This is a genomic window from Xanthomonas hyacinthi (assembly GCF_009769165.1).
In the GTDB taxonomy this organism is placed as follows: Bacteria; Pseudomonadota; Gammaproteobacteria; order Xanthomonadales; family Xanthomonadaceae; genus Xanthomonas_A; species Xanthomonas_A hyacinthi.
In genome coordinates this window covers 2,085,635-2,200,735 of the sequence record NZ_CP043476.1, presented here as the reverse complement: position 1 = coordinate 2,200,735, position 115,101 = coordinate 2,085,635, and the positions used below count along the sequence as shown (strand labels likewise).

Sequence of the window (115,101 nt, the reverse complement as noted above, 5' to 3'; positions counted from 1 at the left end):
TGCAGACCGCTTCCGCTCTCGCTCGTCCTGCCCACGCGCGTCCCGTCGTCGATCTGGATGCCGAAATGGCCTATTGGCGGCGTGCCCATGCCAATGGCCGCCTCGGTCACCATGGCTTCTCCGACTACGCCTCGCTGCTGAAGATGGGCTACGACGTCTATCTGGCCTATCCGCGCGCCACCGAGGCGCAGCTGTACCGCGTGCTGCAGGAGTCCTATCACCACCTGGCACCGTCGCTGTCGGTGCCGTGGGACGAAGCGCGCTGGCTGGTCCGCCATGCCTGGCACCATTTGGAGCAATCCGGCCGCAGTCATTGACGGCACCCGCGGGCGCGCCGGGAAGAATGGTCGCGCTGCACACTGCAGCGCGGTGCGCAAACCCTCGCGCCGCGCCTCGTGCCGGTGGCTCACCGCGACGGCGGCGCGTCGGACGTGCGTTCCTTGGCCTCGATGCGGCCCTGGAACTCCTTCGACCCCTGGCCGGGCGATGTGGCCGCATCGCCTTGCGCGATCTTGAGCTGCTGCTTGCGCCGCTCGACCACGTTCTTGGCCAGCGCCACGCGGCGCCCGACCACCATCTCGGTGAGCCAGTCGATCAGATAGCGGGTGTATTCGAGCTGGTGTTCCTTGCGGGTCAGCGCGTGGTCGGCGCCCTTGATCACCCGCGAGGTCAGCGAACGCGCATTGGAGAACGCCGCGGCGTAGTTCTTCAGCACCTGCCCCGGCACGATCGCGTCCTGCTCGGCCTCGACCAGCAGCACGTCGCCGCGGAAGCGCTGGCACGCGGCCAGCGCAAGGTTGTCGGCCGGCGCCACCGCGCGGTGCCGGTACGGCATCAGCTCCGGATCCTGGTTCAGCGCCACCTTCGGGCCATCCCAGTGCGCGTCCTTGTACAGCGCCGGCGACCGCAGCGCCAGCCATTCCACCGGCCGTTCCAGGGTCAGCAGCGAGGCGAGATAGCCGCCGTAGCTCAGGCCCACCACCGCGATCGACTCCGGGTCCACCTGCGGGCAATCCACCAGGCGGTCGTAGGCCGCCTTGATGTCGTCCAGATTCTGCGCGCGGGTCACCGTCTCGCGCATCGAGGCCAGGCCTTCGTGGCCGCGCAGGTCGAAGGTCAGGCACACGCAGCCCAGGCCGACCGCTTCGCGCGCGCGCACCAGGTTGTGATGCTGATTGCCGCCCCAGCCATGCACGAACAGCACGCCGGGCATGCCGTTGGTCGGGGTCAGCAAGGTGCCGCTCAAGGCGGCGCCGTCCACCGCGATATCGATGCTGGAGAGCTTGGTTTCCATGGTCAGTCTGCAACGCTCGCATAGCGGTACTTGGTCAGGCGGCCCACGCGCGGATCCTCGCCCGTGTAGTAGACCTCGGCGCCGGCCGGCAGAGCCGCCGCGCCGTAGCGCTCGACGGTGGCCGCGACCACCGCGTGCAGCGCCGGTTCGCGCTGGAAGGCAGCGATCGCGGCCAGTTCCGCCGGCGTCGCCCCGCCGATGCGCCAGGACTGCTCGAGCACGCCGCGCAGGCGCGTGCCGTCCTGGGCGATGCCGTCGATCACATCGTAGTTGCGGCGCGATGCGTAGAAGCCGGGATAGGCCTGCGCGATGCAGCGATCGTAGTGGCGCGCCTTCAGCACCGCCTCGCGCTGCGGCGGCGGCAACGCGCGTTCGAGCAGCGCATCCAGCGTGCCGCGGATCACGAACAGGTGCGAGCCGCCGTAGGTCTCGTGGCCGGCGCCGTCCGCGGTGGCCGATTGCGTGCCGTAGTAGGCGATGGTCATGCCGGCGCAGTCCACTTCGCCGACGCTGAAGGTGGTCGAGCGGTCCAGCTGCCGTTCCAGCACCACGCCCTGCTGCGCCAGATCCGTCGCCGCCGCTGCGTCCAGCGCGGTATCCAATGCGGGCGCGTCGTGCAGCAACAGCTGGCCCTGCCCGGCGATGCCATGCGGCAACTTCAATCGCACCTGGCCGCCGCCGCACAGGCGCGCATACGCCGTGCGCGCATCGGCCGCCGCGAACGCGGTGTAGCCGGGCACCGTCGCCGCGGCCAATGCGGCGCCGAGCGCATGGTTCCAGCCCTGCGGCGCGGCCGCGCCGGGATCGACCAACGGATGGCTGATCGCCTTGGTGGCGACGAATGCATGCGGCACCACGCCACCGAGCAGGTCGGCCGCCACGCGCACGCCCAGGTGCTGCGCCTGTGCGGCGGTCAAGGTGTCGTCCGGCACGTAGAAACCGCGCTGTGCCGCACTCGCATCCTGCAACGGCAGGCGCATCAGCCGCGCCACTTCGGCGGCGATCCAGGCATGCGTGGCGGCCTCGTGCCCGCCGGGCGGATGCGTGCGTACGCTGCAGCGACGGACATGGTCGTGTGCGGCAGATGGCGCCATGCGCGGTACTCCGCTCGAGGAGGACAGGAGGTCAAGCACGGGCGTACCAGAACAGCGGCTGGGCCGCACCCAGGCCGAGCAGCGACAGCACGGCGAGCAGCCAGCGTGGCAACGCGGCGCGCAATTGCCGGCACCAAGCACGCGCCTCCGTGCTACCCGAAGCATCGGCAGGCGTGTCGCGCGCAAGCGGTGCTGGATACGCGACGGTCGATGGCGAAGGCGGATGGCGGGGTAGGTCGGCCATGCGACCAAGGCTGTCGGAGATAGCGTTGCGCCATGGTGAACGCCGCGTGCCTGGCGCGTCGGCAATGCATCGAGCTGCCGAAGATGGAAGCGCCTGCATCCTCCCTCGCAAGCGCGCACCAACGACACCGCGCGTCATTGCGGGCTCCAGGCGTGAACGGCGTCGAGGCGATCAGGCTGGCGACAACGGCGCAGCGACCTGCGCGTCGATCCGGTGCTTGCCGGCCAGCGCCTGCATGCCCTGCAGCGTCGCCTGCACCGCACCGGCATACGTGCTGCGCCACAACTCGGCGCGCGACTGGCGCGAGGATGCCTCGGCCAGCGCCAGCGCGAACCCCTGCACACGCGGGTCGGCCAGCGTGGCACGGTCCAGGAACGGTTGTTCCAACGCGATCACGTCCACCGGCGCCAGCCAGGCATCGGCGACCAGCTCGGCCACGCCGACCCGATGCGCCAGCTGATGCAGCGCGCTCAGGGTCTCGTGCAGCATTTCCAGATACGCCCACTGCCACAACGCCGCCTTGCGCTGCGGGTCGGCCTGGTCCAGCGCGGACAAGGCAGCGTCGACACGGTCGATGCGTAAATCGTTCATTCGCCGGCGCTCCATGTGGCGCAGTCTGATCGGCGCATTCTGCGCGCAAATCGTGGGGAGATTGTGCGCCGCATCGGCTCCGGCAATGGGACGACGCGTTCCGCGGCTCGACCCGGGCAAGCATGCCATCGGCTGCGAGTGGCCGTCCAGGCCGGCTTCCTGCTGATCGCTATGCGGCCGCATGCCTGCCATGCACAGCGCCCCACCAGCACAGCGCCATGCACAGCACGCACAACTGCGAAGCAGCCCAAAACCGGCATGGCACGAGTGTTCTATACTGGCGTGGCACGCATCGCCGCGCGCGTTCCTCCGCTCCCCACGCCACGACATGACGCCACCCTGACACCCGCGCCTTGTTCTTCACGCCGTCCCCCTGCGGGACTCGGGTTTTCTGGCTTTCCATTTCGTGTAGCGCCGCCCTGCGACGGGCGCGGCGTCAGGAGCGTTTTCTCGTGAATCTCCATCCCCCGCTGCGCCAGCAATGGTTCGGCAACCTCCGTGGCGACGTGCTCGCCGGTCTGGTCGTGGCGCTGGCGCTGATCCCCGAAGCCATCGCCTTCTCCATCATCGCCGGAGTCGATCCCAAGATCGGGCTGTACGCCTCGTTCTGCATCTGCGTGGTGATCGCCTTCGTCGGCGGCCGGCCCGGCATGATCTCCGCCGCGACCGGCGCGATGGCGCTGCTGATGGTCGGCCTGGTCAAGGAGCACGGCCTGCACTACCTGCTCGCAGCGACGCTGTTGACCGGCGTACTGCAGATCCTCGCCGGCGTGCTGAAGCTCGGCGCGTTGATGCGCTTCGTCTCGCGCTCGGTGATCACCGGCTTCGTCAACGCGCTGGCGATCCTGATCTTCATGGCGCAGCTGCCCGAGCTGATCGGCGTGCCGACCCTGGTGTATCCGCTGGTGGCGCTGGGCCTGCTGGTGATCTACGGCCTGCCGTGGCTGTCGCAGCGCACCTTCGCCGGACTCGGCCTGTGGCTGCTGGTACTGGGCGCCGCGCTGACCGCCGGCAGCCTCGATGCGCGTGCGCTGTACGCCGTGGCGGCGATCGGTGCCGCCGCCCTGCTGCTCGGTCACCGCTGGACGCGCACGCTCGCATTGCCGCCGCCGCTGGTGGCGATCGTGCTGCTGACCGGACTGGCGCTGTACTTCGGCATCGTGGTGCCCACCGTGGGCGACAAGGGCCAGTTGCCCGACAGCCTGCCGACGTTCCTGCTGCCGGACGTGCCATGGACGTTGGAGACGTTGAAAATCGTGTTCCCGGTGTCGGCGACGCTGGCGATGGTCGGCCTGCTGGAATCGATGATGACCGCGCAGATCGTCGACGACATGACCGACACCCCCAGCGGCAAGAACCGCGAATGCATCGGCCAGGGCACGGCCAACATCGCCAGCGGGCTGATCGGCGGCATGGCCGGTTGCGCGATGATCGGGCAGTCGGTGATCAACGTGAAATCCGGCGGCCGTGGGCGCCTGTCGGCGCTGGTCGCCGGCAGCGTGCTGCTGATGCTGGTGGTGTTCGCTGGCGCGTGGGTGCGGCAGATCCCGATGGCGGCGCTGGTGGCGGTGATGATCATGGTCTCGATCGGCACCTTCAGCTGGCGCTCGCTGGCGCAACTGCGCACGCACCCGAAGAGCTCCAGCCTGGTGATGCTCGCCACCGTGGTGGTGACCGTGGCCACCCACGACCTGGCGCGCGGCGTGCTGACCGGCGTGCTGTTGTCGGCGCTGTTCTTCGCGCGCAAGGTCGGGCGCATGCTGGACATCGCCAAAACCGAGGACGCCGATGGCGGCCACACCTACCGGATCAGCGGCCAGTTGTTCTTCGCCTCGGCCGGCAGTTTCGCCTTGGCATTCGACTATGCGCACGCACCGGCGCGGGTCACGCTCGACCTGACGCAGGCGCATCTGTGGGACGTCAGCGCCATCGGCGCGCTGGACAAGGTGGTGCTGAAGTTCCGCCGCCATGGCGCGCAGGTGCAGGTGGTGGGGCTGAACGCCGCCAGCGCCGCCATGGTCGGAGACCTGGGCACGCATCATCGGGACGACGCGGGGCCGGCTTCGCTGCATTGAGGAGTGCGGCGGCGCCTGTAGCGATGCCCGCGTCGCTGCCTCTTGCGCCGCGCGCGGGTCGCCCGCGGCGGACCTGCACGGGTCACGACCGCAGCGCGCTGCCGGCGACCAGCGCCGACAGGCACCGCGACCGCCGGACTTCACGTTGATCACCGTCTGACCGATCAGCGCGCAGCCGGGATGAGTCGTGACCGCCTACGCATGCGATGACGCGGCCGCGACGTGGCCTGGCTAGCATGTTCCTGAGGCGGCACAGCGCCACCCGACCACTGCCCGACGCCAAGCCCGCGAGGATCAACCGATGCGCCTGGAACACTGGCTACTGCCTCGGCACGACTGGGTGCCCAATCATCCGTTTCTGCCAGTGCTGCTGTACCGCCAGGTCGACGGCGACAGCGATGCCGACGGCTTCGAACGCCGCTTTGCCGCCAACGGCTGGCCACCGCAATGGCGCGATGGCATCTACGATTACCACCACTACCATTCCACTGCCCACGAGGTGCTTGGCGTGGCCAGCGGCAGCGCGCGGCTGCTCATCGGCGGCCCAGGCGGCCCCGAAACCGCGCTGGCGGCCGGCGACGCCTTGCTGCTGCCGGCCGGCACCGGCCATTGCTGCATCGCCTGCAGCAGCGACGTCCTGGTGGTCGGCGCCTATCCCGTCGGGCAGGACTGGGATATCCGCCGGCGGGCGCCCAGCGCCGAAACGATCCAGCGCATCGCCCAGTTGCCATTCCCGCCCAGCGATCCCGTCGCCGGCCGGCAAGGCCCCCTTCTCCAGCACTGGAAGATGCCTGAGAGTCCGGGCTAGATCTGAGCGGGCTTGCCGACGCGCTGCGGTGCGGGCATGACTTCCCGCACCCTGACTTCCCGCAGAGGACACGGCATAGCCCAGCGCCGATGCTGCAGCCACGCCCAAAGGAACCGCCGCCATGCGCCTGCTGCTCTCCGCCTGCACCCTCGCCCTGCTCGGTGCCGCCGCGAGCGCCAGCGCCGGCCCGCAGTTCTCCTCGCAGCAATGCGGCTTTTCCACGCCCTACGACGTCATCGTCGACCGGACCGGCGTCGCCCTGACCCGCAGCGCCGGCACGCCGAAGACCGTGTTCCTGCATGACGGCCGCCTGCAGGTGGACGGCGTCGCGCAGCCGCTCAGCAGTGCCGACGCCCAGCGCTTGCGGCAGATGGAACAGGGCGCGCAGGCGCTGATCCCCGAAGTGGCCGGCATCGCCCGCGAAGTGGTCGGCATCACCTTCGACGCCTTCGGCGGCGTGGTCGAAGCGATCACCGGTAGCCGCAGCAAAGCGCGCAAGATCGAGCGGCACCGCGACGCCGCCCTCGCCCACCTGGACCGCACCCTCGGCAAAGGCCGATGGCAGCAGGACCTGTTCGACAAGGCATTCGAGGCCAACGTTAGCGCCGCCGCCGAGGAAATGGCCGGCGCGCTGACCCGCGGCGTTATGTTCGCGGTGTTCACCGGCGGCGCCGACGACATCGAGAAACGCACCGACGCGATGGAGAAGGACATGGAGCGGCGCATGGAGGCGCGCGGCAAGGCCCTGGAAGCCAGGGCCGACGCGCTATGCGTAAAGGTCGCGGCGCTGGATGCGCTGGAGCAGGATTTGGACTACCGGCTCCCCGGCGGCAAGCGGCTGGACCTGCTGGAACACAGCGAGAAGCCGGCAAAGTCGGCCATGCCCGGCGAGGCGACCGTGGCCGCAACCGAATCGCCGCACAGCGAGGCGCACTGAGCGGGGCAGCGGAATACATCGCCCAGGTACCACCAACATCGCCAGCGGGCTGATCGGCGACATGGCCGGCTGCGCGATGATCGGCCCATCGGTGATCAAGGTGAAGTCCGGCGACCGCGGTCGTCTGTCGGCGCTGATCGCCGGCAGCGTGCTGCTGATACTGGTGGTATTCGCCAGCCCGTGGGGGCCTCAACGAACATTTGGTTCCCAACTCTGCTGCACGTTCGCACCGAGATCGAGCCCTTGTACGAAACGCCGCCTCGACCGAAACAAAGCCGGGCGGCATGAACTCGTTCTTCACTCAGCATAGAAAGGGCGGTCTCAAGAATCAAGTGCAACACGTGATTTGAAGGCGAGGATTTCCTTCTCCATGGCCGCTGCCGGCGTGGCCCAGCCTAATGTCTGGCGAGGACGCCCATTCATCAGCTTGGCGACGTGATTGAGGTACTCCTGGCTCGCTTGCGACAAGTCCACGCCCTTGGGCAGGAACTGGCGCAGCAGGCCATTGGTGTTCTCGTTGCTGCCCCGCTGCCACGGCGCATACGGATCGGCGAACCACACGTCGATGTTCAACCGTCGCATCAGCTCCTCGTAACAGGTCAGTTCCGTTCCGCGGTCGTAGGTCAGGCTCTCGCGCAGGAAGGCCGGCAGCTTCTTCATCTGGCGAGTGAAGCCTTCCAGCGCGGCGTCCGCGGTGCAGCCATCCATCCTGCACAGCACCACGAAGCGTGTCTTGCGCTCGACCAGCGTGCCCACGCAGGACCGGTTGAACGCGCCCTTGATCAGGTCGCCCTCCCAATGCCCCGGCAGCAGGCGCTGTTCCACCGCTTCGGGCCGATGCACGATGCGCAGCTCCTCCGGTACCCAGGTGCGCGCCGCTGCTGTGGTGCGCCTGCGGCCTCGCGTGGGCTTGCTCTGGCGCAATGCATCGACCAGGGCCTGCTTCAGGCCGCCGCGCGGATGCGCGTAGATGGCCGCGTAGATCGTCTCGTGACTGACCCGCTGGCTGGCGTCGTCTGGATGCATGTCCCGCAGTGTGGCCGCGATCTGCTGCGGCGACCAGCGATCGAACACAAGACGGTCGTGGACGAACTCGAACAGCACCGCGCCCGCGATCAGCCTGCGTGCTCGTACGCTGCGCGATCGCCGCGATCGATACACCAGGGCTGCCGCATGCGCCGAGTACACGCCGCTGTCCAGACGCCGGATCTCGCGGCTCAGCGTCGATGCGCTACGCCCCAGGCGGCGACCGATCCCACGAAGACTCGTTCCCCGATCGCGTTCGACCTGAAGCACCGCGCGTTCCTCACTACTCAGATGACTGTACTGTCTTCCCATCGCAACACCCTACGCTCTGTCAGGTGTTGCACTTGGAAGTTGAGTCTGCCAAGGGAAGCATGAGGCGCCTAGAATTTATGCTAATGTCGAAAAAGCACCAACAGCGTGTGCGATGGATGGCTTCAGCAAGGAACCCCGGTAGCGAAATACACTTCAATCGAAAGGATAAGGTGAACCATGCACTCTGAAATGAAATTTTCACAGACGAAGGATGCACGTAAATCTTTAAATCAATTGAGCGACGTTCAAGCCTCGAAATTGTTGTCGTTGCTTGCCGAAGACGACGGTTTCAGGGCCAAGTTTGAAGAGGATCCGATTACAGCGCTTTCACTCATCGGAGTTTATCCAGAAAAAGGAAGCTCCAACTTCTGCATGACCGTCAAATCGCTGGCATCGAAGGATGAATTGAATGCGTCGAAAGCTCATCTTTATAGCTACCTGACATCGAGCAGCGTGTTCCAGAATCCTCATTATTTTGAATCCGGGCAAGTGTCCAAGAAGCTCCTGAAGGCCAGCAACTAGAAACGATCTCGCAAGGTAAGCCCGGCGGGCATCGGCTCGCCGGGCTGCTCATATCAGATCGTCAAGGCTCGCGGCTGGCATACCATCTTGCCGAATCCAGATCTCCGCGCGCTCTCCACCCGAGCTCACGCTGTTCATGCTTGCTTTTCGATCCATACCTCGTGCAGAGGATCGAATTCGCTCGTCTCCATATGATCCGCACGCCACCCGAATCCGCATATGGCCATCACGCCCTCTTCCATCGGATTCAAACCCAACCGCATTTCGATGTCCACTTCGTTGATCGCCGAGGTGACGAATGCCCCCAAGCCAAGCTCGGTCGCGCTGAGATAGAGTGTCTGAGCGATATGCCCGACATCGAGGATAGTGGCGCGATATGCCTTCGCATGCCGTCGGTACTTCCAGAAACTTCGCTCAAAGCGCGTAGTGAGAACCATGAGCACAGGCGCATTGGAGAACCAGTACTGGCCAGCCAGCGCTTCTCTCGACAGGTCAGGTAGCGCGCGATACTCGATCGCCATCGGCTCCAGTGCATGATCGACCGGATGGTAATGGTAGATTCCTGGTGCAATGCCATCGACGTTCTGCACGATCAGATACGCCTCGGTCGGATGTAGGCCGCCGCCCGAAGGGACGTTCTTTTTCAGAAAGGTCGCTTCGTTCTCCACGCGAACCAACGCCTGCGCCATCAGCACTCTTTGCAGCATGTGGGAAAGCAACTCGCCGGAGACCGATCGAACCTGGTCGAAATTCCGACACGTCGATCTTCTGGCCAACAGAGCGTCGAACGAGTTCCCTGCTTGGCGCGCCAGCGGAACGCGGCGACTCGGGTCTGTCAAAGAATGATTTTCCGAGGGGGGCGCTCCCAACTTTGCACACAGATCCGCAGCCGTCGCCATACCTCCTGCTTCCATCGCGGCTGCGCTGTCCAGGCCACGCCAGCGGCTGAGACGTTGCATCAACGCAGCGGCAGGCCACCAATGCACCGAACGTATCGATTCGTCGCGCTGCTGGTGAGCGGCGTATTTTCTGCCATCGCTCACCAACAGCCCCTTTTGCAGAAGACCAACCACCAACTCCTCGGGGTGGAAACTTATTTGTTCGCTCGATATCCACTGATGAGCGCTCATCGTTCCGAGCAGCGCCATTTCGAGCGGGCTGACTTCGGTTTCCTCGTCCAGATGAGCAGCCAATGCGAGCCAACGCTTGGTGCGTACCAGACCATCCCCACCTTGAAGTATTGATTCCAGGCTGAAAGCGGCATCTTCCCTGCTTTCAAAATAGACCACAGCACAACGCCGTATTTTCATATAAATCTCGATTTTTAATAATACTTATTTATGATATATATTTATTTGAGAGCAAATAGATATGGACTGCACATTACAGCCACACCTACGACCACCCCTGAAGCCCCATGACGCATCTGCCTGATTTTGTTCTATTTATGCGCATGCGCGCCACGCCTCTCCAACGACTCGCATGCTAAGCTGAGGCCCGCGACAGGATACACCGCAGTGTCCGACGCGCGCAGCAGTATCATTAACTACAGGGGAATTAATATGACCGCAGAGACGATAAAGCTGAATCAGGCTGTCGTAGAAAAGCTTTTGGAAAAATTGAGTACGGACAACACGTTCCGCAAGTTGTTCAAGAATTCGCCTTTGGATGCTCTCATCAGCATCGGGTGCAAACCGCCGAAAGGTTGCCCGGCCCCGCCATGCCTGATCGTTCACAAGATTGCGCCCAAGAAGGAGATCATCCGGGCTGCCGAGGAGCTTCGCGCCTACTTGACCTCGCATGCGTCTCAAACCAATCCACATTGCTTCGAAGCCGGCAAGATCCTGGGATCGATCGGAAAGAAGTGAGCCACGCCGTTAGTTGAGCGCGACGCGATCCCCACGCCTTGCCCTGGTATCGCTCACGTTCAAGGGCTGCATGACGATACTCCCCGCGGCCTGGATATAGGCCAGTCCGCGGTTTTTCTCCAGCCACGCATTCTGCTGCGCGACCAGGCCGTTTTCCCGGCATGCCTCTGCGGCATCACGCAGCGCGACATGTGCCTGGAATATCTCCCGGCCCGAGAGCAGCTCCTTGATCGAACTGATCGATCCAGCGCAATTTCCTTTTAGGCGCAGATCGCCTGCCTTCAAGATCGACAGAAGCTGGGAGACGTTGCTATCGCCCGTCGCGCGCGTGATGGATTCCATCTGCGCCGCTCGCTCGGTGTAGAGCTTTGCGCTTCCCGAGCGCTGCGCGAGATAGGCGTAGCTAAGGGCGATGAAGGCCAGATCCGATCGATCCGCCGGATTGGCTCGCGCCGCCGCAGCGACCGCCTGCGCATAGCCGGCCTCAAGCTCCGATGTCTTCAGGAATCCGCTGGCGAGGAAATCGACGCAGTGCCGCATGAAGACGAACTGCTGATAGACCTGCTCGTTGCGCGACTTGAAGTGTTCAGCATAGGTCGTAGCAGTGCGGCGGGCGCCCTTCCATTCCTGCCGGTCGACCGCGATGCTGATCGTCTCGAAGCCCGCAGACTGGTTCGCCTCTGACAAGGCGTCCTGCCTGGAGAGAGACTTCAGGAGCTTCTCCGCATCGTCCAGGCGGCCCATCGCAGCAAGTGCCGCGACCCTCTGCCGCGTTGCGCTCAGGCCGCGCGACGCTTCGCTTTCACGAAATAGGTCCAGCGCCGAGGCGTAGTTGTTCTCCGCCAATCGCGCGCGCGCCATCGTGTCGATCGCGAATCCACGCAAGGGATTCTGCTGTACGGATGCGCGCTGCGCCGTCGTGTACGCACCTTCGTAGTCGCCTGCAACGAAGGCGCTCCATGCGTAGTTCGCCGTCCCCGCGTAGTAGTCGGGATAGATATCGGCCAGCGTCTTCCAGCGCTCGGGCGAGTTCATTGTGGGTTTTTCCGAAAACTCCGCGCTCCACGCATCCAGATAGAGCCTGTCGCGCGGCGGCAACCGGTCCCGAAGTTTCATGGCCAGTTGCAGGTACTTCTCGGCATTTGCATTGTCGCTGGCGCTGACATACACCCTCAGCATCCCTAGGTAGGCGAGCGCGAACCCCGGGTCCAGCTCGACGGCTCGGCGATACAGCGCCAGTGCCTGATCTCGCTTGGATCGGCCATAGGCTTCCAGGCCGAGTGCATAGGCTCTCAACGCATCGAGGTTGGCGGTGGCCACCTTGGGCAACGGAATGGACTCCGTCTCCACGTTCTCCAGTGCTTCGCCGAAATTCTGTCTCAACTCATGGGTGATCGTGTCTACGGAGGCCAACGCGGAGCCGATGCCCCTGCCATCGGCAACCTGCGCATAGACGGTGGATTGGGTTCTGGGATCGACCACCTCCGCGCTGATCCGCAACCTACCGCCGAATTCCGAAACGGTTGGAAGAATCACCGCACGCGCGCCGCTCCTCAAGGCGACTTCGGATGCGATTTCCCGGTTAAGGGCCGTGTTTTCCGGATCGCGCCGCATTCTCCCAAGGGTCTCACGCACTTTCAGATCGCTGAGCACATTGACGTAGCGCGACTGTTCCAGGCTGATCCGAAAGGCCTGTTGCAGCGAGTCGTCCAGCGCGACGTCGCCAGTCAGATTCCGCAGATCCCCCACCACCACCCAGTCGCGCTCGGCGAACGCGATGGCCGGCTGCGGGCGGGTGACGAACCAGACGCCGACCGCGACCGCGGCGATCAGGCCGATCTCTGCCAGCAGCGCCGCCGGCCGCCGCCACAGCGGGATGTCCCGCCACGCCTTCGGCGTCGGCTTCGGCGCGCGCAGCGGGGTGTTGCCGATCTCGCCGACTTCGTAGATCTCCTGCGCCGTCGGCACGCCCTTGAAGCGCCAGCGGCCGTGCGATTTCCACAGCAGGCGCTCGCCGCGCTCGCCCAGCTCGCGCGCGGCGCGGTGGGTCAGCGACTCGGCCACCGCCGACAGCAGGATCTGTCCGGGCCGGGCCAGGGTCATCAGCCGCGCCGCGGTCGGCTTGGCCAGGCCTTCCACTTCCAACGGCTTGGCGCCGACCTGCACCGCGGCGTCGCTGTTGCGCCAGGTCAGCACCTCGCCGACGTGCAGGCCGGCGCGCACTTTCAGTTCCAGCTTGCGCTGCGTGCCCAGCGCGTGCAGGCCGCGGGCGTAGTCCAGGGCGAAGCCGAGGCCGTCGATCGGCCGTTCGAACAGCAGCAGCAGGCCGTCGGAACGGTCGATCAGGCGCCCGCGCCAGCGCTGCTGCAGTTCCAGCACCAGCGCGTCGTGCAGCTTGAACAGTTCGGCAGCGTTGGCGTCGCCGAGCCGCTCCACCAGCGCCATCGAATCGCACAGGTCGGTCAGCAGCAGGGTGCGGAGCTGCGGGACCTCGGGCTGCGGCGGGTGAGCGTCGTTCATGGGCAGCTCGAGGGCGCGCGCACGGTCATTGGGATGCGGAGGCGAGGTCGTGCCAGTACAGCCGGTTGCCGCCGAGGCGCTTGGCCTCGTATAGCGCGGCGTCGGCGTTGGCGTACCAGTCGTTCCAGTCGGATTGCGGGTCGACCCGGCTGATGCCGATGCTGACCGGGCAGATATGCGGCGAGGGATGCGGCACGCCAAGCAGGTTCTGCACGGTGGCGATCACGAACTCGCCGATGCGGCGCAGGTCTTGCACGTTGCCGGTGGACACCAGCAGGCAGAATTCGTCGCCGCCTAGGCGGCAGGCGATGTCGTCCTGGCCGGCGACGGAACGCAGGATGTTGGCGACGTTCTGCAACACGCGGTCGCCGACCAGGTGGCCGTGCTCGTCGTTGATGTGCTTGAAGCGGTCGCAGTCGATCAGCAGCAGGCCCGGCCCGGGCGAGCGGCCATCGCGTCGGCACTCCTGCAGGCGCAGGATCAGGCCGCGACGGTTGTGCAGGCCGGTCAGTTCATCGGTGCGCACCAGCTCTTCGGTCTGGGTGAGCTGGTGGGTGGTGGCGTAGAGATTGTCCAACGCCGCTTCCAGGTCGTGGTTGCGGCGGCGCAGCTGGCGGATCAGGGTTTGCTCGTTCATCACCACGCGCATGATGGTGCGGCGCAGGAAGTAGGCGACCAGGCCCGGGTCGCGCTCCACCAGGCGCTGGAAATCGTCGTGGTCCAGTTCGACCAGCACGCCGTCGCTGGCGGCGATCGCATCGGCGCTGCGCATGTGGCTGCCGATCAACAGCCCCAGTTCGCCGAAAAACTCGCCATGTCCGAGATGCTTGACCACCAGGTCCTCGCCGAAATCCAGGTCGATCACACCGCTGCCGATCACGAACATGGCGCTGCCGCCGTCGCCGCGCCGGAACAGCACGTCGCCGGCACGCACCGTGCGCGAACGGCCGAACTCTGAGAACAGGCGCAGCTCCGCCGCGGTCAGCACCGCCAGCTCGCTCGGCTTAGGGGCGACCACAGCAACCGTCGAAATTGTCTCGCGTGCATTGGACGCGGCGCTGTCGCAGCTCATCCAACCCCCTACTGCTCCTGGCGTGGCCCGCCATCTTGGACGGAGCATAGCACCTGAACAGCGCGCCCACAGTGCGGTCGCCGCCGATCTCGCATCCAGCAGAGACCGCAAAAGACCTGGAATCGATCGCTACCGCCGCCGTCACGCAACAATGCGGCGCACAAGCCTGGCGCAACACGTAGACACTGCATTGGCGCCGCTAATCGCGCCGCCGCGCGACAAAAAAAGTTCTTCACCCAAGTCCGGGAGGGCCGTGCTGCCTCACTTCCAAGTCGTAGGCGGCATTTATGTCCATCGCCACGGCACGCAGACGGTGGCAGCCGTGCGGTCCCAGCAGCGCGAAGAACGGGCGCGCCTCGGCCCGGGAACGTCCTCGGGCCACCCACAGCATGCGCTTGCGCTGCGGCTCGACCAGCAGCGTCGCGCGACGGCGGCCTTTCTGGATCGCGTACTCATCCATCGCGCACCGTCACCCCGCTCAGGTCAATCGGTCCCAGCGTCCGCTCCAGGTGCTGGACGTCGATCCGCTTCACCGTCTGCCCGTCCAGCCCGAACCAGTGCGCGGCATGCACGATGGTGGTCGCCGCGCACAGCCGCGCCACATTGTCGGCCAGCCAACGCGTGAGGCGGGCATGCCGGTCCAGCCAATCCAGGCGCTCCAGACGCGGTCGGCAGTGCGCGCAGGCCAGACGCAACCGCGACACCATGCCCCCCCAGCTACTCAACTGCCCAATACAATCCACCGCGGCCACGGCCGATCCCCGTTTTGCTATCTAGACAACGCCAATTCTGAAGGTCGGCCGTGCGCCTTTCCCATTAGGGTCCGTGAACGCTATCGGGATAGGCCACGTTGCCGTGTGCGCCGCTCAGGTGGTGGTGCGTGGCGCCGTGGCAGGCTGGCCGCCTGTCCACGCCACGCGCGGCCGCCTGGGCGCCGCACACGGCAACCCGAATGGCCGCGCTTGGGCGCGCACACGACGGCGTCATCGCGCGGTCGCTTATCGACATAAGCTCCCTCGCGCTTCCTTGCCGCTTACGCGCCCAAGCACGGCGTGGCCTGGCCTGGCCCGATAGCGTTAACAGAGGCCCTAGGTGGGAGAAGAATCAAAAAGAACCGTCACGGCGCCAAAAACCTGCCTTACCCGCGAATGACCCCCCGCGTGGCGCGGCTGTCGCGCGCCCAGCGCCATGTGGCCAACTCGATCGCGACGCTACGCTGAACAATCGCTATCGGAATCGGAGCGAGGCTGCTCGACAGAATCCCTCTGCATCGACGGATTTAGTAACATGGCAAGATCCAGATAGTCATGAAACAAATTTCACTCTTTCCGGGATTGGCGAATGTTCACTATCAAAGAACACAATCTTCACAACAAGGCCAATGTGGATGTCCCGCACCATCTTGGTGAAGAACTTGGCCAGCATGCATCTTGTTCCGCTACCGTCGGCGCTTCCAGCCGATACGATAGCGCTATTCACTCTACGCTCGCAGGTCTGGGTAGAGCGCCGAGACACGCTCTCTCAAGTGATAGTAGAAGGTCCATATCTTCCTCCAAGCAGATAGCCGAAGATCCGCAGGTGCGAAGCAAGTTGCACGCTGAGAAAAAGCGTGTCGATTGGACTCAGGCGTCGGGAGTTGCCGCAAAAATCGGACACAAGATCCAATCCCTCTTGGGCATGCGAAATCCGGAGTCTCGTGTCCGGGCGTTCGTCGAATTCATGGCTGATGGAAAGGGTAAGCCAGACGCTACGACGCTCGATTTAGGTGATGGCTGGACGCGAGCTGCGCGCTTTTCCGGCGGAAAGATGGCTTCGATCGACTACCAATGTAACGAAGAAGGGAGGGTTGTGGATGCGCGGCATCCAGGCAGATTCCCTGCGCTGCCTGAAGGCAAGGAGCGGGAGGCATTTGATACCGTACTTCACGCACTCAAATTTTCCGGGGCTGAGGCGTTACGCAGAGTTCCTGTTCATTACGTCAACAGGAACACGCGCGGGTATGTGCTTCCCACGCATGGCTATGTAGTTGCGGGCGATCCAAACCGAGGACGCAAGAGCGGTGCAATTTTGTATGGCGTCGGAGGTGATCCAAAACGTGGCCCCGTTATTTTGGATGACAAGCTGCTGCGTCATCTTATCGGGAAAGCGGGGCGGAAAGATGCGCGAAATTTCTCGGAGCCTGTCAAAGCAGCGCTTTCGGCGCTCGCTGGCCAATCCTTTGCCACTCGCGAAGACTTTCACAATGCATATTGTCGAGTCAGAGGCGATGCGGGCGATCCTTTAACCCTGCATGGCGAGATTTCATCAATATATCGCCTTTTGCCACTGTCAACGATGGAGATGTGGCCGAAGAAAGCCGATGATTACAGAGTCGCGAGGCCAGCCGCAGCCGAGCGGGATCTTCGGGCGTTTGAGAACCTTCCAAAAGCCATAGGGCGCAAGGTTAGTCTCAAGAAAATATCTGACGTAGACAGCATCGACTTAATGGGAGTAAAACAGCAGTTTACCCTCCATCAGCTTTACCAAGACGAGTTATTAGGCCAGTAATGGAACTGGAGTCCCCTCCGCGCTCTTTCCCCCAATAGCTGATACTGCGCGCCGTGATCGCCTGGCGGCATCTACTCCAAGATTTCAGCGACTACCGCCGCACGCATCTGACAAGGTTGGAAATTGCAACACCGGTGGAGCATCTCTGCTCCAGCTTGCTGTAGATAAATATGCGCAGAAAAACAATTTAGTCCCAAAAAAAGTGACATCGGCGAGTATCTTTGGTCTTGGATCAGGCCATCGACTAGCCATCTGGGATCCATTGAAACCATCCTCATCAGAGCGTGCTTCTGCAGAGTCCCCATCAAGCAGCGCCCAGACCTGATATCGATCTCTTCGCACAACGTCGAGAGATCCTTGGCTTTGTTCGGCCGGGCCGTTGCATGGGCTACGCGCCGCGTCATTCGCTCATTGGCGCCCTGCCGACGCTCCCACTTTCAGTAGCGGCAGGTTTAGAGTCCAAGATTACTTTACCTTCTCTTCGACCTGCTGTGGCAGCTAGTCGCTTTGCATAGGCCGCAGGCGTCAATCCATTCACTCGTTTCTGCGGTCGTTCGTTCCTCATTGTACTCGCGCCGCCAGAGTTCGATCACGGCACGGGCGTACAGCAGATCTGGTAAACATTTCATTTCCTCGTCCAAACCTTCATCGCGGAAGCGGTCATTGAACGATTCGACGTAGGCATTCTGGTTCGTCGGCTTGCCCGGCCCGATCAGGCGCGGATCCACTTTCGCATCATGCGCCTATATCGCCATTGCCTTGCCGATGAATACCTTGCCGTTGTCGCTGCGGATCACCTTCGGAAGGCCACGACTGTGTGCCAGACGTTGCGCCACGCCCTGCCCCGAGATCGCCCGTTCCACCTCGATCACGCTACATTCGCTGGTCGCGTCATCCACGATGGTCAGGCACTTCGGCACCCGGCCATCGGCGGCGCGATCAAACACGAAGTCCATCGACCACACCGCCCGCCGAACGTGCTGCGCCACAGGCAGTACGACGCTTCGTTGAACCCGTGCTTCCGGCATACCTGATTGACTGGGACGCCTGCGTCAACTTCCCTCAAAAAGCCAATGATCTAAAAAGAAGCCCGGGCGAACCCGGGTTCTCTCCCTTTGGGGATCGGCAGGCAATGAACGCCTGGCTGCAAATCAGGCGGCCTTTTCGCCGTGGAACTGCTCTTCTTCCGTCGAGCCCTTCAGTGCGGTGGTGGAGGATTGACCTTGCTGGATCGCCTGGGCGACCGCATCGAAATAGCCGGTGCCGACCTCGCGCTGGTGCTTGACCGCGGTGAAGCCGCGATCGGCGGCGGCGAACTCGGCTTCCTGCAACTCGACGAAGGCGCTCATCTGCCGGCGCGCATAGCCGTGCGCCAGGTTGAACATCGAGTAGTTCAGCGCATGGAAGCCGGCCAGGGTGATGAACTGGAACTTGTAGCCGTAGCGGGCGATCTCCTGCTGGAACCTGGCGATGGTCGCATCGTCCAGGTGCTTCTTCCAGTTGAAGCTCGGCGAGCAGTTGTAGGCCAGCAGCTTGCCCGGGAACTTGGCGTGGATCGCCTCGGCGAACTGGCGCGCGAAGGCCAGGTCCGGCTTGCCGGTCTCGCACCAGATCAGGTCGGCGTACGGGGCGTAGGCCAGGCCGCGGCTGATCGCCTGGTCCAGGCCCTTGTTGGTCTTGAAGAAGCCCTCGACGGTGCGCTCGCCGGTGGTGAACGGGCGGTCGTTGGGGTCGATGTCGCTGGTCACCAGGTCGGCGGCCTCGGCGTCGGTGCGCGCGACCAGCAGCGTCGGCACACCCAGCACGTCGGCGGCCAGGCGCGCGGCGTTGAGCTTCTCGATCGCCTCGCGGGTCGGCACCAGCACCTTGCCGCCCATGTGCCCGCACTTCTTCACCGAAGCCAGCTGGTCCTCGAAGTGCACGCCGGCGGCGCCGGCCTCGATCATCGCCTTCATCAGTTCGAAAGCGTTGAGCACGCCGCCGAAACCGGCCTCGGCATCGGCCACGATCGGCTGCAGGAAGTCGATCTCGTCCTTGCCTTCGGCATGGTGCAGCTGGTCGGCGCGCAGCAGCGTGTTGTTGATGCGCTTGACCACCGCCGGCACCGAATCGGCCGGGTACAGCGACTGGTCCGGATACATCTGCCCGGCCAGGTTGGCGTCGGCGGCGACCTGCCAGCCGGACAGGTAGATCGCGTTGAGCCCGGCCTTGACCTGCTGCATCGCCTGATTGCCGGTCAGCGCGCCCAGCGCGTTGACGAAGTCCTTTTCGTGCAGGTAGGTCCACAGCTTCTCGGCGCCGAGCCGGGCCAGCGAATGCTCCACGTGCACGGTGCCGCGCAGGCGCACCACGTCGGCGGCGGTGTAGTTGCGGGTGATCCCGGCCCAGCGCGGATTGGTGTCCCAGTCGTGCTGAATCTGTTCGGCGGTCTGCAGCGTGGTGCTCATCTTGCGTTCTCCTCGGAATGGATACGGCGATGAAACGGTGAAGCGATGTGTCGGATGAAATGTGGAAGGCAGCCTTGCCGCACGGAAGAGGTCGGACGCAGGGACATCGCTCTCACGATTCCCCATTCCCAATTCCCCACTCCCAGCTCCAATCACTCGATCATCTGGTAAGCCGGCAAGGTCAGGAACTCGGCCAGCTCGTCGCTGCGGGTCAAGGTGTCCAGCAGCGCAATGGCGTCGTCCAGGCGATTGCCGCCGGGCAGCAGCGCGCGCTCGCCCAGGCGCGCCGGCAGCTGGCGCATGCAGGCGTCGAACAGCGCGAAGTCGATCGCGGTGCCGTCGTCCAGGTGCAGGCCGCCCACGTGCAGCCACTGCCACAGCTGGCTGCGGCTGATCTCGGCGGTGGCCGCGTCTTCCATCAGATGCTGGATCGGCACGCAGCCGTTGCCGTCCAGCCACGCCGCCAGGTAGCGCACGCACACCTCGATGTTGCCCTCGAAGCCGGCGCGGGTGATCGTGCCGGCCGATGGCGCGATCAGCGTGTCGCGGTCGGCCTGCACGTCCTCGCGGCGCACGTCGTGCTGGTTCGGCGCGCGCATGTGCTCGTCGAAGATGGCGCGGGCGATCGGGATCAGCGCCGGGTGCGCGACCCAGGTGCCGTCGTGGCCGGCCATGACCTCGCGCAGTTTGTCCGCGCGCACCCGCGCCATCGCCTGCTCGTTGGCCGCCGCGTCGTGGCCGATCGGGATCTGCGCGGCCATGCCGCCCATCGCATGCGCGCCGCGGCGGTGGCAGGTGCGGATCAGCAGTTCCGAATACGCCTTCAGGAACGGCTGGGTCATGGTCACCTGGCCGCGCTCGGGCAGCACCCGGTCGGGGTGGCGGCGGAAGGTCTTCAGGTAGGAAAAGATGTAGTCCCAGCGGCCGCAGTTCAGGCCGACGATGCGCTCGCGCAGCGCATGCAGGATCTCGTCCATCTCGAACACCGCCGGCAGCGTCTCGATCAGCACGGTGACCTTGATCTGGCCCTGCGGCAGGCCCAGCATCGCCTCGATGTGCGACAGCGCGGCCTCCCACAGCGCGGCCTCTTCCATCGACTGCAGCTTGGGCAGGTACAGGTACGGGCCGCGGTCCTTGGCCAGCAGCGCGCGGCCGTTGTGGAAGGCGAACAGCGCCGCGTCGAACAGGCCGCCGGCCAGCGCCTGGCCATCGACCAGCACGTGCTTCTCGTCCAGGTGCCAGCCGCGCGGGCGCACGATCAACACCGCCTGCTCGTCGTAAGGCTTGAGCGCGTAGCGCTTGCCCGGGCTGCCGTCGCGCGCCGGTGGCGCGCTGAAGGTCAGCGTGCCGGCCACCGCCTCGGCCAGCGCGCGCTGCCCGGCGACCAGGTTACGCCAGGTCGGCGCGGTCGAGTCCTCGAAGTCGGCCATGTACACCTTGGCGCCGGAGTTCAGCGCGTTGATGACCATCTTCGGATCGGTCGGGCCGGTGATCTCGACGCGGCGGTCCTGCAGCGCCGCCGGCAGCGGCGCCACGCGCCAGTCGCCGGCGCGGATCGCCTGGGTGTCGGGGCGGAAGTCCGGCAGGCCGCCGTCATCGAAATAGGCCTGGCGCTGGCGGCGCGCCGCCAGCCGCGCCTGGCGCTCGGGTTCGATCGCCCGGTGCAGCGACACAAGCAATGCCAGCGCCGCCGGCGGCAGCAGGGCGTCCTGGCCGGCCAGCGCGGCGGTCAGGGTGATGCCGGGAGTGGAGCGGTCGGCGGACGGGGATGAAGCGGCGAAGGCGGCGGCGGACATGGTGGGGTTCCTCGATGTTTCCGGGCCTTCACCGTGCTGCCGCAACAAGTATTTGACAATACAGTTTTATCAATGCATTAAATAAGTAGACCTTATAGTTGTTACGCCATGACCGCACGCGGCACCGCAACCCCGCGTTTTCCTTACAAATCCGACCGGCTGAAGCCACTGCGCGCGTTCTGCCAGACGGTGCGCCTGGGTTCGGTCTCACGGGCGGCCGAGGCGCTGTTCGTCAGCCAGCCGGCGGTGACCCTGCAATTGCAGGCGCTGGAGCGCGAACTGGGCGTGGTGCTGCTGGAGCGCAGCGGGCGCCGCCTGATCCCCAGCCGCGAGGGCCAGCTGCTGTACGAGATGGCGCAGCCGCTGGTGGAAAGCCTGGACCGGCTGGAAGCCGATTTCCGCGAGAAGGCGCGCGGGCTGGATGCCGGCGAACTGAACATCGCTGCCAACAGCTCCACCATCCTGTATCTGCTGCCGAAGATCGTGGAGAACTTCCGCGCCCGCCACCCGGACGTGCGCCTGACCCTGCACAACGCGATCAGCGCCGACGGCACCGAGCTGCTGCGCGAAGATGCGGTGGACTTGGCGGTGGGCTCGATGCTCGACGTGCCGGCCGACCTCAGCTACGCGCCGGTGTACCGCTTCGAACAACTGCTGATCGCCCCGCGCGAGCACCCGCTGGCGAACAAGCCCAAGCTGACCCTGCACGACCTGTCGCCGTATCCGCTGATCCTGCCGCCCAAGCGCCAGGTGACCTACCGCCTGGTCGACCTGGTGTTCCAGCAGGCGCGGGTGCCGTACACGGTGGCACTGGAGGTGGGCGGCTGGGAGGTGATCAAGCAGTACGTGGCGATGGGCATGGGCATCTCCATCGTCAGCTCGATCTGCGTCACCGAGGCCGACCGCGGCAAGCTGGTCACGCGCTCGCTGAGCGACTATTTCCCTTCGCGCAGCTACGGCGTGGTGGTGCGCAAGGGCAAGTACCTGTCGGCGCAGGCGCGCGCCTTCATCGAACTGATCCAGCCGGACCTGTTCACCCCGCGCGGCTACGACGAGAGTGGGCCGTCGGAGCGCTGAACGGCGCACCGGTGCCCCACATGGCGTCGCCGAGCGACTCGCGAATGTCTACGAAATACTTCGCAACCAAATAAAGGAAATTCGGCCATGAGCAAGCTGGCGATGATATTGATTTTGGCATGTGCTCGTTCGTTGCGAACTCCTCCTATGCGGCGGACGACTGAGCGTTGAACTGCGCTATCCGGCGAATCAATCGAACCAACGGATGGACACGGGAACTGGCGAAATCGAATTGAATCTGATGAATATAGGCAATCAGCCCTTCGATATCCCGACTAAAGAGTATCAATTGCAAATTCTGAAGGCCAATTATCGGAGGACATCTTCAATGTAGTTTCTAGCGGTGGAAAACCCATGCCATACAATGGGATTTCCATCGAACTTTCGTCCGTTGCTGAGCCGAACCACCTCCATATCGCTCCGCACACAGAATGCGCGATGAGAATCGGTACTGCACTCAATTATGCTGTTGAAGGTGGGAGTTCTTACACCTTCTCTCTTAAGGATAAAGGAATTCCATACCTGAGCAAGTCACGATCAGAATATGCGGCAGCTACAAAGAGCGATCTGAATGCGCTGCGCGGCCTGGGCATCAGCGAGCGCTCGCTGCGGCGCCGCTGCCAGAACGCGTTCGGCTACGGCGCCAAGACCCTGGAACGCATCCTGCGCCTGCAGCGCTTCCTGCGCCTGCAGCGCTTCCTGCGCCTGGCACCCGGCCACGCCACACTGACCGCGGCGGCCGCATCGTCCGCCCGCGGTTCGAATTCCCCGGCGGCCGCCGCTTCCATTTCGCCGACCGCGACAGCTACGAGTTGGCGGTGTGGTCGGAGGGGTGAGGCCGGCAAGCTCCGCTCCCGGCCCCGGGATGAGCGGATCGCAAACCAGCCTCCGCTCGGCCAGCTGCTGCAATGCCATGTTCTAAGCCGGGAAAAAATTGTCCGCCGCCTGAATCCAGGATCGCGGCAACTTTGGTCTAATATCCAAGGCTGAACGGGCTGCAGATCCGATGCATAGGCAATGGCTGCCGGCCCCACGGAGCGTACATGGACGAACTGGCGGCCTCGGATCTGAAAACGATCCTGCATTCCAAGCGGGCGAATCTCTACTATCTCCAGCATTGCCGCGTGCTGGTCAACGGCGGGCGCGTCGAGTATGTGACCGATGCGGGAAAGCGCTCGCTTTACTGGAACATCCCGATCGCGAACACCACCACGCTGTTGCTCGGAACGGGCACGTCGATAACCCAGGCCGCGATGCGCGAGCTGGCCAAGGCCGGCGTGTTGGTCGGCTTCTGCGGTGGCGGCGGTACGCCGCTGTTCACCGCGAACGAAATGGACGTCGAGGTCGCCTGGTTCTCTCCCCGGAGCGAATACCGCCCCACCGAATATCTGCAGGCCTGGGTCAGGTTCTGGTTCGATGACGACCTGCGTTTGTGCGCGGCCAAGGCATTCCAGCAAGCGCGTGCCCGGCGCATCGGCGAACAATGGCTGCTGCGTCCGCTCAAGGATGCCGGCTTCATCCCTCCCGCGGCTCGCCTGCAGGAGTTGCTGGCCAGAAGCTCCAGGAACATCGAACTGGCGCAGGACAACACTGCGCTGCTGACCGAGGAAGCACGCCTGACCAAGGCGTTGTTCAAGCTGGCCGTGGACACCGTCGGCTACGGCGATTTCACCCGCGCCAAGCGCGGCGCTGGCAACGATCCGGCCAATCGTTTCCTCGATCACGGCAACTATCTCGCCTATGGCCTGGGCGCGACTGCGACATGGGTGCTGGGACTTCCGCATGGCCTGGCGGTCCTGCACGGCAAGACCCGACGCGGCGGACTGGTGTTCGATGCCGCCGACCTGGTCAAGGATGCCAGTATCCTGCCGCAAGCATTCCTGTCGGCCATGCGCGGCGACGACGAACAAGCGTTTCGACAGAACTGCATCGAAGCGCTGGCGCGCAGCGAGTCGCTGGATTTCATGATCGATACGCTCAAGGAGGTGGCGCTGGCGACAGCCTTGCTGAAGCGCGATGGTGCAGCATGAACATCCTGCTGGTGTCCCAGTGCGACAAGCGCGCACTGACCGAGACCCGACGCATCCTCGACCAGTTCGCCGAGCGTCGCGGCGACCGCACCTGGCAGACGCCGATCACCCAGGCCGGCCTGGATACCCTGCGCAAGCTCCTGCGCCGTACCGCGCGCAAGAACACTGCCGTCGCTTGCCATTGGATCCGCGGCCTGGACCATAGCGAACTCTTGTGGATCGTCGGGGATACCGGACGTTTCAATGCGCAGGGCGCAGTACCGACAGGCACCACCACGCGCAATGTGCTGCGTCGCGGCGACGAGAACGATTGGCATCGTGCGGAAGACATCCGGCTGCTGGCGCAGCTGGCCGCATTGCTGCACGACCTGGGCAAGGCCAGCGTTGCCTTCCAGGCGCGACTGCGCGGGCAATTGCAGGAACGCAACCTCTATCGCCACGAATGGGTGTCGCTGCGCCTGTTCCAGGCCTTCGTCGGCCAGGACGACGATGCGGGCTGGTTACGCCGTCTATCCGACCCGGATGACAGCGACACACTTAACTGGACAGCGAACGGACGTTACCGCCGCGACGGCCTGGATATCAATCCCGGCCGCCCGTTCGAACAGCTGCCGCCGCTGGCTGCAGCGATCGCCTGGCTGATACTGACGCATCATCGCCTGCCGTTGGTCCCCGTCGCCGACGAGAAAGGCGCTCAGGACTGGCTCGGGCGCCGTGCCCGCAGCTTCAATCCCGTGTGGCTGGAAGCGCCGCTGTCGCTGGTCGGACACGACTGGAACGAGGTCCGCCAGCCCACCGAGCTCGCCAGGATCGAGCCCTATTGGAATCCTGCAGGCCCCTTGCCGGTCGCTGCGCCGGCGTGGCGTGCACAGGCCGCGCGCCTGGCGAAGCGCCTGGCCGAACTGCGCGGGCGCCGCGACGACGAATGGCTGGGAAATCCCTACGTGACGCACCTGGCGCGACTCAGCCTGATGCTGGCCGATCATGCCTACTCCAGGCTGGGACTGGACAAGAACGACCAGCCCGTTCCCGAACGCAGGCCGCATCTGCAGACAGATGCAGGTCCGATGGCAAACACCACACGCAACCAGGCCGGCACCACGGTCCTCAACCAGTCTTTGGTCGAACACCTGCTCGGCGTGGCCCACAGCGCCGGCCTGATCGCCCATGCCCTGCCCGGCTTCGAGCGCTACCTGCCGCGGCTGGCCCAGCACCGCGGCCTGCGCAAGCGCAGTGCCGATCCCCGCTTCGCCTGGCAGGACAAAGCGGCCGATGCGGCCACCGCGCTGCGCGAAGCGGCACGCGCGCAAGGTGCGTTCATCGTCAACATGGCCTCCACCGGTTGCGGCAAAACCCTCGGCAACGCGCGCATCCTTTATGCATTGGCCGATCCGCAACACGGCCTGCGCGCCACCTACGCGCTCGGATTGCGCGCGCTGACCCTGCAGACCGGCCGCAGCTACCAGACCGACCTGCACTTGCGCGAGGACGAACTGGCCATTCGCGTAGGCGGCTCGGCCAGCCAGGCGCTGTTCGACTACTACCAGCAGAAAGCCGAGTCCCGTGGTTCGGCGTCTGTGCAGTCGCTGCTGGAGGAGGACAGCCACGTGCTGTACGACGGTACCACCGCCGACCACCCGCTGCTGTCGCGCGCGCTGCACGACCCGGAAATTCGCAAGCTGCTGTCCGCGCCGATGCTGGTCTGCACCGTGGATCACATGGTTCCGGCCACCGAATCGCTGCGCGCCGGACGCCAGATCGCGCCGATGCTGCGGCTGATGAGCGCCGACTTGATCCTCGACGAACTGGACGACTACGCTCTGGAAGACCTACCCGCGCTGACCAGGCTGGTGCACTGGGCCGGAATGCTGGGCACGCGCGTGCTGCTGTCCTCGGCAACGCTACCGCCGGCATTGCTCGAAGGAATGTATGCGGCCTATCGCGCCGGGCGCATGCACTACCAACGCAACCGCGGCGCCGACGGCGGCAACGCGGATACGGCGATGATGGTGCCATGCCTGTGGGCCGACGAATTCGGCGTGCAGACGGCCGCCTGTCCAGACGCGGCGTCCTTCGCGCAGCAGCACCTGCAATTCGTCGGCCGGCGTGCCACGCGGCTGCAGAAGGCCGAGCCGCTGCGGCGGGGCGCGCTGCTGCCGCTGCAACTTCAGGCGCGCCAGCGCGAGCAGATGCATGCCGAATTCGCAGAGCACGTCCGCACCGCCTGCCTAGACCTGCACGCCGCTCATGCGCAAGCCGATCCGGTCAGCGGCAAGCACGTCAGCTTCGGCCTGGTGCGCATGGCCAATATCGATCCGTTGTTCGACGTGGCACAGGCGCTGTTCCTGCTCGGCGCCCCGGAAGACACGCGCATCCACCTGTGCGTCTACCACGCGCGCTTCCCGTTGCTGCAGCGCTCCGCCATCGAAAAGCAGCTCGACGCGGCGTTCGATCGTCGCGGCGACGGCCTGGCGGTCTATCGCCTGCCCGCGATCCGCGCCGCGCTGGACGCCTGTCCCGAGCAGCAACAGTTGTTCATCGTGCTCGCCAGCCCGGTCTGCGAAGTCGGCCGCGACTGGGATGCAGACTGGGCGGTGGCCGAACCCTCGTCGATGCGTTCGCTGATCCAGCTCGCCGGGCGCGTGCAACGCCATCGCGGCACGCCGGGCACCGCGCCGAACGTGCTGATCTTCGACACCAACCTGCGCCATTTCCGACAGATGGGACAGGACGCACCAGCGTTCGTGCATCCCGGATTCGAGCAGGCCCATGGCGCGCGCACGGAACGCTTCAGGCTGCAAACGCACCGGCTCGGCGAGTTGCTGCGGGCCGACGAGTACACCACGCTGACCGCGCTGCCACGTATCCAGCCATTGCCTCAGGCCAAGCAGCAGCCCCAGCACCACCTGGCAGACCTGGAGCACGCGCGCATGGCCGACAGCATGCTACCCAAACCTCGCACCAGCGTATCCACTTCGGCCCGCAGTGCCGTCATGTTTCCATTGGATGCCGCGTGCGCCTGGCAATACCCGCAGGCCGCGCTGACCGGCGTACTGCCGCAACAACAGCCATTCCGCGACGACCCGATGCCATCGACCACCTTGGTCCTCCTGCCCGACGAGGAAGAAGAAAGGCTGGTGCTGCACCGCATTGAGGAAGGCGCCGTCCGCCGCGATGAGACGCTCTACACCGCCGTCGAGCGAAGTCAGCGCCATGACGTCCCGCTCAATCCCGGCCCGCGTATCGCGCCGTGGGGCGAGTTCGACCTCATGGCATTGCTCGCCGAGCAGGCCGAGCACCTCGATCTCTCCCTGCAGCACTGCGCCGAACGGCTGGCGACGGTGGAGGTGCCGGAGAGCAAGCAAGGGTGGATGTTCCACCCATGGCTTGGGTTCGCAAAATACAAATAACTATCCATCAAAGGAGGACAAAAGGCAGCCGCACTAATCGACAGCACTTTGAATCAATGGAACACGATTTTATGGGAAGAGAAGGAAATGAAAGAACTGAACGATAGAGGTAAAGCCTTCCGCACAGCCATCGCCGCATTCATCGACACGCGGCGCGAGGCCAAGCTGAAGGGCAAGGAAGACGGTGCCGACGCGGCATCCAACAAGTACGAGTACGGCACCTGGCTGGCCGATGCGGCGCGCCGGGTCGGCCAGATCCAGGCGGTGACCCATGTGCTCAAGGCCACCCACCCCGATGCGCGCGGCAGCAGCCTGCACGTCTCACCCGCCGCACTGCCGCGACACGTCGAGATCGGCAGCCACGTCCTCGGCGAGGACTATGCCGAGGACGTGGTCGGCAACGCCGCGGCACTGGACGTGTTCAAGTTCCTCAAGCTGGAAGTCGCGGGCCGGCGCCTGCGCGACTGGATGCAAGCCGGCGACGACGATCTGCGCGACGCACTGAATGCCGATGCCGCGGTGGCGACCGACTGGATGAGCGCGTTTGGCAGCCTGGTCCGCAGCGACCCGCAGCCCAGCTCGCACGAGGCAGCCAAGCAGATCTACTGGCTGGCCGGCGAAGCGCCGGCCGACGACACCCAGTACCACCTGCTGCAGCCGTTGTTCTCCAGCAGCCTGGCGCATGCCGTGCATGCCGAGATCCGGGAGGCGCGCTTCGGCGAGGGTAACAAGACGGCGCGACAGGCCTATCGCGACAAGCAACCATTCGACGGCATCTACCGCGACTACCGCCACCTGGTCGCACGCAAGCTGGGCGGCACCAAGCCGCAGAACATCAGCCAGCTCAACAGCGATCGCGGCGGCGTGAACTACCTGCTGGCCTCGCTGCCGCCGCGCTGGACGCGCGAGCGCCCGCGCAGCCTGCTCAACCTGGAGTCGGCCCAGGAACGCTTCGCCTGGTTCGAGGGGGTACGCCATCTGCTCAAGGCGTTGGGCGACTTCCTGCTGAGCAATCCCCCGCAAAACCAAGAAACACGGAACACGCGCGAAGCCATCGAACAAGCGCTCGGCCTGCAACTGGCCTACTTCGCCAGCACCATCCACGCCCGCTTCGAGCCTGGCTGGACGCGCGATCCCAACTGCGAATTGCCGTTGTGCGAGCGACTATGGCTGGACCCGGCGCGGATCGACCTGCCGAACCGCGAAGACTCCGAACACCCAGAATGGCAGCAGCAGGATCGCGACTTCAAAGCCGCCTACGACTTCGGCGACTGGCCCGACGAGGTCGCCGGGCGCTTCGCCAACTGGCTCAGCGACCAGCTACGCGAGGCGGGAATTGCCGGCCTCGGCGACGACCAGTTCCGGCATTGGGCCGCGCAGGCCATCGTCGATGCGGCCTGGCCGGTGCCGTTGCGGCGGCGTGCACCGACAGGAGACGCAGCATGAGCGCCTGCCCTGCATTCGACCATCTGCTGGTGCTGCCGCGCCTGCGGGTCCAGAACGCCAACGCCGTCTCCAGCCCGCTCACCCATGGCTTCCCGTCGATCACCGCCTTCCTGGGCCTGATGTGGGCGCTGGAACGCAAGACGCGCGCGGCCGGACTGGACATCGCCTTCAATGCCGTCGGCGTGGCCTGCCACGCCCACCAGGAGCAGGTCACCGAGAGCGGCTTCGTCAAGGCGTTCAGGCTCACCCGCAACCCGGTCGGCAAGGACGGCGGCACCGCCGCCATCGTCGAGGAAGGCCGCATCCACCTGGAACTGAGCCTGGTGTTCGCGGTGCACAGCGAACGCTGGTTGCGCGATCCTGCCACCCAGACCGCGGACACCGCCGTCGTCGGCGAACTGCTGGGCGGCATGCGCATGGCTGGCGGCAGCATACTGCCGCCAGCCGACGCCGGACGCCATCGGCGGCCGCCACACGTCGTGGCCCTGACCGGCAATCCGGAGGACCAGCAGGCGCTGTTCCGCAAACTGCGCCTGCGCCTGCTGCCCGGCTTCGCACTGGTGGCCCGCGACGACCTGCTCGACACGCGGCTGGCCGAGCTTCAGACGCATACGCCCGACAGCACCCGGCTGGACGCATGGCTGTCGCTGGCGCGCATCAACTGGCGCCACGCACAGGACCCGGATGGCGGCAAAGGCGAATGGCGCAACGACCGTACCGGCCAAGGCTGGATCGTGCCGATCCCGGTGGGCTACGGTGCGCTCGGCGAACTGCATGCGCCCGGCAGCATCGCCAATGCACGCGACGCCAGCACGCCATTCCGCTTCGTCGAGAGCCTGTACTCGGCCGGCGAATGGCTCAGCCCGCACCGGCTGCACTCCCCGCAACAATTGCTCTGGTACGCCGACAGCCAGCCCGATGCCGGGCTGTATCGCTGCCGCAACGACTACCGACCCGCGACCGATGCCGGCTTGCCGGACTACGACTTCAATTGATCGCCCATCACGACAAGGAATCATCCATCATGGCCAACGACACCCTCAAGACCGCCTCCGTCCTCGCTTTCGAGCGCAAGCTCGATCCCTCCGACGCGCTGTTCTTCGCCGGCAGCTGGAACGGCCGCAGCGATGCCGGCAACTGGCAGCCGGTGAAGATCCGCGCGAAGTCCGTGCGCGGCACCATCTCCAACCGGCTCAAGGACAAGAGCAAGGAGCAGACCGACCCGGCCAAGCTCGATGCCGCCATCCAGAACCCCAACCTGCAGACCGTGGACGTGGCCGCGCTACCGCTGGAGGCCGATACGCTAAAAGTGCAGTTCACCTTGCGCGTCCTGGGCGGTGCAGGCGAGCCCTCGGCCTGCAACGACGGCGACTACCGCAAGAAGCTTCTCGCCACCGTCGGCGGCTATGCGCAGCAGCACGGCTTCGGCGAGCTGGCCCGGCGCTATGCCGCCAACCTGGCCAATGGCCGTTTCCTGTGGCGCAATCGGATCGGCGCCGAGCAGGTCGAAGTGCAGGTGGCTCACTTGCGTGACGGCGGTGCCGCCGCGCAGTGGAGCTTCCAGGCACACGACCACGCGCTGCGCACCCTGACCCCGCCGGCCGGCGAAACCGACGACCTGCACGCGCTGGCCGAATTGATCGCCGCCGGGTTGGCAGGCCGCTCGCACGTGCTGCTGCAAGTCACCGCCTTCGTCCGCCTTGGCGCCGGGCAGGAAGTATTCCCGTCGCAAGAACTGAACCTCAACCGGGAGCGCGGCGACAAGAGCAAGACGCTCTACGCGGTCGGCGAAGGCGACAAGGCCGTGGCGGCGATCCATTCGCAGAAGATCGGCAACGCCTTGCGCACCATCGACACCTGGTATCCCGGCGTGGACGAGAACGGCGCCATCGCCATCGAACCCTACGGATCGGTCACCACGCAGGGCAAGGCCTACCGTCAACCGAAGGAGAAGCTGGATTTCTACAACCTGCTCGACGCCTGGGTGATCAAGGACAAGGCACCGGACCTGGAACAGCAGCATTTCGTCATCGCCACGCTGATCCGTGGCGGCGTGTTCGGCGACGCAGGCTGAGGCGGCACGATGCAGCACTATCTCGATCTTCATCTCAGGCCCGACCCGGACATCGCCCCCCATCACCTCATGGGAGCCTTGTACGCACGCCTGCACCGAGGGTTGGTGGAATTGGGCACCTCGCACATAGGCGTCAGCTTCCCCGGCCACGATGACAAGGCGCCGAGCCTGGGTTCGCATCTGCGCCTGCACGGTACGGAGTCTGCATTGCAGGGATTGATGGCAACGTCCTGGCTCCAGGGCATGGGCGACCATCTGTCGATTTCCGGCATTGCCCTGGTGCCTGACGGAACCTCGCACCGACAGGTGACGCGTGTCCAGGCCAAGAGCAGCCCCGCGCGCCTTCGACGCCGCGCCATGCGGCGGCATGGTTGGGATGCCGACACCGCGGCCGAACGCCTCCCTGATGCGGCGGCCGAGCGACTTCGGCTTCCCTTCATCACGCTCGGTAGCCGAAGCACCGGCCAGGCGGCTTTTCCCTTGTTCATTCGGCATGGGCCAATGCTGCAGGAAGCCAGGCGAGGCCCGTTCAACAGCTATGGCCTTAGCCATGAGGCAACGGTTCCCTGGTTCTGACCCTATTTTAGCGCCCCAATAAAATATCCAAAAAATCAACCACTTAGATGCCATCCTCTCGAAAAGGGAGGATGGCTTTTTTAAGCTTGGTTTACTATTATTTTCAAGCACTTGGATGAATGCCGGTCTTGTTCACTGCCGCATAGGCAGCTCAGAAAAAAGGGCAGCGGCACGATGAGCCGCTGGCGGAGTTCACTGCCGCATAGGCAGCTCAGAAATGGTAGCGCAGGATGATTTCTATTCCGGCCGAGTTCACTGCCGCATAGGCAGCTCAGAAATGCTGCAGGCGCAGCACGTCCAGCACGCCCTCGTTCACTGCCGCATAGGCAGCTCAGAAAAATACCGGCGGCCTTGGCTGCCGCCGTCTGATGTTCACTGCCGCATAGGCAGCTCAGAAACTCGCCAGCTGCATTCCGCACGACCAGCCCATGTTCACTGCCGCATAGGCAGCTCAGAAAAGTTTGTTCGTCGTTTTCATTCTTGGCGAGGGGTTCACTGCCGCATAGGCAGCTCAGAAAACGTAGAGCTGCGCGTAGGTCTTGCCCTCCTTGTTCACTGCCGCATAGGCAGCTCAGAAACTGTCCGGATGCAGGAACACCAGGCCCACTAGGTTCACTGCCGCATAGGCAGCTCAGAAATCAGCGCGCAGGGCGGACAGGGCTTGTTCGTCGTTCACTGCCGCATAGGCAGCTCAGAAAACACCTATTGTCTGCGAGCAACGCGAAGCGGGGTTCACTGCCGCATAGGCAGCTCAGAAAACAAGATTGCACGAGGGGGGCGCGGCTCGGCCGTTCACTGCCGCATAGGCAGCTCAGAAAGATGCGCTGCGCTTCATCGCAGAACAAAACGAGTTCACTGCCGCATAGGCAGCTCAGAAAAGCTTGCGGCGATGGAGGACGACGACACGCTCGTTCACTGCCGCATAGGCAGCTCAGAAAAACCGCAGCTTGCTCATTCGGTCGTGCGCGCCGTTCACTGCCGCATAGGCAGCTCAGAAAACCGCAGCGGCGATCGACGCGCGCCGTTGCTCGTTCACTGCCGCATAGGCAGCTCAGAAAGGCTATCGCACCTGGAACTGGGCGGACATCCTGTTCACTGCCGCATAGGCAGCTCAGAAATCGATGAAGGCGTAGTCCGTCATCTCGCCAGGGTTCACTGCCGCATAGGCAGCTCAGAAACAGCCGACCCGCTGGCTATGCTGCCGAGAGACGTTCACTGCCGCATAGGCAGCTCAGAAAACGCATCGTAGCAGAATGCCGCGTAGTCGCTCGTTCACTGCCGCATAGGCAGCTCAGAAAGCAAGGCAGCGCTGCGACGGGCCGCACCGGCGGTTCACTGCCGCATAGGCAGCTCAGAAACTAGCGGTATCGGGAATCAGCCCACGGCAGGGGTTCACTGCCGCATAGGCAGCTCAGAAACAGATCCGCGCGCAGTCCGAGCGTGCCGAGAAGTTCACTGCCGCATAGGCAGCTCAGAAACTGCCGCCACCGTTCAAAGTCGATGTGTGCGCAGTTCACTGCCGCATAGGCAGCTCAGAAATTTGCGATCCCGGTCAGCTCATTGAGCATCTTGTTCACTGCCGCATAGGCAGCTCAGAAAATTCGTTGTCCAGCAAGTTCCGCATTGCCGGGGTTCACTGCCGCATAGGCAGCTCAGAAAACTTGTAACGCAAGTGGCGCAACACTTTCAGCGTTCACTGCCGCATAGGCAGCTCAGAAACGGACGTGCTGGACCGGATTTCCGGCGTCGCCGTTCACTGCCGCATAGGCAGCTCAGAAATTATAGGCCAAGCCGTAGCGCAGGCGACCATCGTTCACTGCCGCATAGGCAGCTCAGAAACGCTGCCGATGAACTGCTGGCCGTAGGTCTGGGTTCACTGCCGCATAGGCAGCTCAGAAAGGAATACGGCACAAGCAGGCGTAAGGCGATGCGTTCACTGCCGCATAGGCAGCTCAGAAAATCGGCGGAATCCTTGGCGGAATTGGAAAGGCGTTCACTGCCGCATAGGCAGCTCAGAAACTCTTGGTGATGCCGGAGGTTTCCAGGGCCAGGTTCACTGCCGCATAGGCAGCTCAGAAAAGTACCTGGCAGCCCTGGACCGGGCGAAGAAGGTTCACTGCCGCATAGGCAGCTCAGAAATGCCTAACGCCGGCGGCGGGGTTGGAGGCGCAGTTCACTGCCGCATAGGCAGCTCAGAAACCTATGTAGGAAGGCAGGTCACGTTGCTATTTGTTCACTGCCGCATAGGCAGCTCAGAAATGTCTGATCTGAGCTTCCGGTGGTAGAGCTGGGTTCACTGCCGCATAGGCAGCTCAGAAAGCTTCGAGATCCGCGACATGATCGCTTGGGTCGTTCACTGCCGCATAGGCAGCTCAGAAATCGAGCAGAATGTCGTTCGCGTCGATCAACGGGTTCACTGCCGCATAGGCAGCTCAGAAAGTCGTGTCGCTGAGCAGCACGCGGCCCCAGCTGTTCACTGCCGCATAGGCAGCTCAGAAATAATGCCAGAAACCTTCACTTGGTGCGTCATCGTTCACTGCCGCATAGGCAGCTCAGAAACACGGCAATGCACCGGCCGCGATCCGCGCGTGGTTCACTGCCGCATAGGCAGCTCAGAAATGTGGCAGGCCTACCACGAGACGACCGACGCCGTTCACTGCCGCATAGGCAGCTCAGAAATACTTGGGCCACCTGATGGTGATTGCCTACACGTTCACTGCCGCATAGGCAGCTCAGAAATGCTCCGGCTCGTAGGCGGCCACGTCGGCCTCGTTCACTGCCGCATAGGCAGCTCAGAAATCGAGAGATCCACGCCATCCGATGTCCTGAATGTTCACTGCCGCATAGGCAGCTCAGAAATTCGTAAGATCGCCGTCGCGCAAGAATGCAGCGTTCACTGCCGCATAGGCAGCTCAGAAATGTTCGCCCGCGTCGGTGCTTATCACGTGTCCGTTCACTGCCGCATAGGCAGCTCAGAAAATGCAGTGCCGACCGTGGAACCAGCAAAACTGGTTCACTGCCGCATAGGCAGCTCAGAAACTCCGCCCTGGCGCCGGCCTCGTCGATATCCTGTTCACTGCCGCATAGGCAGCTTAGAAATTTTCCAGGTCGAGGTCATGCGCCGCGGTCAGGTTCACTGCCGCATAGGCAGCTCAGAAAGGCCGGGTGGCGCGTGACAATATTCCGAGATGGTTCACTGCCGCATAGGCAGCTCAGAAATACCGGACCGTGAAGGACTGGATGGACAGTCGGTTCACTGCCGCATAGGCAGCTCAGAAATGTAGGTGCGTGGTCTGCTCCGGCGTGTCGTAGTTCACTGCCGCATAGGCAGCTCAGAAACCCGTGTGCTTTGGGCCAGCGAAGGCCAAACCGTTCACTGCCGCATAGGCAGCTCAGAAAATCAAAGACGCCGAGAAGAAGGCGGATTGATGGTTCACTGCCGCATAGGCAGCTCAGAAAACATTGACTGGGCCGCCACCGGGGCCGGACAGGTTCACTGCCGCATAGGCAGCTCAGAAAATCGCGCGCTTGTTGTCGGTGCGCGGCATCACGTTCACTGCCGCATAGGCAGCTCAGAAAAGCACGGCGAAGGTCAGCAGGCCCAGCGACTGGTTCACTGCCGCATAGGCAGCTCAGAAAGATGGTAACGAGTATCGAGTCCAGTGGGCGGTGTTCACTGCCGCATAGGCAGCTCAGAAAATCCTGCGGATCGTTGGATTCGCACACGTCTCGTTCACTGCCGCATAGGCAGCTCAGAAAAGGCGGATCATCCGCCGGCGGTAGGCCGCGATGTTCACTGCCGCATAGGCAGCTCAGAAACGCAAGAGTGGGGATGCGACTGGTCGGAGAATGTTCACTGCCGCATAGGCAGCTCAGAAATACCTGTGTCGCTTGGTCACGCCTCCCGGCGGGTTCACTGCCGCATAGGCAGCTCAGAAATGGAAATCCGGCGATGTAGTCCTGGTCCTGAGTGTTCACTGCCGCATAGGCAGCTCAGAAAAACGCGTGGAGGCATCAGCAGTATTTTCTGCCGTTCACTGCCGCATAGGCAGCTCAGAAAACCCCGCAATCGGTCAGGGTGTAGTCCAGTAAGTTCACTGCCGCATAGGCAGCTCAGAAAAGCTTCCAGACGCTGATTCCGCTGCTGAAAGAGTTCACTGCCGCATAGGCAGCTCAGAAAACGCTGCCATACTTCTCGACTGGTGCCAGGGAGTTCACTGCCGCATAGGCAGCTCAGAAACATGGCCCGGGCGTCCACTTCTTCTCGGCGGCGTTCACTGCCGCATAGGCAGCTCAGAAATACCCCGGAAGTCTGATCGCATGTAGTGCGACGTTCACTGCCGCATAGGCAGCTCAGAAATACAAGGCATGGACTGTGATGCCGTCTGGCAAGTTCACTGCCGCATAGGCAGCTCAAAAAAAGACGCCGAGGAAACGGCAGCGACAGAAGACGTTCACTGCCGCATAGGCAGCTCAGAAAAGATCGCACGGGCCATTTGGCCGAACGGGGATGTTCACTGCCGCATAGGCAGCTCAGAAAATTGTCGGGGTTGTACTGCTTGGTCTCTGGCCGTTCACTGCTGCATAGGCAGCTCAGAAAGATGCCCAGCGCTGGGGCTTTCTAGACCTCGCGTTCACTGCCGCATAGGCAGCTCAGAAAATCCCCACACTGCGGAAACGACAGTCAGCCCCGTTCACTGCCGCATAGGCAGCTCAGAAATGGTTCCTGATTAGCCCTGACCTTCAGCCAGCAGTCGCAGGATCTGCGCTGGCGTGAGTTGATGCTGTCGTCACCTGAAGCCTACGAGGTGGCGTGATGAGCATCAATGCCGTGCAGTTCCAAGCTGGATTGTCGATGCCGGATTTTTTGGTGTCCTACGGCACTGAGGCCAAGTGCTACCGCGCGTTGTACAAGTGGCGGTGGCCGCAGGGATTTCGCTGTCCCTCCTGTGCCGGGCGGGCGCGGTCGCGTTTCAAGGGCAGTGCCGCGATCTATGACCAATGCAGCGCATGCCGGCATCAGACCAGTCTGATTGCAGGCACGATGTTTGCCGGCACCAAACTGCCGCTGCGCAGCTGGATGCTGGCCTTGCACCTGTTGACCTGGACCAAAACCAAGATGGCCGCGCTGGAGCTGATGCGTCATCTGGGGGTCAACTACACGACGGCTTGGCGGATGAAGCACAAGATCATGCAGGTCATGGCCGAGCGCGAAGCGACGCGGCAACTGTCTGGTTGTGTGCAGATCGACGATGCCTAGCGGCGAGCGCAACGGCGGCAAGGCCGGACGCGGGTCGGAAAACAAGCAGCCGTTCCTGATTGCGGTGCAAACCGATGCCACCTTCACCTCGCCGAGGTTTGTGGTGATCGAACCGGTGCGCAGCTTTGACAATGCCTCGCTCAAGGACTGGACGGTGCGTCGCCTGGCGCCCGAATGCGAGGTCCATACCGACGGACTGGCCTGCTTCCGTCGCCTGGAGGACGCCGGCCACGCCCACACCACGCGGGACACCGGTGGCGGGCGTGCCGCCACCGAAGCGGCCGGCGCCCGCTGGGTCAATGTGGTGCTTGGCAACCTCAAACGCGCCATCAGCGGCGTGTATCACGCCATCGCGCAAGGCAAATATGCAAGACGTTATCTGGCCGAGGCGGCCTACCGTTTCAATCGCCGATTCTGCCTGCGCGAGATGTTGCCACGACTCGCCACGGCGATGATGCGACGCAAACCCTGTCCAGAGCCGGTTCTGCGTGCGGCGAGCGATTTCCACAGCTGAGAGTCAGGGCTAATCAGGAATAAATATTGATTGGGAAGAGCTGATCTTCTCCTGTACGTTTCAGCCATTGAACGAGAATATTTACCCCGACACAATGAAAGCCACCGGCTTGTCGTGGCCCGATCTCCACCGTGATGGCACCCCACCCGCCAAAGCTATGTTCGACTTTGCCGAATGGCTCGTTGGCTCACTCATGCGCGAAAAAAAGGGGCTCCAAAGGAGCCCCTTTTACCAACATAGACCCTGTAGTGGCTTATGCTTATCGTTGTAGCATCTCATGTGTTTGGAGCTAGTAGCATCCACACACGTCCCTCATGGGGCAAGCTTTAGTCGTTCCTTCACCCGCACTTCGAATACCCACAATTCAAACAGGTAGCGCACCCGTCCATGATCACCAGGGCCTTGGTGTTGCATTTGTGGCACATCGTGGCCGACGGCGGGAAGCTCGCGCCGTCGCCGGTGACCGCAATGTCTTCTTCGTGGTCGGCGGTGGAGTCGGTGGTTGCCGGACCCTCATCCGCCCTTCGGGCACCTTCTCCCGTAGGAGAAGGCACGGCCGGCTTCACTTCAGTGTTTTTTTTTGAGCGCTCTTCGTACTGCTTGCGCTTTTCGTTGATCAGCGCGCGCTGGTGGTCGCTCATCTCCGGGTCGTGCAGCAGGCCGATCGACTTCATGTGCTCTTCGACGATGCTGCCCAGTTCGGCCACCAGCGAGGGCATGTACACGCCGCCGGCCTTGAAGTAGCCGCCCTTGGGGTCGAACACGGCCTTCATCTCGTCGACCAGGAAGGTGACGTCGCCGCCCTTGCGGAATACGGCGGACATGATGCGGGTCAGCGCCACGATCCACTGGAAGTGTTCCATGGACTTGGAGTTGACGAAGATCTCGAACGGGCGGCGCAGTTCGTGCTCGGTGCCGGCGTTGAGCACGATGTCGTTGAGGGTCACGTACATGGCGTGTTCCACCAACGGCGATTTGATCTTGTAGGTGCTGCCGATCAGCACGTCCGGGCGCTCGATGCGCTCGTGCATGTGGATGATGTTGTCCACCGGCACTTCGGCCTCGGCGGTGGCGCGGTCGATCGACGCGGCGGGCACGGGCAGTGCGGCGTCGCGCGCCTTGTCTTCGGCGGTGACAACGGCGTAGCCCTTGATTTTCTTGTCGATCTTGACGGCCATGATGCGTTCCTGAGGTGCGTGTCGTGTTGGGTGCGCGTCCCCCTGCCTCTCTCCCGCGTGCGGGAGAGAGGGTGCAGCTGGGACGGCTACTTCCTGGCGCGGGTGGCCGCGGCCTTCTTGCCGGCACTCTTGCGCACGGCGGTCTTCTTCACCGCGGCGGTCTTCTTGGCGACCTTGGCGGTGCTCTTCTTGGCGGCCTTGGCGACCTTCTTCACTGCCTTCTTGGCTGAGGTCTTCTTGACCGCGACGCTCTTCTTGACCGCGGTCTTCTTGGCGGCCAGCGACTTCCTGGCCACGGCCTTCTTCGCGGCGACCTTCTTGACCGCCTTCTTCGGCGCGGCCTTCTTCGCTACCGCCTTCTTGGCCGGCGCCTTCTTCACTGCGGCCTTCCTGGCGACGGCCTTCTTGGTCGCCGTCTTCTTGGTCGCGGTCTTGCCCGCGGCCCTCTTGGCGGTGACCTTCTTGGCGGTCTTCTTGCCGGCCTTCTTCAGCGCGGCGGCTTCGGACTGGGCGCTGGCCTTGGCCGCTTCCAGCTTCTTGCGCGCGTTGGCGACGGTCTTCTGCACCGACTTGCCGGCCTTCTCCGCGCGCTTGGCGACGGCCTTCTCGGCCTTCTTGACCGCCTTGCGGGTCTTGGCGACCTGGTCCTGCACGCGCTTCTGCACGTTCTCGGCGGTCTGCTTGACGCTGGCGACGGCGTCGCTGGCGGTGGCGGCGATCGCTTCGCCCACGTTGCTGGCGGTCTCTTTTACGTTTTCGGCGACTTGCGTCAGCGTCGCCGTCACACCATTACCGTTGCTCATAAAAAACCCTCCTCAGGGTGTCAGTGTTTATGTAACGCGGGCGATGCTATACCGATTGGCGTGAAGCGTGGAACCGGATGCGACGGCCATCGGCGCGCGGTAGGGAAGCGTTGGGGGGAAGGCGGCGTGCCGCCTCCCCGGGTTTCCCCACCGCCGCCGCTCCCCCCGCCAGCGCGAGGGAAGAAAACGCACGGCGTCAGAACTTGCCGTAATAGCCTTCTTTCAGCGCGTCGAACAGGTTGGCGGCGGTGTGCATCTCGCCGTCGTATTCGATCTGCTCGTTGCCCTTCACTTCCACCGCGCTGCCGTCTTCCAGTTCGAAGCGGTAGGTGGTGTTCTCCAGGTCCGCTTCCTTGACCAGCACGCCCTGGAAGGCGGCCGGGTTGAAGCGGAACGTGGTGCAGCCCTTCAAGCCCTGCTGGTGGGCGTAGCGGTAGATGTCCTTGAACTGCTCGTAGGGGTAGTCGGTGGGGACGTTGGCGGTCTTGGAGATGGAGCTGTCCACCCACTTCTGCGCGGCGGCCTGCACGTCCACGTGTTCCTTGGGGTGGATGTCGTCGGCGGAGATGAAGTAGTCCGGCAGCTGCGCGTCGGCGGCCTCGGCGAACGGCATCGCCTTGGGGTTGACCAGGTGGCGGTAGGCCAGCAGTTCGAAGGAGAACACGTCCACCTTCTCCTTGGACTTCTTGCCTTCGCGGATCACGTTGCGGCTGTAGTGATGGGCGAAGCTGGGCTCGATGCCGTTGGAGGCGTTGTTGGCCAGGCTCAGCGAGATGGTGCCGGTGGGGGCGATGGAGCTGTGGTGGGTGAAGCGCGCGCCCACGTCGGCCAGTTCGTTCACCAGCTCCGGCGCCACGTCGGCGATGCGCTGCATGTAGCGGCTGTATTTGGCGTGCAGCCGCTTGCCTTCGATCTGCTGGCCCACGCGCCAGCCGTCGCGCGCCATTTCCGGGCGCTGGCGCAGCATCGCCGCGGTGACCTCGAAGGTCTCCTGCATGATCGGCGCCGGGCCCTTTTCCTTGGCCAGGCTCAGCGCGGTTTCCCAGCCGGCCACGGCCATTTCGCGGGCGATGGCTTCGGTGAATTCGCAGGAGGCGGCGCTGCCGTACTTCATCTGCAGCATGGTCATGCTCGAGCCCAGGCCGAGGAAGCCCATGCCGTGGCGGCGCTTGCGCAGGATCTCGTCGCGCTGCTGCTGCAGCGGCAGGCCGTTGACCTCGACCACGTTGTCGAGCATGCGGGTGAACACGCGCACCACTTCCTTGTATTCCTCCCAGTCGAAGCGCGCCTGCGCGGTGAACGGGTCGCGCACGAAGTTGGTGAGGTTGATCGAGCCGAGCAGGCAGGCGCCGTACGGCGGCAGCGGCTGCTCGCCGCAGGGATTGGTGGCGCGGATGTTCTCGCACCACCAGTTGTTGTTCATCTCGTTGACGCGGTCGATCAGGATGAAGCCCGGCTCGGCGTAGTCGTAGGTGGAGACCATGATCATGTCCCACAGGTGGCGGGCGCGGATCTGCCCGTACACCTTGCACGCGACCAGGCCGTCGTCGCGCACGATGTAGTTGCTGTGGGTGGGCCAGTCGCGCCAGACCACGGCGGTGGCGCTGGTGAGGTCGATGTCGGCCTCTTCCTTGCGGTTGACCGGGAACACCAGCGGCCAGTCGGCGTCGGTCTCCACCGCCTGCATGAAGCCGTCGGTGATCAGCAGCGACAGGTTGAACTGGCGCAGGCGCCCGTCCTCGCGCTTGGCGCGGATGAAGTCCTTCACGTCCGGGTGCGATACGTCGAAGGTGCCCATCTGCGCGCCGCGGCGGCCGCCGGCCGAGGACACGGTGAAGCACATCTTGTCGAAGATATCCATGAACGACATCGGCCCGGAGGTGTAGGCGCCGGCGCCGGCCACGAACGCGCCGCGCGGGCGCAGCGTGCTGAATTCGTAGCCGATGCCGCAGCCGGCCTTGAGGGTCAGGCCGGCTTCGTGGACCTTCTCCAGGATGCCGTCCATCGAGTCGGTGACGGTGCCCGACACGGTGCAGTTGATGGTGCTGGTGGCCGGCTTGTGTTCCAGCGCGCCGGCGTTGGAGGTGATGCGCCCGGCCGGGATCGCGCCGCGGCGCAGCGCCCAGGCGAAACGCTCGAACCAGTAGGCGCGCTTTTCCTCGCTGGCCTCGGCGTCGGCCAGCGCACGCGCCACGCGCTGGTAGGTGCCGTCGACGTTGGCATCCAGCGGCTCGCCCTGCTTGGTCTTCAGGCGGTACTTCTTGTCCCAGATATCCTGCGACGCCGGCTGCATCGGGATGGGGTTCTGCTTGGACTCGGTCTGGACGACGTCCAGGCGCACCGTGCTCATTCTGTTGTGTTCTCCTTGAACCTGTCCCGATGGGACGGATGGGGATGGCCATCCGCCGTGTCTCTTATTTTGTATGCCGTTTGCGCTGCGCGACGGCCGCCGCCGCGGCGCGCGCGGCGCCACCCTTCGGCCGAATGGGAATGCGTAGGGCATTCGAGCGCCCGTTTCACGTTCACGCGATGCGTCACTGCGTGCGCTCCCTGGGGTATCGACCCCAGCGAAAACCCCAGTAGTTGGGTTGCTTGGACGTCTTACCGCTACATGTAGTGGCAAAACCAAGTGCTCACGCTAACCCTGGGCGGGCCTGCTGTCAACGCCGACACAGGGGCGTACGGCGCCGCCGTACGCCGCCTCAGATTTCGCCCGGGCCGGGCTTTCACTGCCGGTTAAACGCCGCGCGTTCATCTTGATTTATGCGCCCCGGCGCCCATCTGCCTTGCGTCTCCCGCCGCGTCATCCGGAACCCGACCCATGCGACCGCTGCCCACGCTGCTGACCCTGACCGCCGCCGCTGCCTTCGGCGGTTTCGCCGCCACCGCGATCAACGCGCACCTGGACAACCGCGCCGAGGCCGCGCCAACGCCCGCCGCGCCGGTGGCGCAGACGGTGGCCGGCAGCGCGGCCTTGCCGGCCTCGGTGGCCGGCCAGCCGCTGCCGTCGCTGGCGCCGATGCTGCAGCAGACCATGCCGGCGGTGGTCAGCATCAACACCAAGCAGGTGGTGCGGGTGCGCAATCCGTACTTCAACGACCCGTTCTTCCGCCGCCTGTTCCCGGACATCCCGCAGGAGCGGATCAACGAGTCGCTGGGTTCGGGCGTGATCATCGACGCCAAGAACGGCTACGTGCTGACCAACCACCACGTGGTGGAGAACGCCGACGACGTGCAGGTGACCCTGGCCGACGGGCGCAGCTTCAAGGCCGAGTTCATGGGTTCGGACGCGGACACCGACGTGGCGCTGATCCGGATCAAGGCCGACAGGCTCACCGAGATCCGCCTGGGCGACAGCAGCAAGCTGCGCGTGGGCGATTTCGTGGTGGCGATCGGCAACCCGTTCGGCTTCACCCAGACGGTGACCTCGGGCATCGTCTCGGCGATGGGCCGCAACGGCATCCGCGGCCTGGGCTACCAGAACTTCATCCAGACCGATGCCTCGATCAACCCGGGCAACTCCGGCGGCGCGCTGGTGGACCTGCACGGCGAGCTGGTCGGCATCAACACCGCCAGCTTCAACCCGCAGGGCAGCATGGCCGGCAACATCGGCCTGGGCCTGGCGATCCCGTCGAACCTGGCGCGGGCGGTGGTCGAGCAGTTGCTGAAGAACAACGGGGTGATGATCCGCGGCACCTTCGGCATCGAGACCCAGAACCTGACCGCGCAGATGGCGCAGGGCCTGGGCCTGGACGCGCCGCGCGGCGCGCTGGTGACGCGGGTGCTGACCGGCTCGGCCGCGGCCGGCGCGGGCCTGCAGCCCGGCGACGTGGTGGTCGGCGCCAACGGCGAGCGCCTGGACAGCGCCGAGGCGCTGCACAACTACGAAGGCCTGCAGCCGGTGGGCAGCACGGTGACGCTGGACCTGCGCCGCGACGGCAAGCCGCTGCAGATCAAGGCCACGCTGAAGGAGCAGCCACGCGCGGTGAGCGGCGAGTCGCTGGACCCGCGCCTGGGCGGCGCCAGCTTCACCGACCTGCCCGAATCGCTGCGCCAGTCCGGCATCAACGGGGTGCTGGTCGGGACCGTGGCGCGCGGCAGCCGTGCGGCGCGCAACGGCCTGGCCAGCGGCGACATCGTGATGGCCGCCTCCACCGGCGAATTCGCCGACCTGGCCAGCTTCCGCGCCAACTTCGCGCGCAAGCCGGCGCAGCTGGTGCTGCGCGTGGTGCGCGGCGGCGCGCAGGCGGATTTGTTGATGCAGTGAGGTGGACAGCGAGCGGTTCCGGGATCGGCCGGGCTTGCGGCTGCGTTCGTCGCGGCTGAAGCCGCTCCCACACAGACCCCGCATCTGCTCGGCGCGCGCGGCGCGCCTTGCAGTTCGCCATAATGCCGGTCCCCCAGGATGTACGCGCGCAGCCCGGACCTAACAAGCTCTACACCGCGTCGATGCTATTTCTCTGGATCGCGATCCGCGAACCGCCTGCCGTGCGCAGGTATGCCCCTACCACCGTCAGGAGACACGCGATGAATGCCAACCCCACCAATACCGAAAACCTCAAGGACAACCTCAGCGAAGCCGGGTCGCACCTGAAGTCGGCCGCCAGCTACGCCGGCGAAGCGATCAAGGGCGCCGCCGGTGCCGCAGGCGACGAGCTGAAGCTGGGCAAGGCCAATGTCAAGGCCGAGCTGTCCGACAGCGCGCTGTCCGGGCTGGCCGCTGCCGAGTTCGGCGGTGCCGCGGCGAAGGAGCAGGTCGATGTGCTGCTGGACAAGGGCCGCGATCTGATCGACAGCGCCGCCGAACTGATCCGCGAGCGCCCGCTGGCCTCGTTCGGCGTGGCCTTCGCCACCGGCTGGATCATCGCCAAGCTGGCGCGCAGCAGCGACAAGTAAGCCACGTGAGCGACGAGCAGGCCCGCGACGGCGCCGCCGCGCCCGATCCAGCAGAGGCCGAACGGCCCTCGCTGGAGCAATCGTTCCGCGAATTCGGCACGGCCGGCCGCGAGGGTCTGACCGCCACCCTGGAAGCCGGCCGCGCGCTGCGCAAGCTGGTGGTGGCGGACCTGGCGCTGGCGCGTGCGGCCATGGCCCGCGCGCTGGTGTGGCTGACCGTCGCAGTGGCGTTCGGCGCCTCGGCGTGGATGCTGCTGATGGGCGCGCTGATCGCGGTGCTGCAGCGGCTGGGGTGGTCGTGGCTGGCGTCGATTGCGGCGACCGCCGCGTTCAGCCTGGTGGTCACCGCGCTGGGCGCCTGGCAGGCGCTGCGCTATTTCGAGATGAGCAAGCTCGACGCCACCCGCCGCCAATTGGCGAAGCTGGGCATCGGCGGCGAGGACGAGGACAACGCCGCCGCGGCTGCCGAGGCCGGACGATGAAGCTGGATCAACTGCAGCACCGCATCGCCCGCGCCGAGACGGTGCTGGAAGGCCGCCAGCAGCACATGCAGAGGCAGTGGACCACGCTGCAGCGGGTCTGGCGCGATGGCTGGACGCCGCTGCGCATCGTCGCGGTGGGGCTGGGCGCCGGCTTCCTGGCCGGACGCGCGGAGCCGGCGGCGGCGATCGGCAAGCTCGGCGGTGCGCGCTGGCTGCGGATGCTCAGCGCGGTCTCCAGCCTGCTGACCGCAACCAAGGTCAAGGAAGCCTCCGACCAGGCCGAGCGCGCGGCGGACACCGCGCAGGACGCGGCCGAGGCGGCCGAGACACCAGCCGCGGCCGCTGCGGGCGTGCCGCGGCAGCAGCATGCGCCGGCCGCTGCGCCGTTCGATCCAGCGCCGCAGGCACCGCCGCGTGCGGCCGAAGCGGCCACCGAGGTGTCCGAACGCTGACGCCCCGCCGCGGCCGCCCCGCCGTCTTCATATCGCCCGGGCCAGGATCGGCCTACACTCCGCCTCCCCCCTTTCCGCGCCGAACGGTGCGCGTCCGCAGGACGCGTGCCGGGGCCACCTTACGCAGCGCAGGTCCGATGAGCACTCTCTCCGAATCCGTGGCCGACGCCGGCGACGTGGCAGCGCCGCCCGCGGACGCGCTGCCGCCGCCGCCCGCACCGCGCCCGCGCGGCCCGGTGTCGCTGGTGGTGCTGGCGACGCTGGCGGTGGGCTGCACCTTGTGGGCGGCGCAGGAGGTGATCCTGCCGATCCTGCTGGCCGCGTTCTTCGCCCTGGTCGGCAACCCGATCCTGCGCGGGCTGCAGCGGCTGTACGTGCCGCGCTTCCTCGGCGCGCTGCTGGTGCTGCTGTCGGGCATGGCGGTGGCCACGGCGCTGGCCATGCAGCTGGCCGGGCCGGCCGCCGAGTGGGTGCAGCAGGCGCCCGGGCAGATGCGCCACATCGCCACCCAGGTGCGCGACCTGACCAAGCCGATGCAGCAGGCCAACCAGGCCGCGGAGAATTTCGCGCGCGCCGCCGGCGGCGGCGACGGGCGCCGCGTGCAGGTGATCCGCACGCAGCTGGACGACCCGTACAAGGCGCTGGTGCGCACCCCGCGGCTGGCCGCCTCGGCGCTGGCGGTGGTGCTGCTGACGTTCTTCTTCATGGTGTTCGGCGAGAACCTGCAGCGGCATGCGATCGCGCTGCTGCCCAATCGCCAGCAGCAGAAATTCACCGCCGACATCCTGCGTTCGATCGAGCGCGAGGTGTCGCGCTACGTGCTGACCATCAGCGTCATCAACGCCCTGGTCGGGTTGATCTTCGCCGGCATCCTGGTGCTGCTGAAGATTCCGCTGCAGGAAGCGCTGCTGTGGGGCACGGTGGTGGCGCTGCTGAACTTCGCCCCGTACGTGGGCCCGCTGATCGGGGCGATGCTGATGCTGCTGATGGGCTTCGTGGAGTTCCGCGATCCGCTGAGCGCGGCGCTGCCGGCGATCCTGTACCTGGCGCTGCACATGCTCGAAGGCCAGGTGGTGACGCCGATCGTGCTCGGCCGGCGCATGGCGATCTCGCCGCTGATGCTGATCCTGGCGCTGATGCTGTTCGGCTGGCTGTGGGGCATGATCGGGCTGCTGCTGGCGGTGCCGCTGCTGGTGTGCATCAAGATGGTGCTGGCGCGGGTGGAAGGCATGCAGCGCTGGGCCAGGCTGCTGGAATGAGGCCGGGACGCGGGACTGGGGACCGGCGACTCGGAAAAGCGGTCGGCGCGGCGCCGGGGCCGGCGCACGTGTCTACTGTGGGCAGGAGCGGCGCTGCCGGTTGGCGTAAAATGCTGCAGGTGAGCTCTTTTCCTTCTTTCCCCGTTCGCGCGATCACGCTGGACCTGGACGACACGCTGTGGCCGTTCGCGCCGATCGGCGCGCGCATCGAGCGGGTGCTGCACGACTGGCTGCTGCAGCACAGTCCGCGCACCGCTGAGCGCTTCCCGATCGCGGCGATGCGCCAGCTGCGCGAGGAGGTGTTCGCCGCGCATCCGCACCTGGTCCACGACCTGAGCGAGATGCGGCGCCTGACCCTGCGCCGCGCGCTGCGCGACAGCGGCGCCGACGAGGCGCTGGTGGAGCCGGCGTTCGCGGTGTTCTATGCCGCACGCAACCAGGTGGAGTGCTATCCGGACAGCATCGCGGCGCTGCAGCGGATCGCCGCGCGGGTGCCGGTGGCGGCGCTGAGCAACGGCAACGCCGACCTGGCCACGATCGGCCTGGCGCCGCATTTCGCGTTCCAGCTCAACGCGCGCGAACACGGCGCGGCCAAGCCGGACCCGAGCATCTTCCACGCCGCCTGCACGCGCCTGGGCCTGCCCTGCGCGCAGGTGCTGCACGTCGGCGACCACATCGAGATGGACGTGGTCGGCGCGATGCAGGCCGGCCTGCGCGGCTGCTGGATCGACCGCGACGCGCAGGCCTGGCATCCGTCCACGCCGCCGGACCTGCACTTCGACACCCTCACCGGCCTGGCCGACTGGCTCGACGCCACCCAGCCGGCCGCCGGCGCGCGCGCGTGAGCGCCGCGCCGCCGGCCGCCCGCTCCCCAAGGACCCGCTGATGTCCCTGCCTTCCGGCTTCACCGACGATTCGACCCACGCGCTGCCGCTGTACGTGCTGGACCGCGAACACCTGGCCGAATGGCGCGCGGCGCAGGCGCCGGCCTGGGCGGCATGGCTGGATGCGCAGCAGTTCGTGGCCGCGCCCGGCACGGCGCTGCTGCTGCCGGGCGCCGACGGCGTGGCCGCGGCGGTGCTGGGCGTGGGCGACCGCGGCGATGCCTATGCCTACGCGCACGCACCGCTGGCGCTGCCGGCCGGCAGCAACTGGCGGCTGGCCGCCACCCTGAGCGAGGAAGAACAGGCCGCGCTGCAGCTGGGCTGGGGCCTGGGCAGCTACCGCTACACCCGCTACAAGCAGCCGACGCGCTTGCCGGCGCGGCTGCTGGCCACGCCGGATGCGGAAGTACGCGCTCTGCTGGAGGCCTGCGTGCGCGTGCGCGACTGGGTCACCACGCCTGCCGAAGACATGGGCCCGGACCAGCTGGAAGCCGCTGCGCGCGCGATCGCCGACGCGCACGGCGCGCAGTGCGAAAGCATCGTCGGCGAGGAGCTGCTGCTGCGCAACTTCCCGGCGATCCACGCGGTCGGCCGCGCCTCGCACCGCGCGCCGCGGCTGATCGTGCTGCGCTGGGGCGAGGACGCGCACCCGCACGTGGCGCTGGTCGGCAAGGGCGTGTGCTTCGACACCGGCGGCCTGGACCTGAAGCCGGCCGACGGCATGCGCCACATGAAGAAGGACATGGGCGGCGCCGCGCACGCGCTGGCGCTGGCCGGGCTGGTGATGGCGCAGCGGCTGCCGCTGCGGCTGACCGTGCTGCTCGCGGCAGTGGAGAACGCGGTGGGCCCGGACGCGTTCCGCCCCGGCGACGTCATCGCCACCCGCCAGGGCATCAGCGTGGAGATCGACAACACCGATGCCGAAGGCCGGCTGGTGCTGTGCGACGCGTTGACCTACGCCAGCGAACAGGCGCCGGACGCGATCCTGGATTTCGCCACGCTGACCGGCGCGGCGCGGGTCGCGCTGGGTCCGGACCTGCCAGCGCTGTTCTGCAACGACGACGCGCTGGCGCAGGCCTGGCTCGATGCCGGCGAACGCAGCCGCGATCCGGTGTGGCGCATGCCGCTGTGGCGCCCGTACCTGCGCTACCTGACCAGCTCGGTCGCCGACCTGGCCAATGCCGGCTCGCGCATGGCCGGCGCGGTGACCGCGGCGCTGTACCTGGAGCGCTTCGTACCGGCGCGGCAGGCCTGGGCGCACCTGGACGTATACGCCTGGAACGACAGCGACCGCCCCGGCCGCCCCGCCGGCGGCGAAGCGCTGGCGCTGCGCTCGGCCTACGCGATGCTGAAGGCGCGCTACGCCGGGTAGGGCTGGCGAGGTCGGAAGCGCCGCTGAGCGCACAAGCCTCCCTGTAGTAGGGGCTTCAGTCCCGACAGACAACCGAAACCGCCAGGGTTCCTGACTTCGTTCGTCGCGGCTGAAGCCGCTCCCACAGGGACGAGGTCGCGCTACGGACACCATTGCCCCGCTCTTTGTGGGAGGGACTTCCGTCCCGACGCTTTTCCCTGACGGCAGGCGCATCGCTTCGCTGCGCACGCGCCGCGTTGCGGTCGGCCTCAGCCCTGCCCGCGCAGCAGCGGGGCGATCTGGCGCATGCGGGTCTGCGTGGCCGGGCCGACCAGGGCGAAGGCGGTGTCGCCTTCGGACCAGTATTGCGCGAGCAGGCGGCCGTCGCGACGCTCGCCGTCGTGGATGCGGGCGCTGCGCGGACGCAGGTACAGGCCGATGCGCGCGCCGTCGGCGTCCTGGTAGACCAGCATCGCCGCGGCGCCCTCGGGGGTGGACAGCAGGCGCCCGCCGCGCAGCGCGAAACCCTGCGCCTGCAGGTCCGGCACCGCGCCGGCGGCGCCGAAATGGCGGCGCAGCCAGCCCTGCAAGGCCGCCCGCCGCGCCGGGTCGAATTCCAGCGGCTGCTCGCCGTCGGCGAACAGGCGGTAGGCAGCCACCGCGTCGGCCATCGGCAGGCGCTCGCTGCCGAGGCGGCTGTCGCGCAGCTGCCAGCCCAGGCCGATGCCCAGGCCCAGCATCAGCACGCCGCTGGCGGCCATGGCGGACAGCGTGCGCCGCCGCTGGCGCACGCGGCGGCGCAGCGCGGGCACGGTCAATGCGGCATTGGCCGGCATCGCCTCGGCGCCGGCCCAGGCCGCGCGCAGCGCGTCGGCGTCCTGCTTCCAGCCGGCCACGCGTGCGGCCTGCGCGGGATCGGCCTGCAGCCACGCCGCCACTTGCGCGCGCCGCGCCGGATCCAGGCGGCCATCGACATAGGCGTGCAGGGTATCGTCGTCGGGGCGCAGCACGGTCATTTGAGCACGCGCAAGGCAGGGCTGCCGCTGCGGCCTTCGCCGAGCCGGCGCAGTTTTTCGCGGGCGCGCGACAGCCGCGACATCACCGTGCCGATCGGCAGATCCAGCGCGGTGGCGGCGTCGCGATAGCTGAACCCCTCGACGCTGACCAGCAACAGCAGCGCGCGCTGTTCGACCGGCAGTTGTGCGAACGCGGCCAACAGCGCGCGGCCGTCGTGGACCTGTTCAGCGGACGGCGCCTGGGTCGGCTGCTGCGGCGCGAACAGGGCCAGCACCCGTTGCCAGCGCTGCGCGCGGCGGCGCACATCGACGAACTGCCGGTAGACGATGGCGAACAGCCACGGCTGCAGCGCATCGGCGTCGCGGCGCGTGGACCAGCGCCGCAGCGCGCGCTCCAGTGCGGCCTGCACCAGGTCGTCGGCACTGGCCGCATCGCCGCTCAGCGACTGGGCGAAACGCCGCAGCCGGGGCATCAGCGCACGCAGGGAATCGTCGTCGAGGTCGTGCATGGCAGGGGGCGTGTGGCAGCGCTCGGGAGGGGCAATCACGGGTAGGACGCACGGCGCGGCGGATTATTCCCTGGCTGCGCAGAAATCCTACGCCAGCAGCGAACACCTGCATGCGCCGGGAATACAACGCGGCGCCGGACGTCCCACTCCCAATCGCCGCCGCCACAGGAGTCGCCCCATGTCCCATCCCGATCCCACAGCACTGCCGCCGCCGCGCCCGCGCCCGCGGTCGTGGCTGGCGCTGGCCGCCATCGCCGCGATCGGCGCCGTGCTCGCCGCCGCCTTCGCCTGGAGCGCGGGCTGGCTGGGCGGGCCGCAGCGGCTGACCGCGCAGCGCATGACCGACGCCATCGAGGCCGGCGGCCCGCCGCATCCGGGCTTCCGCCGCGCGCACAGCAAGGGCCTGTGCGTGAGCGGCCATTTCGAGGGCAACGGCCAGGCGCGTGCGCTGTCCTCGGCGCGCGTGTTCACCCAGGCCGCGGTGCCGGTGCTGGGGCGCATGTCGATCGGCGGCGGCGATCCGCACGGCGCCGATGCCACGGCGCGGGTGCGCAGCATGGCGCTGCTGCTGCGCAGCGACGACGGCCAGCAATGGCGCACGGCGATGAACAGCTTCCCGTTCTTCGTGGTGGCCACGCCGGAAGGCTTCATGGCGCAGACCCTGGCCGCGCAGCCGGACCCGGCCACCGGCAAGCCGGATCCGGCGAAGCTGGCCGCGTTCGCGCAGCGCTATCCGGAAGCGAAGAAATTCCAGGAGTGGGCCAAGTCCGCGCCGTGGTCGGACAGTTGGGCCAACACCCAGTACAACGGGGTCAACAGCTTCCGCTTCATCGCCGCCGACGGCAGCAGCCGTTTCGTGCGCTGGTCGATGCGCCCGCAGACCGCGTTCAAGGAACTGTCCGCAGCGCAGCGCGCGCAGGCCGACGCCGACTTCCTTGGCGAGGACCTGCAGGCGCGGCTGGCGCGCGGTCCGCTGCGCTGGGACCTGGTGCTGACCGTGGCCGCGCCCGGCGATCCGGTGAACGATCCGTCGCAGCCCTGGCCGCAGGACCGGCAGCAGCTCGTCGCCGGCACCCTGGTGCTGGACCACGCCGAGCCGCAGGCCAGCGGCCCGTGCCGCGACCTCAACTACGACCCGTTGATCCTGCCGCGCGGCATCGCCGGTTCGGACGATCCGATCCTGGCCGCGCGCTCGGCGGTGTATTCGCAGTCGTTCAACCGCCGCGAGCGCGAGATCGGCCGCGGCCAGGCGCCCGCTGCCACCGGCCAGGCGCATGGAGGTGCGCAATGAGCCGCGCGAACGCCTCCGGGCATTTCAACCTGACCGCACGCGTGCTGCACTGGCTGATGGCGGCGATGATCCTGACCATGCTGTTCGTCGGCGTGGGCATGGTCGCCTCGGTATCGCAACGGCCGTGGCTGCTCGACCTGCACCGCCCGCTGGGCATCGCGATCCTGTTGTTGGCGATCGCGCGCCTGGGCAACCGCCTGCGCCAGCGGCCGCCGCCGCTGCCGGCGGACCTGCCGTGGTGGCAGAAGACGGCGGCGCACGCTTCGCACTGGCTGCTGTACGCGTTGATGCTGGCGATGCCGCTGCTCGGCTGGTCGATGCTGTCGGCCGGCGGCTATCCGGTCGCGCTGTGGCCCGGCGCGCAGCTGCCGCCGATCGCGCCGCACAGCCCGGCGCTGTACGCCTGGCTGCGCAGCGCGCATGGCTGGCTGGCGTACCTGCTGTTCGCCACGGTGCTGGGGCATCTGTGCGCGGCGTTGTTCCATGCCTGGGTGCGCCGCGATGGGGTGTTTTCGAGCATGGCGCGGGGTGCGGCGCCGATGGTGGAGCAGACGACGCGGCGAGAACAGGACTGAGGTTTTGCGCTGTGCCGATTGCGAGCTATCGGAACGGTTCGGGTGGACCTGGACCATCGGTCGCGATGGGCGTGATCGGTAACGCCCGTCGCGACTGAAGTCGCTCCCACAAAAAGGCGTGCGGCCTGCTGGCCGGAGCTCCTGTAGGAGGGGCTTCAGCCCCGACAGATTGCCGGCGACGGTTCGGTTCCTGTCGCGGCTGAAGTTGCTTGCAAAAAGGCCTCTGCGGAGGCCGCGGCTCGGCGCCTCCCGACCTCCTCGCCGCGCGCCATATGGCAGCGCCGACATGGTCTTGCCGCGCCGACACCGTTACACTCGCCACCGTGGGCGTCACCCCGATTCAACGGCCATGAAGCCCGTTCCCCGAGTCCCCGTCATGCGCCAGCCGCCCCGCCCGGGCAGCCGGCCGCATCGACAGCGCCAGCCAGGTGCCGACGCCCCGAGCACAGGCCTCGCCTGCGTCCGGCGGACGTCCCGCTCCGAGCCAGCATCCAACCCGACCGTCGTGCGGCGCTGCGTGCAGCGCCGTCGATGGCCATGCCTGCTTGCCACGGAGCCCTGCAATGAACCGTTTCCTCCCTCCCCGCCGTTTCCCGCGCCGTTCGGCCCTGGCCATGGCCTGCCTGCTTGCCAGCCTGCCCGCGTTCGCCGCCGAAGCGGCCGCCGACAGCGCCACCGACGCCGATGTCACCACCCTCGACAAGGTCAGCGTCAAGGGCGAACGCGCCGAAGGCTACAGCGTGCGCAAGACCACCGCAGGCACCCGCTTCGAACTGGCGCCGCGCGAGATCCCGCAGTCGGTGAGCATCATCAGCCACCAGCGCATCGAGGATCAGGGCCTGGACGACATCATCGACGTGCTGGAGAACACCACCGGCGTGTCCAACACCCGTTCGGACAGCGAGCGCTTCGAGTTCTACGCACGCGGCTTCTACATCGACAACTACCAGTTCGACGGCATCCCGACCACGATGGTGCAGAACTGGAGCTATGGCGACTCGGCGCTGGACCTGGCGCTGTACGACCGCGTGGAAGTGGTGCGCGGCGCCACCGGGCTGATGACCGGCGCGGGCAATCCGTCGGCCTCGGTCAATTTGATCCGCAAGCACGCCGACAGCGACGTGCTGGCCGGCAGCGTGCAGGTCAGCGCCGGCAGCTGGGGCAGGACGCGCACGACGGTGGACGTCAGCACCCCGCTCAACGCCAGCGGCACGGTGCGCGCACGGGTGATCGGCAGCTACCTGGACACCGACTCGTACGTGGACCGCTACCGCCAGAACAAGACCCTGGGCTATGCGGTGATCGATGCCGACCTGACCCCGGACACCCAGCTCAGCGTGGGCTACGACTACCAGAAGAAGCAGTCCGACGGCGTCACCTGGGGCGGCTTCCCGCTGTGGTATTCCGACGGCAGCCGCACCGACTATTCGCGCTCCTTCAATCCGGCCGCGGACTGGACGTTCTGGGACACCACCACCAAGCGCGCCTTCGCCACGCTGCAGCACGATTTCGCCAGCGGCTGGAAGCTCAAGCTCAACGCCACCCACGACCAGACCAACGTCACCGACAAGCTGTTCTACCCGTTCTACACGATCTACGGCTTCGACAAGAACACCGGCGCCGGCGTGGTGCCCTACTCCGGCTATTACATCACCGAGCGCAAGGTCGATGGCCTGGACGGCTATGCCGAAGGCCCGTTCCAGCTGTTCGGGCGCGAGCACGAGCTGATGGCCGGGGTCAGCTACAACCGCCGCCGCTACGTCAACGACGGCGCGTTCGATTTCCCGGCACCGATGGCCAGCTATCTGAACTGGACCGGCGACTATCCGGAGCCGACCTGGTCGGCACTGAGCGAGTTCAGCCGCGGCACCGTCACCCAGAAGGCCGGCTATGCGGCCGCGCGCTTCTCGCTGGCCGATCCGCTGAAGCTGATCGTCGGCGCGCGCTACACCGACTGGAAGGTGGACGGCGCCGAAAGCAGCGTGCCCTACAGCAGCCGGCAGCAGGAAACCACGCCGTATGCCGGCCTGGTCTATACGATCGACGCTGTCTGGTCGGCCTACGCCAGCTACACCGACATCTTCCAGCCGCAGACCTCTCGCACCCGCAGCGGCGCGTACCTGGATCCGGTGATCGGCAAGAGCTACGAGGCCGGGGTCAAGGCGGCATGGTTCGACGACCGCCTCAATGCCTCGCTGTCGGTGTTCCGCATCGAGCAGGACAACGTCGCCCAGGCGACCACCGAATTCGTCCCGGGCACCACCGAGACGGCCTACGTCGCGGCGCAGGGCACGGTCAGCCGCGGCTTCGAGTTCGAGGTGAACGGCGAACTGGCGCCCGGCTGGAACGGCACCTTCGGCGCGGCGCGCTACGTCGCCAAGGATGCCGGCGGTGCGGACATCAACGCGCAGCTGCCGCAGACCACGCTCAAGCTCTACACCAGCTACACCCCGCGCAGCCTCACCGAGCTGACCTTCGGCGGCGGCGTCAACTGGCAGAACCGCATCTACTACGTCGATGCGACCTACGGCCGCTTCGAGCAGGATGCCTATGCGCTGGTCAGCGCGTTCGCGCGCTACCGGCTGTCCGAGGAGTTCTCGGTGCAGGCCAACCTCAACAACCTGCTGGACAAGACGTACTACGCGCAGATCTACGGCTACGGCGCCTGGGGCGAACCGCGCAGCGGCTCGCTGAGCTTCACCTGGTCGTTCTGATCCGCCGCCGCGTCCGGCGCGATGCGCTGGCCGCGACGCTGCGCGGGCGCCGGTAGTCGCCGCGCGCCTGCTCCAGCAGTTCGCCGGCACGCAGCGTGTCCGGCAAACCGGCGGACTGCAGCACCACCCCGGCCCGGCCTGGCGCCGCGCGCCGCGCAAGCAGGTCCTGCCCGCACAGCCGCACGCTGCCGGCGTCGGCCACCTGCAGCCCGAGCAACAGCGCCTGCTCTTGCCCGCGCCGTTGGCGCCGAGCAGCGCCAGCAACCGGCCGCGCTGCAGCTGCAGGTCCACGCCATCCAGCGCGACCACCGCGCCGTCGCGCTTGTGCACGCCGCGCAGCTGCGCCAGCGGGAGCGTGCATCGGCATGGACCGGTCGTGGCAGGAGTGGCCATGCTGCGCCGCACCGGCGGCGCATCCCAGTGCGGCCCGTCAGCCGCCGCAGGTGACCGCTGTCACTGGCGATGGCCGCGCGATTGCCGCATGCTGCGCTCCGCGCCATGGGGAATGGCGCCGCACCTGCCGCAGCGCAACGCAGAAAGTGACTTCCGGCAACTGGGAAGCGCGCGCCGCGCCGGTCCACACTGCGCCTACCGATTCGTCCAGGGACAATCATGAGTACCTCCGCCGACCTGCTCAAGGAACTCCGTATCGACCGCAAGGCGCCGCCCAGCGCGCCGCCCTCGCGGCGCGGACTGTGGATCGTCGTGGTCCTGGTGCTGCTGCTCGCGCTGGGCCTCGGCGGCTGGCGGCTGTTCGGGCGCGGCAAGGCCATCGAGGTGACCACCGCGCCGGTGCTGGCGATCGCCGCCGGCAGCAGCAGCGCCTCGGTGCTGGACGCCAGCGGCTACGTGGTGGCGCGGCGCATGGCCACGGTGTCGGCGAAGATCACCGGCAAGGTGCGCGAGGTGCTGATCGAGGAAGGCATGCGCGTGGAGCAGAACCAGGTGATGGCGACGCTGGACCCGATCGACGCCGGCGCGCAGCGGCAGCTGTCGGCCTCGCAGCTGGACGCGGCGCGCAGCCAGGTGACCAACATGCAGGCGCAGCTGCGCCAGGCCGAGGCCGACGAGCAGCGGCTGCAGACGCTGGTCGCGCAGCAGCTGGTATCGCGCTCGCAGTACGACCAGGCGCTGTCGCAGCGCGACGCCTTGAGCGCGCAACTGCAGAGCGCGCAGCGCAACGTGGTGGTGGCCGACAACGAGCTGTCGATCTCCGACCTCAACGTGGACAACACCATCGTGCGCGCGCCGTTCGCCGGCGTGGTCACCGCCAAGGCGGCGCAGCCGGGCGAGATCGTGTCGCCGCTGTCGGCCGGTGGCGGCTTCACCCGCACCGGCATCGGCACGGTGGTGGACATGGATTCGCTGGAGATCGAGGTGGAAGTGGGCGAGGCCTTCATTGGCCGGGTCAAGCCGGGCATGCCGGTGGAAGCCACGCTCAACGCCTATCCGGAGTGGAAGATCCCGGCCGAGGTGATCGCGATCATCCCCTCGGCCGACCGCGGCAAGGCGACGGTGAAGGTGCGCGTGGCGCTGAAGCAGAAGGACCCGCGGATCGTGCCGGAAATGGGCGTGCGGGTGAGCTTCCTGGAGGCGCCGCAGGCGCAGGACAAGCCGCAGGGCGTGCGCGCGCCGGGCGCGGCGATCGTCAAGCGCGGCGGCCGGGACATGGCGTTCGCACTGAAGGAGGACAACACCGTCGAGCAGCGCGCGCTGAAGACCGGCATCGCCCTGGGCGACGACCGCCAGGTGCTGTCGGGCCTGGCGGCGGGCGACACGGTGGTACTGGATCCGCCGGAGACGTTGCACGACGGAGTCAAGGTAAAGATGGCGGAGGCGACCGAGCAGTAGCGGCGGCCGCATGTGAGTTACCGCGCGTTGGCGCGAACCACTGCATGTCGTCCGTGTCGCCACCGCCTTGCTCCATCGCCCTAAAAACGGCGGCGTTCACTTTGTTTCCGTCCAGTTCTTGCCATACCGAGTATCGCTCCAGCCAGTCGTTTCATCGCATCGCTTGGTTCTTGCTCGTGCTGGATCAAGCCTGCAATTGGCTGCACAAGCTCCAACCGCCACACCACATCTTGCTCTTGATATTGCTCTAGCTGTTGCTCCGCTCTAGCTGTTGCTCCGCTCTAGCTGTTGCTCCGCTCTAGCTGTTGCTCCGCTCTAGCTGTTGCTCCGCTCTAGCTGTTGCTCCGCTCTAGCTGTTGCTCTGTTCTGCTCCGCTGCTGTTGCTCTGCTGTTGCTCTGCTGTGGCTCTGCTGTGGCTTTTGACTTTCTGGGTTCCCTTCCGCAGCGGCGGATGGACCGGGGAAAAACCCGAAGGGCGGCGCACAAGGATGTGCGCCGTTCGCGGCAGGGGCAGGATGCCCCTTCCGCGAATCCCCGGTGCATCCGCGGACCCGTAGCGCGCAGCGCGGAGGGCGCAAGGCAGGGCGCGCTTTCTTTTGGTTACTTTTCTTTGCGCGAGCAAAGAAAAGTGACCCGCCCCAGGGCGGAAGCTTTTGCTCCGCTGTTGCTTTTTTGCTTGGGCGTTTGCTTTTGTAGGAGCGGCTTCAGCCGCGACTGGTTCTGTCAGGAAAGTGTCGCGGCTGAAGCCGCTCCTACATTGACTCCACCAGAGCAAGAGCAAGAGCTTTCGCCTGCAGCGAGTTACTTTTCTTTGCTTGTGCAAAGAAAAGTAACCAAAAGAAAACACACCCTACTCCGCGCCCTCCGCGCTTCGCGCTCCGGGTCCGCGAATAGGACGGGATTCGCGGAAGGGGCATCCTGCCCCTGCCGCGAACGGCGCACATCCCTGTGCGCCGCCCCTTCGGGGTTTTTCCCGCCCTATTCGCCGCTGCGTAAGGGACCCGGTAAAGCAAAAACTAAAGAGCAGAAGCACAGCAACAGCAACAGCAACAGCACTGCAACTGCAAGCGACACAAGCGTCCGCGAACCGCCTCACCGCAATCGGCACATCCACTACCCGTCCACTGCCAGGAACACCACCATGTCCACCCTCGTCAAACTGCGCAACGTCACCAAGACCTACCAGCGCGGGCCCGAGAAAGTACAAGTCCTGCACGGCATCGACCTGGACATCGAACGCGGCGACTTCGTCGCCTTGATGGGTCCCTCCGGCTCCGGCAAGACCACCCTGCTGAACCTGATCGGCGGCCTGGATACCCCCAGCGGCGGCGAGATCGAGATCGAAGGCGAACGCATCGACCGCATGAGCGGCGGCCAACTGTCCACCTGGCGCAGCCAGCACGTCGGCTTCGTGTTCCAGTTCTACAACCTCATGCCCATGCTCACCGCGCAGAAGAACGTGGAACTGCCGCTGCTGCTGACCAACCTCAACGCCGCCCAGCGCAAGCGCAACGCCGAGATCGCACTGACCCTGGTCAACCTGGCCGACCGCCGCAGCCACCGCCCCAACGAACTGTCCGGCGGCCAGCAGCAGCGCGTGGCGATCGCCCGCGCCATCGTCTCCGACCCCACCTTCCTGATCTGCGACGAGCCCACCGGCGACCTCGACCGCCACGCCGCCGAGGAGATCCTGCAGCTGCTGCAGCAGCTCAACCGCGAACACGGCAAGACCATCATCATGGTCACCCACGACCCCAAGGCCGCCGAGTACGCCAGCCACACCGTGCACCTGGACAAGGGCGAGCTGGCCAACGCGCCGCTCGTGGCGCATTGAACCGGCCGCTGTCGCAGCGCCGCGGGCCTGGACGCGCATTCCACGCCCCGGCCTACCGTCCCCTGGAGGATCGAACATGAAATATTTTTCGTTGATCTGGGCGCAGTTGTTTCGCAGCAAGACCCGCACCCTGCTCACCCTGCTGTCGGTGGTCGCCGCGTTCCTGCTGTTCGGCATGCTCGACTCGGTGCGCGTGGCGTTCAACTCCGGCGGCAGCGTCGAAGGCGCCAACCGGCTGATCGTGTCCTCGCGCTTGTCGATCACCCAGTCTCTGCCGGTCAGCCTGCAATCGCAGATCGCATCGGTGCCGGGCGTGAAGAAGGTCACCTACGCGATGTGGTTCGGCGGCATCTACCGCGACCCGAAGAACTTCTTCCCCAACTTCTCGGTGGCGCCGAACTTCTTCGACGTCTACAGCGAGTACGAGGTGCCGCCGGCGCAGCTCAAGGCGTTCCGCGAGACCCGCACCGCCGCGGCAGTGGGTGCGGCGTTGGCCAAGAAGCATGGTTGGAAGCTCGGCGACACCATTCCGCTGCAGGCCACCATCTTCCCGCGCGGCGGCAGCAACGACTGGCCGCTGACCCTGACCACCATCTTCCACGTCAAGGACGCCAAGAACGTACAGGCCGAGAACCAGTTGATGATGAACTGGAAGTACTTCGACGAGTCCAACGACTACATCAAGAACAAGGTCAGCTGGTACACCGTGCAACTGGGCAGCGCCGAGCAGGCCTCGCGGGTGGCGCAGGCGATCGACGCGCTGTCGCTCAACTCCGACCGCGAGACCAAGAGCCAGACCGAAGCCGCGTTCTCGCAAGCCTTCGCCAAACAGTTCGCCGACGTCGGCCTGATCGTCACCGCGATCATGGCCGCGGTGTTCTTCACCCTGCTGCTGCTCACCGGCAACACCATGGCGCAGGCGGTGCGCGAGCGCATCCCGGAGTTGGCGGTGCTGAAGACGCTCGGCTTCCGCGACGGCACCGTGCTGACCCTGGTGATGGTGGAGTCGGTGCTGCTGATCGTGCTCGGCGGCTTGATCGGCATGGGCGTGGCGGCGCTGGTCATCCCCGGCGTGGCCGCGGCCAGCGGCGGCATGATGCCGATGCGCGGCGTGCCGGCGCAGACCTGGGGGGTGGCGCTGGGGCTGATGGTCGCCATCGGCATCGTGGTCGGGCTGCTGCCGGCGCTGCGCGCGCAGCGGCTGAAGATCGTGGACGCGCTGGCCGGGCGCTGAGCCCGCCGCCGCATCGTTCCCTGTCGCATTCTCGGAAGACGCACTGATGAAACTCAAACTCTGGTTGGGAAACCTGCTCTCGCTGCTGCTGCTCGGCATCGGGCTGGCGCTGTGGATCGCCTTGCCCTGGTACGGCGTGCTGGCGCTGGCGGTCGGCGTGGCGCTGTGGCTGTTGCTGACCCGCGGCGGCCGCCTGGCGCTGGCCGCCACCCGCATCGGCGTGGCCAGCCTGCCGCAGCGCTGGGGCGCCTCGTCGGTGATCGTGGTCGGCATCGCCGGCGTGGTCGGCGTGCTGGTGGCGATGCTGGCGATGGGCGAAGGCTTCCAGGCCACGCTCAACAGCACCGGCGACGACACGACCGCGATCGTGCTGCGCGGCGGCTCCGGCGCCGAGACCAATTCGGTGATCACCCGCGACCAGGTGCCGCTGATCGCCAGCCTGGCCGGCGTGGCCAAGGGCGCCGACGGCAAGCCGCTGGTGTCCCCGGAGCTGTCGCAGGTGATCAACCTGCCGAGCAAGGCCGACGGCACCGACACCAACGTGCAGTTCCGCGGCGTCGGCGACGCCGGCTGGGCGGTGCACGACAAGCTCAGGATCGTCGCAGGCCGCCGCTTCGCTGCCGGCCTGCGCGAGATCGTGGTCGGCCAGGGCGCCAAGGCGCAGTTCCGCGGACTGGACGTGGGCAAGACGCTGAGCCTGGGCCGCGAACAATGGACCGTGGTTGGCGTGTTCGCCTCCGGCGACGCGCACGACTCGGAGCTGTGGGCCGATGCGCAGACCCTGGCGTCCACCTACAACCGCAGCGCCTACCAGTCGATCAGCGTGCGCACCGCCGGCAGGGACGGCTACGCCCAGTTCAAGGCGGCGATGGCCGCCGACCCGCGACTCAAGCTCGACGTGGAGACCACCCGCGCCTACTACGCCAAGCAGGGCGGCAACCTCAGCAAGCTGATCAGCATCCTCGGCACCGTGATCGGCGCGATCATGGCGGTCGGCGCGGTGTTCGGCGCGCTCAACACCATGTACGCGGCGGTGGCCACCCGCGCCCGCGAGATCGCCACGATGCGCGCGATCGGCTTCCGCGGCACGCCGGTGGTGACCGCGGTGATGCTGGAAACGATGCTGCTGGCGCTGCTCGGCGGGGTGCTCGGCGGGCTGATCGCCTGGATCATCTTCAACGGCTACAGCGTGTCCACCCTGGGCAGCAACTTCAGCCAGGTGGTGTTCCAGTTCAAGGTCTCCCCGGCGCTGCTGTGGAGCGGGCTGAAGTGGGCGCTGGGCATCGGCCTGGTCGGCGGGCTGTTCCCGGCGCTGCGCGCGGCGCGGCTGCCGATCACCACCGCCTTGCGCGCGCTGTAGCGGGAACCATCCGCCGCGGGCTCGGCGGTGCCCGGCTCGGCGTGTGGAAAACACAGTGGAAAGGAACCCGCAGCCGCGCAAGCATCGCGCTGCGGGGCCAGCCTGGCCTGCCGGCACGGCCCGACCTGAACGCCAGGCGGCGCCGGCCGCGCGCCGGACAGCTCCGACGCGCGCCCCGCTCGGGCCGGGCAAGGCGCCGCAGCGCAAGGCGCCGCCAGCAAAACCGGGCCGGCAGTCCCACCTCGGGACGCCGCACCCGGCCCGCGTCATCGTTTCGTCATCCAATTGCGGTAGAGCCGCGCCGGCGAAGGCGCTAGCCTGCGCGGCCATTCACCCACCGCCTACCGCCATGTCGTCGCGCCTGCGCCTGTTGCTCGTCCTCTGCGCCAGCCTGTGCCTGGCCGCCGGCTGCCTGGCTGCGCGCTCCTCCACCTCGCTCAGCGACCGCCTGGTCGCGCCGGGCGGCGTGTCGCCGCTGATGGACGAGGAACGCATCCAGGGCCTGCTGGCGACGCTGCCCAACCGTAGCGGGCACGTGCTCGCCCCGGGCGGCATCCCGATCTTCTGGCGTGCGATCGATCCGGGCAACTACCGCATGCGCTACCGCTACGCGCACGCCGGCCGCGACGCCAGCGGCCACGAGCGCGCCGATTTCGCGATGGAGGTGGCCGCGCCGCAGCCAGGCAGCCACGCCGCGCCGCGCGGCACGGTGATCCTGCTGCACGGCTGGATGATGGACGGCGATTCGCTGCTGCCGTGGTCGCTGGACCTGGCCCAGGCCGGCTACCGCAGCATCAGCATCGACCTGCGCAACCACGGCCGTTCCGGTGGCGGCCCGGCCGGCTACGGCACCCGCGAGTCCGACGACGTGGTCGCGGTGATCCGCGCGCTGCGCGCGCGCGGCGAGGTGCAGGGTCCGCTATACCTGTTCGGCGTGTCCTACGGCGCCGCCACCGCCCTGTTCACCGCGCAGAAGCTGGGCGGCGAGGTCGATGGCGTGGTGGCGATGGAATCCTTCGCCAACGCCGGCCGCGGCATCCGCGACATGATTCCGCACATGCTCGCCAGCCGCCCGCAGGGCTGGATGGCCAGCGCGGCGATGGACCTGGCGCGCTGGCGCTACGCCGGGCAGAACCTGGATGCGGTCATCGCCAACGCCAACCAGCGCCTGGCGCTGAACCTGGACCAGGTCGACGTGACCGCCGCCGCGCGCGCCGCGCCGGCCTGCGTGTTGCTGCTGCATGGCGGCGCCGACCAGCACATCCCGGTCGCGCACGGCCGCCTGCTGGCGCTGGACGCGCCGCGCGCGCACTACCTGGAGATGCCCGGCGAGAACCACCTGAGCCTGCCGATGCGGCTGGACCTGCTGGCGCCGACCGTGGAGGACTGGTTCGCCGAACTGCCGGCGCAGCGCCACGACGGCCACTGCCCGGCGCCGCTGGCGCCGCGCGTGGACGCCGAGCAGCAGCTGACGGGCAGCCCGGCTGCGAGCGTCAGCCGCGGTTGAGCCGGGATTGGGGATTCGGGATTCGGGATTCGGGATTCGTAACGGCGGCCTGCGCGGGCCGCCGCGCTATCAGGGGGAACGGCTTCGGCCCTTGCGAATCCCGAATCCCGAATCCCGGCTCAGCCGCGGCGCCTCCCCCAGCCCGAACGCCACAGGCTCTCGCCCGCGAACAGCAGCAGCCCGACCCAGATCGCGGCGAAGCCGATCGCCTTGCCGCTGTCGAACGGCTCGCGGAAGAACCACACCCCGAGCAGCAACTGCAGGCTCGGCGCGATGTACTGCAGCAAGCCGACCAGCGACAGCGGGATACGCCGCACGCCGTAGGCGAAGCCGATCAGCGGCACCGCGGTGACCACGCCGCCGAACACCAGCAGCAGATCGTTGCGCCAGCCCCAGCCGGCGGCGAAACCGCCGCCGTGCCCGGTTTCGCTCCACAGCACGAAGCCCAGCGCCGGCAGGAACAGGTACAGGCTTTCCACGCCCAGCCCGGCCACCGCATCCACCTGCACCAGCTTGCGCAGCAGGCCGTACAGCCCGAACGAGGCGGCCAGGCTCAGCGCGATCCACGGCAGCGCACCGGCATCGACGGTGAGCCACGCCACGCCTAGCGCGGCGCAGGCCACCGCCAGCCACTGCAACGCGCGCAGCCGCTCCTTCAGCACCAGCACGCCGAGCAGCACGTTGACCAGCGGATTGATGAAGTAGCCCAGGCTGGCCTCGATCACATGGCCGGCGTTGATCGCCCAGATGTACAGGCCCCAGTTGAACGCGATCGCCAGGCTGCTCAACGCCAGGATGGCCAGCGCGCGCGGCTGCGCGGCGATGCTGCGCCACCACTGCAGGCGCGCGCTGTACAGCAGCCAGCCCACCACCAGCAGCGCGCTCCAGACGATGCGGTGGGCGATGATGTAGGCCGACGGCACCGCCTTGAGCAGATGCCAGTACACCGGCACCACGCCCCACAGCGCGAAGGTCAGCGCGGTGATCAACAGGCCGCGGCGCGTCTCCTGCTCGGTGACGCTCATCGCCGCGTCCGCGCCACGGTGATGACCACCACGCCGGCCAGGATCACCGCCATCGCGCCCAGGTCGCTGGCGCTGAAGCGCTCGGCGCCGAGCCAGCTACCCAGCACCACCGCGATCACCGGATTGACGTAGGCATAGCTGCCGGCCAGCACCGGACGCACGTTGTGCAGCAGCCACACGTAGGCGGTGAACGCCACGATCGAGCCGAACACGCACAGGTAGGCGACCGCCATCAGCGCGTGCGGCGTCGGCCAGGCGTGCGGGCGTTCGCCGCTCAGCAGGCCGGTGGCGACCAGCAGCACGCCGCCGCACAGCATCTGCCCGGCCGCGGCCATGAACGGGGTCGGCAGATCGCGTCCGCGCGACCACACCGAGCCGAACGCCCAGCCGATCGGCGCGATCAACAGCAGCACCAGGCCCTTGGGGCTGGCGCTGAGGCTGCTGCCGGCGTTGAGCCACAGCACGCCGGCGAACCCGACCACGATGCCCAGCCATTCGCCGCGGCTGGCGTGCTGCCCGCGCAGCGCGCCGAACAACGCCATCCACAGCGGCACCGAGGCCACCGCGACCGCGGCCAGGCCAGAGGACACCTGGCGCTCGGCCAGCACCACCATGCCATTGCCGCACAGCAGCAGCAGCGCGCCGAGCACCGTCAGCGAACGCCATTGCGCGCGCGTCGGCGCGGCCACGCCGCGGCGGCGCAGCACCGCGTACAGCAGCGAACCGGCGACCACGAAGCGCAGCCCCGAGACCATGCTCAACGGCGGCGTGCCGCCCTCCAGCGCGAAGCGGATCGCCAGATAGGTCGAGCCCCAGACCACGTAGACCAGCAGCAGCGCAAGGACGACGAAACCGTCGCGCGCGGGAACGGCGGCGACGACGGGAGAAGACGGGGACGACATGCGCAGAAGGACCGGGCGGTATGAACCTGAATTCTAGGCCAGCGACCACGGCCAGCGACAGCAGCGCAGCGCGACACGCACGGCACGCTGTTTTGCGCTCGCTGCGCGCGTGCCGGGCGCAAGCCGCATCGACACTGCGCCCGCGCTCGTTCCCGGCGCATCTGCACAGCTTTTTCGCCAGAGCTGCGAGTGACGCTCAGGCCATCGGCCGCGACCAGCGAAGCGATGCATGCATCGGCTTCGGAAGGCCGCCGTCAGCCACCGACAATGCCCTGTAGCGGCTTCAGCCGCGACGAACGGCGTCGGGATTGCCGGCCGCCGCCGCCGCCCGCCCGGCATGCTCTGGATGCGCACACCTTCCCCGATCGTCCCCGCGCCGGCATCACCCGTGTACCGTTGGCGCACCGCTTGCCCGCCCCGCGCCCGCCATGAGCACCTATCACCTGCAGTCCGTGTTCCGCCCCGCCTCGATCGCCATCGTCGGCGGCAGTCCGCGCGCGCGCTCGGCCGGGCGCGCGGTGGTGCGCAACCTGCGCGCGGCCGGGTTTCCCGGGCAGATCGGCTGGGTCAGCCCGCGCTACCGCGAGATCGACGGCGTGCCCACCGTGCGCCGGCTCACCGATCTGCCGTGGGTGCCGGACCTGGTGGTCGTCACCGCGCCGGCGCGGATCGTGCCGCGCATCGTCGCCATCGCCGCGCGGCGCGGTGTGGCCGCGGCGATCATCCTCACCGCCGGGCTGGGTGCAGGCCCGGGCTCGGCCGCGGCGCGGGTCGCGGCGGCGGCGCGCGCCAAGGGCCTGCGCATCCTCGGCCCGCATTGCCTGGGCGTGATCGCCCCGCACGCCAAGCTCAACGCCAGCATCGCCGCGCATTGCCCGCAGCCCGGCGACCTGGCGCTGATCTCCGAATCCAGCGCCATCGCCGCCGCCCTGGTGGAGTGGGGCGTGGCGCGCTCGGTCGGCTTCTCCGCGGTGGTGTCGCTGGGCGACGCGCTGGACGTGGACTTCGGCGACCTGCTCGACTACTTCGCCACCGACTCCCGCACCCGCGCGATCCTGCTGTACGTCGAACACATCCACGACGCGCGCAAGTTCATGTCCGCCGCGCGGGCCGCGGCCCGCGCCAAACCGGTGGTGGTGGTGAAGTCCGGCCGCCAGCTGCGCATCGATCCCAATGCCGACACCCACGTGCAGGCGCTGGCCAGTTCCGACGCGGTCTACGGCGCCGCCTTCGCCCGCGCCGGCCTGCTGCGCGTGCGCGCGCTGGACGAGCTGTTCGCCGCCGCCGAAACCCTGGGCCGGCTCAGCACCTTTCCCGGGCGGCGCCTGGCCATCCTCAGCAACGGCGGCGGCGTCGGCCGCCTGGCGGTGGACAAGCTCACCGACCTCGGCGGCACCCTGGCCGCGCTGTCGCCGCAGACCCTGCAACGCCTGGAGCAGGCGCTGCCGCAGGAATGGTCACACGCCAACCCGGTGGACATCGTGGTCGACGCCGACGGCGAGCGCTACGCCGCCGCCGCCGCCGCGCTGCTGGCCGATCCGGAGAACGACGCGGTGCTGGTGGTCAACGTGCCGACCGCGTTCACCTCCTCGGCCGACGCGGCGCAGGCGCTGACCCGCACCCTCGGCCTGCGCCCGCGCCAGCACCGCGACAAGCCGGTGTTCGCGGTGTGGCTCGGCAACGACGAAAGCGCCACCGCCGCGCTCAACGCCGCGCACATCCCCACCTACGCCACCGAAGCCGACGCGGTGCGCGGCTTCATGCACCTGGTGCGCTACCGCGAAGCGCAGGCGGCGCTGATGGAGACCCCGCCCAGCCTGCCCGAGGATTTCGTGTTCGACGCGGCCACCGCGCGCGGCATCGTCGACGCCGCGCTGGCCGCCGGCCAGACCTGGCTGGAGCCGCTGGCCACCACCCGCCTGCTCGCCGCTTACGGCATTCCCACCGCGCCGGTGGTGCACGCCGCCAGCGCCGCCGACGCCGCAGTGGCGGCGGCGCCGATGCTGGCGCAGGGGCTGGCGGTCGCGGTGAAGATCCATTCGGCCGACATCCCGCACAAGTCCGACGTGGACGGCGTGCGCCTGAACCTGGTCAGCGCGCAGGCGGTGCAGGACGCCGCCGAAGGCATCCTCGCCCGCGCGCGTGCCGCGCGCCCGGATGCGCGCATCGACGGCGTGCTGGTACAGCCCACGCTGTTGCGGCCGAAGGCGCGCGAACTGATCGCCGGCATCGCCGACGACCCCACCTTCGGCCCGGTGATCGTGTTCGGCCGCGGCGGCACCGCGGTGGAAGTGATCGACGACAAGGCGCTGGCGCTGCCGCCGCTGGACCTGCGCCTGGCCCACGAACTGATCGGCCGCACCCGCGTCAGCCGCATCCTCAAGGCCTACCGCGACGTGCCCGCGGCCGACGAGCGCGCGGTGGCGATGGTATTGGTCAAGCTGGCGCAACTGGCCGCCGACCTGCCGGAAATCCGCGAACTGGACATCAACCCGCTGCTGGCCGACCGCGACGGCGTGATCGCGCTGGACGCGCGCGTGGCGGTAGCGCCGTCGCGGCGCCTGCACAAGGGCCGCGGCCATCCGCGTTTCGCGATCTTCCCGTATCCGAAGGAATGGGAGCGGCGCATCGTGCTCAACGACGGCGCCGCCGCCCTGGTGCGCCCGGTGCGTCCGGAAGACGACGCGCTGTTCCGCAGCTTCTTCGCCCGCGTCACCGACGAGGACCTGCGCCTGCGTTTCTTCCAGGCGGTGAAGCACTTCAGCCACGAATTCATCGCCCGCCTGACCCAGCTCGACTACGCCCGCTCGATCGCCCTGGTGGCGATCGAGCCCAAGACCGGCGACATGCTCGGCGCCGTGCGCCTGCACGCCGACGCCGACTACGACCGCGGCGAATACGGCATCCTGATCCGCTCCGACCTCAAGGGCCACGGCATCGGCTGGCAGCTGATGCGGATCATGATCGAATACGCCGGCTGGCTCGGCCTCAACGTCATCGAAGGCCAGGTCCTGCGCGAGAACCGCACCATGCTGGCGATGTGCGAACACCTGGGTTTCAAGGCCACGCCGGACCCGGAGGATGCGACGCTGATGGATGTGGTATTGCCGGTGGGCAAGGGATGAAAGGCGAAGCGTGCCGGCGGCCGGTCGGCATCCTCCGAACCGGCGGCGGCTTGCCGCCGCGGAGTGGCCGCGCAAGTTCCGTTTCAGCCAGCTATTTCTGCCCGCCTCCGCTTCCCGGCGCAGGTCCTAGGTGTTTCACTGGCAGCCGCTGTCGCGATCGGTTCGCTGCCGCATCACATTCGCATTGCGCAGGAAAGTTTCGCGGCTGGTCGCATCCGTCCACGCGTTGCGTGGAACGATTGCAGCCCCACGCCCTGCCGGAAAGGCGCAATGACCAGCTCGATCACTCGCTACGCGTATCGTCCCGATGCCCATCCGCAGCTCCAGCAGCTGTCCGCTGACGACAATCAGAGGGAACGCAAGAACCAGGACAAGCAGTTGAAGAATCGTGCCCATGAGACGCCATTCCCGGCGAAACTCGCATCCAGCAGGCTGCAGCGACGGCATGCCACATCCAGTGGTGAGCAGTCGTTCCAGCTCAGCCAAGATACGCCGATAAAGGGCGTCGGCTTCTCGACCAGCAGCAATGGCACCGCATCGACCGGTACCTCCAAGCCCGGCGTTCTGTGCGTGACCGATGGGATGGAGCTGTGCGTGGCCGTTGCGGTTGGCGGCGAAAGCCAGACGAAGGGCAAAGGTAAGGCAAGGGTTTTCCACGTGATGCCGGAAAACCGCATGGCCCAGTGGGAAATCAAGGATTACATCCAAAAGCTGAAAAAAGATGGCTACACGGCGAAAGTCGCAATCCACGGCGGCGACAATACATCCGATGCAAGCATGAAAAAGATCATGGCGATCAACACGGTTTTGCAACAATTGAGCGTCCCTGTCGAATTCAGCGCGGTCGGAGACGGTTGCAAGGCCAATGGCAATGGCCCGCTGGGTGCGGTCGTCGAAGAAGACGGCAGCGTGCGCTTTGTCACCAAGCTGGTGACCTGATCCAGGGCGCCAGTGTCGCGCACGTTCATGCGCTTTCGAAATCCAGCAGCGCCACGCCGTCGCCGACCAGTTCGCCCTCGCGCACGCGGTAGCCGTGCACCACGCCGTCGGCGGGGGCCTGCAAGGTGTGCTCCATCTTCATCGCCTCCAGCACCAGCAGCGGCGTGCCGCGCGCCACGCGGGTGCCGGGGGCGACCAGCACGGCGACGACGCGGCCGGGCATCGGCGCGGTCAGCCCGCCGCTGTCGGCGAGCGGCTGGTCGGCCTCGGCGACCGGATCGTGCAGGTCGAACAGCTGCGCCTGGCCATCAACGAACAGATGCAGGCGGCTGCCGGCGAACACTGCGTCGGCATGCACGCGCTGCACATCGAGCTGCGCCAGCAGGCGGCCGTCCTGCAGGCTGCCGGTGGCGAGGAGCACGGCATCGGTGGCGCTGTCGTGGATGCGCCAGCCTGCGTCGGTGGCGGTCGCGCGCAGCGTGCGCCGCGCCTCGCCGTGCTGCAGGATCAGGCGGCGCGGTGCAGGTTCGCCCAGGCGCCAGCCGTCGCGCAGGTCCCAGGGCGAATGCGGGTCGCCCGGCGGCGCGGCGTCGGCGCGGTCGTGCAGCAACCAGGCCAGCGCGGCCAGGGTCCAGGTCGACTCGGCAGTGGCCGGCGTGGTCTCGAACAGCGCCGCATGCTCGCGCTCGATCAGCGTCGTGTCCAGATCGGCGCCGGCGAACGCGGCGGTGCCGATCAGGCGCTGCAGGAACGCGGCATTGGTCGCCACGCCGACCACCTGGCACGTGGCCAGCGCCGCGTGCATGCGCCGCAGCGCACGTTCGCGGGTTTCGTCCCAGACGATCAGCTTGGCGATCATCGGGTCGTAGTGCGGGCCGATGACGTCGCCCTGGTCGACGCCGGCATCGACGCGGGTATGCGCATCCGTCGCCGGCAGGCGCAGATGCTGCAGCGTCCCGGTCGAGGGCAGGAAGCCGCGCGCCGGATCCTCGGCGTACAGCCGCGCCTCCAGCGCATGGCCGCGGATCGCCAGTTCGTGCTGGCGTTTGGGCAGCGGCTGGCCGGCGGCCACGCGCAGCTGCCACGCGACCAGGTCGGTGCCGGTGATGCACTCGGTGACCGGATGCTCCACCTGCAGCCGCGTGTTCATTTCCATGAAGTAGAACGCGCCGTCGGGCGCGACGATGAACTCCACCGTGCCGGCGCCGACATAGCCGACCGCGCGCGCGGCTTCCACCGCGGCCTGGCCCATCGCCGCGCGGCGTTCGGCGCTCATGCCTGGCGCCGGCGCTTCTTCCAGCACCTTCTGGTGGCGGCGCTGCACCGAGCAATCGCGTTCGAACAGGTAGGCCAGTTCGCCATGCGTATCGCCGAACACCTGGATCTCGATATGCCGCGGCCGCAGCACGTATTTCTCCACCAGCACGTGCGCGTTGCCGAACGCGGCCTGCGCTTCGCGCTGGCAGGCGGCCAGTGCGGCGACGAAGTCCTCGCTGCGGTCGACCCGGCGCATGCCCTTGCCGCCGCCGCCGGCGCTGGCCTTGATCAGCACCGGATAGCCGATGGCGTCGGCCTGTGTGCGCAGGAACTCCGGCTCCTGGCGTTCGCCGTGGTAGCCCGGAGTCAGCGGCACGCCGGCCGCGTGCATCAACGCCTTGGCCGCGCTCTTGTCGCCCATGGCGCGGATCGCCGCCGGCGGCGGCCCGACGAACACGATGCCGCGCGCGGCGCAGGCCTCGGCGAAGTCGGCGTTCTCCGAGAGGAAGCCGTAGCCGGGGTGAATCGCCTGGGCGCCGCTGGCCTGGGCGGCGTCGAGGATGCGTTCGCCGCGCAGGTAGCTGTCGCGCGCGGGTGCGGGGCCGATGTGAATGGCTGCGTCGGCCAGGCGCACGTGGCGGGCGTCGCGGTCGGCGTCGGAGTAGACGGCGACGCTGGCGATGCCGAGTGTGCGGCAGGTGGCGATCACCCGGCAGGCGATCTCGCCGCGATTGGCGATCAGGATCTTGTCGAACATCGGCAGCTCGGGCGTGGCCATGGTCAGTTGCCTGGAAGAGGGGTGTCGTGTCTTGCAGTTGCAGTTGCGGTTGCGGTTGCCGTTGCGGTTGCCGTTGCGGTTGCGGTTGCGGTTGCTTTGGCTATTGCTTTGGTTTTGGTTTTGGTTTTGGCTGTCGCTGTTGCCATTGCTTTTGACTTATCGGGTTCCCTTCCGAAGCGGCGGCCATGGCGGGGAAAAACCCGAAGGGCGGCGCACAAGGATGTGCGCCGTTCGCGGCAGGGGCAGGATGCCCCTTCCGCGAATCCCCGTCATGGACGCGGACCCGGAGCGCGCAGCGCGGAGGGCGCAAGGCAGGGCGCGCTTTCTTTTGGTTACTTTTCTTTGCGCGAGCAAAGAAAAGTGACTCGCCGCAAGGCGAAAGCTTTTGCTTTTGCCTTTGCCTTTGTCTTGGTTCTGGAACTGGAATGTTGAAGCTTTGGAGCAAGAGCAAGAGCAAGAGCTTCCGCTGGCGCGGGTCACTTTTCTTTGCTTGTGCAAAGAAAAGTAACCAAAAGAAGCGCTTTACCACAGCCGAAGGCTGGTCAAGCACACCCCGCAGCGCGCCTTCCGCGCTGCGCGCTCCAGGTCCGCAGCCCCAACGGGCATTTTTCGATGGCACATCCATGTGCCAACGAAAAACGTCGCGCATCCTGCGCGCCGCCCTTCGGGTATTCGCCCGCCGGGGCTGCCGCGCTGAGGGGACCCGGTAGATCAAAAGCAAAGCAAAGGCGACAGCAACGGCAGAGGCAACAGCAACGGCAACGGCAACGGCAACGGCAACGGCAGAGGCAGAGGCAGAGGCAGAGGCAACAGCAACAGCGGAGCTGTCGGCCATGGTCGGCGGGACCGCCGACGACCGCCACGCGTGCAAAGCAGGGCGATCGCGCCCGCTCACATCCGGAACACCCCGAACCGGGTCGGTTCTGCCGGCGCGTTCAACGCCGCCGACAACCCCAGTCCCAAGAGCCGCCGCGTCTGCGCCGGATCGATGATGCCGTCGTCCCACAGCCGCGCGCTGGCGTAATACGGATGCCCCTGGCGCTCGAACTGCTCGCGGATCGGCGTCTTGAAGGCGCCCTCGTCCGCGGCCGACCAACTGTCGCCCTTGGCCTCGACGCCGTCGCGGCGCACCGTCGCCAGCACGCTCGCCGCCTGCTCCCCGCCCATCACCCCGATCCGCGCGTTCGGCCACATCCACAGGAAATTCGGCGAATACGCGCGGCCGCACATGCCGTAGTTGCCGGCGCCGAACGAACCGCCGATCACCACGGTGAACTTGGGCACCTTCGCGCAGGCCACCGCCATCACCAGCTTGGCCCCGTCCTTGGCGATGCCGCCGTGCTCGTACTTGCGCCCGACCATGAAGCCGGTGATGTTCTGCAGGAACAGCAGCGGGATGCCACGCTGCACGCACAGTTCGATGAAGTGCGCGCCCTTCAGCGCCGACTCGGAGAACAGGATGCCGTTGTTGGCGACGATGCCCACCGGGTAGCCGTGCAGGTGCGCGAAGCCGGTGACCAGGGTGGTGCCGTAGCGCGCCTTGAACTCGTCCAGGCGCGAGCCGTCGACCACGCGTGCGATCACCTCGCGCACGTCGAACGGCTTGCGCGGATCGGCCGGGATTACCCCGTACAACTCCTCGACCGGATACAGCGGCGGCTCCGGCGCGCGCAACGCCAGCGCCGGCGCGGGCTTGCACCAGTTGAGCTGGGCCACGATCGCGCGTACCCGCGCCAGCGCCTGCAGGTCGTTGTCGGCGAAATGGTCGGCCACGCCGGAGATGCGCGTGTGCACGTCGGCGCCGCCCAGCTCCTCGGCGCTGACTTCCTCGCCGGTGGCCGCCTTCACCAGCGGCGGGCCGCCGAGGAAGATGGTGCCCTGCTCGCGCACGATCACCGTCTCATCGCTCATCGCCGGCACGTAGGCGCCGCCGGCGGTGCACGAGCCCATCACGCAGGCAATCTGGGCGATGCCCTGCGCCGACAGGTTGGCCTGGTTGTAGAAGATCCGGCCGAAATGGTCGCGGTCCGGGAACACCTCGTCCTGCAGCGGCAGGAACGCGCCGCCGGAATCGACCAGGTAGATGCACGGCAGCCGGTTCTGCTGCGCGATCTCCTGCGCGCGCAGATGCTTCTTCACCGTCATCGGGTAATAGGTGCCACCCTTGACCGTGGCGTCGTTGGCGACGATCACGCATTCCACGCCGGACACGCGGCCGATGCCGGCGACCACGCCGGCGCACGGCACCGCGTCGGCGTACAGGCCCAGCGCGGCGAGCGGGGCGATCTCCAGGAAGGCGCTGCCGGGATCGAGCAATGCGTCGATGCGCTCGCGCGCCAGCAGCTTGCCGCGCGCCTGGTGTTTGGCGCGCGCCGCGGCGCTGCCGCCCTGGGCGATGCGCGCCTGGGTCTGCTGCAGGTCGTCGACCACCGCGCGCAGCGCCGCGGCATTGGCGGCGAAGGCGTCGCTGCCGGGTTGCAACTGGGTCTGGATCACGCTCATGGCAGGGGCCATCGAAAAGGAGAAAAGAGATTCCGCGTAGGAGCGGCTTCAGCCGCGACGCTTCACCAGGAGCGTGTCGCGGCGAAAACCGCTCCTACACGAAGCGCATCACTTGGTCCGCTCGAACAATTCGCGGCCGATCAGCATGCGGCGGATTTCCGAGGTGCCGGCGCCGATCTCGTACAGCTTGGCGTCGCGCCACAGGCGCCCGGTCGGGTAGTCGTTGATGTAGCCGTTGCCGCCCAGCACCTGGATCGCCTGGCCGGTCAGCCAGGTCGCCTTCTCGGCGGCGTACAGGATCGCGCCGGCCGCGTCCTGGCGGGTGGTGCGGCCGGCGTCGCAGGCGCGCGCCACCGCATACACATAGGCGCGGCAGGCGTTGAGGCCAACGTACATATCGGCCAGCTTGCCCTGCATCAGCTGGAAGCTGCCGATCGCCTCGCCGAACTGGCGGCGCTCGTGCACGTACGGCATCACCACGTCCATCGCCGCGGCCATCAGCCCCAGCGGGCCGCCGGACAGCACCAGCCGTTCGTAGTCCAGGCCCGACATCAGCACGCGCACGCCGCCGCCGACGCTGCCGAGCACGTTCTCCACCGGCACCGCGCAATCCTGGAACACCAGCTCGCAGGTGTTGGAGCCGCGCATGCCGAGCTTGTCCAGCTTCTGCGCGGTGCTGAAGCCGGGCATGCCCTTCTCGACGATGAAGGCGGTGATGCCGCGCGCACCGCCGGCCGGGTCGGTCTTGGCGTAGACCACGAGCACGTCGGCGTCGGGGCCGTTGGTGATCCACATCTTGTTGCCGTTGAGCCGGTAGTGGTCGCCGTGCAGGTCGGCGCGCAGCTTCATCGAGACCACGTCCGAACCGGCGCCCGGCTCGCTCATCGCCAGCGCGCCGACGTGCTCGCCGCTGCACAGCTTAGGCAGGTAGTGCGCCTTCTGCGCAGCGCTGCCGTTCTTGCGTAGCTGGTTCACGCACAGGTTCGAATGCGCGCCGTAGGACAGGCCGATGGCGCCGGACGCGCGCGAGATCTCCTCCATCGCCAGCACGTGCGCCAGATACCCCATCGCGCTGCCGCCGTAGTCCTCCTCCACGGTCAGCCCGAGCAGGCCCTGCTCGCCGAGCTTGCGCCACAGCGGCGCCGGGAACGCGTTGTCGCGGTCGGCCTGCTCGGCCAGCGGCGCGATCTCGCGCGCGGCGAAGGCGGCCACCGTGTCGCGCAGCAGGTCGATGTCCTCGCCCAGTTCGAAATTCAACGACGGCATCAGCATGGCGGGCTCCGGAGGCAGGCGTGCGGCAGACGGGGCGCCTAGAATCCAGGCGGCGCCAGGGAATGGACGCCAGCGTAGCCGGGAACGGTGAAGAAGTGAACAATAATTCATTAATTGAACATAGAATCACCCCATGGCCTACAAACGCTCCGCGCTGATGGAAGAACGCCTCGCCGGCAATCGCCAGCGGATCCTGCTGGCGGCGCGGCGGCTGGTCGCGGCTGGCGGCTTCCGCGGCGCGCCGGTGACCGCGGTGGCGGCCGACGCCGGGGTGTCCACCGGGCTGATCTACCGCCACTTCCCGTCCAAGGCCGAGCTGTTCGTGGAAGTGCTGACCGCGGCGGTGGACCACGAGCTGGCGATCCTGCGCGGCATCGCCGCCGAACCGGCGCCGGCGGCGCAGCGCCTGCGCGCGGCGATCGCCTCGTTCGTGCGCCGCGCGCTGGCCGGGCCGGGACTGGCCTACGCCTTCATCGCCGAACCGGTGGAGCCGGAGGTGGACGCCGAGCGCATCCGCTGCCGGCGCCTGTTCGGCGATCTGTTCAAGGGCATCCTCGCCGACGGCGTGGCCGCCGGCGAATTTCCGGCGCAGGACCTGGACGCGGCCGCGGCCTGTCTGGTCGGCGCCTACACCGAAGCCCTGGTCGGGCCGACCGCGCCCAGCCGCGACGGCCCGCGCGACAGCGAACGCCTGGTCGAGGCGGTGTGCGGCTTCTGCCTGCGCGCGGTCGGCAGTGCAGCGGCGCCATAGCCGAACCTGCGCAGCCGGGCGGCGCTGGCGGGCATGCCGTGCGGCGGCGCGATGCGCCCGGTCGCCCCCCCGCCCCGGACAGGACGCGCCGCGACCGCCGCGGACCGATACGCGCTCCCGGTGCGCGGCACAACTGCTGCGATGCAGCACGCAGCGTCTGCGCTCCGCCGCCTCGCCGGGCTGCCGTGCGCGGCAAACGCTGGCTATACTCGGCCGCGTAGCGGTGGTCCGGTCACCACGTGCCAAAGGGGTGTGATGTGCGGAATTACGACCTCGAATTTCTCAAGCGGTCCTCGTTGGTGATCGGCCTGTTGGTCATCATCACGCTCGGGCTGATCGCGTTCGCGGCCTATTTGCACGGATCGATTCCGCCGGAGGTCTCGCCGGTGGCGCTCAAGCGCACCGAGCAACGCATCGCCCCGGTGGGCGCGGTCTATGCCGGCAGCACCGGCGCCGCGACGCAGGCTGCCGCGCAGGCGGCGGCGCTGGCCAAGGCCTCGGCGCAGGTCGCCTATGGCGGCACCACCGACGGCAAGGCGATCTTCGACAATCTGTGCACCGCCTGCCATACCACCGGCGTCGGCAAGGCGCCGACCCTGGACCATTCGCACTGGGACGCGCGCATCGCGCAAGGCAAGGACACGCTGTACAAGCACGCGATCGAGGGCTACACCGGCCCCGATGGCGGGATCATGCCGCCCAAAGGCGGCAATCCGGCGCTCAGCGAAGCGCAGATCCACGCCACGGTCGACTGGATGCTGTCCAACCTGAAGTAGCCTGCCGCATCCTGCGGGTTCCAGCGCCGCCTCCGGGCGGCGCGTTCGTATTCGATGCCGGCTCGTGCCGGCGAGCTAAGGAGCGTGATCGCATGCGCCTGTTGCCGCCGATGTTGTCGTTGCTGCTGCTTGCCGGCGCGCCCGCCGCGCATGCGTTGACGCCGCCGCAGATGGTGCCGGTCGGGCAGTTGCGGCCGTCCGACGGCGCGCAGGCCGTCCGACGGCGCGCAGGGCGTGGTGTTCGAAGGTGTGGTCACCGCGCGCCTGCAGGCCGGCGGCGACGGCTATCTGGTGCAGGACGCCGGCGACGGCGATCCGCTCACCGCCGACGCGCTGCTGGTGCGCGGCGATGCCGACGCCACGCTGGCGCCGGGCGACCGGGTGCGGGTCTGGGGCGAACTGGCGCCACGGCGCGCGCCGAGCCTGGCGTCCGCCGCCACACCGTTCGCCGGGCGCAGCGTGCGCGCCGCCGGGCACACCGTGCTGGCGCGCGCGCAGCCGCTGCCGCTGCAGGTGCTCGACGCCGCGCCGGCCGACTGGTCGGCGCTGGCCGGCATGCGCGTGCGCATCGATGCGCCGCTGACCGTGGTCGATACCGACGCGCTGGCCAAGGCCGGCGAACTCGGCGTCGCCTTCGGCGGACGCCTGTGGCAGCCCAGCGAGATCGCCGCGTCGGGCAGCGCCGAGCACGCCGCGGCGAGCGCCGACAATGCGCGGCGCCTGCTGCGCCTGGGCGAGGCCGCGGCGCATGCGCCCGACAGCCTGCCCGCCTACCTGGGCACCGGCCAGGCCGCCGCGGCGCCGCGCGCCGGCACGACGCTGCAGGGCGTGGAAGGCATCGTCGGCGGCGTGGTCGAGGGCGCGGCGCGGCTGTATCCGACCGCGCCGCTGCAGCCGACCCCGCCGCCGGCGCCGGCGCCGCCGCCGCCGCAGGTCGCCGGCAGCGTGCGCGTGGCCGCGTTCAACCTGGAGAACTTCTTCAACGGCGACGGCCGCGGCGGCGGCTTCCCGACCCTGCGCGGGGCGCGCAGCGCGGCCGAATTCCAGGCGCAGCTGGCCAAGCTGGTCGCCACCATCCGCCCGCTGCAGGCCGATATCGCCGCGCTGATGGAACTGGAGAACGACGGCTACGGGCCGACCTCGGCGATCGCCACGCTGGTGACCGCGCTCAATGCCGGCGACGGCGGCGACTGGCGCTTCGTCGATGCCGGGCGCGGCCCGGGCGACAACCCGATCCGGGTCGGGCTGATCTACCGCGCCTCGCGGGTCGGCCCGGTCGGCAAGCCGGCGGTGCTGGAAGGCGGCCCGTTCGCCGCGCACAGCCGGGTGCCGCTGGCGCAGGCGTTCCGGCGCGGCAACGGGCCGCCGTTCGTGGTCGTCGCCAACCACTTCAAGTCCAAGGGCTGCGGCGCCGCGGTCGGCGACGATGCCGACCGCGGCGACGGCCAGAGCTGCTGGAACGCCATCCGCACCGACTCGGCGCGGCGCCTGGATGCGTGGCTGCGCAGCGATCCGACCGCCAGCGGCAGCAGTGCCAGCATGCTGCTCGGCGACTTCAACGCCTATGCGATGGAAGACCCGCTGCGCCTGCTGCGCGACGCCGGCTGGCGCGATGCGCTGCCGGAGGCGCACGTCGAGCGGCCTTACAGCTTTATCTACAAGGGCCTGAGCGGCCGCCTCGACCACGCCCTGCTGAGCCCGGCGCTGGCGCCGCTGCTGCGCGGCGCCGCCGAATGGCACGTCAATGCGGACTCGCCCGATGCCGACGGCTACCGCGAGCGCAACCTGCCCGGCCCGTGGCGCAGCTCCGATCACGACCCGTTGCTGCTGGGCTTTGAGCTTTGAGAGCCGGGATTGGGGATTGGGGATTGGGGATTCGTTGAAGCGGAGGGCTGCGATCTGCGCCGCGCGCGGCTGCGCTTAGTTCGAATCTCGGAATAGCGGATGGCGCTGCTGGGTGGGGACCGGATGTGCAAGGAGAAGCGCGGTCGTCCAGGCCGCGAGCCCCGCTTTTGCCAATCCCCAATCCCGAATCCCGGCTTTCCAACAGCCGCATGGCTGGTCATCCCGAATCCCTGGAATAGCGTCTAACAACGCCCGCTGCGCCGCCAGTTCCACAGGTGCGCGCTCGCCAGCAGCAGGCTGCCGGCCACGGTGACCGCGGTTTCGGCCTGCGCGCTGGGGAATCCGAGCGCGCCGGCCAGCAGTCCGCATAGCCCGAGCACAGCCATCGTCCACAGCGGCCACGGCAGCGGCCGCTGCCGCTGCGCGCGCCATAGCGCCAGCCCGGCCAGCGGCAGCGCGATCGCCACGAACAGCCCATGCACCCATTCGGCCTGCGCCCACACGCCGAACAGGGGCAGGGCCGCGGCCAGCAGCGGCAGCGCCAGGCAATGCAGCAGGCACAGCCCGGACAAGAGCACGGCGGAGGCATCGAAGAAGGGGTGAGGCAGCGATTTCATGGGCGGCGATTCCGGCACTGAAGTGTTATATAATAATATTTCTTCCGCCACGTCCAAGCCACCATGCCAACGCCCGCCGTGCGCGACCGCCGCCTTCCCGTCACCGTCCTGTCCGGCTTCCTCGGCGCCGGCAAGACCACCTTGCTCAACCGTGTGCTGCGCAACCGCGACGGCCGCCGCGTGGCGGTGATCGTCAACGACATGAGCGAGATCAACATCGATGCGGCGCTGATCCGCGACGGCGGCGCCGCGCTCAGCCGCACCGAGGAGACCCTGGTCGAGTTCAGCAACGGCTGCATCTGCTGCACGCTGCGCGAGGACCTGCGCCAGGAGGTGCAGCGCCTGGCCGACAGCGGCCGCTACGACTACCTGCTGATCGAATCCACCGGTATTTCCGAACCGATGCCGGTCGCCGCCACGTTCGCGGTGCGCGACGCGCACGGCCGCAGCCTGGCCGACGTGGCGCGGCTGGACACCATGCTCAGCGTGGTCGATGCGGCGAGCTTCCTGCGCGATTTCGGCTCGGCCGAGCGCCTGGCCGAGCGCGGCCTGCAGGCCGGCGCCGACGACGAGCGCGGGCTGGTCAACCTGCTGGTGGAGCAGATCGAATTCGCCGACGTGATCGTGATCGGCAAGTGCGACCTGGCCGCCCCGGCCACGGTGGCGCGCACCCGCGCGGTGCTGCGCGCACTCAATCGCGACGCGCACATCGTCGAAGCCAGCCACGGCGACGTGCCGCTGGACCTGGTGCTGAATACCGGCCGCTTCGACTTCGTGCGTGCGCAACTGGCGCCGGGCTGGATGCAGGCGCTGCGTGGCGAGCACACACCGGAGACCGAGCAGTTCGGTATCGGCAGCTTCGTCTACCGCGCGCAGCGTCCGTTCCATCCGTTGCGCTTCGCGCGCCTGGCGCAGCACGGCCTGCGCGATGTGATCCGCAGCAAGGGCTTCTTCTGGCTGGCCAGCCGCATGGACTGGGTCGGCGAACTGTCGATCGCCGGCGCGGCCACCCAGACCCAGGCGGCCGGCTTCTGGTACGCGGCGCGCACACGCGTGGAGCAGGGCCTGCTGGACACGCCGCTGCCATTGCCGCCGCGACCGCTGCCCTACACCGAGCTGGGCTGGCAGCGGCAGCACAGCGCGTGCTGGAGCGCGCCGCCGCCGCGTGCCGAGGAGGTCGGCGACGCGCGCGAATACGCGGCGCTGCGCGCGTTGTGGCATCCGTTGTGGGGCGACCGCCGCCAGGAGTTGGCGGTGATCGGCGTCGATCTGGACGAGGCGCGGGTGCGCGCCGAACTCGACGCCTGCCTGCTCGACGACGCGGAGCTGGGACGCGGTCCGGTGGCCTGGCAGGCGCTGGCCGATCCGTTCCCGGTCTGGCGGCGCTGATCGGGGTACTCGGAGTCGTACAGCAGCCCGGCTTCGGAGCCTGTCGCGACTGCAAGTCTTCCAATATCCCCCGGTCTGGGATCCACGCGTCGTGCTGGTTGGCCGCCATGCCGTTTGTGGGAGCGGCTTCAGCCGCGACGAGCGCAGACATGCAACCGTCCGGCCGGGAAGCCGTCGGGACTGCAGTCCCTCCCACGGTGGCTCCGGCCGGCGATCGCGGCGCCTCGATCTTCTGCGGCGCAATTGGCGGCCCTTCCCATCGCTAGCCGCGCGCGCCGACCGCGATCAGCACGATCGCCAGCAGCGCCAACCCCAGACCGGCACGATTCCAAACGCTGGTCTTCTCGCCGAAGGCCAGCACGCCGAGCAGCGCACCCAGCACGATCACGCCCAGGTTCATCGCCGCGAACACCACCGCCGGGCTGTCCGGCAGCGCCTGGTGCGCGCGCACGTAGAACGCGATGTTGCCGAAGTTGAGCGCGCCCAGCAGCAGGCCGGCGCCGAGGTTGCGCCAGGCCAGCGGCGCGCTGCCGCGCAGGTGCCGCCACAGCTGCACGCCGAGCAGCAGCACGCAGGCGATGGCGAAGGCGACCAGCAGCGAGGCGGCGAACGGCGTCCCGGCCTGGGCGATGCGCTTGAGCAGCACGTCGATCAGCGCGAAGCCGGCCCATACCAGCAGCAGCCATGGCGCGGCGCGCGCTGCGCCGGCCGGCGCCGGTCCGGGCCGGTGCACGATGCCGGCGATGGCCAGCAGGCCCAGCGCCAGCCCGGCCAGCTTGTCGCCGTTGGCGCGTTCGCCGAACAGCGCGAACGCGGCCGCCAGCGATAGCAGCAGCGACAACCGCTGCGCCGCGTCGGTACGCACGATGCCGGCCAGCGTCACCGCGCGGCCCAGCACCAGGAACAGCGCCGGCAGCAGCACCGCCAGGCCAAGCAGCGCCGCCCACGGCGCCTGCGCGCTGCGCAGCGTGGCCAGCGGGGGGGCAGCAGGGCCGCGCACAGCAACGCCGCCGCCAGATAGTTCCAGGTCACCGCCTGGGCCAGGTCGATGCGCCGGCGCGGCGCCAGCTTCAGCAGCGCCGAGACCAGCACGCTGCACAGCACACTCAGCAGAACGAACGCCACGCGCAGGGGATCCGCTCGGGGAAGAGAACGCTGCGTGCGCATGGCCGGCATGTGGCCTGCACCCAGCCCCGCTATTATGAGCGCATGACCTGTCCCGCTTTCCCCACCGAATCCGGCGCGTTGACCCTGGACGGCCCCGTCGGCCCGCTCGAGGCCGCGGTCGATCTGCCCGATGCCGAGGTGGCCGCGCTGCCGGTCACCGCGATCGTCTGCCACCCGCTGTCCACCGAGGGCGGCACCATGCACAACAAGGTGGTGACGATGGTCGCGCGCGCGCTGCGCGAACTCGGCGTCCAGGTGGTGCGCTTCAATTTCCGCAGCGTCGGCGCCTCCGCCGGCAGCTTCGATCATGGCGACGGCGAACAACAGGACCTGGCCGCGGTGGCGGCGTGGGTGCACGCGCAGCGCCCGCACGATGCGCTGTGGCTGGCCGGCTTCAGCTTCGGCGCCTACGTATCGCTGCGTGCCAGCGCCGCACTGCAGCCGCAGGCGCTGGTGTCGATCGCACCGCCCGCCGGGCGCTGGGACTTCGCCGGCGTGGAACCGCCGCCGCAGTGGCTGGTGATCCAGGGCGACGCCGACGAGATCGTCGATCCGCAGGCCGTGTACGACTGGCTGGAGACGCTGCAGCCGCAGCCGCAGCTGGTGCGCATGCCCGACACCAGCCATTTCTTCCACCGCAAGCTGATCGACCTGCGCGGCGCCTTGCAGCACGAGGTCAAGGCATGGCTGCCGGCGCAGCCGGCGTGAGCGCCATGTGGCGTCATGCGGCCGCATGGCCGCGCGCACGGTGCTGCGCGGGCCGGTGCCGATGAATGTCGCGGCGACGCCCTCGCAACGCTACGCCACCGGCGTGGCGCGCGGCGACTGGCGTGGCGATCCGACGCAGCATGCCGCGCTGGGCGAACTGGACCGCATCCACGCCGCGATCGTGGACAGCGACCAGGACGGCTGGCTGGATCGCCTGTCCGCGTTCTGGAAGAAGCCCGAGCCGGTGCGCGGCCTGTATTTCTGGGGCGGCGTGGGCCGCGGCAAAACCTTCCTGGTCGATCTGTTCTACGACGGCCTGCCGATCGAGCAGAAGTACCGCACCCACTTTCACCGCTTCATGCGCGGCGTGCACGAGCGCCTGCGCGAGCACGCCGGGCAGAGCGATCCGCTGGCCAAGATCGCGCAGGAATGGCGCACCCAGCTGCGCGTGCTGGTGCTGGACGAATTCTTCGTCACCGACATCGGCGATGCGATGCTGCTGGCGCGGCTGCTGGAGCGCCTGTTCGCCGAGGGCGTGACCCTGGTCACCACCTCCAACACCGCGCCGCAGAACCTGTACCTCAACGGCCTGCAGCGCGAGAGCTTCCTGCCGGCGATCGCGCTGCTGCAGAAGTACTGCGTGGAGCTGTACGCCGAGGGCACCGAGGATTACCGCATGCGCGCGCTGACCCGCTCGCCGGTGTACCGCGTGCCGCTGGATGCGCAGTCCGATCCGTGGCTGGACGGGCGCTGGGGCGAGCTCAGCGGGAATGAATCCGCGCGCAGCGGCAACATCGTCATCGAGGCGCGCAAGATCGCGGTGCGCGGCCGCGGCAAGAGCATCGCCTGGTTCGATTTCGCCGCGCTGTGCGAAGGCCCGCGCGGGCCGGCCGACTACATCGAGATCGCGCGCGAATTCAACACCGTGCTGCTCGGCGGCATCCCGCACTTCGACCGCATGAACGAGGATGCGGCGCGGCGCTTCGTCAACCTGATCGACGAACTGTACGACCGCCAGGTCAACCTGGTCTGCACCGCGCAGGACGCGCCGCCGCAGCTGTACACCGGCGAGCGCCTGGCCGGCGCGTTCGAGCGCACCGCCTCGCGCCTGATCGAGATGCAGAGCGCCGAATACCTGGCCACTGCGCACCGCGCCTGAGGATGGTGGCGAGGCGATGGCCTTGGCGAGAGAGCGGCATGCCGTTTTCTCGCCAGGCCTCCTCCTGGACACCGACTTTACGTGGACTCGGGTCCTCGGCCGCGAAGGTATGGCGCACACGGAGCGCTTGCCGCTTGGATTCGTCGCGGCTGAAGCCGCTCCTACAGTGCACCCAGTCAGCCTGCCGCGGTTTCTGTAGGAGCGGCTTCAGCCGCGACGAACGAAGCACGACATCCGGCAGGTTTCGCACTCCTGCCAGCGCCGACGGCCGCAACGAGCGAAACGGCGCACGTGCCGACCGGTGCGATCTTGGAAAAGTGCTTGCAATTAAATAGCGCGCTATGTAAATTGCGGCCATGCCGAAGAAGCGCACCCCTGCCGAGATCCCCAGCCGCGACGCTGCGCTGCAGCTGGACCAGCAGCTGTGCTTCGCGCTGTACTCGGCCAACCTGGCGATGCACAAGCTCTACCGCGGCCTGCTGAAGACGCTGGACCTGACCTATCCGCAATACCTGGTGATGCTGGTGCTGTGGGAAGAGGACGCGCGCACGGTCGGGGCGATCGGCGAGCGCCTGTTCCTGGATTCGGCCACGCTGACGCCGCTGCTGAAGCGGCTGCAGGCCGGCGGCCTGGTGAGCCGGGAGCGCTCGCTCGACGACGAGCGCCAGGTCGTGGTGCGCCTGACCGCGGCCGGCCGCGCGTTGCGCGCCAAGGCCGGTGCGGTCCCCGAGCAGGTGTTCTGCGCTGCGGCGTGCTCGCTGCAGGAATTGCGCCAGCTCAAGCAACAACTGGAAACCTTGCGCGGCAATCTGGGCGGCGGCTGAAACCGTCGCACGCCCATGACGTTCCGTTAATTAAGTAGTGTGCTATTAAATAGCTGTCAATCAACCGGCGCGACGCGCCTTACCAGGAGCAACCACCATGGCCTCACCCGAAAAGATCCTCTACACCGCCCACGCCACCGCGACCGGCGGCCGCGAAGGCCGCGCCGTGTCTTCCGACAAGGCGCTGGACGTGAAGCTGTCCACCCCGCGCGAGCTGGGCGGCGCCGGCGGCGACGGCACCAACCCGGAGCAGCTGTTCGCGGCCGGCTATTCGGCCTGCTTCATCGGCGCGATGAAGGCGGTGGCGGCGCAGGACAAGCAGAAGCTGCCGGGCGAAGTCAGCATCGAAGGCAGCGTCGGCATCGGCCAGATCCCCGGTGGTTTCGGCATCGCGGTGGAACTGCGCATCGCCGTGCCGGGCATGCCGCGCGAGGAACTGCAGGCGCTGGTCGACAAGGCGCACCAGGTCTGCCCGTATTCCAACGCGACCCGCGGCAACATCGACGTGACCCTGGTCGTCCTCGACTGAACGATGCGGCTTGTCCAAAGACCCCGTCACGCGACCTGCGCGGCGGGGTTTTTGCTGTCTGCAATACGGCAGTGGCCCGAGCCATCATGGCGCATGCGCTGCGACGGCATTGAGAGAAAGGGCGGAGTTGGTCGGCGGAGAACGAGACGGCCTTCAAAACGCCGATCCGCGAGAAATTCGAACAGCCAGGCCATGCGTGCTACGCGAGCGCGCGGCTGTGGATTGACGGCAGTAGCAATCCGCGCAGACGCGGCGGGGTGCTGGGACTACGGTTGTCGGCGGCGTTGAACTCGCCGGCGGAACCGACCTGGTACGAGATGTTCCGGATGTGAGGGCGCGCGATCGCTCTGCTGTGCACGCGCGGCGGTCATTGGCCGTCTCACCGACCGTGGCTGCCAGCTCCGTTGTTGCCGTTGCCGTTGCCGTTGCCGTTGCCGTTGCCTTTGCTTTGCTTTTGATCTACCGGGTCCCCTCAGCGCGGCAGACCCGGCGGGCGAATACCCGAAGGGCGGCGCGCAGGATGCGCGACGTTTTTCGTTGGCACATGGATGTGCCATCGAAAAATGCCCGTTGGGGCTGCGGACCTGGAGCGCGCAGCGCGGAAGGCGTGCTGCGGGGTGTGCTTGACCAGCCTTCGGCTGTGGTAAAGCGCTTCTTTTGGTTACTTTTCTTTGCACAAGCAAAGAAAAGTGACCCGCGCCAGCGGAAGCTGTTGCTCTTGCTTCAACGCTTCAACATTCCAGTGCCAAGACAACGGCAAAGGCAAAAGCTTTCGCCTTGCGGCGAGTCACTTTTCTTTGCTCGCGCAAAGAAAAGCAACCCAAAGAAAGCGCGCCCCGCCTCGCGCCCTCCGCGCTGCGCGCTCCGGGTCCGCGTCCATACCGGGGATTCGCGGAAGGGGCTTGTCCGCTACGCGGCCAAGTCCGGGGCATTCGCCTCACGGCGCCAGCCCGCCCGCCGGGGCGAAGCAGTGCTTCGCCTTTTTCCGGCGAGCCCTGCCCCTGCCGCGAACGGCGCACATCCTTGTGCGCCGCCCTTCGGGTTTTTCCCCACCATGGCCGCCGCTTCGGAAGGGAACCGGTAGGTCAAAGGCAACAGCCAGAGCAACAGCCAGAGCAACAGCAGCAGCAACAGCAACAGCAACAGCAACAGCAATGCCTCACGCGATGACGCTGACGACAGCGCCGACGGTGGCGGGCCGCATGTCATGGCGACAGCGATCGCATCGCCTTCGTCCCGAACCTTTTGTCGCACCCACAGCAGCGGCGGCATTGCTGTGCTGCAGATTGAGGTGGAACTGGGTCAATGTGATAGTGCGAAGACCATCACCTTTGTGTGCGCCATGCTCAGTTCCGCCTACAACGCCGATACCGTCGCCGCCTTCATCCAGGGCGCGCGCCGCCTGCTGGTGCTCACCGGCGCGGGCATGTCCGCCGAAAGCGGCGTGCCGACCTTCCGCGGCCAGGACGACAGCCTGTGGGCACGCTTCGATCCGCAGCAGTTGGCCACCGAGCAGGCATGGCGCGCGGACCCGGCGCTGGTCTGGGGCTGGTACCGCTGGCGCATGGCGATCGTCGCGCAGGCGCAGCCGCATGCCGGGCACCACGCGCTGGTGCGCCTGGCCGGGCTGAAGAGCACCACCCTGGCGACCCAGAACGTGGACGACCTGCACCAGCGCGCCGGCAGCGAGGTCGCCGCGCACGTGCACGGGCGGCTGTCGGCGTTGCGCTGTGGCGATTGCGGCCAGGCCTGGCATGGCTTGCTGCCGCCGATCGACGTGCAGGCGCCGACCCAGCGCCTGGCGCCGCCGCGGTGCGCGGCCTGCGGCGGCGCGGTGCGCCCGGGCGTGGTCTGGTTCGGCGAGGCGCTGCCGGCGGCCGACTGGGCGCGCGCCGAGAGCGCCGCCGATGCGGCCGACCTGGTGTTGGTGATCGGCAGTTCCGGCCTGGTGCATCCGACCGCCGGGCTGCCGCTGCGCGCCAAGGAGCGCGGCGCCTACGTGGTCGACATCAATCCCGAACCCAGCGGCCTGTCTTCGCGCGCCGACCTGCACTGGCGCGACAGCGCCGCGGTGGCCCTGCCGCTATTGCTGCAGCGCTGGCCGGCGGGCTGACGCCCGCGCCAGCGCCTCGCCGCGGCACTCGCGGCACACCGCCAGCGCCCGCGCCGCCGCCCCTGCGGCGTATGCGATACGGCCCGCGCAAGGCCCGCTCCGGCGCCCGCCGCAGGGGCTTGCGGCGCTGGCGCGGCAAACGGTTGCCCCGCTTGGGTTTTCGGTTTCATGACTACATTTAGCGTTGACGGCGCCCGGGTACCCCACTATCTTGTGGTGGTCGGTTCCAGCGGCCACCAGGCTGCGGGATCAAAAGGGAAGCCGGTGCGGCGCGCGAGCGCTCAGGCCGGCGCTGCCCCGCAGCGGTAATTGGGAACGAACCCGTCACCCGCACTGAGGCGCCCTGCCTTGGGAAGCGACGGGCTAGGACACCGGCCATCGGCCGTCGCCCATCAGCCCGAAGACCTGCCGACAGCCGCGCGATGCACACAGCGCGGCGCCGACCGTTGCATCTCCGGGGGGAGATGGTCGGTGAAGCGGTGACCGCCCGTAGGCCTTGCGCCTGCGCCGTCGCGGTCGCTGCGACACCGCGCCTGCACCCCGCTGATCCGGTCGGACCGCTGCCTGCGCGGGTCGGGCAGCCGGGTGCACCACGCTTGGAGACCTTCATGAGCCAGACCCACAGCCTGCCGGCCGCAGCCCCCCTCGACACCGCCGACGTCGAACCCACGCCTGCCGCCGCCGCCGCGCAGCCCGATGTGGCCGCCAGCGAGCCGAGCAACGACCAGCGCGCCGTGACCTGGATCGTCAAGGACGGCGGCAACCGCCGCATGGCCTTCGACCGCTCGCGCCTGCAGCGCACCCTGGACCGGATCCATGCCGAGTTCCCGCAGCTGGACGTGGCCGACTACGAGCGCAAGGCGTTCGCCTTCGTCGAGAAGAAGGAAAGCCTGTCGGCCGACGAGATGGTCGACTACCTGATCCGCGAGGCCGAGTCGCGCGTGGACATCGCCACGCCGGAGTGGGAGTACTTCGCCGCGCGCCTGTACCTGCACCGCCTGTACAAGCGCGCCAGCAAGAACCGCTTCTACGATGCCGGCGAGAAGTACGGCTCCTACGTCGGCCTGCAGGAAAGCCTGGCCGACCGCGGCGTGTATTCGATCGACATCCTCAAGAACTACTCCAAGGACGAGCTGGCCGAAGCCGGCAGGATGATCGACCCGGAGCGCGACAAGCTGTTCGCCTACAACGGCCTGTACCTGCTGGCCACGCGCTACCTGGCCACCGACAACTCGCGCAAGGTCTACGAACTGCCGCAGGAACGCTGGCTGACCATCGCGCTGTACCTGATGCAGGACGAGGGCAAGTCCGGCAAAGGCGGGCGCGAGCGCCGCATGCAACTGGTCGGCGAGGCCTACTGGGCGCTGTCCAACCTGTACATGACCGTGGCCACGCCGACCCTGGCCAACGCCGGCAAGATCGGCGGGCAGCTGTCGAGCTGCTTCATCGACACCGTCGACGACAGCCTGCAGGGCATCTACGACTCCAACACCGACGTGGCGCGCGTGTCCAAGCACGGCGGCGGCGTCGGCGCCTACCTGGGCTACGTGCGTTCGTCCGGCTCGGCGATCCGCGGGGTCAAGAACTCCAGCGGCGGCGTGGTGCCGTGGATCAAGCAGCTCAACAACACCGCGGTGTCGGTGGACCAGCTCGGCCAGCGCAAGGGCGCCATCGCCGTGTACCTGGACATCTGGCACCGCGACATCGAGGCGTTCCTGGACCTGCGCCTGAACAACGGCGACCAGCGCCTGCGCGCGCACGACGTGTTCACCGCGGTGTGCGTGCCGGACATCTTCATGGAAGCGGTGGAGCGCCGCGGCGAGTGGTACCTGTTCGACCCGCACGAGGTGAAGGAGGTCAAGGGCTGGTACCTGCAGGACTTCTTCGACGAAAAGCGCGGCGAAGGCACGTTCCGCGCCAGGTACGAGGAAGTGGTCGCCGACGAGCGCATCGGCCGCAAGGTGGTCAAGGCCATCGACATGCTCAAGCGGATCATGGTCAGCCAGCTGGAGACCGGCAACCCGTTCATGTTCTATCGCGACGAAGTCAATCGCATGAACCCGAACAAGCACCAGGGCATGGTCTATTCCAGCAACCTGTGCACCGAGATCCTGCAGAACATGAGCCCGACCCGGGTCATCCAGGAGATGATCAGCGGCGACCAGATCGTGACCACCAAGCAGGCCGGCGATTTCGTCGTGTGCAACCTGTCCTCGGTGAACCTGGGCCGCGCGGTCACCGCGCAGCCGGACCTGCTCTCGCCGGACGTGCTGGAACGGCTGATCCGGGTGCAGGTGCGCATGCTCGACAACGTCATCGACCTCAACGACCTGCCGGTACCGCAGGCCACCATCACCAACCAGAAGTACCGCGCGATCGGCCTGGGCACCTTCGGCTGGCACCACCTGCTGGCGCAGAAGGGCATCGAGTGGAATTCCAGGCAGGCCGAGGACTACTGCGACGAGCTGTACGAGCGCATCAACTACCTGACCATCCAGGCGAGCCTGGCGCTGGCCAAGGAGAAGGGCGCGTACAAGGTGTTCAAGGGCAGCGACTGGCAGAACGGCGAGTACTTCAGCAAGCGCGGCTACGACAGCGCGCAGTGGCAGGAACTGGCCGCGCAGGTCAGCATCAACGGCGTGCGCAACGCGTGGATGATCGCGGTGGCGCCGAACATGAGCACCGCGCAGATCGCCGGCTCCACCGCCTCGATCGACCCGATCTACAGCGCGTTCTACTACGAAGAGAAGAAGGACTTCCGGCGTCCGGTGGTGGCCCCGGGCCTGACCGTGGACACCTATCCGTACTACGAGAAGGGCGCCTACCGGGTCGACCAGTTCGCCAGCGTGCGCCAGAACGCGCGCCGCCAGCGCCACGTCGACCAGTCGATCAGCTTCAACTTCTACGTGCCCAGCACCATCCGCGCCAGCACCCTGCTCGACCTGCACATGACCGCGTGGAAGGAAGGCCTGAAGACCACCTACTACGTGCGCTCCAACGACATCGATATCAGCGAATGCGAGTGGTGCTCAAGCTGATCGCCACCCCGTAGCGGCGCCTGCGCGCGCATGGCCTCCCCATCCAGGGACGCCATGCGCCCGCCGCGTCGTCCCGCATCGCCGCGCCGCTCGCCGGCGCCGTTCAACCGACTACCGAATCCGACCATGGCCATCGCGCTCGACCGCATCAAGATCCTCGAACCGATGCATCCCAACCGTTCCACCGGGATCATCAACGGCACCACCAGCGGCATCCTCAACTGGAACGACATCCCGTACCCGTCGTTCTATCGCGCCTACAAGGAACTGTCGACCAACTTCTGGATCCCCGACGAGGTGGACATGAAGGGCGACGCCAAGCAGTACGGCGAACTGTCGGCGCGCGAGAAGAACGCCTACGACTCGATCATCGGCCTGCTGGCCACGCTGGATTCGCCGCAGACGCGCTTCATCTACAACGTCGCCGAATACATCACCGACCCGGCCGCGCATGCCAACGCGGCGATCATCGGCCAGCAGGAAGTGATCCACAACGAGAGCTATTCCTACGTGCTGGCCTCCATCGCCGGGCTGGCCGACCAGAACCGCGTGTTCGAGATCGCGCGTACGCACCCGACCATCATCGCGCGCAACCAGCCGATCATGCAGGCCTACGACGACTTCATGCGCGACAAGACCGCAGAGACCCTGCTGCGCTCGCTGATCCAGTCCTCGATCCTGGAAGGCATCAACTTCTATTCCGGTTTCGCGTATTTCTACAACCTGGTGCGGCAGAACCGCATGACCGGCACCGGCAAGATCATCAGCTTCATCAACCGCGACGAGCTGGCGCATACCAAGTTCATCAGCGAGCTGATCCGCGCGATCATCGGCGAGAACGCCGCGCTGCAGAGCAACGAGCTGACCGACTACGTGCACCAGGCGTTCGAGCATGCGATCCGGCTGGAGACGCAGTGGTCCGCCGAAGTGCTGGACGGCATCGAGGGCATCGACGTGGACGAGATGATCCAGTACGTGAAGTACCGCGCCAACAAGATGTCCGGCATGCTCGGCATCGAGAAGCTGTACACCGACGCCAGCGACAACGTGATGCCGTGGATCAAGGCCTACGCGGACAACTTCACCGAGACCAAGACCGACTTCTTCGAGATGCGCAACGCCAGCTACAAGAAGACCAACTCGGACAACGGCTTCGACGATCTGTGAGGGGCCGGGATTCGGGATTGGGGATTCGTAACAGCAACGTCGAACCCGCTTTTTCCAATCCCCAATCCCCAATCCCCAATCCCGGCTCATGCGCATCCTGCTCGCCTACGCTTCGCTCAGCGGCAATACCCGCGACGTCGCCCGCCGCGTACATGCGCAGTGCGCGGCGGCCGGGCACCAGGTGACCTGGATCCATACCGACGTGCAGACCCTGCACGGCGCGCTTGGCGACGCCGCGCATGCGGCCAGCTTCGACCTGCACCTGCTCGGCAGCTGGAGCGACAACGCCGGGCGCACCCCGGCGGAGATGAAGCGCTACATCGCCGACCTGGTCGAGGCGGCCGGCAAGACGATCGAGGTCGCCGCGTTCGGCACCGGCGAGACGCAGTGGGGACTGGAGTACTACTGCGGCGCGGTCAAGCGCATCGCCCGCTTCTTCGACAGCGCCTATCCGGTGCTGGAGATCGAGCAGATGCCGCACGGCGAGCGCGACAGCGCGGCGATCGACGCCTGGTCCGCGCAGGTGCTGGCGCTGCGCGCCGCGCGTGCGGCGGCGGCTGGTTCCACGGCGGCGACCGACGTGGCGGCTGCCGAGCCTGCATTGAGCCGGGCCGCCGGCTACGCCCCGCTGCCGCTGCACGACAGCGGCTGATGCTGCATTTCTTTCACCCGCCGTTTCATGGCATCGCCGGCGTCGCGACATTCTTCGCCAGGCATCCTCCGACAGCAGACAAGGTCCCGCTCCATGTTCACCACCATCACCGTCGCCACCGCCGAGCAGTTCGCCGACGCCATCGCCGCGCATCCGCGCGTGCTGGCCGATTTCAACAAGGACAACTGTCCCGGCTGCCGCATGCTCGACAAGTCGCTGGAGCGTTTCGCCGAGAGCGACAGCGCGCAGGGCGTGACCTTGCTGAAGGTGAAGATGGAGGACGTGGGCGAGGACTTCTTCCGCGCCCAGGGCCTGCGCCAGACGCCGACGCTGATGCTGTTCCGCCAGGGCGCGGAAGTGGCGCGGGTGCCGGGCTTCGTGCCGCCGGCGAAGATCGACGAAGCGGTGCGCGCGCATCTGGGCTGAGCGCGTCCGCCGCGGCGGACGCCGCGCGTCGATCGGCCAGTACGTGTTCGCCGCTGTGTCCGCACCCGGCAAATCGTGCATGAGCGACTGCCTGAGGGCGGCCATCGGAAAGCGGAGGCTTGTCACGCATTACGCTGTCGCGCTGAATTCCCGGGCAACGGCCAGCCTGTTCGTTGCCCGCGCAGCATCCTTGCGGGAGCGACTTCAGTCGCGACGGGCCTTCCCGGTAGACCTTGTCGCGGCTGAAGTCGCTCCCACCGGACGCATTGCGCTGCAGAGCGCAGCTGCACCTGCCGAGCATGGTCGGCGCTGCGTGGCAGGCGACTTCGGCAGCACGCCAGACACGCTCCTCATCGCGCTTGACCTCAACCATGCTTGAGGTCATCCAATGGACGCTCCACTGCAAGGAGCCTCCATGCGCATCGCCCAGCTCAGCCTGCCCTGCAGCGCTCCCGCGGCCAGCGCCGCCTTCTATCGCAATGTCCTGCAACTGCCGGTCGCGGCCACGCAGGTGCGCATCGGCTGGAGCCGGCTCGATCTGGTGGCCGCCAACGCCGCGGTCGGCAGCGCGCATCTGGCGTTCAACATCCCCTCGGCCCGCTTCGACGCCGCCTGCGACTGGCTGTCCCGGCGCGCGCCGTTGCTGCGCGATCCGCTGGGCGAATCCCGCTTCGTACTCGACGCTGCGTGGCAATCGCAGTCGCTGTATTTCGCCGGGCCAGACGGCGCGGTGCTCGAACTGATCGCGCGCAAGCCGTTGCCGGTGCACGCCATCGCCGACGGCGCATTCTCCGCGGCCGAGCTGCTGTGCATCAGCGAGATCGGATTGCCCAGCGCGCAGGTGCCGGCGGTCGCCGCCGCAGCGCAGGATCGGCTGGGCCTGATGCCGTTCCTGCCGGTATCCGAGGTGTTCGCGCCGCTCGGCGATCATGAGGGCCTGTTGATCGTGGTCGATGGGCAGCGGCGCTGGTTCCCCGAGCAACGCCAGCGGCCGTTCGCGCAGGGCGTGCGGGTGGTCGTCGAAGGCGTGCACGGCGGGCAGGCGTTGCGCGACGCCGCGGGATGGGAGGTGCTTTCGCAGTGAGCATGCCGGCGCACGCTTCCCTGTAGGAGTGCTTTCAACCGCGACGATTGCAGCGACGGGCCTTCCGGCGACGGATACCGTCGGAGCTGAAGCCCCTCCCACAGTGCACCCCGCCGGCTAAACGCTGCTGATGCAGCAACGGCACAGCGCACATCTCACACCAGTTGCAGATCCCGCGCCTGCGCCTGCGGGAACACCTGCTGCAACTGCGCCGGCGACAGGCCCCACATGCGGCTCAGCAGGCCGGCGAACAGGTCGCGGTAGTTGGTCAGCACCGGGTAGTCGCGATCCTGGAACAGCTTGTCCTTGCTCACCGCGACCTGCTCGCCGGCGATGCGGCCGCCGTTGACCGCGCCGCCCATCACCCAATACGTGGTGCCGTGGCCATGGTCGGTGCCCTTGTCGCCGTTCTCGCGGAAGGTGCGGCCGAACTCGGACAGCACCAGCACCACGGTGTTGCGCCATTCCGGGCCCAGCGCCTCGGCATAGGCCGCCAGGCCCTCGGACAGGTTGGCCAGATTGGTGGCCAGCGTGCCATCGGTGCTGCCCTGGTCGACGTGGGTGTCCCAGCCGCCGACATCGACGAAGCCGAGCCGGTAGCGCTCGCGCATCAGCGTGGCGATGCGCCGGGTCTCGTCGGCGAAGGTGCGGGCGCTGGCGGCGCCGCGGTTGGCCTGCTGCATTTCGTCCTGCAACGCCTGCGACACCTGCTGGCGCAGCGCCAGGCCCTCGTGCGCGGCGCTGGCCAGCGGCGTGCCCTGGTACATCTGCGCCAGGATGCCGGCCTGGCGCTGGTCGAAGCCCGGCGTGGGATTGCGCTTGAGCGACAGGTTGGGAATGTCGCCGCCACCCTGGAAGCTCAGCGGCAGCGAATCGGTGAAGGCGATCGCCGGGGTGCCGGTGGCCACCTGCGACAGCCGCGCCAGGAAGCCGGAGCGGTAGTCGCTGCGCTGCCCGGCCGGCTGCCCGGCCTCGATGCTGTCCTGGGTTTCGAAATGGCTGCGCGACAGGTCGTCGGTGCCGGCGAACGGCACGAACGCCAGCTGCTTGTCGTTCCACATCGGCTGCAAGGTCTCGCGCAGCCGCGGGTTCAATCCCCACTGCGCGTCCAGCGCGATGGCGCTGTTCGGGTTGGCCGGATCCGGCCGCGCGATCGCCAGGGTCGGCCGCGACGCGTAGTAGAAATCGCTGGCATAGGGAACCAGCAGGTTGTTGCTGTCGTAGCCGCCGCGCAGGAACACCACCAGCAGGCGTGGCGATGGCGCCGGCGCAGCGAACAGGCGCCCGGCGAACGGCAGGCTGGCCGCCGCGGCAGCGGAGGCGAACAGGAAATGGCGACGGTGCATGGAGGACCTCCGTGATCGCTGGACGCAGCGGCGGTCGCCGCGCCCAGCGCTATGGGCCGGATCAGCGATAGTTGAAGTCGGGCGATGCCAGCAGGAACGCATTCCACTCCTGCTGCGAGCGCGCCTGCGCCAGCGCCTGGCGGGTGGTCTCCCCGAGTTGCGGCTCGATCGCCTGGTAATACAGCGGTGTGGTCAGTTGCGGAAAACCGCCGCGCTGCTGGCCGTCGCTGGTGAACAACTGGGTGTTGCCGCCGCCGATCGCGCGCGCGATCTCGAAACGCTGCGCCATCTGCCCGGAACTGTTCCAGGCGCTGGACTGCAGCGGCCAGCCGTCGGGGGTGATGCGGCCATAGGTCGGCTCGCCCATCTGGCTCAGCCAGCCCAGCAGCGGCTGCGGATTGACGATGGTCTGTCCGTCGTAGGCCAGGCGCAGCGACGACACCAGGAAGCGGTACGGATCCTTGAACTTGTGCGGCGCGCCGGCGGCCATTTCCGGCGCGGTGAACATCACCTGCAGCACGGCGGCGATATCGCCGTCGCTGCGCTGGAAGGTGCGCGCCATCTTCTCCACCAGCGCCGGCGGCGGCTCGTCGGCGACGAAATACTCGGCCAGGCGCCGCGACACGAAGTGCGCGCAGGCCGGCTGGCGCACGATCAGCTGCACCGCGCGCTCGACCTCGTCGAAGCCGCCGCCGGCGATGCGCTGGCCGAGCAAGGTCTTGTCGCCGGGCTGATGCCGCGCCGGGTTGAATTCGAACGCGCCGCGGCGCAGGTAGTGCGCCTGCTGCGGCGGTGGCAGTTTCGGCGGCGCATCGCGGCGGGGCGGGGCGATGCCGACGCCGGTGAGGATCAGCGCCAGCTGCTGCACGTCGTGCTGGCTGTAGCCGCTGTCCACGCCCAGCGTGTGCAGTTCCATCAGTTCGCGCGCGTAGTTCTCGTTGACCTTGCCCTTGGCGTTCTGCGCGTTGTCCAGATATTCGAGCATGGCCGGGCTCTGCAGCGTCGCCATCACCAGATCGGAGAACTTGCCCAGCGCGTGCGGGCGGATCGCGTTGTCGGTGTAGTCGGCGACGGTCCAGTGCAGGCGGCCCTTGTCGGCGAACACGCTGAAGTGGTTGAGCCAGAACCACACCATCTGCTCGCGCAACTGGTCGCGCGAATACACCGCGCGCAGCAGCTGCGCCTGCCGCGCCTGCGCCAGCAGCGCATCGGCGCGCTGCTGCAGGGCTTTCTTCGCCGCGAGCCTGGCCTCGCCATCGGGCATCGCCTTGATGTACTGCCGGCGCGCGTCCAACTGCTTGAGCAGCTCCTGCACCGGCGTATGCAGCGCCTCGTAGCCGTCCAGCTGCGCGCGCACCGGCGCAGGCAGGGCGGCGTCGCCGCCGGAGGCCTGCAGCTGGTCGCGCAGGAAGCGCTTGCGCCCATCGTGCTGCAGCTGCGACACGCTGGCGCTGTCCAGGCCGGTGGTCATCGATTGCAGCCAGCGCGCATCGTCGCGTTCGAGCACCTTCTGGCTGCCGGCGATGGCGGCCACGGTGAACAGCACCAGCAGCAGCGACAACAGCAGCCGCTGCGCGTTGCGCAACGCGCGGCGCCCATGCACGCGCAGACGCGATGCGGGACGTTGCCGGGGCTCGGGCATGCGGCGCTCCTTGGAGGGGGAAACCGGGTGTGACGAACCGCGCAGTATCCGCGTCCGCCTGCGCCAGGCGTTAAGCCGATGTCGGAAGCGTCTGCGGCGTTTGCGCGGGATTCACCTGCAGGCCGCGTGCAGCCGCTGCGGCTACAGGCCCGGCGGCATGGTCACCAGGAAGCGCGCGCCGCCCAGTTCCTCGGAACGGCTCACCTGCAGTTCGCCGCGATAGCCCTTGACCAGATCCTGCACGATCGCCAGGCCGATGCCGTGGCCATGCACGCGCTCGTCGCCGCGCACGCCGCGCTGCAGGATGTGCGCGACCTCGTCCGGCGCGATGCCGGGGCCGTCGTCCTCCACCGACATCACCAGGCCGGCGCGGCGGCTGCCGGCGGCCGGGGCCGGACGCACGCTCAGCAGCACCCGCCGCCGCGCCCACTTGAAGGCGTTCTCGAGCAGGTTGCCGAGCAGTTCCTGCAGGTCGCCGGGTTCGCCGTGGAAGCGCGCGCTCGGCTCGATGTCGAACTCGCACAACACGCCCTTGGCCGCGTACACCTTCTCCAGACCGCGCACGATCTCCTCGGCATTGGATTCGATCGGCAGCGGCGCGGAGAACAGCTTGTGGCCGCTGGAAGCGGCGCGGCTGAGCTGATAGGTCACCAGGTTGTTCATGCGCCGCAGCTGCGCGTCCAGTTCCTCGCGCAGCTCCGGGCCGTCGGTGCCGCTGTCGAGCTGGGTGCGCAGCACCGCCAGCGGCGTCTTCAGGCTGTGCGCCAGATCGGCCAGGGTGTTGCGCTGGCGGTCCAGGTTTTCGCGCTCGCTCTCGATGAAGGCGTTGATGCTGTCGGTCAGCGGTTCCAGCTCGCGCGGATGGCGATCGCCCATGCGTACCGCTTCGCCGCGCTGCACCCTGGTCAGTTCGTTGATCACCCGCCGCAGCGGGCGCAGGCTCCATTGCAGGATGAAGGCCTGCAGCAGCAACAGGATCAGCCCGGCGCCGCCGAGGTTGAACCACACCCGGCCGCGGAACACGCGCAGCTGCGCGCCCAGCGCGCGGGTGTCCTCCATGATGTAGATGGTGACCGGGGTTTCCTTGTCGCGGCGCACGTAGGCCAGGCCGATGCCGTAGCGGTAGACCTCGCCTTCGCTGCCGTCGATCTGGGTCATCGGCCAGGGACCGTCGAAGGTCTCCTGGCGCGGTTCGAGCATGCCGCCCTTGGGCGGCAGCGGACCTTCGCTGGACATCGAGATCCAGCGCTCGTTGGGCATCACGATCTGCACGTACAGGCCGCTGCCCGGCCGGTCGAAGTGCGGGTCCGGCGGCGGCTTGTCGTCGTTGATGTACAGCGAGCCGTCGCGCGCCACGTCGACATTGTTGGCGTAGGCGGTGGCGTAGCTCTTCAGGCGCTCGCGCAGGTTGCTCAGCGCGGTGTCGGCGAAGGCCTGGTCCAGCGCGTAGCCGGCCGCGGCCAGGAACGCCACCAGGCTCAGGCTGGCGGCCAGCAGCTGGCGCGCCTGCAACGAACGCGGGCGCCAGCGCTTGTACCACTTGGGCCGTGCCACCACCCCGTCGCGTCCTTCGCTTGCTCGTCGCAGGCGCGTGGGATCAGCCTTCGGTGCGCGGGATGGCGAACCGGTAGCCGCGGCCGCGCACGGTCTCGATCGGCTTCAGTTCGCCGTCCGGATCCAGCTTCTTGCGCAGGCGGCCGATGAACACTTCCAGCACGTTGGAATCGCGGTCGAAGTCCTGCTGGTAGATGTGCTCGGTGAGGTCGGCCTTGGAGACCAGTTCGCCGGCATGCATCATCAGGTACTCGAGCACCTTGTATTCGTAGCTGGTCAGATCGACGTTGCTGCCGCTGACGCTGACCGTCTGCGCGGCCAGATCCAGCGCCACCGGCCCGCATTCCAGGGTCGGCTTGCTCCAGCCCGCGGCGCGGCGCAGCAGCGCGTTGACCCGCGCCAGCAACTCCTCGACGTGGAACGGCTTGACCAGATAGTCGTCGGCGCCCTGCTTCAGGCCCTCGACCTTGTCCTGCCAGCTGGAACGCGCGGTGAGGATCAGCACCGGAAACTTCTTGCCTTCGTCGCGCAGCGCCTTGATCAGCTCCATGCCCGACATCTTCGGCAGGCCGAGATCGATGATGCCCACGTCGAAGGGCACTTCGCGGCCCATGTACAGGCCTTCCTCGCCGTCCTGCGCCGCATCCACCGCAAAACCTTCGCGCTTCAGGCGAGCAGCCAGGGTCTCTCGCAGCGGAGCTTCGTCTTCGACCAGAAGGATACGCATGAACTCTCCCTAGTGACTTACAGATGGCCCCGATGGCCGGCGGCCGGGGCAGTGGGTATTGCAAGCTGAACCAGACTATCCGGGTCAGGGGTTATCGCCGCGTGGTGGTTCCTGCGCGTCGCCGGGGCGCGGCAGCGGGGCGCGGCCACGCTGCGGCGCGGCGCGGCCAGGCGGCGGATCGTCCATGTAGCGCACGCGCCCGCGGTCATCCATGTACTTGACGCGATTGATGTCGCGCCCGTCGAACGGCACGCGCTCGGCGCCGAGGATCTGCCCACCGGTGGACCGCTGCACCCGGCGTACCGCGTCGGACAGCGAACTACTTCTGTAGTCGCGGGTCCGGGCCGCGTCGTGGGGCGGCGCCATCGACCCGCCCGGAGCCATCGGCATGCCCGGACCCGGCTGCTGCGCCCAGCCATCGGCCACGGCCATGAGCGCGAATGCGATCACGGCGGCGGTGCGGCAGCGGCGGAGAGTGGGCGAGGTCACGAACGGGCATCCTAACGGACGGATCGGAAACGTTCAAAAGTTGTGAAACGGGACGCCTGGCAGCGCCGCCAAGGTTTCGCAAAAACGAGCCAAATTCTTGATTTTTCGGGGTGAATCCGATCTGAACTTTTCCTGCCGCGGCTGCCGGCGTTCAGTGAAATGAACTTCCGGCTCCGCCCGACGGTCCGTTGCCAACAGTGCCCGGCCGCCCTCGGCAAGGATCTGCCGCCCTTGCTGCGCCAGCACATGCTGCCGCGGCAAGCTGAACAAAGTAACTGAACGGGCGTTCGAAAGGGGAGCGCGGCCTCCGTCGAGACAGCTTGCGTTGGGGACTCGGGAGCGTGGCGTCGGCGAACCGCCGCGCGTCCCGGGGTCGCTATGCTGCGACGCGCGGCGTGCCCTCGGTCATAAGCAAAGCCTGTTCCAACAGCGCCCAATCCGCCCCCGGCCGGTGCGCCCCCTCGCTGAGCACCTGGCGGAATGCACGGCCGCCCGGCTGGCCGTGGAACAGGCCGAGCAGATGCCGGGCGATGTGCTTGAGCGCGACGCCGTCGGCCAGGCGCGCCTCCACATAGGGCCGCAGCGCGCGCAGCAGCTCGGCGCGCGGCCGCGGCGCCGCGCCGCTCAGGGCCGCGTCCAGCCGATGCAGCACATAGGGATCGTGATAGGCCGCGCGGCCCAGCATCACCCCATCGACCGCAGTCAGCTGCGCTCGCGCCGTGTCCACGTCGGCCAGCCCGCCGTTGAGCACGATCTGCAGCTGCGCACGCTCGCGCTTGAGCCGGTAGGCCCAGTCGTAGCGCAGCGGCGGCACCTCGCGGTTCTCCTTCGGCGACAGCCCCTGCAGCCATGCATTGCGCGCGTGCACCACGAACAGCCCGCAGCCGGCCGCGGCGACCTGGTCGACGAAACCCAGGAACACCGCGTAGTCGGCGTCCTGGTCGACCCCGAGCCGGCACTTCACCGTGACCGGGATGTCCACCGCCTGCGCCATCGCCGCCACGCAATCGGCGACCAGCGCCGGCTCGCGCATCAGGCAGGCGCCGAAACGCCCGGCCTGGACCCGGTCGGACGGGCAACCGCAATTGAGATTGATCTCGTCGTAGCCCCACTCCTGGCCGATCCGCGCCGCCTGCGCCAGCAGCGCCGGATCGCTGCCGCCGAGCTGCAGCGCCAGCGGATGCTCGATCGCATCGAAGCCCAGCAGCCGCACGCGATCACCCAGCAGCACCGCATTGGCGTGGACCATCTCGGTATACAGCCGCGCCGACGGCGCCAGCAGCCGGTGGAATACGCGGCAGTGGCGGTCGGTCCAGTCCATCATCGGCGCCACGGACAGGCGCAGGGCGTCCTCATAGCGCGATTTCTCGCGCAACTCCAATGCCTTGCTCGTGTCTTCGGGTTCCTCAGTTGCGCTCATGATCGGTCGGTTTCGCGAGTTTTCGGGTGTCCGTTGCTGCGCTGGATGCTACGGAAACGTCCATGTAGCATCGGCCACGCGGGAAACATCGTCAGGCGTCGCCGCAAAAGACGGCTCGCTAGGTTACACGGCCCAGATCGGTCTCCGCCGGCAAGACGTGCCTCGCTCCGAGTCGGAGGCCTTCGATCGTCGACAGCTGGTCACCGCATGCAGGTCGAAGAGCAGGCACCAAGCCGGTCCCTTGACTCGCTTGCCATTTATATCAATACGCATATAGCGACGCACACCAAGCCGATAGCGTTCCTCGGTGATTCCCTGGATCGCCTCCGGGAGTTCTCGGAGGACGCGAAGCGGGATGCCGGCTACCCGTTGGATCGCGTGCAGCGCGGACTGCAGCCGGACAACGTCAAGCCCATGCCATCGATCGGCAAGGGTGTCGAAGAGATCCGGGTCCGGGACGACACCGGCGCGTATCGCGTCATCTGCGAAAACGCCAATGTCGCCATCTTACTTATCATATAAGGATATTTATGTCCTCATTGGCAGGACTTCTAAAGAGTGTTGAAGCACCTGAATCTCTCGTAATTTCTCTTTTTTAAACGGGGCGATGAGGTATTTGCTGCAGCGCAGCTTGACGCACTGCATGGATTGCTGTTTTATCGCAATATGATAATTAATTGACATGGATTGAGCGATAGCCTTTTGCTGTTGCCGGGACCGCACGTCCAACATCGCGCTGCAAGTCGACAGGACAAGTGGCCATTCGTCCGCATCTAAGAGGAGGCCCAATGAACACTCGCGCCCATGCGTTGACCCAGGGAAGCGCTGCTGCTCCAGACTCTTTCGACTTTCGAGAAATGCTCGCCCAGGACTTCATGGCTCCCCTCTGGGAAGTTCTGCGTGGTCTGACGCCGCGTGAGCCAAAACAGGTAGTCGATCCGGTGATCTGGCGCGCAGACACCATTCGACAGCACATGACGCGCGCGTGTGCTGAGATCTCGGCCGAGGACGCCGAACGGCGCGTGCTTGTGCTGGAAAATCCCAAACTACAGGGACGCTCGTTGGCGACGAACTCCCTATATGCAGGCATACAGATGATCTTGCCTGGTGAGATTGCACCGTGCCATCGACATACCGCATCAGCCCTGCGATTGATCCTGGAGGGCGGTAAAGGCTTCACCACCGTGCAGGGAGAAAGGGTGGAGATGCGGCGCGGCGATTTCATTATCACCCCCACGAACGTGTTCCACGATCACGGGGCACTGGGTGATGCGCCGGTCATGTGGCTCGACGGTCTGGACGTGCCGATCGTACAGATGCTCAACGCCGGCTTTTCCGCCGACTATCCCGAACAACACCAGCCAGAAGGCCGTCCGCTCGGCGATGCGCAAGCGCGCTATGCCAGTGGCCTCATTCCGGTAGGACAGGAACCCACCGGCGCAGCCAGCCCTCTGTTCCACTATCCCTATGCCACCACACGCCCAGCACTTAACGCTCTGGCGCGCACTCAAGAATGGAATCCCGAGCACGGCCTGAAGATGGCCTTTTCTGACCCAACCACAGGCCGATCACCGATCCGCACGATGGGCGCATATCTGCAGCTGCTGCCGGCAGGCTTCCGCGGCGTTGCACATCGTGAAACCGATGCAGCGGTGATGTGTGTGGTGGAAGGCAGTGCGCGCATCCGGCTGGGCGATCAAATCCTGACGGTTCACGAGAACGATGTCTTTGTCGCACCAGGTTGGCTGTGGCGCCATTTCGAGGCCGACCAGGAGTGCGTCCTCTTCAGCTTTTCAGACCGTCCCCTGCAGGAATACCTCGGCTTCTGGCGCGGCGAACGCGCGGCAGCCCGACAACCCGACATCACCCAAGGAGTACTGGCTTGAAGATCTGCTTTTTCGACGAATGGCGCCTGGGTGTAATCGAGGGCAACCAGGTCCTCGATGTAACGGCCGCACTGGATTCGCTCCCTGCCACCCGCTATCCGCACCCGTCCGGCGACTTATTCATCCGTCATCTGGACGTGCTGAAGCCTGTCATTCAATCCTTACAGGCCGAGGCAACGCGCAAGCCACTGGCTCAGGTTTCGCTGCGATCGCCCGTGCCGCGTCCAGGCAAACTCATCGCCGCGCCTGTCAATTATCAGGCCCACCTGGACGAGGCCATTGCCGACACCGCGACATTTTCGCGGGCGCACGCGCGAAAGATTCAGGAGACCGGCGTGTTCCTCAAGGCCACCAGTTCACTGATCGGTGTTGGCCAGCCCATCGTCATCGGGCTTCCCGACCGCCGCACCGATCACGAAATCGAACTCGCGGTCGTCATCGGAAAGCCCGCAAAGCAGGTCAAGGCTGCCGACGCCCTCGATCATGTGGCTGGGTACAGCATCGGATTGGACATCACGATCCGCGGCCCGGAAGAACGCAGTCTGAGGAAGTCGCTGGACACCTATTCGGTACTCGGCCCGTGGTTGGTGACCGCCGACGAACTGCAGGACCCCTCCGGGCGTGAGCTGCTGCTGCAAATCAACGATGAAGTCCGTCAGCGTGCCAACACGCGCGACCTCATCCTGGATGTTGGCCAGCTGATCGAGTTCGCCAGCAAGTTCTATTCGCTTGAACCGGGCGATGTGATCTTCACCGGAACACCCGAGGGGGTTGGGCCGATCCATCCGGGCGACCGCCTGTGCGCATCCATCAGTGGCATCGGCAAACTCGAAATGGCGGTGACCCATGAATGACCTTCCCGTCCTCATCATCGGCGGCGGCATCGGCGGCCTTGCCACGGCACTGGCGCTGGCACAGCGGCAGATACCCACGGTCCTGGTCGAACAGGCAAGGGAGTTCCTCGAAATCGGTGCCGGTATTCAGCTCGGGCCCAACGGCTTTCGCGCGCTGCGGGCCCTTGGCCTGGACGAGGAGGCCATGCAGCTGGGCATCTTCCCGGACGAGCTGGTGTTCATGGACAGCGTGTCCGGCAGCCGGGTCACCACGATCCCCACCGGCAAGGAATTCATGGAGCGTTTCGAGTTCCCTTACACGCTGATCCACAGAGCGGACTTGCACGCGGTGCTGCTGGCCGCTGCCCGGCGCGATCCTTTGATCGAACTGCACACCAACGTCAAAGTGACCAGCATCACCGAAGGCGCCAGCATCACCCTCACCACCGACAGCGGCTGCAACTTCATTGGCTCGGCCCTGATCGGCGCCGATGGGCTGTGGTCCAAGACCCGCGAGCTGGTCGTTGCCGATGGCGCCCCGATGGTCTCTGGACACATCGCCTATCGCGCGGTGCTGCCCACTGCCGATGTGCCCCAGGAGTTCCGGCAGAACGCGATGATCCTGTGGGGCGGCCCAAAGCATCACCTGGTCCAATATCCACTGCGCGGCGGCGAATTGTTCAACCTGGTCGCAGTATTCCACAGCGACAAGTATGTGGAAGGGTGGAACACGAAGGGCGATGCGGCCGAGCTTGGACGCAGGTTTGCCGGTGCATGCGACACGGTGCGCGCGCTGCTTTCAAGGATCGAAACCTGGCGCATGTGGGTGCTGTGCGACCGCGAGCCTGTAAAAAACTGGACGCGGGGCAACATCACCCTGGTCGGTGATGCGGCCCACCCGATGTTGCAGTACCTGGCACAGGGCGCATGTATGGCGCTGGAGGATGCGGTCGCGCTCGGCCAGTGCGTGGCCGACAAGCCTTCCGACCTGTCCGCCGTATTCCAGGACTATCAGGCGCAGCGCTACCTGAGGACGGGTCGTTGCCAGGTCATGGCGCGGGTGCATGGCGAGTTCTATCACGCCGACGGTGTCAAGGCCGAGATGCGCAATCTAATGTTGGCCGGCCGCACACCTGCCCAGGCCTATGCCGGCCTAGACTGGCTCTATCAAGATGCGGCGCGTGCCGCGTGAAGCTGCGGGCTGCCAGCGGTCGTGCCGAAATTGGTGGTGATGCGCACCGCGGCAGCGCTCACCGACCTTTCCAGGGCCGGGTCGTCGAATCCGGCCTGGTCGGTCAGCAGGACCAAACCGAGGCTACCAATCACCTGGCCATTATCGAAGATCGGCGCAGCGACGCCCCGCGTCGGGGTACCGAGCTCCCCAAGCGTCGTGATTGCTTCTCGCGTGCGCAACGTGCGCACCTGCGCCTTGAGGTGCTCCCAGTCGGGGCCGAGGCCACTGGATGCGGTATCGGCATCGGTCTGACGGGCATCCCAGAGCGTCTTGATGGTCTTGAGAGGCAGATGCGCCAGCACGGCCTTGGATGCGGCGCCACGCCACAGCGGCATGGGCAGGCCGCGCTCGTAACTGACCGAAAGTTGCGGTGGCAAAATCAACTCTTCGTGGATGCAGATAATCTGCCCGTTGTAGAGCCGGCACAGGATGGCGACGCTGTAGGGCGGCGCGGCCGAGACGATACTCCGCATCTCCGCGCGCGCCAGGTTGATCAGCGGATCGTTGAGCCGCATGAGGCGGTCCAGTTTCATGATTGCAGGACCCAGCACATAGCGCCCGGGGCCATTACTCACGATGTAGCCGGCACTGGCCAGCGTACGGAAATAGCGGTAGGCATTGGACACCGAAATCCCAAGTCTTGCGGCACCGCGCTCTACGGTCCAGATGCTTCCACCAGACCCAAAAAGCTCAAGCAGTTCAATCAACCGGTCAGAGGTTCTGGTTGTCACGCGGCAGGTGGCCTTTTCTCGTACTGGAGATCCCCATTCTCGCAGGCGCAGGCGCATTCGTCTTCGGATCAGGGAGGGTGGGCATGAACGCCATCCCGCACACTCTATACGACAGGCTCCGGGACGCACATGCCATCGAAGAGCGTGACGATGGCACGTGCCTGATCTGCGTCGATCGGCATCTGGTGCATGAACTGACCAGCCCGCAGGCATTGGAGTCCCTGCGCCTGACTTCGCGCACGGTGCGCAGGCCGACAATGACCTTGGCGATGGCCGACCACAACGTGCCGATCTGGTGCCTTGCTGACATCGGCATCAGGGCGATCTTCGCGAGCAGCTTCGCCGACATCTTCTGGCAGAACGCGAGGTAGAACGGCATCGCTGCCATCGCGTTGGGCGACGCCGAAATCGGCCAGCGCATGCAAGCCTCCGCCCACGCGGCCACGATCGACCTGGACCCAGAGCCGCAACGCATCACCGTCGATGCGCGTTTCGACATCGGATTCGCAATCGAGCCATTACTCCGCGCTCGATTGATGGCGTGCACCGATCAGATCGACCAGACCATGCAGGCACTGGAAAGCATTTCCAGCAAGGAAGCCATCTGGCGAAAGGCAGCGCCGTGGCTGCAGCTGGAGGGCTGCGACCAGCGGCAAATAAAACGCGCGATCTATCCACAGCAACGGATCGCTTCATCAGGAGAGGGGATGAATGAACATGTGTGGAAGCAAAACCGCGGCGAGCGGTGCGGTAGTCGGCTGGCCGGCATTCCAGCGAATGGCCTGGCCTGCGGTCATGACGGGCTTGTTCCTGCCCTTCGCGGCAATGGCACAAGAAAACGTCCAGTCCCGGGCCGAGCGCACGCCGCAAGCGCAGGCGCAGGCGCCGGCCAAAGACACTGCGCTGCTGAGGATCGGCGCGCCCGGCCCGGTTCCCGCACCCGCCGGCGCTCCCATTCCCGAACCGGTCCCAGGCGGACGCAAAGGACCGGCGCGCACGCCGCAGTCGCTACGTTGGAGCGAAGACTGGAGCAGCCTGAAAACCGCATCGGACAGGCGTCCACTGGAAGCGCTGCGCTATCTTCCGCTGGGAGACCAGGCCTATCTTTCAATTGGTGGAGAGGTCCGTTACTACTACAACTACTGGGAGCACCTGCGCCTGGGCGCCAGCCCAGACGATCGACTGGACCATCTCCAGCAGCGCCTCAGGCTCAATGCCGATCTGCATGTCGGCAACAATCTCCGCGCTTTCTTCGAAATAGGTGACGACCGCGAATTCTTCGCCAGGTCGGTAACGCCTCCCAACCGCGACAAGCTCGATGTCAGGCAGGCGTTTCTCGATGTCCGCATCCCGCTCAAGGACGGATTGAGCTTGACCGTGCGTCCGGGCCGGTTCGAGATGCCGCTGGGTAATGGGAAGCTCATCGGCATGCGGGACGGCACCAATGTGCGCTTCATCTACCAAGGCCTGCGCGCCACCCTGATCGACCAAGGGCGCTTCAAGCTGGATGGTTTCAGCGTCAAGCCAGTGTCCTACGCTCCGGGCAGATTCGATGACTCGGTCCAGGCCGGCACGCACTTCAACGGACTCTATGGCTCAGTCTTGCTTGCGCCCACCTCGACGCTGGATGCGTACTACTACGATGTAGCCCGTCCCTTGGCCCGCTACCGCGACACAAGCGGCAAGGAGGTACGACGCTCCTATGGCACCAGGCTGGCGATCCGCGCCCATGGCATCGACTTCGATGGCGAAGCGACCTACCAAGACGGCAGCGTGGGCAACCAGCGGATCGAAGCCTGGGGGCTTCTGCTGGAAGGCGGCTATACCTTCGCCGGTTCCCGGTTGTCACCGCGACTTGGCGCACGTCTGAATGCTTTCAGCGGTGACGGCGACCGGGGCGATGGAAAGATCGGCACCTTCGTTCCCCCGTTTCCGCGATTGCCCCTGTATTCCGACGCAAGTTGGCTCAATTTTTCAAATCTGCTGGATTTCTATCCAACCATCACGCTCAAACCCGCATCAAGACTCACCGTCAGTGCCGGTCCTGAGCTGTTCTGGCGACAGAGTCGCAACGACGCGGTGTACTTCGGACCGTCGACCGCGCCCCTGCTGACCCCCACAGATGGCAAGAGATTGGTCGGCACCAACTGGAATCTCCAGGTCGACTACGTGGCCACGCGCAATCTCAGCTTCCGCTTGTTCGCGACAAAGTTCGATGCCAGCCGATCTTTCAAGAGTGGCGGCGGTAAGAGCTCGAATTACTTCGGCTATTGGGCTGTCTTCCGCTTCTAACAGCGAACATCAAATTCCGGGACTTCAATACATGAACACTCTTTCCTCACCACGGGAACGGACGAGCTTTGACATCGCAAGCCTGCTCGACCACGGATCTTGGACTGCGCTGCAGAAGCGTGCGCTGATTCTGATCAGCCTGGTGGGCGTTGTCGACGGCGTCGATGCCCAGGTGCTGAGCCTTTCGTTGCCCATGATCACCAAGGATTGGGGCGTGGCGCGCGCGGACTTCGCCGTGCTCATGGCGCTGTCGTTCATCGCCATGGCAGTGGGCACTGCGTTGGGCGGCTTGGCGGGCGACCGCCTGGGCCGCAAGCCGACGTTGATCTTTGCTACCGCCGTCTTTGGTGCGTTCACCTTTGCCGGTGCGTTCAGCGATTCGATCCTGAGCCTTGGAATTCTGCGGGGTATCGCATCGCTTGGACTGGGCGCTGCAATGCCCAATGCCGCCACGCTCGTCGCTGAGTCGACACCACTTAAGCAGCGCAACTTGGCTCTTGGCATCTGCATGAGCGCATTGCCGGTCGGCGGCATCCTGCTCGGATTCCTGGGGGCCTATCTGCTGCCTGCCCATGGTTGGCAGACCCTCTTCATGGTGGCTGGCGGGCTGCCTTTGCTGCTGGCGGTTGTACTGACCGTATGGCTTCCCGAGTCGCTGCGCTACAGGTTTCGTGCCGAGGGGCACACCACGCGCGTCACGCGACTGGCAGCGAGAATGGGGGCGTCCCTGTCGGCAGACATGACGGTCATTGACACCGGCGAAGAGGGGCCGCGCAAACATGCGCCTCTCCGCATGATCTTTGCCGGTGAATTCGCCCGGGACACCTATCTACTCTGTATCGCGTTCTTCTTTGTGGTTCTGTCCACTTATCTTGTCTACACGTGGTTCCCGTCGCTGTTCTCGGACCTCGGGTTTTCGCCCAAGTCAATTGGAACCAGCCTGTCCTGCTTCAGCGCGGGTGGATTGGTCGGTGGCATCCTAGGCGCACGCCTGGTCCAACGTGTTGGTTCACGCATTGCGTTAGTGGCCATGAGCGTTGGCGGCAGCGCCTGTGCTGTCCTGATCCTGCTGCTGGCCCAGGCGCCAGGCGTCGATACGACGGTGCCCATTCTGGCCGCGTTGTTCTTCGCCGGCGTGCTGATCCCAGGCACCCAAGCGGCCATCTATGTCCTTGCCGGCCAAATATATCCCACGCCCATCCGCGCCACCGGCGTGGGCCTGTCGGCTGGCGTCGGACGGCTGGGAGCAGTCACCAGCGCCTTCATTGGTCCGCTGCTCCTGGCATCGCATGGCGCGGCATTTTTTGTCGCGTTGGCGGTGGCAATGCTGATCGTAGCTGGCGCGCTTTTAGCGGTTCGGCATCGGATCAACCGAAGAGCAGCGGCACTCTGAGGCAATGAGAGTCGTGTTGGGAAGAGGAAATCATCGAATGTTGAATCAAGTAGCGATAACAAAATCAGCGCCTATCTTCGACTCGGGCGACGATGGCCTCAAATACCAGTCGAGCCGGTTTCGGTGGCCGGCCGGCATCCGGCTTGCGCACGTAGATCGTGTCCGCTGTCGCGCGTGCGGGAATCAGCGGCTCCACACGACGCCAGAACGCATCGGCGACCACCCACGACTCGTCACGTTTCGCCAAGATCTCGCTCCGGCGCCGCGCCGAATGCGGCGCGCATCGACAGGTCACACTATTTACGGATAAGTTATTGGTCGTTGATGAAGTGCGCACGCGCTGCACACGGGCCAACTTAAGCAATTGAAAATACGATGCTTTCTACCCGTTCCAGCATTGGGACGACAGACAGGCTCAGCGAGGCGTAGCACGCGGACACATCGGAAGTCGTGAGTGAAAGCGGCATCGGGCGCGGCCGTGCGGTGCTGCGCTGTCGTCTGCAGGAGAAGCGTCGGTTCATAGGTTTTGGAAAGACTACACGTTCGCTGTGCGCCGCCGGCGCGTCCCCCGCAAATCCACAGGTCGCTTGACCCGCCGCCGCATCCGGCCTATCGTGCGCTCGCCGAAGGTATCCATCGCTTCATTCGGATGAAGGGATGGATTTAAACGGGAATCCGGTGAAGGCCGGCGCCGCAAGCGCCTGCCCATTCCGGAGCTGCCCCGCAGCGGTGAATGGAAACGACCTCCGTCAATGGCACTGGGCCGGCGCATGCCGGCCTGGGAAGCGGCGGACAGTAGGCGCGCAGCCGGCACGGTGCGCTCGTCCATCAGCCCGAATACCGGCCCCGGCCGGAGGACCTGTGCGTCCTCCGATTCGACCTGGCGTCTCCGCGGGGAGGCGGCCGGAAGCCGTGCCGCGGCCCTGCGCCGCGCCACGTTCTTCCGCCTGCCCGCGTGGCGCCGGTTCGCCCGCGGGGGCGAAGGTCGCTGGCGTGGCGGGCGTCCCGTGCGAACGGGCGGACGGCGCGCGGTTCCTTCGTTCCTCAATGCCTATGAACGCAATGAGGAAACGCAAATGACGATCGTGACCAACCTGGGCTTCCCGCGCATCGGCGCGCGGCGCGAGCTCAAGCGTGCGCTGGAAAGCTACTGGCGCCGCGACACCGATGGCGCCAACCTGCAAGACACGGCGCGGCAGCTGCGCCAGCGGCACTGGCGGCTGCAGGTCGAGGCCGGGGTGGAGCTGCCGCCCAGCAACGACTTCAGCCTGTACGACGCGATGCTCGACACCGCGTTCCTGTTCGATGCGATCCCGCAGCGCTACCGCGCGCTGGCCGATGCCGATCCGCTGGCCGGCTACTTCGCGATGGCGCGCGGCACGCAGGAGGACGGCCTGGACCTGCACGCGCTGGAAATGACCAAGTGGTTCGACACCAACTACCACTACCTGGTGCCGGAACTGGCGCGGCGCCAGCATTTCCGCCTGCGCGGCGACAAGCCGCTGGCCGAGTTCCTGGAAGCCAAGGCGCTGGGCATCACCACGCGGCCGGTGCTGATCGGGCCGGTGACCTTCCTGCTGCTGTCCAAGACCGTGGACGGCAGCGATCGCTGGGCGCTGCTGGACAGCCTGCTGCCGGTCTACGCCGAACTGCTGCAGCAGCTCGACGCGGCCGGCGCCAACTGGGTGCAGATCGACGAGCCGGCGCTGGTGCTGGACCTGGACGCCGCCGCGCGCGAGGCCTATCGCCGCGCCTATGCGTTCCTGGCCCAGGCGCCGCGGCCGAAGCTGCTGCTGACCACGTATTTCGGCGAGCTGGGCGACAACCTGGAATTGGCCGCGGCGCTGCCGGTGGACGGCCTGCACGTGGACCTGGTGCGCGGCGTGGCGCAGCTGGACGCGGTGCTGCAGGCGCTGCCGGCCGGGCGCGTGCTGTCGGCCGGGCTGGTCAACGGCCGCAACGTGTGGCGCACGCCGCTGGACACTGCGCTGACCCTGGCGCGCTACGCGGCCGGGCATGTCGGCCGCGAGCGCCTGTGGCTGGCGCCGTCGTGCTCGCTGCTGCACGTGCCGGTGGACCTGGAGCAGGAAAAGACGCTGGACCGCGAATTGTCCACATGGCTGGCCTTCGCCAGGCAGAAGCTGCAGGAGCTGCGCACGCTGGCCGACGCGCTGCAGGAGCTGCCGCATGCGCAGGCCGAGCTGGACGCGGCGCGCGAGGCGCTGGCGACGCGGCGCGCGTCCGCGCGCGTGCATCGCCCGGACGTGGCCCGGCGGGTGGCGGCGCTGAGCGAGGACGCCGGACGCCGGCAATCGCCGTATCCGCAGCGGCGCGATGCGCAGCAGGCGGCGCTGCGGCTGCCGGCCTACCCGACCACCACCATCGGCTCGTTCCCGCAGACCGCGCAGGTGCGGCAGGCGCGGGCGCAGCACAAGGCGGGCAAGCTCGGCGATGCCGAGTACGACGCGTTCCTGGCGGCGGAGACCGAACGCTGCGTGCGCGCGCAGGAGCAGATCGGGCTGGACGTGCTGGTGCACGGCGAGTTCGAGCGCAACGACATGGTCGAATACTTCGGCGAGCAGCTCGACGGCTTCGCCTTCACCAGGCATGGCTGGGTGCAGAGCTACGGCTCGCGCTGCGTGAAGCCGCCGATCATCTACGGCGACGTGCAGCGTCCGGCGCCGATGACGCTGCGCTGGACCCAGTACGCGCAGTCGCTGACCGACAAGCCGATGAAGGGCATGCTGACCGGGCCGGTGACGGTGCTGCAGTGGTCGTTCGTGCGCGACGACCAGGAACGCGCGCAGACCTGCCGGCAGATCGCGCTGGCGCTGCGCGACGAGGTGCGCGATCTGGAGGCCGCCGGCATCGGCGTGATCCAGATCGACGAGCCGGCGATCCGCGAAGGCCTGCCGCTGCGCCGCGCCGACTGGCAGGCGTACCTGGACTGGGCGGTGCAGTGCTTCCGCATCGCCGCCGCCGGGGTGCGCGACGCGACCCAGATCCATACCCACATGTGCTATTCGGAGTTCAACGACATCATCGAGGCGGTGGCGGCGATGGATGCGGACGTGATCTCGATCGAAACCTCGCGCTCGCGGATGGAACTGCTCGACGCGTTCGTGCGCTTCCGCTATCCGAACGCGATCGGCCCGGGCGTGTACGACATCCACTCGCCGCGCGTGCCCAGCACGCAGGAGATGGTGCAACTGTTGGACAAGGCGCGGGCGGTGCTGGATCCGCAGCAGCTGTGGGTCAATCCGGATTGCGGGTTGAAGACCCGCGGCTGGCCGGAAACGCGCAGCGCGCTGGAAGCGATGGTGGCCGCAGCCAAGCAGCTGCGCATGCAGCAGGCGCAAGCGGCCTGAACCGACGATGCCCGGCGTGCGGCACGCCGGGCATCGCCGCGGCAGGCGTGGGCGACATGCCGGTTCGTGGGCACCGCGCGCGCCGTCCGCTTCGTGCGGCGCACGTCGGCGGGACAGGCATGCATCCGGCCACGCGGCGATGGACGCAGCGTGCGCTCCGGCTAGCCGCGCTGGCACATCCTGCGGAGCACCGACCGGCCGGCCATCGATCTGCAGCGACACGTCCATCGGTTTGATCCCGGCCGGCATGGCGAGGCGGCCGTCGACGACCGCCGAACAGCTTGCGGTCGTCGCGATCGGTACCGCCATGCCGCCCCGGCGCAGGCCCGGCCCATCCGCGCCGCGGCCGCACCGGATCGCCGCAACGCGGTGCCGTGCCGGTGCTGCAGCGCATGGTGGAACTGTCATCGTGGCGGGGTATAAGGGCGCTGCATCCGCTGCGCAGGCCTGCGCTCGCGATTGCCGGACTGCCCGGCTTCGCACTGTTCAAGGAGAGAGCCGCCATGCCGACGTTACCGACGTTGTCCCTGCTGTCCACGCTGCTGCTGTCGCCGCTGCTCGCGCATGCGGCCGACCTGGTCCCCAAGCAACTGGCCGGCCCGCCCGAGGAATTCGCGCAGATGCGCGCGCCGGCGCCGGCCGAGGCCGCGATCCTGTCCAAGAGCGCATTGCTGCCGGTGGAATTCTCTTCCGCACGCAGCGGCGAGGCGGCGCAGTGGCAGGCGACGCTGCCGGTGGAAAACGGCACGTTGCGCTTCGTGCTGCTGTCCGCCGCGCACGACTGGCAACCGCAGCTGCATGCGCCCGGCGCGGCGCACGCACGCGCCGCCGGCATCGTGCCGAACGCGGTCGCCACCCGCCTGGGCAGCGGCGACGCCGCGCTGCCGGCGCGCGAGTACCGCGTGGACGCCGCCGCCAACGGCAGCTGGACGCTGACCCTGCACGCCGACGGCACCGACGCGCAACGCGGCTACCTGCTGATGGAAGGCGATGCGCGCACCCGGCTGGCGTCCTATCCCAGCGCTCGCCGGCAGCTGCACCGCGGCCAGCGCATCGGCCTGACCGCGCTGCTCGGCGGCAGCGACAGCCACGGCGCCACCGCGCTCGGCGCCACTGCCGGGCGCATCCGCGCCGCACAATTGCGCGTCACCGCGCCCGACGGCACGCTGACGCAGTGGCCGATGGCCGACGACGGCCGCCACGGCGACGGCGCCGCCGGCGACGGCATCTACGCCGGCGATTTCCCGGCGCCGGCGCCCGGCAGCTACCTCGCGCAGGTGGTGGTGCATGGCGACGCCGCCACCGGCCAGGCCTTCGTGCGCAGCACCGAACACGTGCTGCCGGTGCTCGACACCACGCTACGCATCGCCGCCGATGCGGTGAGCGCCAGCGCGCAGGACGGCACCCGCCTGGCGCTGCCGATCCCGGTCAGCGCCACCGGCCAGGCGCCGGCGCATTACCGCGTGCTCGGCGAACTGTGGGGCACCGGCCGCGACGGCAGTGCGGTGCCGGTGGCGTGGCTCGGCGGCATGCTTGCGCCGCAGAATGGACGCCTGCCGCTGAGCGTGGACGAACGCTGGATCGTCCGTGCCGGCGCGCGTGCGCCGTTCACGCTGCGCAACCTGCGCATCGAGGACCCGGACCATTTCGTGCCGCTGGCCACGCGCGACACGCTGGCGCTGACCCTGCCGGCGCTGCGCCGCAGCAGCATGGCGCGCGGCGGCGCGATCGACGCCAGCATGCGCATGGGCGAGCGCCCGGCAACGCTGCAGCGCGCGGCGACCGATGCGCAAGCGCAAGCGACCGGCGCGCGCCTGGTGCTGGTGCATGGCTATTGCTCGGGCGGGATCTGGCCGGTGGCGCAGTTCGGCAACGCCTCGACCTTCCTGGACGCCAACCAGAACCGCAGCAACGACCAGTTCGCGCAGCTGCTGGGGGCAGTTCGGCAGCCAATGGAATTCGTTCGGCACGGTGGCGCACAGCCAGGGCGGCATGGCCGCGCTGCACCTGTACAGCTACTACTGGAGCGGCCTGGACAATGCCAGCGGCGGCCGCGTCATGCAGTCGCTGGGCACGCCGTACCAGGGCACCAACCTGTCCGGCATCCTGGCCACGGTGGGCTCGTGGTTCGGCGTGGGCTGCGGCAGCAACAGCGACCTGACCTACGACGGCGCCAAGGCCTGGCTGGCCGGCATCCCGACCTCGGCACGGGCGCAAGTCGACTACTACACGACCTCCTTCGCCAAGACCAACTGGTACACCAACGACTACTGCAACGCGGCCTCGGACCTGGTGCTGGACGACCCGGAGGATGGCGTGATCGAGCAGGTCAACGCGCAGCTGCCGGGCGGGGTCAACCGCGGCCACACCACCGGTCAATGCCACACCACCGGCATGCGCGATCCGGCGCACTACCTGGACGCCAGCCGCAACGCGGCGATGAACGCCAACGCGGCGCGCTGATTGGCCCGGCAACGGATCTACAGGGGAAGGATCTGTTGCCGGCGCCCAGGAACGGTGAGATGGGAGGCGTCGCCGCTGCGAATCCCCAATCCCGAGTCCCCGCCGCTCACCTGAACACCACCGTGCGGTGTCCGTTGAGCAGAATGCGGTGCTCGACATGGCGGCGCACCGCGCGCGCCAACACCAGCGATTCGGTGTCGCTGCCCAGGCGCACCAGCTCGCGCGGGGTCATCGCGTGGTCCACGCGGGCCACGTCCTGTTCGATGATCGGGCCTTCGTCGAGCTCGCCGGTGACGTAGTGCGCGGTGGCGCCGATGATCTTGACCCCGCGCGCGTGCGCCTGGTGGTACGGCTGCGCGCCCTTGAAGCTGGGCAGGAAGCTGTGGTGGATGTTGATCGCACGCCCGGCCAGCGCGGCGCACAGCGTCGGCGACAGGATCTGCATGTAGCGCGCCAGCACCACCAGATCGATGCGCTCGCGCTCCACCAGCGCCAGCAGCTGCGCTTCCTGCTCGGCGCGGTTGGCCGCGTCGACCGGCAGGTGGTGGAACGGCACCGCGTAGGAGCGCGCCAGCGCGGTGAAATCGTCGTGGTTGGACGCCACCGCGGCGATGTCCACGCGCAGTTGCCGGCTGTGCGCGCGGAACAGCAGATCGTTGAGGCAATGGCCCTGCTTGCTGACCAGCACCAGCAGGCGTGCGCGGCGCCGCGCATCGTGCAGCTGCCAGTCCATTGCGTAGTCGGCGGCGAGCGGCGCCAGCTGCGCCTGCACCGCGACGGCGGTGTCGGCCGCGGGCACGTCGAAATGCACGCGCAGGAAGAAGCGGCCGCTCTCCTCGTCGCCGAACTGCTGTGCGTCGAGGATGTTGCAGCCGTGCTCGAACAGCAGGCCGCTGACGCGGTAGACGATGCCGGTACGGTCCGGGCAGGACAGGGTCAGGA

At 67.1% G+C, this 115,101-nt stretch carries 89 protein-coding genes, 8 pseudogenes, 1 CRISPR repeat array and 2 riboswitches (2 of these 100 only partly in view); of the genes and pseudogenes, 59 read left to right on the top strand and 38 right to left on the bottom strand.

Annotated elements, in window-relative coordinates; genetic code table 11:
• Positions 1-317 carry the 3' portion of a hypothetical protein gene (locus tag FZ025_RS09915; RefSeq protein WP_046977401.1) on the top strand. It extends 1 nt beyond the left edge of the window, so only the last 317 of its 318 coding nucleotides appear in the window; the start codon is cut by the window's left edge — 2 of its three bases fall inside, at positions 1-2; it ends in the stop codon at positions 315-317.
• Between the two features lie 89 nt (positions 318-406).
• Here FZ025_RS09915 and FZ025_RS09910 read toward each other — a convergent pair whose 3' ends face one another.
• From FZ025_RS09910 to FZ025_RS09895, 4 genes are all read right to left on the bottom strand, one after another.
• Entirely contained in the window at positions 407-1,294 is an 888-nt protein-coding gene (locus tag FZ025_RS09910) for an alpha/beta hydrolase family protein (protein ID WP_046977400.1), read from the bottom strand.
• A 2-nt stretch (positions 1,295-1,296) separates the two neighbouring features.
• Positions 1,297-2,388 carry a DUF3182 family protein gene (locus FZ025_RS09905; protein ID WP_046977399.1) on the bottom strand — a complete coding sequence of 364 codons (1,092 nt, stop codon included), beginning with the start codon at positions 2,386-2,388 and terminating at the stop codon, positions 1,297-1,299.
• A gap of 31 nt (positions 2,389-2,419) precedes the next feature.
• Positions 2,420-2,632, bottom strand: a complete 213-nt coding sequence (locus tag FZ025_RS09900; protein ID WP_146093602.1) for a hypothetical protein — start codon at positions 2,630-2,632, stop codon at positions 2,420-2,422.
• A gap of 171 nt (positions 2,633-2,803) precedes the next feature.
• Entirely contained in the window at positions 2,804-3,223 is a 420-nt protein-coding gene (locus FZ025_RS09895; protein ID WP_046977398.1) for a hypothetical protein, read from the bottom strand.
• Between the two features lie 452 nt (positions 3,224-3,675).
• Between FZ025_RS09895 and FZ025_RS09890 the strand changes: the two genes are divergently transcribed.
• The 4 genes and pseudogenes from FZ025_RS09890 to FZ025_RS09875 all read left to right on the top strand — a co-directional run.
• Positions 3,676-5,298 carry a SulP family inorganic anion transporter gene (locus tag FZ025_RS09890; RefSeq protein ID WP_104558859.1) on the top strand — a complete coding sequence of 541 codons (1,623 nt, stop codon included), beginning with the start codon at positions 3,676-3,678 and terminating at the stop codon, positions 5,296-5,298.
• Between the two features lie 301 nt (positions 5,299-5,599).
• Positions 5,600-6,106, top strand: coding sequence for a cupin domain-containing protein (locus FZ025_RS09885; RefSeq protein ID WP_046979576.1), 507 nt, complete (start codon positions 5,600-5,602; stop codon positions 6,104-6,106).
• Positions 6,107-6,227: 121 nt separating this feature from the next.
• Positions 6,228-7,043, top strand: a complete 816-nt coding sequence (locus tag FZ025_RS09880; RefSeq protein ID WP_046979575.1) for a DUF2884 family protein — start codon at positions 6,228-6,230, stop codon at positions 7,041-7,043.
• 25 nt (positions 7,044-7,068) lie between these two features.
• A pseudogene (locus tag FZ025_RS09875) lies at positions 7,069-7,227 on the top strand (SulP family inorganic anion transporter); the annotation flags it as partial.
• A 137-nt stretch (positions 7,228-7,364) separates the two neighbouring features.
• Here FZ025_RS09875 and FZ025_RS09870 read toward each other — a convergent pair.
• Positions 7,365-8,381 carry an IS30 family transposase gene (locus tag FZ025_RS09870; RefSeq protein WP_158185509.1) on the bottom strand — a complete coding sequence of 339 codons (1,017 nt, stop codon included), beginning with the start codon at positions 8,379-8,381 and terminating at the stop codon, positions 7,365-7,367.
• Between the two features lie 177 nt (positions 8,382-8,558).
• On the opposite strand from FZ025_RS09870, the gene FZ025_RS09865 reads away from it, so the two are divergent.
• Complete coding sequence (locus FZ025_RS09865) at positions 8,559-8,903, top strand: NHLP-related RiPP peptide (RefSeq protein ID WP_104558997.1); 345 nt, start codon at positions 8,559-8,561, stop codon at positions 8,901-8,903.
• A gap of 134 nt (positions 8,904-9,037) precedes the next feature.
• Here the strand turns inward: FZ025_RS09865 and FZ025_RS09860 are convergent, their stop codons facing one another.
• Positions 9,038-10,213 (bottom strand): putative peptide maturation dehydrogenase, encoded by a 1,176-nt coding sequence (locus FZ025_RS09860; protein WP_046978233.1) that lies wholly within the window; start codon positions 10,211-10,213, stop codon positions 9,038-9,040.
• A gap of 207 nt (positions 10,214-10,420) precedes the next feature.
• On the opposite strand from FZ025_RS09860, the gene FZ025_RS09855 reads away from it, so the two are divergent.
• Positions 10,421-10,771, top strand: a complete 351-nt coding sequence (locus FZ025_RS09855; protein ID WP_046978234.1) for an NHLP-related RiPP peptide — start codon at positions 10,421-10,423, stop codon at positions 10,769-10,771.
• 9 nt (positions 10,772-10,780) lie between these two features.
• Here FZ025_RS09855 and FZ025_RS09850 read toward each other — a convergent pair whose 3' ends face one another.
• The 4 genes from FZ025_RS09850 to FZ025_RS09835 all read right to left on the bottom strand — a co-directional run bounded on the left by FZ025_RS09850 (position 10,781) and on the right by FZ025_RS09835 (position 15,070).
• Positions 10,781-13,291 carry a putative peptide modification system cyclase gene (locus tag FZ025_RS09850; protein ID WP_046978235.1) on the bottom strand — a complete coding sequence of 837 codons (2,511 nt, stop codon included), beginning with the start codon at positions 13,289-13,291 and terminating at the stop codon, positions 10,781-10,783.
• Between the two features lie 25 nt (positions 13,292-13,316).
• Positions 13,317-14,363, bottom strand: a complete 1,047-nt coding sequence (locus FZ025_RS09845) for a GGDEF domain-containing protein (RefSeq protein ID WP_046978236.1) — start codon at positions 14,361-14,363, stop codon at positions 13,317-13,319.
• Between the two features lie 232 nt (positions 14,364-14,595).
• Complete coding sequence (locus FZ025_RS09840; protein WP_053057171.1) at positions 14,596-14,823, bottom strand: transposase; 228 nt, start codon at positions 14,821-14,823, stop codon at positions 14,596-14,598.
• Positions 14,816-15,070: a helix-turn-helix domain-containing protein gene (locus FZ025_RS09835; RefSeq protein WP_053057172.1), complete on the bottom strand. Its 255-nt coding sequence runs from the start codon at positions 15,068-15,070 to the stop codon at positions 14,816-14,818. Before FZ025_RS09835 ends, FZ025_RS09840 begins: the two co-directional genes overlap by 8 nt.
• Positions 15,071-15,704: 634 nt before the next feature.
• Between FZ025_RS09835 and FZ025_RS09830 the strand changes: the two genes are divergently transcribed.
• Entirely contained in the window at positions 15,705-16,910 is a 1,206-nt protein-coding gene (locus tag FZ025_RS09830) for a type III effector (protein WP_244292501.1), read from the top strand.
• A gap of 496 nt (positions 16,911-17,406) precedes the next feature.
• On the opposite strand, the pseudogene FZ025_RS09825 reads toward FZ025_RS09830, so the two are convergent.
• From FZ025_RS09825 to aceB, 4 genes and pseudogenes are all read right to left on the bottom strand, one after another.
• Positions 17,407-17,875: pseudogene (locus tag FZ025_RS09825) on the bottom strand (integrase core domain-containing protein); the annotation flags it as partial.
• On the bottom strand, positions 17,815-17,976 hold the full coding sequence (locus FZ025_RS22890; protein ID WP_158185547.1) for a transposase: 162 nt from the start codon (positions 17,974-17,976) through the stop codon (positions 17,815-17,817). The pseudogene FZ025_RS09825 and the gene FZ025_RS22890, both read right to left, overlap by 61 nt.
• Before the next feature lie 85 nt (positions 17,977-18,061).
• Positions 18,062-19,357: an isocitrate lyase gene (aceA, locus tag FZ025_RS09815; RefSeq protein ID WP_046978237.1), complete on the bottom strand. Its 1,296-nt coding sequence runs from the start codon at positions 19,355-19,357 to the stop codon at positions 18,062-18,064.
• Positions 19,358-19,509: 152 nt separating this feature from the next.
• A complete protein-coding gene (aceB, locus tag FZ025_RS09810) occupies positions 19,510-21,153 on the bottom strand; it encodes a malate synthase A (RefSeq protein ID WP_046978238.1) in 1,644 nt (547 codons plus the stop codon).
• Positions 21,154-21,261: 108 nt separating this feature from the next.
• Between aceB and FZ025_RS09805 the strand changes: the two genes are divergently transcribed.
• The 9 genes and pseudogenes from FZ025_RS09805 (at position 21,262) to FZ025_RS09765 (ending at position 37,540) form a co-directional block, all read left to right on the top strand.
• Positions 21,262-22,230 (top strand): LysR family transcriptional regulator, encoded by a 969-nt coding sequence (locus tag FZ025_RS09805; RefSeq protein WP_046978239.1) that lies wholly within the window; start codon positions 21,262-21,264, stop codon positions 22,228-22,230.
• Positions 22,231-22,958: 728 nt separating this feature from the next.
• A pseudogene (locus tag FZ025_RS22340) lies at positions 22,959-23,066 on the top strand (VOC family protein); the annotation flags it as partial.
• A 207-nt stretch (positions 23,067-23,273) separates the two neighbouring features.
• The gene (gene cas1f, locus FZ025_RS09795) at positions 23,274-24,260 is read left to right on the top strand and encodes a type I-F CRISPR-associated endonuclease Cas1f (protein WP_046978241.1); all 987 of its coding nucleotides are present in this window, start codon (positions 23,274-23,276) and stop codon (positions 24,258-24,260) included.
• Positions 24,257-27,670 carry a type I-F CRISPR-associated helicase Cas3f gene (gene cas3f / locus FZ025_RS09790; RefSeq protein WP_046978242.1) on the top strand — a complete coding sequence of 1,138 codons (3,414 nt, stop codon included), beginning with the start codon at positions 24,257-24,259 and terminating at the stop codon, positions 27,668-27,670. The genes cas1f and cas3f overlap by 4 nt, the downstream gene beginning before the upstream one ends.
• An 87-nt stretch (positions 27,671-27,757) precedes the next feature.
• Positions 27,758-29,116, top strand: a complete 1,359-nt coding sequence (gene csy1, locus FZ025_RS09785) for a type I-F CRISPR-associated protein Csy1 (protein WP_046978243.1) — start codon at positions 27,758-27,760, stop codon at positions 29,114-29,116.
• Positions 29,113-30,111 (top strand): type I-F CRISPR-associated protein Csy2, encoded by a 999-nt coding sequence (csy2, locus tag FZ025_RS09780; RefSeq protein WP_046978244.1) that lies wholly within the window; start codon positions 29,113-29,115, stop codon positions 30,109-30,111. The genes csy1 and csy2 overlap by 4 nt, the downstream gene beginning before the upstream one ends.
• Before the next feature lie 29 nt (positions 30,112-30,140).
• Entirely contained in the window at positions 30,141-31,190 is a 1,050-nt protein-coding gene (csy3, locus tag FZ025_RS09775; protein ID WP_046978245.1) for a type I-F CRISPR-associated protein Csy3, read from the top strand.
• 9 nt (positions 31,191-31,199) lie between these two features.
• Positions 31,200-31,766, top strand: coding sequence for a type I-F CRISPR-associated endoribonuclease Cas6/Csy4 (cas6f, locus tag FZ025_RS09770; RefSeq protein WP_046978246.1), 567 nt, complete (start codon positions 31,200-31,202; stop codon positions 31,764-31,766).
• A gap of 130 nt (positions 31,767-31,896) precedes the next feature.
• Positions 31,897-36,486: a CRISPR direct-repeat array (repeat unit 28 nt; unit sequence GTTCACTGCCGCATAGGCAGCTCAGAAA).
• A 96-nt stretch (positions 36,487-36,582) separates the two neighbouring features.
• Positions 36,583-37,540 (top strand): annotated as a pseudogene (locus FZ025_RS09765) (IS1595 family transposase).
• A 338-nt stretch (positions 37,541-37,878) separates the two neighbouring features.
• Here the strand turns inward: FZ025_RS09765 and FZ025_RS09760 are convergent.
• From FZ025_RS09760 to FZ025_RS09750, 3 genes are all read right to left on the bottom strand, one after another.
• Positions 37,879-38,718, bottom strand: coding sequence for a TSCPD domain-containing protein (locus FZ025_RS09760; protein WP_046981543.1), 840 nt, complete (start codon positions 38,716-38,718; stop codon positions 37,879-37,881).
• Between the two features lie 86 nt (positions 38,719-38,804).
• On the bottom strand, positions 38,805-39,521 hold the full coding sequence (locus FZ025_RS09755) for a hypothetical protein (protein ID WP_104558986.1): 717 nt from the start codon (positions 39,519-39,521) through the stop codon (positions 38,805-38,807).
• Positions 39,522-39,717: 196 nt separating this feature from the next.
• Entirely contained in the window at positions 39,718-41,871 is a 2,154-nt protein-coding gene (locus tag FZ025_RS09750) for an adenosylcobalamin-dependent ribonucleoside-diphosphate reductase (protein ID WP_046979701.1), read from the bottom strand.
• Positions 41,872-42,342: 471 nt separating this feature from the next.
• Here FZ025_RS09750 and FZ025_RS09745 point away from each other — a divergent pair, with 471 nt between their 5' ends.
• From FZ025_RS09745 to FZ025_RS09715, 7 genes are all read left to right on the top strand, one after another.
• On the top strand, positions 42,343-43,788 hold the full coding sequence (locus FZ025_RS09745; protein ID WP_046979702.1) for a Do family serine endopeptidase: 1,446 nt from the start codon (positions 42,343-42,345) through the stop codon (positions 43,786-43,788).
• Between the two features lie 260 nt (positions 43,789-44,048).
• Entirely contained in the window at positions 44,049-44,417 is a 369-nt protein-coding gene (locus FZ025_RS09740) for a hypothetical protein (RefSeq protein ID WP_046979703.1), read from the top strand.
• Positions 44,418-44,422: 5 nt separating this feature from the next.
• The gene (locus FZ025_RS09735) at positions 44,423-44,899 is read left to right on the top strand and encodes a hypothetical protein (protein WP_046979704.1); all 477 of its coding nucleotides are present in this window, start codon (positions 44,423-44,425) and stop codon (positions 44,897-44,899) included.
• Positions 44,896-45,351, top strand: a complete 456-nt coding sequence (locus tag FZ025_RS09730; RefSeq protein ID WP_046979705.1) for a hypothetical protein — start codon at positions 44,896-44,898, stop codon at positions 45,349-45,351. The genes FZ025_RS09735 and FZ025_RS09730 overlap by 4 nt, the downstream gene beginning before the upstream one ends.
• A gap of 137 nt (positions 45,352-45,488) precedes the next feature.
• Positions 45,489-46,610 carry an AI-2E family transporter gene (locus FZ025_RS09725; protein ID WP_104558985.1) on the top strand — a complete coding sequence of 374 codons (1,122 nt, stop codon included), beginning with the start codon at positions 45,489-45,491 and terminating at the stop codon, positions 46,608-46,610.
• Positions 46,611-46,720: 110 nt separating this feature from the next.
• Positions 46,721-47,455, top strand: coding sequence for an HAD family hydrolase (locus FZ025_RS09720; RefSeq protein ID WP_046979707.1), 735 nt, complete (start codon positions 46,721-46,723; stop codon positions 47,453-47,455).
• A gap of 40 nt (positions 47,456-47,495) precedes the next feature.
• Positions 47,496-48,866 (top strand): leucyl aminopeptidase family protein, encoded by a 1,371-nt coding sequence (locus FZ025_RS09715; protein ID WP_046979708.1) that lies wholly within the window; start codon positions 47,496-47,498, stop codon positions 48,864-48,866.
• Positions 48,867-49,114: 248 nt separating this feature from the next.
• On the opposite strand, the gene FZ025_RS09710 is transcribed toward FZ025_RS09715, so the two are convergent.
• Positions 49,115-49,861 carry an anti-sigma factor family protein gene (locus FZ025_RS09710; RefSeq protein ID WP_046979709.1) on the bottom strand — a complete coding sequence of 249 codons (747 nt, stop codon included), beginning with the start codon at positions 49,859-49,861 and terminating at the stop codon, positions 49,115-49,117.
• Positions 49,858-50,370 (bottom strand): RNA polymerase sigma factor, encoded by a 513-nt coding sequence (locus FZ025_RS09705; RefSeq protein WP_046979710.1) that lies wholly within the window; start codon positions 50,368-50,370, stop codon positions 49,858-49,860. The genes FZ025_RS09710 and FZ025_RS09705 overlap by 4 nt, the downstream gene beginning before the upstream one ends.
• Positions 50,371-50,548: 178 nt before the next feature.
• Here FZ025_RS09705 and FZ025_RS09700 point away from each other — a divergent pair, with 178 nt between their 5' ends.
• From FZ025_RS09700 to fhuE, 3 genes are all read left to right on the top strand, one after another.
• Positions 50,549-51,661, top strand: coding sequence for a catalase family peroxidase (locus tag FZ025_RS09700; protein WP_046979711.1), 1,113 nt, complete (start codon positions 50,549-50,551; stop codon positions 51,659-51,661).
• Entirely contained in the window at positions 51,658-52,236 is a 579-nt protein-coding gene (locus tag FZ025_RS09695; protein ID WP_046979712.1) for a cytochrome b, read from the top strand. The genes FZ025_RS09700 and FZ025_RS09695 overlap by 4 nt, the downstream gene beginning before the upstream one ends.
• A gap of 563 nt (positions 52,237-52,799) precedes the next feature.
• A complete protein-coding gene (gene fhuE, locus FZ025_RS09690) occupies positions 52,800-54,950 on the top strand; it encodes a ferric-rhodotorulic acid/ferric-coprogen receptor FhuE (protein ID WP_046979713.1) in 2,151 nt (716 codons plus the stop codon).
• On the opposite strand, the gene FZ025_RS22335 is transcribed toward fhuE, so the two are convergent.
• The gene (locus tag FZ025_RS22335; protein WP_244292500.1) at positions 54,934-55,167 is read right to left on the bottom strand and encodes a hypothetical protein; all 234 of its coding nucleotides are present in this window, start codon (positions 55,165-55,167) and stop codon (positions 54,934-54,936) included. The genes fhuE and FZ025_RS22335 overlap by 17 nt on opposite strands.
• Before the next feature lie 395 nt (positions 55,168-55,562).
• Here FZ025_RS22335 and FZ025_RS09680 point away from each other — a divergent pair, with 395 nt between their 5' ends.
• The 5 genes from FZ025_RS09680 (at position 55,563) to FZ025_RS09660 (ending at position 62,736) form a co-directional block, all read left to right on the top strand.
• Positions 55,563-56,801, top strand: coding sequence for an efflux RND transporter periplasmic adaptor subunit (locus FZ025_RS09680; protein WP_046979714.1), 1,239 nt, complete (start codon positions 55,563-55,565; stop codon positions 56,799-56,801).
• A 1,141-nt stretch (positions 56,802-57,942) separates the two neighbouring features.
• On the top strand, positions 57,943-58,635 hold the full coding sequence (locus FZ025_RS09675; RefSeq protein ID WP_046980493.1) for an ABC transporter ATP-binding protein: 693 nt from the start codon (positions 57,943-57,945) through the stop codon (positions 58,633-58,635).
• A gap of 76 nt (positions 58,636-58,711) precedes the next feature.
• Complete coding sequence (locus FZ025_RS09670) at positions 58,712-59,869, top strand: ABC transporter permease (RefSeq protein WP_046980494.1); 1,158 nt, start codon at positions 58,712-58,714, stop codon at positions 59,867-59,869.
• A 46-nt stretch (positions 59,870-59,915) separates the two neighbouring features.
• Positions 59,916-61,229 carry an ABC transporter permease gene (locus FZ025_RS09665; protein WP_046980495.1) on the top strand — a complete coding sequence of 438 codons (1,314 nt, stop codon included), beginning with the start codon at positions 59,916-59,918 and terminating at the stop codon, positions 61,227-61,229.
• Between the two features lie 349 nt (positions 61,230-61,578).
• Positions 61,579-62,736 (top strand): alpha/beta hydrolase, encoded by a 1,158-nt coding sequence (locus FZ025_RS09660; protein ID WP_046980496.1) that lies wholly within the window; start codon positions 61,579-61,581, stop codon positions 62,734-62,736.
• Positions 62,737-62,855: 119 nt separating this feature from the next.
• On the opposite strand, the gene rarD is transcribed toward FZ025_RS09660, so the two are convergent.
• Entirely contained in the window at positions 62,856-63,761 is a 906-nt protein-coding gene (gene rarD, locus FZ025_RS09655; protein ID WP_046980497.1) for an EamA family transporter RarD, read from the bottom strand.
• Complete coding sequence (gene yedA / locus FZ025_RS09650) at positions 63,758-64,663, bottom strand: drug/metabolite exporter YedA (protein ID WP_046980498.1); 906 nt, start codon at positions 64,661-64,663, stop codon at positions 63,758-63,760. The genes rarD and yedA overlap by 4 nt, the downstream gene beginning before the upstream one ends.
• 428 nt (positions 64,664-65,091) lie before the next feature.
• On the opposite strand from yedA, the gene FZ025_RS09645 reads away from it, so the two are divergent.
• Together FZ025_RS09645 and xopAF are read left to right on the top strand one after the other, a co-directional pair.
• Positions 65,092-67,788, top strand: coding sequence for a bifunctional acetate--CoA ligase family protein/GNAT family N-acetyltransferase (locus FZ025_RS09645; RefSeq protein WP_046980499.1), 2,697 nt, complete (start codon positions 65,092-65,094; stop codon positions 67,786-67,788).
• Positions 67,789-68,058: 270 nt separating this feature from the next.
• On the top strand, positions 68,059-68,727 hold the full coding sequence (gene xopAF, locus FZ025_RS21995; RefSeq protein ID WP_208803757.1) for a XopAF/AvrXv3 family type III secretion system effector: 669 nt from the start codon (positions 68,059-68,061) through the stop codon (positions 68,725-68,727).
• A 25-nt stretch (positions 68,728-68,752) separates the two neighbouring features.
• Here the strand turns inward: xopAF and FZ025_RS09635 are convergent, their stop codons facing one another.
• Positions 68,753-70,762, bottom strand: coding sequence for an acetyl/propionyl/methylcrotonyl-CoA carboxylase subunit alpha (locus FZ025_RS09635; protein WP_046980500.1), 2,010 nt, complete (start codon positions 70,760-70,762; stop codon positions 68,753-68,755).
• 21 nt (positions 70,763-70,783) lie between these two features.
• Here FZ025_RS09635 and FZ025_RS09630 point away from each other — a divergent pair, with 21 nt between their 5' ends.
• Complete coding sequence (locus tag FZ025_RS09630) at positions 70,784-71,194, top strand: hypothetical protein (protein ID WP_158185546.1); 411 nt, start codon at positions 70,784-70,786, stop codon at positions 71,192-71,194.
• A gap of 459 nt (positions 71,195-71,653) precedes the next feature.
• Here the strand turns inward: FZ025_RS09630 and FZ025_RS09625 are convergent, their stop codons facing one another.
• Both FZ025_RS09625 and FZ025_RS09620 read right to left on the bottom strand, forming a co-directional pair.
• Positions 71,654-73,264 carry a carboxyl transferase domain-containing protein gene (locus FZ025_RS09625; protein WP_046981212.1) on the bottom strand — a complete coding sequence of 537 codons (1,611 nt, stop codon included), beginning with the start codon at positions 73,262-73,264 and terminating at the stop codon, positions 71,654-71,656.
• A gap of 108 nt (positions 73,265-73,372) precedes the next feature.
• On the bottom strand, positions 73,373-74,536 hold the full coding sequence (locus FZ025_RS09620; RefSeq protein WP_104558342.1) for an isovaleryl-CoA dehydrogenase: 1,164 nt from the start codon (positions 74,534-74,536) through the stop codon (positions 73,373-73,375).
• Between the two features lie 133 nt (positions 74,537-74,669).
• Between FZ025_RS09620 and FZ025_RS09615 the strand changes: the two genes are divergently transcribed.
• The 3 genes and pseudogenes from FZ025_RS09615 to FZ025_RS09605 all read left to right on the top strand — a co-directional run bounded on the left by FZ025_RS09615 (position 74,670) and on the right by FZ025_RS09605 (position 77,908).
• Positions 74,670-75,287: a TetR/AcrR family transcriptional regulator gene (locus FZ025_RS09615; RefSeq protein ID WP_104558343.1), complete on the top strand. Its 618-nt coding sequence runs from the start codon at positions 74,670-74,672 to the stop codon at positions 75,285-75,287.
• A 257-nt stretch (positions 75,288-75,544) separates the two neighbouring features.
• A complete protein-coding gene (locus tag FZ025_RS09610; protein WP_104558344.1) occupies positions 75,545-76,063 on the top strand; it encodes a c-type cytochrome in 519 nt (172 codons plus the stop codon).
• 92 nt (positions 76,064-76,155) lie between these two features.
• Positions 76,156-77,908: pseudogene (locus tag FZ025_RS09605) on the top strand (ExeM/NucH family extracellular endonuclease).
• Positions 77,909-78,150: 242 nt separating this feature from the next.
• Here FZ025_RS09605 and FZ025_RS09600 read toward each other — a convergent pair.
• Positions 78,151-78,525 (bottom strand): MerC domain-containing protein, encoded by a 375-nt coding sequence (locus FZ025_RS09600; RefSeq protein ID WP_046979724.1) that lies wholly within the window; start codon positions 78,523-78,525, stop codon positions 78,151-78,153.
• Between the two features lie 63 nt (positions 78,526-78,588).
• Between FZ025_RS09600 and FZ025_RS09595 the strand changes: the two genes are divergently transcribed.
• Complete coding sequence (locus FZ025_RS09595) at positions 78,589-79,914, top strand: GTP-binding protein (protein WP_104558345.1); 1,326 nt, start codon at positions 78,589-78,591, stop codon at positions 79,912-79,914.
• Between the two features lie 262 nt (positions 79,915-80,176).
• Here the strand turns inward: FZ025_RS09595 and FZ025_RS09590 are convergent.
• A pseudogene (locus tag FZ025_RS09590) lies at positions 80,177-81,039 on the bottom strand (EamA family transporter).
• Between the two features lie 84 nt (positions 81,040-81,123).
• Here FZ025_RS09590 and FZ025_RS09585 point away from each other — a divergent pair.
• The 4 genes from FZ025_RS09585 to FZ025_RS09570 all read left to right on the top strand — a co-directional run bounded on the left by FZ025_RS09585 (position 81,124) and on the right by FZ025_RS09570 (position 84,301).
• Positions 81,124-81,789 (top strand): alpha/beta hydrolase, encoded by a 666-nt coding sequence (locus FZ025_RS09585; protein WP_046979726.1) that lies wholly within the window; start codon positions 81,124-81,126, stop codon positions 81,787-81,789.
• A gap of 61 nt (positions 81,790-81,850) precedes the next feature.
• A complete protein-coding gene (gene zapE / locus FZ025_RS09580) occupies positions 81,851-82,948 on the top strand; it encodes a cell division protein ZapE (protein WP_046979730.1) in 1,098 nt (365 codons plus the stop codon).
• 356 nt (positions 82,949-83,304) lie between these two features.
• Positions 83,305-83,772 carry a MarR family winged helix-turn-helix transcriptional regulator gene (locus tag FZ025_RS09575; RefSeq protein WP_046979728.1) on the top strand — a complete coding sequence of 156 codons (468 nt, stop codon included), beginning with the start codon at positions 83,305-83,307 and terminating at the stop codon, positions 83,770-83,772.
• Between the two features lie 97 nt (positions 83,773-83,869).
• A complete protein-coding gene (locus tag FZ025_RS09570) occupies positions 83,870-84,301 on the top strand; it encodes an organic hydroperoxide resistance protein (protein WP_046979729.1) in 432 nt (143 codons plus the stop codon).
• A gap of 26 nt (positions 84,302-84,327) precedes the next feature.
• Here FZ025_RS09570 and FZ025_RS09565 read toward each other — a convergent pair whose 3' ends face one another.
• Positions 84,328-84,495 carry a hypothetical protein gene (locus FZ025_RS09565; protein ID WP_158185545.1) on the bottom strand — a complete coding sequence of 56 codons (168 nt, stop codon included), beginning with the start codon at positions 84,493-84,495 and terminating at the stop codon, positions 84,328-84,330.
• A 715-nt stretch (positions 84,496-85,210) separates the two neighbouring features.
• Entirely contained in the window at positions 85,211-85,573 is a 363-nt protein-coding gene (locus FZ025_RS09560; RefSeq protein WP_104558346.1) for a hypothetical protein, read from the bottom strand.
• Between the two features lie 70 nt (positions 85,574-85,643).
• Here FZ025_RS09560 and FZ025_RS09555 point away from each other — a divergent pair, with 70 nt between their 5' ends.
• The 7 genes from FZ025_RS09555 (at position 85,644) to FZ025_RS09525 (ending at position 92,781) form a co-directional block, all read left to right on the top strand.
• Complete coding sequence (locus tag FZ025_RS09555) at positions 85,644-86,414, top strand: SIR2 family NAD-dependent protein deacylase (RefSeq protein ID WP_046978873.1); 771 nt, start codon at positions 85,644-85,646, stop codon at positions 86,412-86,414.
• 204 nt (positions 86,415-86,618) lie between these two features.
• Positions 86,619-86,841, top strand: a riboswitch (cobalamin riboswitch).
• A gap of 52 nt (positions 86,842-86,893) precedes the next feature.
• On the top strand, positions 86,894-89,452 hold the full coding sequence (locus FZ025_RS09550; protein WP_386269809.1) for a ribonucleoside-diphosphate reductase subunit alpha: 2,559 nt from the start codon (positions 86,894-86,896) through the stop codon (positions 89,450-89,452).
• Positions 89,453-89,578: 126 nt separating this feature from the next.
• Positions 89,579-90,619 (top strand): ribonucleotide-diphosphate reductase subunit beta, encoded by a 1,041-nt coding sequence (locus FZ025_RS09545; RefSeq protein ID WP_046978866.1) that lies wholly within the window; start codon positions 89,579-89,581, stop codon positions 90,617-90,619.
• An 88-nt stretch (positions 90,620-90,707) separates the two neighbouring features.
• On the top strand, positions 90,708-91,271 hold the full coding sequence (locus tag FZ025_RS09540; protein ID WP_046978865.1) for a flavodoxin: 564 nt from the start codon (positions 90,708-90,710) through the stop codon (positions 91,269-91,271).
• A gap of 93 nt (positions 91,272-91,364) precedes the next feature.
• The gene (locus FZ025_RS09535) at positions 91,365-91,697 is read left to right on the top strand and encodes a thioredoxin family protein (protein WP_046978864.1); all 333 of its coding nucleotides are present in this window, start codon (positions 91,365-91,367) and stop codon (positions 91,695-91,697) included.
• 79 nt (positions 91,698-91,776) lie between these two features.
• Positions 91,777-92,076, top strand: a complete 300-nt coding sequence (locus tag FZ025_RS09530) for a hypothetical protein (protein ID WP_146093524.1) — start codon at positions 91,777-91,779, stop codon at positions 92,074-92,076.
• 36 nt (positions 92,077-92,112) lie between these two features.
• Complete coding sequence (locus FZ025_RS09525; protein ID WP_046978863.1) at positions 92,113-92,781, top strand: VOC family protein; 669 nt, start codon at positions 92,113-92,115, stop codon at positions 92,779-92,781.
• A 155-nt stretch (positions 92,782-92,936) separates the two neighbouring features.
• Here the strand turns inward: FZ025_RS09525 and FZ025_RS09520 are convergent, their stop codons facing one another.
• From FZ025_RS09520 to dusA, 6 genes are all read right to left on the bottom strand, one after another.
• Positions 92,937-94,127 (bottom strand): DUF1501 domain-containing protein, encoded by a 1,191-nt coding sequence (locus FZ025_RS09520; RefSeq protein WP_046978862.1) that lies wholly within the window; start codon positions 94,125-94,127, stop codon positions 92,937-92,939.
• 61 nt (positions 94,128-94,188) lie between these two features.
• Entirely contained in the window at positions 94,189-95,769 is a 1,581-nt protein-coding gene (locus FZ025_RS09515; protein WP_046978861.1) for a DUF1800 domain-containing protein, read from the bottom strand.
• 141 nt (positions 95,770-95,910) lie between these two features.
• Positions 95,911-97,281, bottom strand: a complete 1,371-nt coding sequence (locus FZ025_RS09510) for an ATP-binding protein (RefSeq protein ID WP_208803794.1) — start codon at positions 97,279-97,281, stop codon at positions 95,911-95,913.
• Positions 97,282-97,366: 85 nt separating this feature from the next.
• Positions 97,367-98,050, bottom strand: coding sequence for a response regulator transcription factor (locus FZ025_RS09505; RefSeq protein ID WP_003469280.1), 684 nt, complete (start codon positions 98,048-98,050; stop codon positions 97,367-97,369).
• An 84-nt stretch (positions 98,051-98,134) separates the two neighbouring features.
• Entirely contained in the window at positions 98,135-98,482 is a 348-nt protein-coding gene (locus FZ025_RS09500) for a hypothetical protein (protein WP_386269806.1), read from the bottom strand.
• 433 nt (positions 98,483-98,915) lie between these two features.
• Positions 98,916-99,959, bottom strand: coding sequence for a tRNA dihydrouridine(20/20a) synthase DusA (dusA, locus tag FZ025_RS09495; protein WP_046978858.1), 1,044 nt, complete (start codon positions 99,957-99,959; stop codon positions 98,916-98,918).
• 207 nt (positions 99,960-100,166) lie between these two features.
• Here dusA and FZ025_RS09490 point away from each other — a divergent pair, with 207 nt between their 5' ends.
• From FZ025_RS09490 to FZ025_RS09475, 4 genes are all read left to right on the top strand, one after another.
• Complete coding sequence (locus tag FZ025_RS09490; RefSeq protein WP_104558347.1) at positions 100,167-100,481, top strand: type II toxin-antitoxin system RelE/ParE family toxin; 315 nt, start codon at positions 100,167-100,169, stop codon at positions 100,479-100,481.
• 266 nt (positions 100,482-100,747) lie between these two features.
• Positions 100,748-101,845 (top strand): cupin domain-containing protein, encoded by a 1,098-nt coding sequence (locus tag FZ025_RS09485; protein WP_046978856.1) that lies wholly within the window; start codon positions 100,748-100,750, stop codon positions 101,843-101,845.
• A complete protein-coding gene (locus FZ025_RS09480) occupies positions 101,842-102,699 on the top strand; it encodes a fumarylacetoacetate hydrolase family protein (RefSeq protein ID WP_046978855.1) in 858 nt (285 codons plus the stop codon). Before FZ025_RS09485 ends, FZ025_RS09480 begins: the two co-directional genes overlap by 4 nt.
• Positions 102,692-103,870 carry a 3-hydroxybenzoate 6-monooxygenase gene (locus FZ025_RS09475; RefSeq protein ID WP_046978854.1) on the top strand — a complete coding sequence of 393 codons (1,179 nt, stop codon included), beginning with the start codon at positions 102,692-102,694 and terminating at the stop codon, positions 103,868-103,870. The genes FZ025_RS09480 and FZ025_RS09475 overlap by 8 nt, the downstream gene beginning before the upstream one ends.
• Here the strand turns inward: FZ025_RS09475 and FZ025_RS09470 are convergent.
• The gene (locus FZ025_RS09470) at positions 103,846-104,700 is read right to left on the bottom strand and encodes an IclR family transcriptional regulator (protein WP_104558348.1); all 855 of its coding nucleotides are present in this window, start codon (positions 104,698-104,700) and stop codon (positions 103,846-103,848) included. The genes FZ025_RS09475 and FZ025_RS09470 overlap by 25 nt on opposite strands.
• 26 nt (positions 104,701-104,726) lie before the next feature.
• On the opposite strand from FZ025_RS09470, the gene FZ025_RS09465 reads away from it, so the two are divergent.
• The 3 genes from FZ025_RS09465 to FZ025_RS09455 all read left to right on the top strand — a co-directional run bounded on the left by FZ025_RS09465 (position 104,727) and on the right by FZ025_RS09455 (position 108,328).
• Positions 104,727-105,014: an aconitase family protein gene (locus FZ025_RS09465; RefSeq protein WP_046978852.1), complete on the top strand. Its 288-nt coding sequence runs from the start codon at positions 104,727-104,729 to the stop codon at positions 105,012-105,014.
• A 340-nt stretch (positions 105,015-105,354) separates the two neighbouring features.
• A complete protein-coding gene (locus FZ025_RS09460) occupies positions 105,355-106,935 on the top strand; it encodes an alginate export family protein (protein ID WP_053057208.1) in 1,581 nt (526 codons plus the stop codon).
• Positions 106,936-106,966: 31 nt separating this feature from the next.
• Positions 106,967-108,328 carry an MFS transporter gene (locus FZ025_RS09455; RefSeq protein WP_046978851.1) on the top strand — a complete coding sequence of 454 codons (1,362 nt, stop codon included), beginning with the start codon at positions 106,967-106,969 and terminating at the stop codon, positions 108,326-108,328.
• Positions 108,329-108,416: 88 nt separating this feature from the next.
• Here FZ025_RS09455 and FZ025_RS09450 read toward each other — a convergent pair.
• A pseudogene (locus tag FZ025_RS09450) lies at positions 108,417-108,575 on the bottom strand (IS5/IS1182 family transposase); the annotation flags it as partial.
• A 362-nt stretch (positions 108,576-108,937) separates the two neighbouring features.
• Positions 108,938-109,191, top strand: a riboswitch (cobalamin riboswitch).
• Between the two features lie 213 nt (positions 109,192-109,404).
• On the opposite strand from FZ025_RS09450, the gene metE reads away from it, so the two are divergent.
• Positions 109,405-111,696, top strand: coding sequence for a 5-methyltetrahydropteroyltriglutamate--homocysteine S-methyltransferase (gene metE / locus FZ025_RS09445; RefSeq protein ID WP_046978870.1), 2,292 nt, complete (start codon positions 109,405-109,407; stop codon positions 111,694-111,696).
• A 503-nt stretch (positions 111,697-112,199) separates the two neighbouring features.
• Positions 112,200-114,159, top strand: a pseudogene (locus FZ025_RS09440) (choice-of-anchor X domain-containing protein).
• A gap of 106 nt (positions 114,160-114,265) precedes the next feature.
• On the opposite strand, the gene purU reads toward FZ025_RS09440, so the two are convergent.
• Positions 114,266-115,101 carry the 3' portion of a formyltetrahydrofolate deformylase gene (gene purU / locus FZ025_RS09435; RefSeq protein WP_046978850.1) on the bottom strand. Its footprint extends 16 nt past the window's final position, so the window shows 836 of its 852 coding nt (coding positions 17-852); its start codon lies off the right edge, out of view; the stop codon is at positions 114,266-114,268.

Coding starts and splice junctions, on each gene's coding strand:
- FZ025_RS09910 (WP_046977400.1), bottom strand. CDS start 1,294: ATGGAAACCAAGCTCTCCAGCATCGATATCGCGGTGGACGGCGCCGCC.
- FZ025_RS09905 (WP_046977399.1), bottom strand. CDS start 2,388: ATGGCGCCATCTGCCGCACACGACCATGTCCGTCGCTGCAGCGTACGC.
- FZ025_RS09900 (WP_146093602.1), bottom strand. CDS start 2,632: ATGGCCGACCTACCCCGCCATCCGCCTTCGCCATCGACCGTCGCGTAT.
- FZ025_RS09895 (WP_046977398.1), bottom strand. CDS start 3,223: ATGAACGATTTACGCATCGACCGTGTCGACGCTGCCTTGTCCGCGCTG.
- FZ025_RS09885 (WP_046979576.1), top strand. CDS start 5,600: ATGCGCCTGGAACACTGGCTACTGCCTCGGCACGACTGGGTGCCCAAT.
- FZ025_RS09880 (WP_046979575.1), top strand. CDS start 6,228: ATGCGCCTGCTGCTCTCCGCCTGCACCCTCGCCCTGCTCGGTGCCGCC.
- FZ025_RS09870 (WP_158185509.1), bottom strand. CDS start 8,381: ATGGGAAGACAGTACAGTCATCTGAGTAGTGAGGAACGCGCGGTGCTT.
- FZ025_RS09865 (WP_104558997.1), top strand. CDS start 8,559: ATGCACTCTGAAATGAAATTTTCACAGACGAAGGATGCACGTAAATCT.
- FZ025_RS09860 (WP_046978233.1), bottom strand. CDS start 10,213: ATGAAAATACGGCGTTGTGCTGTGGTCTATTTTGAAAGCAGGGAAGAT.
- FZ025_RS09850 (WP_046978235.1), bottom strand. CDS start 13,291: ATGAACGACGCTCACCCGCCGCAGCCCGAGGTCCCGCAGCTCCGCACC.
- FZ025_RS09845 (WP_046978236.1), bottom strand. CDS start 14,363: ATGAGCTGCGACAGCGCCGCGTCCAATGCACGCGAGACAATTTCGACG.
- FZ025_RS09840 (WP_053057171.1), bottom strand. CDS start 14,823: ATGGATGAGTACGCGATCCAGAAAGGCCGCCGTCGCGCGACGCTGCTG.
- FZ025_RS09835 (WP_053057172.1), bottom strand. CDS start 15,070: ATGGTGTCGCGGTTGCGTCTGGCCTGCGCGCACTGCCGACCGCGTCTG.
- FZ025_RS09830 (WP_244292501.1), top strand. CDS start 15,705: ATGTTCACTATCAAAGAACACAATCTTCACAACAAGGCCAATGTGGAT.
- aceA (WP_046978237.1), bottom strand. CDS start 19,357: ATGAGCACCACGCTGCAGACCGCCGAACAGATTCAGCACGACTGGGAC.
- aceB (WP_046978238.1), bottom strand. CDS start 21,153: ATGTCCGCCGCCGCCTTCGCCGCTTCATCCCCGTCCGCCGACCGCTCC.
- FZ025_RS09805 (WP_046978239.1), top strand. CDS start 21,262: ATGACCGCACGCGGCACCGCAACCCCGCGTTTTCCTTACAAATCCGAC.
- cas1f (WP_046978241.1), top strand. CDS start 23,274: ATGGACGAACTGGCGGCCTCGGATCTGAAAACGATCCTGCATTCCAAG.
- cas3f (WP_046978242.1), top strand. CDS start 24,257: ATGAACATCCTGCTGGTGTCCCAGTGCGACAAGCGCGCACTGACCGAG.
- csy1 (WP_046978243.1), top strand. CDS start 27,758: ATGAAAGAACTGAACGATAGAGGTAAAGCCTTCCGCACAGCCATCGCC.
- csy2 (WP_046978244.1), top strand. CDS start 29,113: ATGAGCGCCTGCCCTGCATTCGACCATCTGCTGGTGCTGCCGCGCCTG.
- csy3 (WP_046978245.1), top strand. CDS start 30,141: ATGGCCAACGACACCCTCAAGACCGCCTCCGTCCTCGCTTTCGAGCGC.
- cas6f (WP_046978246.1), top strand. CDS start 31,200: ATGCAGCACTATCTCGATCTTCATCTCAGGCCCGACCCGGACATCGCC.
- FZ025_RS09760 (WP_046981543.1), bottom strand. CDS start 38,718: ATGGCCGTCAAGATCGACAAGAAAATCAAGGGCTACGCCGTTGTCACC.
- FZ025_RS09755 (WP_104558986.1), bottom strand. CDS start 39,521: ATGAGCAACGGTAATGGTGTGACGGCGACGCTGACGCAAGTCGCCGAA.
- FZ025_RS09750 (WP_046979701.1), bottom strand. CDS start 41,871: ATGAGCACGGTGCGCCTGGACGTCGTCCAGACCGAGTCCAAGCAGAAC.
- FZ025_RS09745 (WP_046979702.1), top strand. CDS start 42,343: ATGCGACCGCTGCCCACGCTGCTGACCCTGACCGCCGCCGCTGCCTTC.
- FZ025_RS09740 (WP_046979703.1), top strand. CDS start 44,049: ATGAATGCCAACCCCACCAATACCGAAAACCTCAAGGACAACCTCAGC.
- FZ025_RS09730 (WP_046979705.1), top strand. CDS start 44,896: ATGAAGCTGGATCAACTGCAGCACCGCATCGCCCGCGCCGAGACGGTG.
- FZ025_RS09725 (WP_104558985.1), top strand. CDS start 45,489: ATGAGCACTCTCTCCGAATCCGTGGCCGACGCCGGCGACGTGGCAGCG.
- FZ025_RS09720 (WP_046979707.1), top strand. CDS start 46,721: ATGCTGCAGGTGAGCTCTTTTCCTTCTTTCCCCGTTCGCGCGATCACG.
- FZ025_RS09715 (WP_046979708.1), top strand. CDS start 47,496: ATGTCCCTGCCTTCCGGCTTCACCGACGATTCGACCCACGCGCTGCCG.
- FZ025_RS09710 (WP_046979709.1), bottom strand. CDS start 49,861: ATGACCGTGCTGCGCCCCGACGACGATACCCTGCACGCCTATGTCGAT.
- FZ025_RS09705 (WP_046979710.1), bottom strand. CDS start 50,370: ATGCACGACCTCGACGACGATTCCCTGCGTGCGCTGATGCCCCGGCTG.
- FZ025_RS09700 (WP_046979711.1), top strand. CDS start 50,549: ATGTCCCATCCCGATCCCACAGCACTGCCGCCGCCGCGCCCGCGCCCG.
- FZ025_RS09695 (WP_046979712.1), top strand. CDS start 51,658: ATGAGCCGCGCGAACGCCTCCGGGCATTTCAACCTGACCGCACGCGTG.
- fhuE (WP_046979713.1), top strand. CDS start 52,800: ATGAACCGTTTCCTCCCTCCCCGCCGTTTCCCGCGCCGTTCGGCCCTG.
- FZ025_RS09680 (WP_046979714.1), top strand. CDS start 55,563: ATGAGTACCTCCGCCGACCTGCTCAAGGAACTCCGTATCGACCGCAAG.
- FZ025_RS09675 (WP_046980493.1), top strand. CDS start 57,943: ATGTCCACCCTCGTCAAACTGCGCAACGTCACCAAGACCTACCAGCGC.
- FZ025_RS09670 (WP_046980494.1), top strand. CDS start 58,712: ATGAAATATTTTTCGTTGATCTGGGCGCAGTTGTTTCGCAGCAAGACC.
- FZ025_RS09665 (WP_046980495.1), top strand. CDS start 59,916: ATGAAACTCAAACTCTGGTTGGGAAACCTGCTCTCGCTGCTGCTGCTC.
- FZ025_RS09660 (WP_046980496.1), top strand. CDS start 61,579: ATGTCGTCGCGCCTGCGCCTGTTGCTCGTCCTCTGCGCCAGCCTGTGC.
- rarD (WP_046980497.1), bottom strand. CDS start 63,761: ATGAGCGTCACCGAGCAGGAGACGCGCCGCGGCCTGTTGATCACCGCG.
- yedA (WP_046980498.1), bottom strand. CDS start 64,663: ATGTCGTCCCCGTCTTCTCCCGTCGTCGCCGCCGTTCCCGCGCGCGAC.
- FZ025_RS09645 (WP_046980499.1), top strand. CDS start 65,092: ATGAGCACCTATCACCTGCAGTCCGTGTTCCGCCCCGCCTCGATCGCC.
- xopAF (WP_208803757.1), top strand. CDS start 68,059: ATGACCAGCTCGATCACTCGCTACGCGTATCGTCCCGATGCCCATCCG.
- FZ025_RS09635 (WP_046980500.1), bottom strand. CDS start 70,762: ATGGCCACGCCCGAGCTGCCGATGTTCGACAAGATCCTGATCGCCAAT.
- FZ025_RS09625 (WP_046981212.1), bottom strand. CDS start 73,264: ATGAGCGTGATCCAGACCCAGTTGCAACCCGGCAGCGACGCCTTCGCC.
- FZ025_RS09620 (WP_104558342.1), bottom strand. CDS start 74,536: ATGCTGATGCCGTCGTTGAATTTCGAACTGGGCGAGGACATCGACCTG.
- FZ025_RS09615 (WP_104558343.1), top strand. CDS start 74,670: ATGGCCTACAAACGCTCCGCGCTGATGGAAGAACGCCTCGCCGGCAAT.
- FZ025_RS09600 (WP_046979724.1), bottom strand. CDS start 78,525: ATGAAATCGCTGCCTCACCCCTTCTTCGATGCCTCCGCCGTGCTCTTG.
- FZ025_RS09595 (WP_104558345.1), top strand. CDS start 78,589: ATGCCAACGCCCGCCGTGCGCGACCGCCGCCTTCCCGTCACCGTCCTG.
- FZ025_RS09585 (WP_046979726.1), top strand. CDS start 81,124: ATGACCTGTCCCGCTTTCCCCACCGAATCCGGCGCGTTGACCCTGGAC.
- zapE (WP_046979730.1), top strand. CDS start 81,851: ATGAATGTCGCGGCGACGCCCTCGCAACGCTACGCCACCGGCGTGGCG.
- FZ025_RS09575 (WP_046979728.1), top strand. CDS start 83,305: ATGCCGAAGAAGCGCACCCCTGCCGAGATCCCCAGCCGCGACGCTGCG.
- FZ025_RS09570 (WP_046979729.1), top strand. CDS start 83,870: ATGGCCTCACCCGAAAAGATCCTCTACACCGCCCACGCCACCGCGACC.
- FZ025_RS09565 (WP_158185545.1), bottom strand. CDS start 84,495: ATGGCCTGGCTGTTCGAATTTCTCGCGGATCGGCGTTTTGAAGGCCGT.
- FZ025_RS09560 (WP_104558346.1), bottom strand. CDS start 85,573: ATGCCGCCGCTGCTGTGGGTGCGACAAAAGGTTCGGGACGAAGGCGAT.
- FZ025_RS09555 (WP_046978873.1), top strand. CDS start 85,644: ATGCTCAGTTCCGCCTACAACGCCGATACCGTCGCCGCCTTCATCCAG.
- FZ025_RS09545 (WP_046978866.1), top strand. CDS start 89,579: ATGGCCATCGCGCTCGACCGCATCAAGATCCTCGAACCGATGCATCCC.
- FZ025_RS09540 (WP_046978865.1), top strand. CDS start 90,708: ATGCGCATCCTGCTCGCCTACGCTTCGCTCAGCGGCAATACCCGCGAC.
- FZ025_RS09535 (WP_046978864.1), top strand. CDS start 91,365: ATGTTCACCACCATCACCGTCGCCACCGCCGAGCAGTTCGCCGACGCC.
- FZ025_RS09530 (WP_146093524.1), top strand. CDS start 91,777: ATGAGCGACTGCCTGAGGGCGGCCATCGGAAAGCGGAGGCTTGTCACG.
- FZ025_RS09525 (WP_046978863.1), top strand. CDS start 92,113: ATGCGCATCGCCCAGCTCAGCCTGCCCTGCAGCGCTCCCGCGGCCAGC.
- FZ025_RS09520 (WP_046978862.1), bottom strand. CDS start 94,127: ATGCACCGTCGCCATTTCCTGTTCGCCTCCGCTGCCGCGGCGGCCAGC.
- FZ025_RS09515 (WP_046978861.1), bottom strand. CDS start 95,769: ATGCCCGAGCCCCGGCAACGTCCCGCATCGCGTCTGCGCGTGCATGGG.
- FZ025_RS09505 (WP_003469280.1), bottom strand. CDS start 98,050: ATGCGTATCCTTCTGGTCGAAGACGAAGCTCCGCTGCGAGAGACCCTG.
- FZ025_RS09500 (WP_386269806.1), bottom strand. CDS start 98,482: ATGGCCGTGGCCGATGGCTGGGCGCAGCAGCCGGGTCCGGGCATGCCG.
- dusA (WP_046978858.1), bottom strand. CDS start 99,959: ATGAGCGCAACTGAGGAACCCGAAGACACGAGCAAGGCATTGGAGTTG.
- FZ025_RS09490 (WP_104558347.1), top strand. CDS start 100,167: ATGCAGGTCGAAGAGCAGGCACCAAGCCGGTCCCTTGACTCGCTTGCC.
- FZ025_RS09485 (WP_046978856.1), top strand. CDS start 100,748: ATGAACACTCGCGCCCATGCGTTGACCCAGGGAAGCGCTGCTGCTCCA.
- FZ025_RS09475 (WP_046978854.1), top strand. CDS start 102,692: ATGAATGACCTTCCCGTCCTCATCATCGGCGGCGGCATCGGCGGCCTT.
- FZ025_RS09470 (WP_104558348.1), bottom strand. CDS start 104,700: ATGCGCCTGCGCCTGCGAGAATGGGGATCTCCAGTACGAGAAAAGGCC.
- FZ025_RS09465 (WP_046978852.1), top strand. CDS start 104,727: ATGAACGCCATCCCGCACACTCTATACGACAGGCTCCGGGACGCACAT.
- FZ025_RS09460 (WP_053057208.1), top strand. CDS start 105,355: ATGAACATGTGTGGAAGCAAAACCGCGGCGAGCGGTGCGGTAGTCGGC.
- FZ025_RS09455 (WP_046978851.1), top strand. CDS start 106,967: ATGAACACTCTTTCCTCACCACGGGAACGGACGAGCTTTGACATCGCA.
- metE (WP_046978870.1), top strand. CDS start 109,405: ATGACGATCGTGACCAACCTGGGCTTCCCGCGCATCGGCGCGCGGCGC.